This is a genomic window from Methylobacterium oryzihabitans (assembly GCF_004004555.2).
GTDB lineage: Bacteria > Pseudomonadota > Alphaproteobacteria > Rhizobiales > Beijerinckiaceae > Methylobacterium > Methylobacterium oryzihabitans.
This window is the reverse complement of the sequence record NZ_SACP01000001.1, coordinates 1-113,636: the sequence shown is the minus strand read 5'-3', so window position 1 is coordinate 113,636 and position 113,636 is coordinate 1. Positions and strand designations below refer to the sequence as shown.

Below are 113,636 nucleotides of genomic sequence, written 5' to 3'. Positions count from 1 at the left end.
GCCCTGCGCGGGACGCTGCCGTGCCGGCCGCTCGTCGCCACCCTCGGCTACCGCGAGCCGAGCCTCGTCTTCCTGACCGGGACCGACCTCGACATGCTGGAGACCGCCCCCGAGGCGGCGTCGTTCCTCGCCGGCGGCGGCTGCCGCCTGCTCTACGTCGAGGACCGCTTCGCCGGTGCCTTCGCGACGGCCACGGCCTCGACCGGCCTCGCGCCGGCGCAAGTTGGGCGCGTCACCGGGTTCAACATCAACGGCGGCAAGCCGGTCGGCCTCACCGCCTACGCGGTGACGCCGTGACCGAGATCGTCCCCATCGACGCCGAGAAGCTGGCGACGCCGCCGGCCGCGCCCTCCGCCGCCGGGATGCGCCTGAGCGTGGTCGTGCCGGTGCGCAACGAGGCGGCCAACATCGCGCCGCTCGCCGCCGAAATCGCGCAAGCCTGCGCGCCGCTCGCCCCGTTCGAGATCGTCTACGTCGACGACGGCTCGGGCGACGGCACCGCGACGGCTCTGGCGGAGGCGGCGCGCCGCCACCCGATGCTGCGGGTCGTGCGCCACAAGGCGAGCTGCGGCCAAAGCGCGGCGGTGCGCTCGGGCGTCCTTGCGGCCCGCGGCGCCGTGGTGGCCACCCTCGACGGCGACGGCCAGAACGATCCGGCCTTCATCCCGGCCCTGGTCGCGGCGCTGGACGCGGCCGGGCCGCGGGCCGGCCTCGCCCAGGGCCAACGGATCGGGCGCAAGGACGGCCGGCTCAAGACCCTGCAATCGCGCATCGCCAACGGGGTGCGCGGCCGCATCCTCAACGACGCCACCCGCGACACCGGCTGCGGCCTGAAGGTGTTTCGCCGCGCGGTCTATCTCGGGCTGCCGTATTTCGACGCCCTGCACCGCTTCATGCCGGCGCTGGTCGCCCGCGAGGGCTTCCGGGTGGTCCATGTCGACGTGGTCGACCGGCCGCGGATGAGCGGGCAGTCGAATTACGGCCTGTTCGACCGGCTCTGGGTCGGCATCCTCGACCTCGCCGGGGTGTGGTGGCTGATCCGCCGCCGGCGCCGTGTGCCGGAGCTGGCCGGCGGCGAGGGGGAGGCGGGCTGATGGTCGCCGACATCATGCACGGGCTCGGCGCCTATCTGGCGTCGCTGTTCGCCGGCCCGGTCGACCTCGTGGTGCTGGTCGGGCTGCTCGGGCAGGCGCTGTTCACCGCCCGGTTCCTGGTACAATGGGTCGCCAGCGAGCGGGCCGGGCGCAGCGTGATCCCGGTTTCGTTCTGGTTCTTCTCCCTCGGCGGCTCGGCGGTGCTGCTCGGCTACGCGCTCTACCGGCGCGACCCGGTGTTCATCCTCGGCCAGAGCCTCGGCACGGTGATCTACCTGCGCAACCTCGCGCTGGTGTTCCGCGAGAAGCGCGAGCGCGGCGGCTGACGGCGCCCCGCCGCCTGCGGTAGGATCGGACGGTCCGCGACGGGAGACAGCGCATGAGCGAGCGACCGACCTGCCGGGTGGTGCGCGCCGAGCCGGATTACGTCGGCAAGCAGGGCCTGACCTACACCCCGGCGATCTCGGCCGAGTCGGTCGGCGCCGCCGGGATCCACCTGCAGCTCGTCTCGATGCCGCCGGGCGCCCGCGCGAAGGCGCACCGTCACGCATCGCACGAGACGGCGCTCCACGTCCTCTCGGGGGTAGCGGGCATGTGGTACGGCGACGACCTGTCCGAGCACATGTGGACCCGTCCGGGCGACTTCGTCTACATCCCGGCCAACGTCCCGCACCTGCCCTACAACGCCAGCCGCACCGAGACCTGCACGGCGGTGATCGCCCGGACCGACCCGAACGAGCAGGAGAGCGTGGTGCTGATGCCCGAACTCGACGCCCTGCGGCCGCCGGGCGCGGACCCGATGGCCGACGAGTGACATGGTTTTCGGACGATCAGTTCCGAAAACCATGTCACCAGCCCGCGCGGCGCCTGAGCGACGCCGGTTTCCACATCGCGAAGCGATCAGCCGGAAGCCGTATGAACCCGCGAAGGCGCGCCCGGCCCGGATCGTCGTCGCTGGGGAACAGAGGAACTGGCGGAGAGGGAGGGAGTCGCCCCGACGGGCGTCATGCGGCGCCGCGGGCGGCGAGCGAGCCGGCGAGGCTGACGCGGCGCGTCGCCGGCGCGCGGGCCTCCGCCGGGCGGGTGCGGGTCCGGGACTGGGCGTAGAGGACCGAACCGGCGACCCCGGCGACCTGGACGAGGTCGAACTCCTCGCAGGTCGCGGCGACCCGCAGCCCGATCGCGTGCAGGTGGCTCTTGCTGTAGAGGTAGGAGGCGAGGCGCGCCCGGGTGCGCGGCGGGATGCCCGCCACGATCGCGTCCACCTCCTCGCGGTCGCCCCGGTAGATCGCGCCCAGCGTCTCCAGCGGGACCGGGCATTCGGCGTCGGACGTCAGTTCGGGACGAAGCTGCGGCTGCGGCATCGGAGGATCCTGTTACTCACTCTTTCCCAAAGGCTCCGTCAGGGAGATTAATAGAGTGTTAACAGGACCCGGGGGCATTCTGATTTTGCGAAATCGGAGACTATTTTATGCCACACCACGGAACCGAAGCGTGGCCTTGGCGTTCTCTCCTTTGCGACGGTCTAGGCCGGTTAGCTGCCTGATGCTTCGCAGGGCCGGAATCGCGCCCAGCAAATCTGATTTCGTGGGGTCTCCGGAGGGATGGCGCTGCGTCACGGCCGGTGAATAGGGTCGATCCACAAAACCGTCTCGGGACGCTCGACCGGCTCGATGTCGGTGATGTTGACCACCACGGCCTCGTTGTCGGAGCGCACGAGGACGCATTCCAGCGGCTGGTCGGGCGAGGCGTTGATCTCCTGGTGGGGGACGTAGGGCGGCACGTAGATGAAATCCCCCGGCCCCGCCTCGGCGACGAATTCCAGCCGCTCGCCCCAGCGCATGCGGGCCCGCCCGCGCACCACGAAGATGACGCTCTCCAGCGCCCCGTGATGGTGGACGCCGGTCTTGGCGTCGGGTTCGATCGCCACCGTGCCGGCCCAGATCTTCTGCGCCCCGACGCGGGCGTGGTTGATCGCCGCCTGCCGGAACATCCCGGGTGTCTGCGCGGTGTTCGGGTCGAGGCGGTCGCCCGCGATCACCTGGACGCCGTCGTGCTTCCAGCGCGGCGCGCCGTCGGACGGGGAGGGGTGGTCGTGGTCGTGATCGTGGGGATGATGCGGGTCGCTGTGCATGGCGCTCTCCGGGGCGGCCGCGTGGATGCGGCACCTCCCTCATCCTGGGCCCGCCGAGCCCGCGGCGCCAAGCCCTACCGGCTCCGACGCCGCCGCCATAATGTTTGTTAAAAAGAACGGATCTTCCCGCGCGGGCGGTGTGCCCCACGGAAGGCGCGGCCCGGGTTCCAGTTTGGACGAGTAAAAAGAAGGTGATTTTGCCGGGGCCGGGACCAGCGAGAACGTTGCTCTCTTTCAAGCTGTTCTACAGAAAGAACATCTTGCTTGACACCGAGCCCTGCTCCGACGAGGATCCGGGCGTGCTTCGGGACCGGTCCGGCCCGGGGCGCCGCGGTGCCGGGAGACGGTTCCCCCGCGTCGGTGCGGGCCCGGATGCTCCGCGCGATCTGGAGATTGTGATGCGAACGACCCGAGGGTGGGCCCCGGGCCGAGCCCACGCGGCCCGGCAGCGGGCCCGCGCGGCCAGGGACCGCTGTCGGCCCCGCGCCTGACCGTCCCGAACCTTTCCCGAGATTCCGCGCCGGCCTCGATCCGGCGCCTCGCCGGCCCGACGCGCGCCGGCGGCAGGAGACCCGTGCCATGCAATCAGCCCGCATCGTCGAGATCGGCGAGACCTCCGCCGGCATCGTCGTCCCGGAGCCCGGCGGCTTCCGCTTCTTCTCCGCCCACCCGGATTACCACGCCCTCGAAGGGCGGATCTTCCGCAGCCCCCGTCACGCCACCCGCGCGGCGACCGAATTGCGGACCCGCCGGGGCCCGCGGCGCAGCACCCACTGATCCACGCCACACCCAGGACAGCGAAGCCCCGGAACGGCACCGTTCCGGGGCTTCGTCGCAGGTGGAGGGGGGCGAGGCCGCCTCAGCGGTTGCGGGCGAGCAGCAGGATCCAGCCGATCCCGATCGTCAGCACCAGGATGCCGATGGTGGCGAAGGCCGGGGTGCCGTGCTCCATCAGTCTCGGGGCGAGCTGGGTCGCGAAGGCGGCGACGACGAGGCCGACCGCGACGCGGGCCGCCGCCCGCTCGATGCCGCGGGTGAGCTTGTCCATCCCCTTCAGCTCGATCTCGACCGTGACCCGGCCCTGCTTGAGCCGCACCAGCATCAGGTGGATCAGCGTCGGCAGTTCCGAGGCGGCGCCGAACAGGCCGGTCGCCAGCCCCTCGAAGCGCGGCTTGAGGTCCTTGAGGCTGAGGCGCGCCCGCATGGTGCGCTTCACCGTCGGGCCCGCCGCGGCGAACAGGTCGAAGTTCGGGTCGAGCTGGCGCATCACCCCGTCCGCCGTCACGAGGCCCTTGAACAGGATCGCGAGGTCGGTCGGCATGGCGAGGTCGTTCTCCCGCGCCATGGTCATGAAGTCGGTCAGCACGAGGCCGAGATTGAGCGACGGTCCGTTGTGGCGGGTGACGAAGGCCTGGGACGCCGCCTCCAGCCGGGTCAGGTCGGGGTTGCTGGCGCCGGTCCAGTCGAGCAGCACCGCCATCAGCCCGTCGGCATCCTCCTTCAGCATCGAGCCGATCAGGATCAGGAGCTGCGACCGGCGCCGCTGCGACAGCCGCCCGACGATGCCGAAATCGATGAAGCCGATGCGGTTGCCCGGCAGCGCCAGCAGGTTGCCCGGATGCGGGTCGGCGTGGAACACGCCCTCGATCAGGGCCATCTGCAGGAAGGCGTCGGTGCCGCGCTGGGCGAGCACCACCTTGTCGAGGCCGGCCTCGTCGAGGCGCCGGCCGTCGGTCGGCGGGATGCCGTGCATGAATTCCTGCACCAGCACCCGCTCGGAGGTCCATTCCCAGTAGATCTTCGGGAAAACGATGTCGTCGCGGTCGGCGAATTGCGACGCCAGCAGCTCGCAGTTGCGCGCCTCGTTGTTGAGGTCGAGCTCCTCGCGCAGGCCGTTGGCGATGTGGCGCATCTGCTCGTGCGGCCGGTAGCGGGCCATCTCCGGCCACTCGGTCTCGACGATCCGGGTAGCGTGCGACAGGAGCCGCAGGTCGGCCTCGATGATCTTCTGCAGGCCCGGCCGCCGGACCTTGACGATCACCTCCTCACCGCTCTCCAGCCGCGCCCGATAGACCTGCGCGATCGAGGCCGACGCGATCGGGTTGATGTCGAACTCGGAAAAGATCTGTTCCGGCGGAGCGCCGAGATCGGCCTCGAGCTGCGGGCGGATCACCTCCCACGGCACCGGCGCGACCTTGTCGTGCAGCTTGGCGAGTTCCTCGGTCCATTGCGGCGCCAGCAGGTCGGCGCGGCTCGCCAGCACCTGCCCGAGCTTGATGAAGGTCGGCCCCAGCGCCTCGATCGCCCGCCGCAGCCGCTCGGGCTGGGACAGCCGGGTCAGGTCGACCGCCGGGGTGCTGCGCCAGGCGAGGCGCGGGATCGCCCGCAGCCCGAGCCGGTCCACGACCTTGTTGACCCCGAACCCGATCAGGATTCCGGCGATCTCCTGGAGGCGCTGGCGGTCACGCGCGGCGACGAAGGCGGTTTTCAGCATGGGTGCATCCGGACGGGCCGCCTGTCGTGAAGTGCGATGGTCGACGGGATCCCGGGCCCGGGCCCGGTCCTGTCGTTGCATGGTCTGGCCGCGGGGCTGGTCTACGGCGCCACCTGGGCGGGACTTGGGCGGTGCTGGAGGATTCCACCGGACCGAGCGTGGCTATTGTCCGCGCCGGGTTTGGGCGGCGAACCGCACCGCCTCCTCGGCGGCCCGGAACAGCGCCCTGGCCTTGTTGACGCATTCCTGCTGCTCGGATTCGGGGTCGGAATCGTGCACGATCCCGGCCCCGGCCTGGACGTGCATCCGCCCATCCTTCACCACCGCGGTGCGCAGGACGATGCAGGTGTCCATCTGCCCGTCGGCGCCGAAATAGCCGATGCAGCCGCCATAGGGCCCGCGCTTCTCCCGCTCCAGCTCGTCGACGATCTGCATCGCCCGCACCTTCGGGGCGCCCGAGACCGTGCCGGCGGGAAACCCCGCCGCCAGGGCCGCCAGGGCGTCGTGGCGCGGGTCGAGCCGGCCCTCGACGTTCGACACGATGTGCATGACCTGGCTGTAGTATTCGAGGAAGAACGAATCGGTGACCCGCACGCTGCCGATCTCCGACACGCGCCCGACGTCGTTGCGGCCGAGGTCGAGCAGCATCAGGTGCTCGGACCGCTCCTTGGGGTCGGCGAGCAGGTCGTCGGCGAGCGCCCGGTCCTCCTCCGGCGTCGCGCCGCGCCGCCGGGTGCCGGCGATCGGCCGGATCGTCACCGCGCCGTCGCGCACCCGCACCAGGATCTCCGGCGACGAGCACACGATCTGGAAGCCGACGAAGTCGAGGTAACACAGGAACGGCGCCGGGTTGACCCGCCGCAGCGCCCGGTAGAGGGCGAAGGCCGGCAGCGCGAACGGCGCCTCGAAGCGCTGCGACAGCACCACCTGGAAGATGTCGCCGGCGGCGATGTACTCCTTGGCCCGGGCGACCATGCCGCGAAACGCGTCGGGCGCGGTGTTCGAGACCGGGGCGGGGACCGGGATCTCCGCCGGGTTGATCCGCGCCTCGACCGGCAGCGGGCCTTCGAGGGCGTCGGCGACCCGTTCCAGGCGGGCCAGCGCCGCCTCGTGCGCGGCCCGGAACGGCCGATCCGGCTGCGGCCGGACCGGGGCGACGACGCTGATCTCGTCGCGCACGGCGTCGAACACCACCATCACGGTCGGCCGCATCAGAATCGCGTCCGGCACGCCGATCGGGTCGGGGCCGGGGGCGCCGAGGCGCTCCATCTCCCGCACCATGTCGTAGCCGAGATAGCCGAACAGGCCCGCGGCCATCGGCGGCAGGCCGGGCTCGGCGGGAATCGCGCTCTCGGCGATCAGCGCCCGCAGGGCCACCAGCGGCGGGCGGTCGTCGGGAACGAACGCGGCGAGGTCCGGCAGGGCGGCGCGGGAGGCCCGCCCGCCCTCGCAGCGCCAGATCAGGTCCGGGTCGAGGCCGATCATCGAGTAGCGCCCCCGCGCGGCGCCGCCCTCGACCGATTCGAGCAGGAAGGCCGGGCCGCCCTCGACGGCGCGCAGCTTCAGGAAGGCGGCGACGGGGGTTTCGAGATCCGCGACCAGGACGGTGCGCAGCAGGACGGGGCGCCCCTCCGCGTAGGCGGAGGCGGCGTCCTCGGGCGTCGGCAGGACCAGCATCGGGATCGCTCAGCTCTCGCCGCCGATGGCGCGGCGGAACAGGGCCTCGTTGACCGAGACGCCGGCCTGCTTCTGCACGTCGGCGAGGTACTCGGCCAGGATGTCGTCGGCGAGCGCGGTGCGGTACTGCTGCTCCACGCCACCGGCGGCGGGCGCCGTGGCGACGAAGGCCGGCACCGTGGCGCCGGTGACCCGGAACACCACCCGGCCGCTGCCGGCCGCCGCCGAGCCGGCCTTGCCGACCGGCGTCGCGAAGATGCGCCCGACGGTCTCGGTCGAGAGCCCGTCCTTGCCGCGGTTGCGGGCGAGGTCGGCGACCTCCTGGGCCTCGACGCCGAGGGAAGCGGCCACCGCCTCGACGGCCTCGCCCTTGTCGAGGCGCTCCACCGCCTCGCGGGCCTTGGCCGACAGGCGCCGGCCGATCTCGTCGGCCTTCCACTGCGCCGCGACGGCGTCGCGCACCTCGTCCAGCGGCTTGTCGTGGGCCGGGTCGACATGGGTGACGTCGTACCAGATGTAGCCGCCGTCGCGGGTGCGCAGGGCCTCGTTGTCGGCCCCCATCTCGGAGCGGAACAGGGCGGCGAGCGTCGTGTCCTTGTCGGGGATGCCGGCGACAGGGTTGCCCTGCTTGTCGCGGCCCTGGGCGTCCACCGCCGGCAGCGCGATCAGCGGCAGGCCGCGCTCTTTCGCGATGTCGGCGAGCGGCTTGGCGCCGGCGCGCTCGTCCTCGACCGCGTCGTGGGCCTTGTCGAGGCCGTCGACGGCGCGCTCGCGGGCGATCTCGGCGCGGATCTGGCCCGCCACCTCGTCGAACGGCCTGACCGAGCCGGGCTGGACCGCGGCGACGCGCAGCAGCACGCTGCCGAACCGGCCCTGGACCGGGGCGCTGACCGTCTCCGGCGCCAGCGCGAAGGCGGCCTCGGCGACGGCGGGGTCGTACAGCTCGGCCCGGGTGACGGTGCCGAGGTCGAGGGCCTTGGCGTCGAGGCCGCGCTCGGTCGCGACCGCCTCGAACGTCGCCGCGCCCGAGCGGATGCGCTCCAGCGCCGCGGCGGCGTCGGCCTCGTTGGGGAAGACGATCTGCTGGATCGTGCGGCGCTCGGGCGTGCCGAACTTGCCCTGCTCGGCCTCGTAGCGGGCGCGGGCGTCGGCCTCCGGCACCGCATCGGGCTTGGCGAGCGCGGCGGGGTCGAGGACGAGCAGGGAAACCGTGCGGGTTTCCGGCGCCCGGAACGCGCTCTTGCGGTCGTTGTAGAACGCCGTGATCTCCTCGTCGGTCGGAGCCGGCACCTCGCCGGCGGCGCTCTCGGGCAGCGTCATCACGGCGGCGCTGCGGCGCTCGGCGTTGTAGCGGTGGATCGCCTCGCGGGCGGCGAGGGGCACCGGCAGGTCGGCGGTGACCGCCTCGGCGAGCTGGAGCCGGGCGGCGACCGCGCGCTGCTCCTGCACGAAGCCGGCCTCGGTCAGCCCGGCCTGCCGCAGGGTGTCGCGGAACGCGTCGACGCTGAAATTGCCGTCCGGCCCCTTGAAGGCCGGCTCCTCCTGGATCAGCCGGATCACGGCGGCGTCCGACACCCGCAGGCCCATCTCGCGGGTCTTCTGGTCGAGGGTCGCCTCGGTGATGAGGTGGCCGAGCACCTGCCGGTCGAGGCCGAGCGCCCGGGCCTGATCGGGCGTGAGGCTGCGGCGGGTCTGGCGGGCGAGGCGCTGGAGCTGGTTCTGGTAGGCGGTGCGGACCGCCTCGGTGCTGATCTGGGTGCTGCCGACGGTCGCGACCGCATTGCTGCCGCCGCCGCGGAAGATGTCGCCGATGCCGAAGATCGCGAGGCCGACGATCAGCATGCCGAAGACGATCGTGACCACGATCTTGCCGAGCCAGCTCTGGCTGGCGGCGCGGAATCCCTGCAGCATCGCGTTCCTCGAAGGCGCCCCGGATGCCGGGGCCTCTGTGTCCTGGACCTGTCGCGCCCGCGATAGACCATTCGGAGCCGCCCGGGAAGCGCGCGGCCGCCGGCGGTTTGCGCCCCGGGGAGGGGTCTGTTACGGCCGCGGTTCGGGCTTCAGGGAGCGAGAGATGACGAGCGATCGGCCGCGGCCGCTGGTGGCGGGCAACTGGAAGATGAACGGCACCCGCGGGTCGCGGGGCGTCGTCGAGGCGGTCCGCGACGGGGTCGACCCGGCGCTGGCGGCCCGCATCGACGTGCTGGTCTGCCCGCCCGCGACCCTGATCGGCGCCTTCGCCGAGGCGGTGGCGGGCTCGGCGGTCCGCATCGGCGGCCAGGACGTGCACCCGGCGGCGAGCGGCGCCCATACCGGCTGCGTCTCGGCCGAGATGCTCGCCGATTGCGGCGCCAGCCACGTCATCGTCGGCCATTCCGAGCGCCGCGCCGACCAGCACGAGACCGATGCCGAGATCCGCGACAAGGCGCTCGCTGCCCGCCGCGCCGGCCTGATCGCGATCATCTGCGTCGGCGAGACCCGGGCCGAGCGCGAGGCCGGCCACACCCTGTCGGTGGTGTCGAGCCAGCTCGCCGGCTCGCTGCCCGACGGCGCCGCCGCGGCCGACACGGTGATCGCCTACGAGCCGGTCTGGGCGATCGGCACCGGCCTCACCCCGACCCCGGCCGACGTCGCCGAGGTCCACGCCCTGATCCGGCGCGAGCTGGTGGCGAAGCTCGGCGAGGAGGGCAGGGGGGTCCGCATCCTCTACGGCGGCTCGGTCAAGCCCGGCAACGCCGCCGAGCTGATGGCGGTCGAGAACGTCGACGGGGCCCTGGTCGGCGGCGCGAGCCTCAAGGCCGAAGATTTTCTCGGGATCGCCGCGGCGTATCGCTGACGGGCCGGCGCCGGTCCATCCTTGCAGTTCCCTGCGGATGAGACGGGGCAGCGGTCGTCTGTGCCCAGTCTAGTCTTCGAGGGCGGTTTTCGACGAGGCGCGGGTCTCCCTCTCCCACTCGGGCTTGCAGATTCACACTTCGCCTCTGAAGACCAACCCCTTGTCAATGCTCGCGCTTTCTCCTCCCCCTTGTGGGGAGGGGTTAGGGGTGGGGGTGGCGCCGCGTAGAGCGCGGCGGTGCCACCTGCACCACCCCCACCTCCGGCTCCTCCCCACAAGGGAGAGGAGAGGCGCGCGGTTTTCATAGGGTGAGAACGATCAGACGGAGATGTGTGAAAGCGATAGCCCACTCGGGAAAAGCGATAGCCCACTCGGGAGAGGGGATCCCGCGCTCTAAAACTTGACTTTGAGATCAGTCGTTTAGAGCCATTTCCGGATCACGGCTCCGACGTCGGGCAGATCCCCTTCAGGGCCGCCCACTCCTCCGGCGGCATGATCCGCCGGGCCGGCGCCTCGGGGCCGGCCTGGGCGCGGATCGCCGCCGCCCGCTCGCGGGTGACGGGGTGGCTGCGCAGCCAATCGAGGCTGCCGCTCTCCTTGTCGTCACCGGCGATGCGTTCGAGGATGTCGGCGAGCGCGGCGCCGTTGCCGCCGGCCCGTCCCATCAGGTCGACCGCGTAGGCGTCGGCCGCCCGCTCGGCGTCGCGGCTGTAGCCCGCCGACAGCAGCGCCTCGCCGACCGCCACCACGATGGTCGAGCCGGTGAGGTCGCCGAGCACGAGGCTGAGCAGGAACGAGGTGCCGGAGGAGCGGATCAGCGAGCGCGTCGGGTCGCGCACGCCGACATGGCCGAGTTCGTGCGCCAGGATCGCCGCGACCTCGTCGGGCGAAGTGGCCCGGGCGATGAGGTTCGACAGCAGGATCACCCGGGCGCCCGGCAGCGCGAGGGCGTTGGCCATGCCGTGGCGGCGCACGCCGACCGCGAGATCCGCCGGCAGGGCGCCGCCCGCCGGCGCCGCCGCAACGAGCCGGGCCACCAGACGGTCGAGGGCCGCACGCCCGGCCGGCTCGGCGCAGGCCGGCGGGTTGCCGAGCAGCCGCAGCACCTGCGGCTCGACCGCGGCGCCCAGCCGCGACTCGACGGCGTCCGGCACCAGCGGGGCGAGGACGCGGGCGAGGTGCGGCACCCCGAACAGCGCGACGAGCAGCACCGACACCCCGGCGGCGACCGACCACAGCACGAGGCGCAGGACGCTGCCCGCTTCCTCTCGCCGGTGAAGATCGGGGGAACGCTGCGCCAGGGCGGCGGCGAGCGCCGCGTCCGAGAACTCGACCCGCTCCGCCGCCCCGGCCGGGCCGACCCGCATCAGCGGCGGCACCGAATCGCCGGCCCGCAGGTCGAGGGGGTTCCAGTCCCGGGTCAGGTCGGAGCCGTCGATCCGGAGGCGGTCGTCGAGGCGCAGCGACACCGGATGCGGCCGGGCGCTGGTGCCGTCGAAGTAGCGCCCCTCGGCCTCGACCGGCGGGAGGGACGGTGGCGGTGAGTCTTCCAACGGTCAGAAGCCGATCTGGAGCGAGCCGCCGACGTCGAGGGCGTCGGCGAGGCCCTCCTGCAGGCCGCTGCCGGGGGCCCGTGCCGAGGCCAGGATCGCGTCGAGTTCGCCCGGGTTGACCACCGCGGTCGTAGTCGCCACCGCCGCCCACAGCCGCGCCTGCACCTGCCGGACGTAGAGAGCCCCGAACAGCAGCAGCACGACCGGGTAGACGAGGATGAGGAGCGCGTAGAGCCCATGGATTCCGGTGCTCTGGCTGACGGCGGCGAGCAGCGTGGCGGCGATCCCGAGGGCGAGCAGGACGCCCAGTCCCGACAGCGCGTAGACGAAGTAGGGCCAGTAGAACTGACGGGCGCGCAACGTCGATTCGAGGCCGACGCCGCCGAGCCGCGCCGCAGCCATGAAGGCGCGGGTTTCCCGGGCGCGGTAATACGGGACCAGCAGCAGCGCCGCCGGGACGCAAAGGACAAGGGTGCCGATGCCGATTTTCGCCAGGAGGCCGATGGTCGAGCCGTCATAGGCCGGGTTGACGATCAAGTCGCCCGGATTGCCGCCCGGCTTCGGGATCATCAGGTCGGTGGGCAGCGAGAAATCCGCCGCGACCAGCATCGCGAGGCCCACGCCGACCAGCGGCCCCAAAGCCAGCAGGTAGATCAGCAGGAACGGGCCGAGCACGCTGCGCCCGCTGGCGGTCGAGGTCATCCGGCTGGTGCCGACCAGGGTGTGGTTGATGCGGTATCGTTCCAGATCCGCCCGCATGAACGGGAAGGCGAGCCCGAAGGTCAGGACGATCACCAGCCACCAGCCCCCGGCGCGGGCGGCGTAGGCGAAGGCCGAGCCGTCCTGGCCGAGCCGCATGCCGCGCCACAGGGTGCGCGTGGCGCGGTAGCGCCGCCCGCGATAGATCGCGAACTGGCCGAGCAGGAACAGGCCGACGAAGGAGACCACCACCGAGACCGAGGCGAAGGCCGGGACGGCCACGGAGAGGCCGAACAGCACGAGATAGACCGGCACCAGGATCGCGAGCGCGACGAGGAAGCCGAGGAAAAGCTCCTTGCCGGTGCCATTATATTCCGCCGGGGATCCCGCGACGGCGGTGCGCGTCCAGAAGAAGCGCCGGAGATCGGTCACGTACCAGAAACGATAGATGCCGAAGGTCACGATCGAGAGCAGAAAGCCCTTGACGGCCAGCCATATCAGCCCGTCGAGGCGGGCATCGAATGCGACGGCAGCCCTCTGCGGCCCGCCGGCGGGATTTGGGATCGTCATCGGCCCGTCCATGCTCCCCTGGGGCAACCCGGCGCGAGGATAGAGTAGGGAGTGCTCACGCGCACAGCCGGAAATTCCGGGTACGGTGCCGGGGCGGACCGGCCGGGCGTCGCCGTCCACAGGAACGAGGTGCTCCAGGGCCATCGCTTCAGCGATTGTCCTGCGGTCGCCCGCAGGGCGACGCTGCATGCCGGGTGCGAGCAGCACTCCGCGGAGCGGGTTCGAGAGGACGAATGTCCCGCTCGAACGCAGAGCGGGGCGAAAGCCGAAGTCAAGGATGTGATACGAAATCCGGAAGATGGCTTCCGGATTTCGTATCCTCAGCCCGCGCGGCGCCTGAGCGGAGTCGATTTCCGCATCGCGAAGCGATCAATCGGAAATCGTATGACTGCCGGCGTCTGAGGCCAAGCAAGAAACCAGGGCAATCGCTCTGAAGCGATGGCCCTGCGAGGTGCTCCGGCCGCGCTTGGCCTCCGCGCGGTTCTCGTGTAGGAGCCCGGCGGAGTTGAGGACCGGGCGCCGCGCGGCGCGCCGGCCTCCGGCATATCGACGCGCGCGTTCGCGCCGTCCCGGGATCCCGATGCAGACCGTCCTGATCGTCATCCACCTGATCATCGTCCTCGCGCTGATCGCCGTGGTGCTGCTCCAGCGTTCCGAGGGCGGCCTCGGCCTCGGCGGGGGCGGCGGCACGCAAGGCTTCATGACCGGCCGCGGCCAGGCCAACGCCCTCACCCGCGCGACCGCGATCCTGGCGGCCCTGTTCTTCGCCACCAGCATGGTGCTGGCGATCATGTCCCACCGCGGTGCCGCGCCGCGCTCGATCTTCGAGGGCACCCGCCAGCCCGGCGCACCGGCGCAGCCGGGCAACGCGCCAGCCGGCAACCTCCTCGACCAGTTGCGCCAGCAGCAGGGCGGATCCGCGGCCCCGGCTCCGGCGGCGCCGACGCCCGCTCCGGCTCCGGCGGCGCCGGCCGCTCCCGAGGCGCCGCAGTCGCGCTGAGGCCGCGCGTCCCCGCGCCACCGCGACGGCCGGACCGCCTCCGGCCGCTGGATCCCGTGGATCCCCTCACGGCCCCGCCCTCGGGGCCGTCTCCCGTTGAGTTCCGGCGTTTGGCAACCGAGCCGCGCCGCTGTATGGAGCAGGTCCCATGACGCGGTATGTCTTCATCACCGGCGGCGTGGTGTCCTCCCTCGGCAAGGGTCTCGCCTCCGCCGCCCTCGCGGCCCTGCTCCAGGCCCGCGGCTACAAGGTCCGGCTGCGCAAGCTCGACCCCTATCTCAACGTCGATCCCGGCACGATGAGCCCGACCCAGCACGGGGAGGTGTTCGTCACCGACGACGGCGCCGAGACCGACCTGGATCTCGGCCATTACGAGCGCTTCACCGGCGTGCCGGCGACGAAGGCCGACAACATCACCACCGGGCGGATCTACCTCGACATCATCACCAAGGAGCGCCGCGGCGACTACCTCGGGGCGACGATCCAGGTGATCCCGCACGTCACCAACGCGATCAAGGACTTCGTCCTCGACGGCAACGACGCCTACGACTTCGTGCTGGTCGAGATCGGCGGCACGGTCGGCGACATCGAGGGCCTGCCGTTCTTCGAGGCGATCCGCCAGCTCGGCCAGGAGCTGCCCCGCGGCCAGTGCGTCTACATCCACCTGACGCTGCTGCCCTACATCCCGTCGGCGGGCGAGCTGAAGACCAAGCCGACCCAGCATTCGGTCGCCGAGCTGCGCTCGATCGGCATCCAGCCCGACATCCTGCTGTGCCGCTGCGACCGGCCGATCCCGCGCGAGGAGCGCGGCAAGCTCGCCCGGTTCTGCAACGTGCGCGAATCGGCGGTGATCGAGGCCCGCGACGTCGCGTCGATCTACGACGTGCCGCTGTCCTACCGCGAGGAGGGCCTCGACCGCGAGGTGCTGGCCCATTTCGGCCTCGATGCCGGCGCCGAGCCGAAGCTCGACCGCTGGCGCGACATCTCGGCCCGGGTGAGGAACCCCGAGGGCGAGGTCTCGATCGCCATCGTGGGCAAGTACACGGGGCTCAAGGACGCCTACAAGTCTCTGATCGAGGCGCTGACCCACGGCGGCATCGCCAACCGGGTCAAGGTCAACCTCGAATGGATCGAGGCCGAGATCTTCGAGCGCGAGGACCCGGCGCCGTTCCTCGAGGGGCTCAACGGCATCCTGGTGCCGGGCGGCTTCGGCCAGCGCGGGGCCGAGGGCAAGATCCGGGCGGCGCGCTACGCCCGCGAGAAGAAGATCCCGTATTTCGGCATCTGCTTCGGCATGCAGATGGCGGTGGTCGAGGCGGCCCGCTCGCTGGCCGGCATCCCGGACGCCAACTCGACCGAGTTCGGCCCGACCGCGGAGCCGGTGGTCGGCCTGCTCACCGAGTGGATGAAGGGCAACGAGCTGGAGCGCCGGATCGCCGAGGGCGACCTCGGCGGCACGATGCGGCTCGGCTCCTACGCGGCGAAGCTCACGGCCGGCTCGCGCATCGCCGAGATCTACGGCGGCACGATGATCGCCGAGCGCCACCGCCACCGCTACGAGGTCAACATGGCCTATCGCGAGCGGCTGGAGGAGAAGGGGATGCGCTTTTCCGGCCTGTCGCCGGACGGCCTGCTGCCGGAGACCGTCGAGGTCGAGGGGCACCCGTGGTTCATCGGCGTGCAGTTCCACCCCGAGCTGAAGTCGCGCCCGTTCGAGCCGCACCCGCTGTTCCGCAGCTTCGTCGCCGCGGCGATCGAGCAGAGCCGGCTGGTCTGAGCGGGTCGGTCTCGTGGAGCCCATGTCCGAGGCATCGGAGTCGGCCATGAGGCCGCCGACGCGGGTTGGCAACGGCCCCGCGCGTTGACTATCCCTGCCGCCACGGCAGGAGGCGATCATGCGCATCGAGGTCAACGGCGTGCGACTTTACGTCGATGTCGAGGGAGCCGGTCTTGTCCCTGATGGGCCGAGGATGCGTTCGACGCCGACACTCATCGCACTGCATGGCGGACCGGGCATCGATCACACGGTCTTCAAACCGGCCCTGTCCTCCCTGAGCGATCTCGCGCAGATTGTTTACGTCGATCATCGCGGCAACGGCCGCAGTGATGACGGCGACCCGCAGCACTGGACGCTCGCCCAGTGGGGCGACGACGTGAAGGCGCTGTGCGATGTCCTCGGCATCGAGCGACCGATCGTATTCGGTGCCTCGTTCGGCGGCTACGTCGCTCAGGCCTATGCCACGCGCCATCCCGAACACCCGGGTGGATTAATTCTCGCGAGCACGTTGGCGAGATTTGAGATCGAGCCGATCCTGGCGATGTTCGACCACCTCGGCGGCCCGCGAGCCCGTTCCGTGGCCGAGAGTTACTGGCAGAATCCGACGCCGGAGCGGCGAGGCGCCTACATGGAGACCTGTCTGCCGCTCTACAGCGCCCGTGGCACCGGAGCCTTGAGCCGCTGCCAGATACGGCACGACGTGGCGATGCGGTTCAACGGACCCCGCAACGAGCAGGGCCGAATGGATTACAGGGCCGATCTCGCCCGGATCCGTTGCCCGGTGCTGGTGATGGCCGGCGACCGGGACCCGATGACACCTCCAGCGTGCAGCGAGACCCTGGTCGGGTCGCTTCCCCACGATCTCGTCCGGTTCGAGCGCTTCGAGGGCTGTGGGCACAGCCTGCTCGGCGACGATACCGATCGAGCGATCGAGGTCATCCGTGACTTCATCCAGGCTGATTCCATGCAATGGCCGGCCGTCAGATCGGACTGCGCTTGAGCAGGTAATCCAGCCCGCCGACCCGGTACCAGCGGTAGCCGTAACCCTCCAGCAGCACCGTGTGGCGGTCGTTGCCGTCGGCGAGGCTGCGCTCGCCGGTGAGCAGGTCGATGAGGTGGCGGCCGTCGCCGTCGAGGCCGGTGGCGAAGGCGACCTCCTGAGGCTCGGCCTTCAGGTTGTGCAGGCACAGGACCGCGTTGTTGCGCCAGTCGTAGCGGATCGCCAGCACGCCGGGCGTGCCGGCGTCGAGGACCGAAAAGTCGCCCCAGCCGATCTCCGGCACCTCCTTGCGCATGCGGATGATGCGCTCGATCCAGTTCAGCAGCGATTGCGGGTCGTGGCGCTGCTCGGCGGCGTTGACGTGCTCGTAGCCGTAGGGACCGCCGCTGATCGGCGGGTTGCCTGGCGACGGGTGTTTGGTGAAGCCGCCCTGCGGCTCGTCCGACCACTGCATCGGCGTGCGGGCGCATTCGCGCTCGGGCAGCGAGAGGTCGTCGCCCATGCCGATCTCGTCGCCGTAGCGCATCACCGGCGTGCCCGGCAGGGTGAACATCAGGCTGTAGGCGAGTTCGAGCCGGCGCCGGTCGCCGCCGAGCATCGGCGCCAGACGCCGGCGGATGCCGCGGTCGTAGAGCTGCATGCCCGGATCGGGGCCGAAGGCCGAGAAGACGGTCTGGCGCTGCGCCTCGGTGAGGCGGCCGAGGTCGAGCTCGTCGTGGTTGCGCAGGAACAGCGCCCACTGCGCCGAAGGCGGGCGGCACCGGGTCTTCTTCAGCGCCTTGGCCAGCGGACGGCCGTCGCCGGAGGCGAGTGCGTAGAACAGGTGCTGGTTGACCTGGAAGTTGAACATCATGTGCATGCGGTCGGCGTCGTCGCCGAAATAGTCGAGATCCTGCTTCGGCAGCACGTTGGCCTCGGCCAGGATGATCGCGTCGCCCTGGCGCCACTGCAGGAACTCGCGGAACAGGCGCAGCAGGCCGAACTGCTCCTCGGGCTCGCCGGAGACGTCGGGACCCTTCCTGGCGATGACGAACGGCACCGCGTCCATGCGGAAGCCCGATACGCCGAGCTGGATCCAGAACCCCATGATCTTGAGGATCTCGGCCTGGACCATCGGGTTGGCGGTGTTGAGGTCGGGCTGGAACTCGTAGAAGCGGTGGAAGTAGTACGCCTTCGCCTCGCGGTCGTAGGTCCAGGTCGTCGTCTGCACGCCGGGGAACACCATGCCCTCGTCGGCGTGGGGCGGCTTGGTCTTCGACCACACGTACCAGTGGCGGTAGGGCGAATCCGGGCTCGACCGCGCCGACCGGAACCACGGATGCTGGTCGGAGGTGTGGTTGACCACGAGGTCGATCAGCACCTTGAGGCCGCGCTGCTTGGCCGCGTGGGTGAAGGCGACGAAGTCGCCGAGGGTGCCGTACCGCGGGTCGACGCCGTAATGGTCCGACACGTCGTAGCCGTTGTCGCGCCCGGGCGAGGGCTGGAACGGCATCAGCCAGATCGCCGTGACGCCGAGTCCCTGGAGATAGTCGAGCCGTCGCTCCAGACCCTCGAAATCGCCGACGCCGTCGCCGTCCGAGTCCATGAAGCTGTCGACCGACAGGCAGTAGATCACCGCGTTCTTGTACCAGAGATCCTCGATCACCGCCCCGATCCTCCCGCGCGCAGGGAACCGGAACGCCGCGGCCGAGCTTGGCGTTCCCTACGGCAGCGCCACGCCGTCGAAATGTTTAATTATCAGGCAAAAGCCTGCCTTTTAGGCGACAAAGTGCCGAAACTACCGGCGAGACGCCCAGGGGATGGGCGGTCGAGCTTGGCCATTGAGCGGTGCCCCGGCTGGCACATGGTTTGCCAAGCAGCGCCGTGACCGATGCGTGGTCAGGGGACGGAAACGATGACGATGTCCTGGAAGACGTGGCTGGCCCGGGCGGCTGTCGCGGGCGGCATGGCGCTGGCGGCCGGTGCCGCGACGGCGCAGGAGACCATCAAGGTCGGCATCCTGCACTCCCTCTCGGGCACGATGGCGATCTCCGAGACGACGCTCAAGGACGCCATGCTGATGCTCATCGAGGAGCAGAACAGGAAGGGCGGCCTCCTCGGCAAGAAGCTCGAAGCGGTGGTGGTCGATCCGGCCTCGAACTGGCCGCTCTTCGCCGAGAAGGCGCGGGAGCTGATCGCCAAGGACAAGGTCACGGCGGTGTTCGGCTGCTGGACCAGCGTGTCGCGCAAGTCGGTGCTGCCGGTGTTCAAGGAGCTGAACTCGGTGCTGTTCTACCCCGTCCAGTACGAGGGCGAGGAGAGCGAGCGCAACGTGTTCTACACCGGCGCGGCGCCGAACCAGCAGGCGATTCCCGCGGTCGACTACCTGATGAAGGAGGAGAAGGTCGAGCGCTGGGTGCTGGAGGGCACCGATTACGTCTATCCGCGCACCACCAACAAGATCCTCGAAGCCTATCTCAAGTCGAAGGGCGTGAAGGCCGAGGACATCTCGATCAACTACACCCCGTTCGGCCAGTCCGACTGGCAGTCGCGGGTCTCGTCGATCAAGTCGTTCGGCTCGGCCGGCAAGAAGACCGCGGTGGTCTCGACGGTCAACGGCGACGCCAACGTGCCGTTCTACAAGGAACTCGCCAACCAGGGCGTGAAGGCCACCGACATCCCGGTGGTGGCGTTCTCGGTCGGCGAGGAGGAACTGGCCGGCATCGACACCAAGCCGCTGGTCGGCCATCTCGCCGCCTGGAACTACTTCATGTCGATCGACACGCCGGCGAACAAGGACTTCATCGCCAAGTGGCACGCCTTCACCAAGAACCCGAAGCGCGTCACCAACGACCCGATGGAGGCGCACTACATCGGCTTCAACATGTGGGTGAAGGCGGTCGAGAAGGCCGGCACCACCGATCCCGACAAGGTGATCGACGCGCTGCCGGGCACCAAGCAGGCCAACCTGACCGGCGGCACCTCCGAGATGCTGCCCAACCACCACATCACCAAGCCGGTCTTCATCGGCGAGATCAAGGACAACGGCCAGTTCGACGTGGTGTGGAAGACCGAGGGCCTGATCCCCGGCGAGGCGTGGTCCAAGCAGCTCGACGGCTCCAAGGACCTCGAGGCCGACTGGGTCAAGCTCAAGTGCGGCAACTACAACACCAAGACCGGCAAGTGCGGCGGCGCGTGAGCGCGGGTTGACCGGCACGACGCCCCGACCCTCCCCCCCTCCGCGGGGGAGGGTGACCTCCAGCGAGTGCGAAGCACTCGTGCAGGAGGGCGGGCCGGGACGATAGTCCCGCAAGAGGGGAACGCGACGCTGATCCAGGGTGCGCCCTGCACGGCTGCCGAGCCAGATTCGGAAACGTGGTTCCCCTCTCGCGGGGCTTCGCCCCGGCTCGCTTCGCTCGCCACCCGCCCCCGCAGCAGGGGAGGGTTGAACGCGCGCCTCATTCGATACCCTTCATCGGACCCCCCCGGATGCGCCGCTGGCTCGCCCTTCTCCTCGCCCTCTGCTGCGCCGCGCTCGCCGTCCCGGCCGCCGCGCAGAGCCCGGCGGATGCCGCCTACGGCCGGCTCGCCAGCGACAGCTACGGCGACATCGAGGCCGGCATCGCCGCTCTCGCCACCACCGGCGATCCGCGCGCGGGCGCCGTGCTGCGGGCGCTGGCCGACGGGCGGCTCCTCTATCGCGCCGACGACCGGGCGCTCGCCATCAGGGACGGCGCCGCGCTCGCCGACGCCCGGACCGGCGCGGCCCTCGCCAGCGCGGACGGCTTCAAGCCGGTGCGGGTCAACAACCGCGTGCGCCGCGCCATCGACGCCGCCACCGGCACCCTCAACCTCGTGGCGCCCGACCCCGCCACCCGCCGGGCCGCCGCCGAGGCGGTGTTCAAGGCCCGCGACGCCGCGGCCCTCCCGGCCCTCGACGCGGCCATCGCCCGCGAGACCGATGCCGGCCTGCGCCGCACCCTTCAGGAGGCCCGCGCCGCCGCTCTGCTCGCCCGCCCCGGCACCCCGGAGATCGACCGCCTCGGCGCCGTCGATGCCCTGCGGGAGCGCGGCGACGGCGACGCCATGGCGCTGCTGCGCGGGCTCGCCGCCGACCCGGCCCAATCGGTGCGCGACGCCGCCGCCCGGGCGATCGCCGGCATCGAGACCCGGCTCGCCATCGTCGCCAACGTCCAGAACGCCTGGTACGGCATCTCCCTCGGCTCGGTGCTGCTGCTCGCCGCGATCGGGCTCGCCATCACCTTCGGGGTGATGGGCATTATCAACATGGCGCATGGCGAGATGGTGATGCTCGGCGCCTACACCACCTTCCTGGTCCAGGAGGGGTTCCGCCGCAGTGCGCCGGACCTGTTCGACTGGTCGCTGCCGATCGCGATCCCCCTTGCCTTCCTGGCCGCCGGCGCGGTCGGGGTGCTGATCGAGCGTCTCGTGATCCGCCACCTCTACGGCCGGCCGCTGGAGACGCTGCTCGCCACCTGGGGCATCAGCCTGATCCTCCAGCAGGCGGTGCGCTCGGTGTTCGGCCCGACCAACCGCGAGGTCGGGGCGCCGTCCTACATGTCCGGCGCCTTCGACCTGTTCGGCCTGTCGATCACCTGGGGCCGGCTGTGGATCGTGGTGTTCGCCATGGCGGTGTTCGTCGGGCTCAACCTGATCCTCAAGGCGACCTCGTTCGGGCTCAAGACCCGCGCCGTGACCCAGAACCGGCGCATGGCCGCCGCCATGGGCATCCGCACGCCGTGGGTCGACGCCATGACCTTCGGCCTGGGCTCGGGCATCGCCGGCATTGCCGGGGTGGCGCTGTCGCAGATCGACAACGTCTCGCCCAATCTCGGCCAGGGCTACATCATCGACTCGTTCCTCGTCGTGGTGTTCGGCGGGGTCGGCAACCTGTGGGGCACGCTGGTGGCGGCCCTGTCGCTCGGCGTCGCCAACAAGTTCCTCGAACCCTATGCCGGCGCGGTGCTCGGAAAGATCCTGCTCCTCGTGTTCATCATCCTGTTCATCCAGAAGCGTCCGCGCGGGCTGTTCGCCCTCAAGGGCCGGGCGGTGGAATCGTGACCGGATCGCGCCTCGTCGACGGCAAGGGCGCCGTCTTCCTCGCCGTGCTCGCCGCCGCCGCCGTGCTGGTGCCGGTGCTCAACCTGACGATGCCGGAGGGCTCGCCCCTCCACGTCCCGACCTACCTCGTGTCGCTGCTCGGCAAGTACCTCGCCTATGCGCTGCTCGCGGTCAGCCTCGATCTCGTCTGGGGCTATTGCGGCATCCTCTCGCTCGGCCACGGCGCGTTCTTCGCCCTCGGCGGCTACGCGATGGGCATGTACCTGATGCGCCAGATCGGCCCGCGCGGCGTCTACGGCAACCCGGTCCTGCCCGACTTCATGGTCTTCCTGAACTACAAGGAGCTGCCCTGGTACTGGCACGGCTTCGACATCTTTCCGTTCGCCGCCGTGATGGTGCTGGTGCTGCCGGGGCTGCTGTCCTTCGTGTTCGGCTGGCTCGCCTTCCGGTCGCGGGTGACGGGCGTCTACCTGTCGATCATCACCCAGGCGATGACCTTCGCGCTGATGCTCGCCTTCTTCCGCAACGACATGGGGCTGGGCGGCAACAACGGGCTCACCGATTTCAAGGACGTCCTCGGCTTCAGCGTCCAGGCGCAGGGCACGCGGGTGGCGTTGTTCGTGCTCACTGCGCTCGCGCTGGCGCTGGGCTACCTCGTCGCCCGGGCGATGACCGTCTCGGCCTTCGGCAAGGTGCTGGTGGCGATCCGCGACGCCGAATCGCGCACCCGCTTCCTCGGCTACCGCACCGAGCACTTCAAGGTCGTGGCGTTCACGGTCTCGGCCGCGATGGCGGGGGTCGCCGGCGCCCTCTACGTGCCGCAGGTCGGCATCATCAACCCGTCCGAGTTCGCGCCGGCCAACTCGATCGAGGCGGTGATCTGGGTCGCGGTCGGCGGCCGCGGCACGCTGGTCGGCGCGGCGCTGGGCGCCGTGCTGGTCAACTACGCCAAGACGATGCTGACCGGGGTGCTGCCGGATGCCTGGCTGTTCGCGCTCGGCGCCCTGTTCGTCCTCGTCACGCTGTTCCTGCCCCGCGGCATCGTCGGCACGCTGATCGAGCGGCTCGGCAGCCGCCGCGCCAAGGCCCGCCTGCCGGGACCGGCGCCCGACGCGCTGGCGCCCGAACTCGCCGAGGAGGGCCGCGGCTCGTGAGCACCGCCACCCTGACCGCGCCCGCCGAGGCGTCGCGCCTCACCAGCGCGCTGCTCTACCTCGACGACATCCGCGTCACCTTCGACGGCTACCGGGCGCTGCGCGGCCTATCGCTGACCCTGGCGCCCGGCGAGATGCGGGCGATCATCGGCCCCAACGGCGCCGGCAAGACCACGATGATGGACGTGGTCACGGGCAAGACCCGGCCCGACACCGGCACGGCGATGTTCGACGGCCGCCACGACCTGACCCGCCTCGACGAGACCGCCATCGCCGGGCTCGGGATCGGCCGCAAGTTCCAGAAGCCGACGGTGTTCGAGAGCCACACGGTGGCCGACAACATCTTGCTGGCGCTGAAGGGGCCGCGCGGTTCGGCCGCGTCGCTGTTCGGCTGGCGCAACCGGGTCGAGGCCGCGCGCATCGACGCGATCCTGGAGACCGCCGGCCTCGTCCAGCACCGCCGCCGGCCCGCCGCCGACCTGTCGCACGGCCAGAAGCAGTGGCTGGAGATCGGCATGCTGCTGGCGCAGGACCCCAAGCTCCTCCTCGTCGACGAGCCGGTCGCCGGCATGACCGACGCCGAGACCGAGGCCACCGCGACGCTGCTGCGCCGCATCGCCCGCGACCACGCCGTGGTGGTGGTGGAGCACGACATGGCCTTCGTGCGCGCCCTCGGCTGCCGCGTCACCTGCCTGCACGAGGGCGCGGTGCTGGCCGAGGGCTCGATCGATTCCGTCTCGGCCGACCCGCGGGTGGTCGAGGTCTATCTCGGCCGCTGATCTTTCTCCGGGTCCCGATCCATGCTGAACGTCGAGGCGATCGACCTCCATTACGGCGCCGCGCAGGCGCTCCGCGGCGTCTCCCTCACCGCCGAGGCCGGCCGGGTCACGGCGGTGCTCGGCCGCAACGGCGTCGGCAAGACCTCGCTGATGCGCGCCATCGTCGGCCAGCAGCCGGTCTCGAAGGGGGCCGTCACACTGGCCGGCGAGGACATCAGCCGGCTCGCCCCCTACGACCGCGCCCGCCGCGGCGTCGCCTTCGTGCCACAGGGCCGCGAGATCTTCCCGCTGCTCACCGTGAAGGAGAACCTGGAGACCGGATTCGCGCCGCTCAAGCGCCGCGACCGCCACGTCCCGGCCGAGGTCTACGACCTGTTTCCGGTGCTCAAGGACATGCTGCACCGGCGCGGCGGCGACCTGTCGGGCGGCCAGCAGCAGCAGCTCGCCATCGGCCGCGCGCTCGTCACGCGCCCGCGCCTCCTCGTGCTCGACGAGCCGACCGAGGGCATCCAGCCCTCGATCATCAAGGATATCGGCCGGGCCATCACCTACCTGCGCGGCAAGGGCGAGATGGCGATCGTGCTGGTCGAACAGTATTTCGAGTGGGCCCGCGACCTGTGCGACACCTACGCGGTGATGGATCGCGGGCAGGTGGTCGAGGCCGGGCCGCGCTCGGGGATGGTCGAGGCCGAGGTGCGGCGCTGGCTGTCGGTGTGATGCCAACGGTCATTGGAAATGACCTTTGGTTCTGCTCTCGAATTTCCCACATTAGATCAGAGACTTAGCAGAAATTCGAGATGGGTCTACGGCCCCGTGGATTTCGTGCCGGCCCGAGATCGAGTCGATGCGTCAGCATCCTGGGCCGTTGGTACGATGCGGTTCTTGGACGATCCGTTCACGATCCGGATCGAAGCCCGCGCGGCGCATCGTCATCGCCGACCGCGGTCGGCGCCGAGCAGCGCCGCGACCCGGGTGCCGAGATCGGCCGAGGGAAACGGCTTCTCCAGCACCTCGCAGCCCGGCGGGATCCGCGCCGCCTCGGCGTGGCCGGTGACGAGCAGGAACGGGAGGTCGGGCCAGCGCCGCCGCACCGTCTCGGCGAGGTCGAGGCCGGTCATGCCCGGCATCGCGAGGTCGGCGACGACGAGGTCGAACGCTTCCCGCTCCAGCCGCGCCACGGCGTCCTCGCCGCCCGGGACCTCGACCTCGTCGTAGCCGAAGCCGGCGAGGAAGGAGGCGGTGACGTGGCGCACCTGCGGGTCGTCGTCGACCACGAGGATGCGGGCGCGCCGCGGCGCGGCGACCGCTCCGGCGTCGGGGCCGGCGGCGGATTCCGGCACCTCGTGCGAGCGCGGCAGCAGCAGCTCGACCCGGGTGCCGCGCCCGACCGTGCTGTCGATCCGTACCGTCCCGCCCGATTGCCGCAACAGGCCGAACACCATCGCGAGGCCGAGCCCGGTGCCCTGGCCGACCGGCTTCGTGGTGAAGAACGGCTCGAACACCCGGCCGAGAATCTCGGGCGGGATGCCGGTGCCGCTGTCCTCGATCGCCACCACCGCGTAGTCGCCGTCCGGCAGGTGCGGGTCGGCGCTGCCGGCCACGGTCTCGTTGCGGGTCGCCAGCGCCACGACGCCACCCTCCGGCATCGCGTCGCGGCCGTTGATGCACAGGTTGAGGATCGCCAGTTCCATCTGGTCGGGATCGACCCGCACCGGCCACAGGGTCGGCGCCAGCGTCCGCTCGACCTGGACGAAGCCGCCGAGGCTGCGCCCGAGCAGGTCGTCCATGCCCTCGACCAGGGCGTTGAGGTCGACGACGCGCGACTGCAGCTCGCGCTGGCGGCTGAAGCCGAGCAGGCGCTTGGTCAGGGCGGCGCCGCGCTGGGCGGCCTGGGTGGCGTTGGTGAGGAGCCGCGACAGGCGCGGGTCGCCCTCGACCTTCGGCAGGGCGAGTTCGAGGCCGCCGAGGATCGCGGTGAGCAGGTTGTTGAAGTCGTGGGCGATGCCGCCAGCCAGGGTGCCCAGCGCCTGCATCTTGTCGGCCTGCCGCAGGCGCGCCTCGAGCAGGCGCTGCTCGGTGACGTCGCGCTCGATGCTGGCCAGCGTCACCACGGTGCCGGAGGCGTCGCGGATCGGCACCCGGACGATCTGCGCGGCGCGCGGGCTGCCCGTCGGGCCGCTCGCCACGACGGTCTCGGTCGAGGTCTCGGCTCTCATCGCGGCGCGGTCGGCCCGCATCATCGCCTCGGCGGCGTCGGCGTCGAGGAGATCCTCCTCGCGCCGGCCGAGGCAGGCCTCGACCGTGGTGCCGAGCCCCTCGGCCTTGCGCCGGTTGAGGCGCAGGAAGCGCCCCTCGGCATCCTTGAACGCGATCGCGTCTGCGGAATGGTCGAGCAGGCCGCGCAGCAGCGCCCGCTCGGTGGCGAGGTCGCGGGCGAGGCGGTGGCGCTCGTAGGCGGTGCGCACGGTGTTGCGCAGCAGGTCCGGGTTCCACGGCTTGGTGACGTAGCCGGTGATCCCGCCGCCGTTCAGCGCCGAGACCACCGCCGAGAGGTCGGCGTAGCCGGTGAGCAGGATCGCCTGGGCGTCGGTGATCGTCCGCGCCCGCGCCAGCAGGGCGTCGCCGGTGAGGCCGGGCATGCGCTGGTCGGACACGATCACGGCGACGTCCGGCTCGGCGGCCAGGATCTCCAGCGCCTCGGCCGGCCGGCTGGTGGTCAGGACCCGGTACTCGTCCTCGAGCAGGTCCTCGAGCGCGACCAGGATGTCGGGCTCGTCGTCCACGGCCAGGATCGTGCCTCGCACGGGCTCCGTCTCCATCACGTCCGTTCCGCTCGCGCATCCCGCCGCGGGATGCTGATGACGAAGCAGGCGCCCCCCCCGGGCGCCGGTTCGACGGCGATCGTGCCGCTATGGGCCTGCACGACGCTGTAGGCAATCGCGAGGCCGAGCCCGGTGCCGGCGCCGATCGGCTTGGTGGTGAAGAACGGCTCGAAGATCCGCTGGCGCAGATCCTCCGGCACCCCCGGCCCGGTGTCGCAGATGCGGATGAGGTCGGCCTCGCCCGCGAGAGCGGTCTCGATCGTGATGGTGCCTCCGTCCGGCATCGCGTCGGCGGCGTTGCCGAGCACGTTCATCACCACCTGGTTCAGCAGTGCGGGGGTGCAGTGGATCTCCCGCGAGCCGTGGAAGCGGCGCTCGACGGCGATGCGGCTGCCGAGCTTGTGCTGGAGCAGGGCCAGCACGTTGTCGATCGCGTCCTCGACCTCGACGCTCAGCATCTCGCCCTCGTCGAGGCGCGAGAACTTGCGCAGGTTGACGACGAGGTCCTGGATCCGGGTCAGGCCGAGCCGCATCGACCGGACGCGGTCGCCGGCCTTGGCCAGCGCCCTGCGGGTCGGCTCCGGCGCGTCGTCGGACTGCGCCGCGACCTCGCCGATCAGCCGCTCGACCGTGCCCTGATGCGCCAGGATGAAGGCGAGCGGATTGTTGATCTCGTGGGCGATGCCGGCGACCAGTTCGCCGAGCGAGGCCATCTTGGCGGCCTGGACGAGCTGGGCCTGGGCGTCCTTGAGCTGCTGGTTGGTCTGTTCGAGATCGCGGTTGGCCCGGGCCAGGGCGCCGGCGAGCGCCGCCTTGGCCTCGGAGGCGGCGGCATCGGCCTGGGCCCGCTCCACCGCGCGCTCGTGCTGGCGCATCTCGTCGGCGACGCGGCGGTTGTCCTCCTCCAGGAGCTTGCGCCGCACCAGGGTCCGCACGCGGATCGCCAGCACCTGCCCGTCGGCGCTCTTGGGCACCACGTCGTCGACGCCGGCCGCGAAGGCGCGCACCAGCAGGTCCTTGCTCGACGCCGCCTCGCTGCCGATGCCGACGAGGTGGAGGCCCGCCGCGGCAGCACCCGGCGCGGCCGCCGACCGGATCGCCGCGATGCGCCCGCACAGGGCGACGGCGTCGTAGCCGCTCGCCAGAAGATCGACGGTGACGCAGTCCACCGCGGCGCCCGGCGCCTCCAGGGCGGCCAGCGCCTCGTCCGGCGAGCCGGCGGTGACGACCTCGTGCCCCTCCTGCGACAGCAGCGCGGCGAGGTAGGTCCGGAAGGTCGCGCTGGCATCGATCACGAGGATGCGGGCGCGCCGGAACGACGGCGCGCCGCGATCGGCCGCGGCCGGCCCCGAGCGCTCGCGCAGCAGCGCGCGGATGCGCAGGATCAGCAGGTCGCGGTCGGCCGATTTCGGCACGTAGGCGTCGGCGCCGCTCTCCAGGCCCTGCCGTTCGAGGTCGCGGCCCTCGGCCTGGGTCAGCATCAGCACCGGGGTGGCGCGGGTGCGCAGGGACAACCGCACCTGCCGGGCGAGCTCGTCGCCGTTCATCCCGGGCAGGTGGTAGTCGGCGACGACGAGGTCGGGCAGGCCGCGGTTCAGCTCGTCGAGGGCGGCCTCGGCGGTGGCGCAGCGGGTCACCGCGAAGCCGCTCGCCTCCAGCAGCAGGCGAAGTTGCAGCGCCTGCGTCTCCGAATCCTCGACCAGCAGGATTCGCGGGGTGGGCGCCGCCGGCAGGATCTGCGGGGCTGCCGCCGGTCGGATGTGCGGGGCTGCCGCCGGCTCCGGCGCGCTCACGCGGCACCTCCGGGCACCGGGCCTCCCGGCGCCGGGACTCCCGGCTGGACGGCGCGCAGCAGGCGGGGCGCGATGAGGTCGAGGGGCAGGACCGAGCCCGCCGCGCCGAGACGCACGGCGGCCGCCGGCATGCCGTAGACCACTGCCGAACTCTCGTGCTCGGCGATGGTGGCGGCCCCGGCCGCCCGCATGTCGCGCAGGCCCGCGGCGCCGTCCTCGCCCATCCCGGTGAGCAGCACCCCGAGCCCGCGCGGGCCGGCGACCCGGGCGAGCGAACGGAACAGGACGGTGGCGGAGGGGCGCTGGCCGCCGACCGGCGGCTCGTCCGAGGTCGCGAGCAGGCCGGCGGGGCCGAGGGCGAGGTGGCGGTCGCCCGGCGCGACGTAGACGTGGCCCGCCACCGGGCGGACGCCGTCCTGCGCCAGCACCACCCGCAGCGGCACGACTCCGTTGAGCCAGTCGGCGAACCCCTCCATGAACGCCGCGCCCATGTGCTGCACCAGAAGGATCGGGACGGAAAAATCGGCGGGCAGGGCGCCGAGCAGCCGGGCGAAGGCCGGCGGGCCGCCGGTCGAGGCCGCGACCGCGACGTGGCTCGGGATGCCCGGCTCGCGAAACGCCTCGGCGGGCAGGTCGGGGACCGGCCGGCCGAGGCGCTCGGCGCCGATGGCGCGGCGGCGGATCACCGGCACCTGGCTCATGATGCGCAACTGGGTGCAGATCTGACCCGAGATCGCCTCGTAGGCGGCGTGTCCGGTTCCGACCGGCTTCTCGACCACGCTCAGCGCCCCGGCCCGCAGCGCGTTCATCGAGATCCGGAGCGAGGCATCCTCGACCGCGTCGGCGACGACGACGATCGGGGTCGGGCGCTCGGCCATGATCCGCCGGGTCGTCTCCAGCCCGTCGATGCCGGGCAGGCGGATGTCCATCGAGATCACGTCGGGCGAGACCCGGTGGATCTCGCGCAGGGCCTCCTCGCCGGAGGCGACGGCGGCCACGAGGGCGAGGCGGGGATCGCGGCTGACGATGTGGGCGAGGAGCTGGCGCACCACCAGCGAATCCTCGACGAGCATGACCCGGACCGGCGCGCTCACAGCAATTGCCCGATGGTGTCGAGAAGCTCGCGCTGGTCGAACTTCTGCTTGGTGAGGTAGGCGTTGGCGCCGAGGTCGAGGCCGCGGCGGATGTCGGCCGGATCGCCGCGGGAGGTCATCAGGATGACCGGCAGCCGCGACAGCCGCGTGTCGGCCTTGATCGCGCGCAGGAGCCCGAACCCGTCGAGGCGCGGCATCTCGACGTCGGCGACGACGCAGTCGATCTCGCCGCCGTCGCGGTGCAGGCGGTCCAGGCCGTCCTGGCCGTCGACGCAGACGAAGACCCGGTAGCCGTGCGCCTCCAGGATGCTCTTCTCCAGGGTGCGGGTGGTGATCGAATCGTCGACCACCAGCACGGTCGGGGTGCGGCGAGGCGCCGTCGCGCCGCCCGGGGCGGCCTGAGCCGCGACCGCGAGGCCGCCGCCGCCCGCCCGCGCGCACAGCCCCGCCGGGTCGAGCACCAGGGCCGGCCGGTCGTCGGCGAGGAGCACGGTCCCGCTCATCACCGCGGGATCGCCGCCGATCGGCGGCGCCGGGCCGACCAGGAGGTCGCGCACGTCGAGCAGGCGGTCGACGGCCACCGCCGCCGCGCCGTCGCCGTGGCGCAGCAGGGCGGCGCGCACCCACCCGTCATGGATCGGGATCGGGGCCGGGACGGAATCGAGCAGCGAGACCAGGGGAGCGACCGGAACGACGACATCACGGCCAGCGAACGGGATCCGGACCCCCGGGGTTCCGGCGGTCCACAGGAGATCTCCCACGGGAAAGCGCAGCAGCCGGGCGACCGCCGCCCCCGGCAGGGCGTAGCTCTGCGGCGCGCCGTCGCCGGTGCGGCCGGCCTCGACGATCAGCAGCGGCTGGCGGGCGGCCGAGAGCGGCACCGCGATCGTCACCTCGGCGCCGGCCGGCAGGGCCGGCCGCAGCCGGGCACGGCCGCGCAGGCGCCGCGCCGCCTCGGCGACGACCGACAGCCCGACTCCGCGCCCGGACAGGCGGTCGACCCGCTCCGCGGTCGAGAAGCCGGGGGCGAAGACGAGGTCGAGGATCTCTTCCGGCGTCGGCCGGTGGCCGGGGGCGACCAGCCCCTGCCGCCGCCCGGCCTCGAGGATGCGGGCGGGGTCGGGCCCGCGCCCGTCGTCGCGCACCGTCACCACCAGCTCGCCGCCGCTTGTGGCGACCGCGAGGGCGACCGCGAGGGCGTCCGGCTTGCCGGCGGCGCGGCGGATCTCCGGCGGCTCGGCACCGTGGCTGATCGCGTTGCGCAGGGCGTGCAGCACCGGGTCCTTGAGCGCCTGGAGCAGGCCGCGATCGACCTGGAGGTCGAGCCCGACGAGATGGACCTCGACGGCGAGCCCGGAATCGCGGGCGAGGTCGCGCACCATGCGGCCGAAGCCGCCGAACACCGTCTCGGCCGGCACCCGCAGCAGCCGGTCGGCCTCCCCGCGCAGGCGCCGGGCGGCGCCGTCGAGGGCGTTGGCGCTGCCGTGCTGGACCCGCGCCAGGGCCGAGAGCCCGCGGGCGAGGGCGCGCGCCTCGCCGTCGAGGCGCCGCACCCGGTCGAGATGGCCGTCGAGCAGGGCCGCCGCCGGGTCGCCCTGCTCGCGCAGGCGGCGGGCGAGGGCGGCGACCTCGCCGGTGCGCTCCTGGATCGCGTCGGCGTCCCGGCGCAGGGCCCGGCCGCCGGCCGCGAGGGCCGCGACCGATCCTGCCACCGCCTCCTGGCCCTGGAGCGCGCCGGTCAGCCCGTGAACCGCCCGCGACAGCCCGTCGAGCTGGCTGCTGGCGATGCGCAGGTAGGTGAGCGCCGGCGCGGCATCGGCGGCGGGCGGCGCGTCCTCGGCCTCCTCGGGTTCAGGGGCTGGCGGCGCCTGCGGTCCGTGGGCTGGCGGCGCCTGCGGTTCGTGGGCTGGCGGCGCCTGCGGCTCGGGGACGGGCGGGGCCGGCACGGCCGGCTTCGGGCCGGCCGGCGCCTGTCCGGGGTCCAGGCAGCGGTCGAGGGCGGCGAGCACGTCGGCCGGCGCCGCCGGGTCCGGCTCGCGGTCGAGGGCGGCGACGAGGCCCTCGATCCGGTCGAGGGCGAGTTCCACCGCCGCACCGGTCGCCCGGTCGAGCCCCGCTCGGTCTGATCCCGCGAATTGCACCGCCCGGTCGAACAGGGCTTCGAGGCGGTGGGCGATCTCCTCGACCGCCGGCAGGTCGACCGCCCGGGCGGCGCCTTTGAGGCTGTGGGCGCGGCGAAAGACGTCGTTCCAGTCGGCCGGGCCGCCGGCCTCCGCGGCGGCCAGCGCCTCGCGGATCGCGCCGAGATGCTCCCGGTGCTCGGCGTCGAAGGCCGCGAGGAGCAGGGGACGGATGTCCACGGACACGGCCGCGTCAGAGCCGGTAGCGCTCGGCGAGGGCCAGCAGCGCGGTGGCGAGTTCGCTGAGGTTGGCCGCCGCGGTCTCGACCTGCCGGGTGCCGGCGGCGGTCTGCTGGCTCGCCTGCCGGATGTTCTGGAGCGCGCCCATCACCTGCTCGATGCCGAGCTGCTGCTGGTTGGTCGAGGCGACGATCTGCTGGAAGGTCTGCACGCTCTCCTGCACCCGCGCGGTGATCTCCTCGATCGTCGCGTGGGTGGTGTCGCTGCGCTCCTTGCCGGCGGCGACGCGCTTCACCGCCTCCTCGGTCAGCATCACCGAGGAATTGATGCCGCGCTGGATGTCGCCGAGGATCGCCCGGACCTGCCCGGTCGCCTCCTTGGCCTGATCGGCGAGGCCCTTCATCTCGGCGGCGACGACCGCGAAGCTGCGCCCGCTCTCGCCGGCCGCCGCCGCCTCGATGGCGGCGTTGAGGGCGAGCAGGTGGGTGCGCTCCGAGACGTCGTTGACGGTGGCGATGATCTCGCCGATCGCCTGGGTCTTCTCGCTGAGCGAGACGATGTTCTCGGCGACCGCCTCGCTCTGCTCGCGGATCGCGTCCATGGCGCGGGCGGTCTCGTCGACGGCGCGCAGGCCGGCCTGCGAGGTCTGGGCGGTGGCCTGGGCGGTGGCGATGACCTCCTGGGCGCGCTTGCCGATCTGCGCCCCGGCATGGGTGATCTCGTCGACGGTGGCGGCGGTCTCCTGCACGGCGGCGAACTGCTCCTCGACGCTCGCCGCCTGCTCCTGGGCCGAGGCGCGGATCTCGGCCGCGGCGGCGTTCAGGTTGGCGGTGGCGGCGCGGTTCTGGGTCGCGAGCTCGCGCAGGTTGCCGATCATCCGGTTGAGCACGCCGCCGAGGCGGCCGATCTCGTCGCCCTCGCCCTCCGCGACCCGGCCGGTGAGGTCGCCCTCGCCGATCCGCCCGACGAAGGCCATCACGGTGTCGAGGGGGCCGACGACCGAGCGGCGGATCAGCAGGGTGATGACCACCGCCATCACCACGCAGGCGACCAGCGCCGCGATGGTCGAGAGCCGGCTCTCGTCGTAGATCTGCCCGACCCGGCGCTGGCCGGCCTCGATCGCGCCGTCGAGGGCGTCGCGGGCGTTGTTCATGATCCGCACGAAGTTGTCCTGGCCGCGGTCGAGGACGATCTCGGCCGCCTGCACGCCTGCGACGTCGCCGGCGGAGAGCGCCTCGAACTGGCGCTCGGTGGCGGTGCGCAGGCCGCGCAGCTCCACGTTCGCCGAGGTCAGGGTCTCGCCGATCCGCTGCCAGGCCGCGATGCGGTCGGGCGCCAGGGCGGAGGTGCGGTAGCTGTTGGCGGTGCTGATCGCCGAGGCCAGCGCGGTCTCGGTCGCCGCCGCGACGCCGCGCCAAGTCACGGCCGGCTCCTCCTTCGGCCCGGGGTCGCGGTTGAGGGCGCGCAGGAAGTAGCGGGTGGTGGCCTCGTCGCGCAGGTCGCTCATCCGGCGCTGGCTCTCGCGGATCTGCTCGAGCTGGTGCATCACCAAGAGGTCGCGCGACACGATCGTGTCGGTGGCGGTCCGCACCTCGCCGATCTGCCCGAGGGCGTAGAGGCCGAGCGCCACGATCACCAGGATGACGGCGGCGAAACCCAGGAGGATGCGGTTCCCGATCGAGATCGACACGCTGGCTTCATGCTCCGATGGAAGGGGGGACGGCGTCAGGCCGGGGCCGCGCTCCGGGCGCCGGCGAGATAGGGCCGCAGCAGGGCGTCGAGGTCGAGGAGGGCGAGGCCCTCGCCGCCGGCGCGGGCGTGGCCGGCGATGCCGTGGCGCGGCGCCCGGCCGGCGGCCTCGTCGGCGGTCGCCTCGACGGCGCCGAGCGCGCGGGCGACCCGGAGCGCGATCCGCGGCGCCTCGCGGCGCAGCAGCACGACGTGGCCGGCCTCGGCGGTGCCGGCGGCGAGGCCGAGGCAGGCGGCGAGGTCGAGGACGCTGACGAGGACGCCGTTGCGGCCCGACAGCCCGACCAGCGCCGGCGGCGCGCCGGGGACCGGGGTGCAGGGCCGGGCGGCCGACACCTCGGCCACCGCCTCCAGGGGCAGGCCGAACAGCTCCGGGCCGGCCCGGCACAGCAGCACCCGGCGGGTCGGGACGGCCGGCGCCGCCGCGCCGCGGCGGGCGAGCCGGGCGGTGCGCTCGTCGAGCAGCGCCGCGACGCGCTCCGGGCCGAGGGCCGATTCGGCGTCCGGGCGGACGGGACCGGTGGTCACGGCGCCGCCGCGTCGAGGAGCGGCCGCGCGGTGTCGCGCAGCAGCCCGGCGGTGAGCCCGTCGCCCTCGGGCAGCACCGTCCCGCCGGGCAGGCCGTCGGCGAGCCGCAGGGCGTTGACCAGCGCCCGGCGCCCGGCCTCGGTCCGGCCGGCGGCGATCAGCGTCAGTCCGAGGTGGTAATGGGCCATGACGAAGCCTTTATCGAGGTAGAGCGCCCCGCGAAAGGCTCTCTCGGCCTCCTCCGGCCGCCCCCGCGCCCGGGCGAGCAGGCCCTCGTAGAAGCGCAGGCGCGGGTCGGTCGGGGCGGCGCGCAGGGCCTCCCGGCAGGCGTCCCAGCCGCCGTCGAGGTCGCCGGCATCGGCCAGCGCCCGCAGGGCGGCGAGGGGGGAGGCCGGCTCCGGGGACGGTGCGGGCGCCGGAAGCGGCCGCGCCGCTGGGAGGCGGACCGGGGGAGCCGGCCTCGGCGGTACCGGCACCGGCGCCTCCGGGAGGGGCAGCGGCTCCCAGGCGACCGGCGGCTCCGGAGGGGCGGCCGCCTCGTCGTCGAGGCGCCGGTAGGCGGCGGTGCCGGGCAGGCTCACCGGGTGCAGGAAGGCGGCGAAGGCCGGGTTCGGCTCGGCATGGCCGAGCAGCAGCCAGCCTCCGGGCCGCAGGCGGGCCGCCAGCGCCCGCACCACCGCCTGCACCACGTCGGCGTGGAAGTAGATCAGCACGTTGCGGCACAGGATCAGGTCGTAGTCGGTGAGCGACAGCGAGGCGGTGCCGTCGAGGAGGCTCATCAGGTTCTGCGCCTCGAACCGGGCGAGCGAGCGGAATTCCGGCCGCAGGGCGAACACGCCCGGCCGGGCCTCGCGGAAGTAGCGGGCGCGCTCCTGTGCCGGCAGGGTCCGCATCGCCCAGGCGCCGTACTCGGCCCGGCGCGCCGCCGCCAGGACCGCGTGGTTGATGTCGGTGCCGGTGAGGCTGATCCGCCAGTCCGGCAGCCGCTCGCCGAGAAGGTCGCGCAGCAGGATCGCGACCGAATAGGTCTCGGCCCCGGTCGAGCAGCCGGCGCTCCAGATCCGCAGCCGCCGCTCGCAGGCCCTCGCCGCGATGCGCTCGGGCAAGATCGTCTCGCGCAGGGCCGCGAACTGCTCGGCGTAGCGGAAGAAGAACGTCTCGCCGATGGTGATCTCGGCTTCGAGCGCGGTCCACTCGGCCTCCGACCGGTCGAGCAGCGCGAGGTAGCCGGCGCCGTCGGCGAGCCCGCAGGCGCGGATGCGCTTGTGCAGCCGCTCCCACAGCAGGTCGTCCTTGTCGGCGTAGTAGTGGTGGCCGGTGCGCGCGATCACCCGCGCCTTCAGCGCCGCGAAGGCCGGATCGGGGTCGGGACGGGCGGGCGCGACGGCGCTCAGGCGGCCCACTCGGCGAGCCGGCGCTGCGCCTCCCGGGTCGCGTCGGAGAGCCGCCCGCGCTCCTCGGCGAGCAGGATCCGCTCGACCGCGAGGCCGTGGACGAGCCGGTCGCCGAGGCGGATCTCCTCCGCCACGCAGCCGTTCAGGGTCGCGGCGCCGCTCACGGGGCGCACCGCGTCGGGGGGCACGGTGACGAGGTCGGTGACCCGCTCGACCAGGAGGGCGATCCGCGGCGCGGTGCACAGGACGAGGTGCCGGTAGAGGCCGCGGCCGGCCGGAGCGGCGAGGCCCAGCAGGGCCGCGAGGTCGAGCACCGCCACCGCCTCCCCCGACAGGTTGAGGAATCCGGCCAGCGCCGCCGGGGCGCCGGGCGGGCGCCACAGCCGCGGCAGCGGCAGGATCTCGTCGGCCGCTTCCCGCCGCAGGGCGCAGGGCGTGCCCGCCACGTCGACCAGCAGATAGGCCGTCCCCGCATCCATCCCCGTGGCCCTCGCGCCGGCGCGTCCGGCGCGAAGGGAGATAGGCCGGCGCGGCGCCGAACCCAAGGGCATCCGGCAACGGCACCCGGCAAGGGTATCCCCGCTGCCCCGGCCTTGCCGGAATCCGGCCGCTGGCGCATGCTTTGCTGGCGGCTTTGCGGGACGGAAGGCGATGGCGTTCGAGTTGAGTGCGGAATCGGCGGCGGAGTACGAGGAGGAACTGACGCGGTTGCGGCAGGAGCACCGCGATCTCGACGATGCGATCGAGGCGCTGATGCAGCTCTCCGGCGGCGACCGGCTCCAGGTCCAGCGGCTCAAGAAGCGCAAGCTGTCCCTGCGCGACCGGATCACCTTCCTGGAGGACCAGCTCACCCCAGACATCATCGCGTAGGGGAACGGCCGGCAGGGCCATCGCTTCAGCGATCGTCCTGCGGTCGCCCGCAGGGCGACGCTGCATGGCGGGCGCGAAGAGCGCCCCGCGGAGCGGCTCCGAAGGGACGAATGTCCGCTCGAACACAGAGCGGAGCGACAGCCAAAGTCACGGATGTGACTGCCGGCGCCTGAGGCCAAGCGGGAAACCAGGGCAATCGCTCTGAAGCGATGGCCCTGGAACGGCCGGGCAGGGTGCTTGCGGCGCCGGGGAGGCGCCGCTACTTGCGGTTCGCGCGGGCCGGGCGCTTCCCGGCACATGCCGCGCCGTCGCTCGTTTCGGGCGCGGCGAGCGAAGGAACGGGCCAGACATGGCGGCATCGCCCCCGGTCGCGATCATCATGGGCAGCCAGTCGGACTGGGCCACGATGCGCCACGCCGCCGAGACGCTCGACGCGCTCGGCATCGCGCATGACGACCGCATCGTCTCGGCCCACCGCACCCCCGACCGGCTCGTCGCCTTCGCGAAGGGCGCCCGGGCCGCGGGGTTCCAGGTCGTCATCGCCGGAGCCGGCGGCGCCGCCCACCTGCCGGGCATGGCCGCCGCGATGACGCCGCTGCCGGTCTTCGGCGTTCCGGTGGAATCGAAGGCGCTTTCGGGGCAGGACAGCCTGCTGTCGATCGTGCAGATGCCGGCCGGCATCCCGGTCGGGACGCTCGCCATCGGCCGGGCCGGTGCGGTCAACGCCGCCCTGCTCGCCGCCGCCGTCCTCGCCCTGCACGACCCGGACCTCGCGACCCGCCTCGACGCTTGGCGCGCCCGCCAGAGCGAGGCGGTGGCCGAGCGCCCGGTGTCGGAGGCGCCATGACGGCCTCCCTGCAACCCAGCGCCACGATCGGCATCGTCGGCGGCGGCCAGCTCGGCCGGATGATCGCGCTCGCGGCGGCGGCCTATGGGCTCAAGGTCCACGTCTTCGCTCCCGATGCCGACAGCCCGGCCTTCGAGGTCGCCGGCCGGCGCACGGTGGCGGCCTACGACGACGCGGCGGCGCTCGCGGCCTTCGCCGATTCCGTCGACGTGGTGACCTACGAGTTCGAGAACATCCCGCGCCCGACCGCCGAGATCCTGGCCGCCCGCCGGCCGCTGCATCCGAGCGCCGCGGCGCTCGCCACCACCCAGGACCGGCTGACGGAGAAGAGCTTCGTCGCCGAGCTCGGCATCCCGACCGCGCCGTTCCGGGCGGTGGACGACGCCGACGGTCTCGCCCGGGCGCTCGCCGAACTCGGCCAGCCGGCGGTGCTGAAGACCCGCCGCTTCGGCTACGACGGCAAGGGCCAGCGGATGCTGCAGGCCGGCGAGGCGGTCGATCCCGCCGCCGTGATGGCGGAACTCGGCGGCCAGCCCTGCATCCTCGAAGGCTTCGTGCCGTTCGAGTCCGAAGTTTCGGTGGTGGCGGCGCGCACGGCGTCCGGCGGCTTCTCGGCCTTCGACCCCTGCGCCAACGAGCACCGCGACCACATCCTCGCCCGCACCCTCGTCCCGGCGCCGACCCTCGGGCCGGAGGCGGCGGCCGAGGCGCTGCGGATCGCCCGCGCCATCGCGGACGCCCTCGACTACGTCGGGGTGCTCGCCGTCGAGATGTTCGTGGTCCGCGCCGCCGACGGCCGCACCGGCCTCGTCGTCAACGAGATCGCGCCGCGGGTCCACAATTCCGGGCACTGGACCATCGAGGGTGCCCTGACGTCGCAATTCGCCCAGCACGTCCGGGCGATCTGCGGCTGGCCGCTCGGCGATCCCGGCCGGGTCGGCGGCGCGGCGGTCGAGATGCTGAACCTCGTCGGGGCCGAGGCGGACGACTGGCCCTCCTACCTCGCCGAGCCCGGCGCCCACCTGCATCTCTACGGCAAGGGCGAGGCGAGGCCCGGCCGCAAGATGGGCCACGTCACGCGGCTGCGGTCCTAGAGCCCGAACGATGTGGCCCTCCGGCCACATCGGCTCGCGGCCCGGCCCGCCGGGCCGGCTGCCGCGGCGGCCAGCCACACCTTCGCCACATCGGAACCCGAAGCGGGACACCGGCGCCTTAAGCCGGCATTCACCGCGATCCGAGATCGTTCCGCCACGGAACCTCGCGCGGCCCGGGCCGGCCGCGCGGGCTTCGTCACCGGCCGTGAGGCCGTGACGAGCGACTGGAACGACGAGGGGTGAGCGGCAGGACCGGCCGCCTCCGGGGGATCGGGCGATGAACTCTGTGATCGGCCACAGCCGTGCGGCGCGGATGCTCGGCGCGACGGCGTTGACGGCGCTGGCGCTCGCCGGCTGCGACACCGTCAGCCGTGCCACCTCGACGCGGCAATTCGCGGTGCTGGAGGCGGCCGACAAGTCCGGCGCCACCGAGACCAACATCGCCTCGCTGTCGGACGTCATCGCGCGCAACCCGAGCGATGCCGCCGCCTACAACACCCGCGGCGCCGCCTATGCCCGCGCCGGCGCCTACACCGATGCGATCGCCGACTTCACCAAGGCGATCCAGCTCGACCCGAACTCCGCCTCGGCCCTGAGCAACCGCGCCCTGGCCTACCGCCAGTCCGGCCGCAACGACGCCGCGCTCCAGGATTTCTCGCGGGCGATCAACGTCGACCCGAACTACGGCGCCGCCTATATCGGCCGCGCCAACCTCCAGCGCGCCCAGGGCAACTTCGAGGCCGCCTACGCCGACCTGAGCCAGGCGATCCGCCTGACGCCGGAATCGGCCGAGGCCTACCACGCCCGCGGCCTCGTGCGGCAGGCGCAGGGGCAGCACCGCGCCGCGATCGGCGACTTCGACGCCGCCATCGACCGCAACCCGTTCGTGAGCGCGCCCTACGCCGCCCGCGGCCAGAGCCTCATCGCCACCAACCAGTTCGACAAGGCGATCGAGGACTACAACGCCGCGCTCAACGTCAACAACAAGGACGCCGATTCCTGGGCCTACCGCGGCCTCGCCTACGAGAAGAGCAACCGCCGCCAGGAGGCGGTCGAGAGCTACCAGCGCGCGGTGGCGATCGACCCGAACAACGCCGTCGCCAAGCAGGGCCTCGGCCGCGGCCAGGGCGGCATGGCCTCGCTGTTCCGGTAGCGCAGCAGCCCGTGCGCGGGCGGCCGGTCGCCGCCCGCGGGCCTGGGTCTACTCCGCCGCCTGCCGCGGCGCGTAGCCGAGGCGGTCGTTGAGTTCGGCGATCAGCGTCACCGCCGCCTCGGCGATGACGGTGCCGGGCGGGAAGATCGCCGAGGCGCCGGCCGCCTTCAGGGCGTCGAAGTCGCCGGGCGGGATCACGCCGCCGACCACGATCATCACGTCGGGCCGGCCCGCCTCGGTCAGCGCCCGCTTGAGTTCCGGCACCAGCGTCAGGTGGCCGGCGGCGAGCGACGACACCCCGACGATGTGGACGTCGTTCTCCACCGCCTGCCGCGCCGCTTCCTCGGGGGTGGCGAAGAGCGGGCCGATATCGACGTCGAAGCCGAGATCCGCGAACGCGGACGCGATCACCTTCTGGCCGCGGTCGTGCCCGTCCTGGCCCATCTTGGCGACGAGGATGCGGGGGCGGCGCCCGTCCGCCTCCTCGAACGCCTCGACCAGACCGCGCACCCGCTCGACCGCCCCCGACATGCCGCCCATCTCCCGCTTGTAGACGCCCGAGATCGAGCGGATCTCGGCCCGGTGCCGGCCCCAGGCCCGCTCCAGCGCCTCCGAGATCTCGCCGATCGTCGCCTTGGCCCGCGCCGCCTCGACGGCCAGCGCCAGCAGGTTGCCGCCCCCGCCCGCCGCCCGGGTCAGCGCCTCGAGCCCCGCCGCCACCGCCGCCTCGTCGCGCTCGGCGCGCAGGCGCTTGAGCTTGTCGATCTGGAGCGAGCGGACGTTGCCGTTGTCGACCCGCAGGAGGTCGATCGCCCGGTCGCCGTCGGGCTTGAACTTGTTGACGCCGACGATGGTCTGCTGGCCGGAATCGATCCGCGCCTGGGTGCGGGCGGCGGCCTCCTCGATGCGCAGCTTCGGGATGCCGGCCTCGATCGCCTTGGCCATGCCGCCGAGCGCCTCGACCTCGCGGATGTGCTCCCAGGCGCGGGCGGCGAGGTCGGCGGTCAGCCGCTCGACGTAGTACGAGCCGCCCCACGGATCGATGATCCGCGTCGTGCCGCTCTCCTGCTGCAGGAAGAGCTGGGTGTTGCGGGCGATGCGGGCCGAGAAGTCGGTCGGCAGCGCCAGCGCCTCGTCCAGCGCGTTGGTGTGCAGCGACTGGGTGCCCCCTTGCGTCGCCGCCATCGCCTCGACGCAGGTGCGCGTCACGTTGTTGAACACGTCCTGGGCGGTGAGCGACCAGCCGCTCGTCTGCGAGTGGGTCCGCAGCGCCAGCGACTTCTGGGATTTCGGCTCGAACTCCTTGACGAGCTTGGCCCAGAGCAGGCGCGCCGCCCGCATCTTGGCCACCTCCATGAAGAAGTTCATCCCGATCGCCCAGAAGAACGACAGGCGCGGGGCGAACTGGTCGATGGTCAGCCCGGCCGCGAGCCCGGCCCGGATGTACTCGACGCCGTCGGCCAGCGTGTAGGCGAGTTCGAGATCCTGCGTCGCTCCGGCCTCCTGCATGTGATAGCCGGAGATCGAGATCGAGTTGAACTTCGGCATGTGGGCCGAGGTGTAGGAGAAGATGTCGGAGATGATCCGCATCGACCCGGCCGGCGGGTAGATGTAGGTGTTGCGGACCATGAACTCCTTGAGGATGTCGTTCTGGATCGTGCCGGCGAGCTTGCCCGGCGGCACGCCCTGCTCCTCGGCCGCGACGATGTAGAGCGCGAGGATCGGCAGCACCGCGCCGTTCATCGTCATCGACACGGTCATCTGGTCGAGGGGGATGCCCGCGAACAGCGTGCGCATGTCGTAGATCGAGTCGATCGCGACGCCCGCCATCCCGACGTCGCCCGAGACCCGCGGGTGGTCGGAATCGTAGCCGCGGTGGGTGGCGAGGTCGAAGGCGACCGACAGGCCCTTCTGACCCGCCGCGAGGTTGCGGCGGTAGAAGGCGTTGGAATCCTCCGCCGTAGAGAAGCCGGCATATTGCCGGATCGTCCAGGGCTGGGTGACGTACATCGTCGGGTAGGGGCCGCGCAGGAACGGCGCCATGCCCGGATAGGTGTCGAGGAAGTCGAGGCCGTCGCGGTCGCCCGGGCCGTAGGCCGGCTTCACCGGGATGCCCTCCGGCGTCATCCACGGCTCGCCCGCGGCCGGAGAGGCCGCGGCGGACGGCGTCGGCGCGAACGCGATCCCCGAGAAGTTCGGGATCCGGCTGGCCGGGCGGCGGGTCTCCGTGTCGCGGGTCTCCGTATCGCGGATCATGGCCTCGGGCTCTCGTTGATGGCGTTCGACCCAGTATAGGCCGCGCCACCGTCCGAGGCCATGGGATCAAGGATCAACCCGCCCGCGGCCGTGGTCAGGGCTGCGCCCCGGCCAGCGCCCTGGCCCGTGTCCAGTCCCGGCGCCGCTGGGCCGCCCGGGATTCGGCGCTCTCCCGGTCGGCGGGCGCGTCGGCGTAGAACCCAGCCACCGGTGCTCCGCCATGGACCGCGAAGCCCGCACCGGTCTCGTGCCGCAGCCGCCAGCAGCCGCGCTCCTGCCGCTCGCCGTCGCTGCGGGCCTGGCTGCACGCCTCGATCCGCCGCTGCCGGGGCGAGGCGTCGGCCGTGGCGGACAGGAGCGCGACAAGGCAGGGGGCGAAGAGGGCGGCGAGGACGCGGTGCGGCTTGCGGAGCATGGACGACCTGGGCAGGAGGGACTCCTTCCAGCATGGTCCCTTTGATCAGCAATAGCAATCCATTCTGATCGGGAGTGCAAAACTGTACGATCTAACCTCGTAAGTGCCAAAACAACCTACAGCTATAAAATTGAGGACCATTGATCTTTATTTTCAATCGTGACCCTCATTTGAAAGATCTAACTGGGCGCGATGATCCAGTATATCTACTATTTCAGTAATATTTTTATCAAATTCGCAACCTTGTGAGAGAGACAAATGAGCTTTTTTCCAATTCGTTGAAGTAAAATCCGGCTGGTACCCGTCGATCATTATAGGTATCACCTCGTTCTTGCTAAAGCGTTCTGAAAATGCCTCGCTCTCGAATTTTGCCCAGATCCTTGTGGGGTACTCTTTACTGAGGAGGCATATTACATATCTAGCATCAGATTGATAGATCGGAGCAAGATACCCCTCAACATCGGCGGCCAGCATTCGGTAAGTTTCATTTTTATCGTAAAAAACTTTATAGCCTGCGGCTGTTAACTTATCGAACAAAGATTTTGCATGCTCTCGCTGGCTTCCTGCGAAAGATAGCGCAAAGTCGTATTTTTTATTGAAAGATTTACCTCTATATCCGATATCTTTTGCAAGTTTGCTCCATGAGATATTTCTTATAAAGAATACAAATTGCGGGTCATCGACAACCAAGCGCGCTGCGTCGTCATCGTAATTGAAGACAGTAGAGAGTTCGCTATCAGCGGACAAAAATTTTGCAAGATGTTTCTTCTCAACAATTTGATTAACACTGCCTTTCAATTCGGGATGTCTCAGTACTGCCTCCTTGATATCGAGCGACCACGGTCCCTCAGTAGAAAGCCAATGCAACACATTCAGATACGCAGCCAATCCAGTACTCTTGAATTTTGCCCCTCGCGAGAATTTTCTGCAGATTGGATAAAATGTATTTTTCAGCCTCTCCCAAACCTCAGCTTTTACATTCTCGAAGCTTACTTCAGTTATGATAGGAGAGGCAGGTCTTTCAAGAATCTTGGCGATCAAGCAAGCCTCAAACGCCAACATCTGCGCAATATAAAATCCACCGCTGGCTTCTTTTACAATGTCGTCCTTTATATTGAGAGTAATATTTAGCGCTTCTTCACCTTTTTTGAGCAATTCCAGTAGCTTTGTGTCTGGATTTTTTTCGAATCTAATAATATCAACACGATTGGCTAAATCGCTCGCAAACTCGATTAGCCCCCTACCGGCGTCATTTATGCCAATTAGTATGATTTTACTGTTTTCCGCTTGAGTGTCAGCTAGGTATTTTGCGTGATCCGCGATTTTTCGTCTGATGTCAGACGAAAATTTATGAAAATCGTCCACGATAATTGCACCAGTACCGGCAAGTTCTGGTATTAGCTCTATATACTCAATATCATCTAATCTTCTCGCGGAAAGTTTTGTGAATCCCGCGCTATAGCCAGATTTTTCGATTGCCTTGAGTACAGCGGTTGTTTTTCCAATTCCAGACGGTCCTTCGATAATCATCGGACGGCCAGGAGTTCTTAAATTTACAACAATACTATCAAACTCCACTGGCTCAACGAACGTAAATGTCGGAACTCCATTTTTAACAAAGACATTCTGTAGATAGGTCGTCATAATTTATCGCTCAGCTTATCTAGGTCTCTCATTGCTACCATATGCGCTTTGAAAAAAAAGATGCTCTCCTGGGTCTGTCCTGAGATTTTTGAAGGGCTATTTTCGGAGCGATCGATTTTGGAGTTCGCCCGTTGCCCGATCGCTTCGTGCGGGTCGCCCTGTTCGCCGCCCTCGGCCTGCTCGCCGCCTTCGTGGCCCAGCCCTACCTGACCGCGCTGCTGTTCTCCGCCGACGAGCCCCGGGCGGTGACCCCGCGCGGCGACCTCGCGCCGGCCGAGGCCTCGACGGTCGCGCTGTTCGAGCGCGCGGCGCCGTCGGTCGTCCACGTCTTCGCGCGCAACCGCAACCGGACGACGGCGCGGTTCGACCCCTATAGCGGCGAGGAGCAGTCGCAGGGCGGCAGTGGCGACCAGACCGGCACCGGCTTCGTCTGGGACGCCGCCGGCCACGTCGTCACCAATAACCACGTCATCCAGGGCGGGACCGAGATCGCGGTGCGGCTCTCCACCGGTGAGGTCGTGCCCGCGACCCTCGTCGGCACCGCGCCGAATTACGACCTTGCGGTGCTGCGGCTCGGGCGCACCGCGAACCCCCCGCCGCCGATCGCCATCGGCACCTCCGGCGACCTCAAGGTCGGGCAGTTCGCCTACGCCATCGGCAACCCGTTCGGCCTCGACCACACCCTCACCACCGGCGTCATCAGCGCCCTCCAGCGCCGGCTGCCGACCGCGGAAGGGCGCGAGCTCTCGGGCGTGATCCAGACCGACGCGGCGATCAATCCGGGCAATTCCGGCGGCCCTCTGCTCGACTCCGCCGGTCGGGTGATCGGGGTCAACACCGCGATCTTCTCGCCGTCCGGCGCCAGCGCCGGCATCGGCTTCGCGGTGCCGGTGGACGTGGTGAACCGGGTGGTGCCGGAACTGATCCGCACCGGCCGCACGCCGAGCCCGGGCATCGGCATCGTGGCGGCGCGCGAGGAAGCGACGGCGCGGCTCGGCATCGACGGCGTCGTGGTGGTGCGCGTCGTGCCGGGCTCCCCGGCGGCGGCAGCGGGGCTGCGCGGCGTCGATCCCCAGACCGGCGAACTCGGTGACGTCATCGTCGGCGTCAACGGACAGCCGGTGAGCCGGCTCGCCGACCTGACCCGGGCGGTCGAGGCGGCCGGTCTCGGCCAGCAGGTCCAGTTGCAGGTCGAGCGCGACGGCCGCATCCGCACCCTGCCGCTCACCACCGCCGATCTCGGGACGACCCGGCGCTGACGGTTGTATTGTCACCCGTCTGACACGCGGCCCGCGCAGAAGGGCGCCGCCCTTCACGCGAGGCCCCGATGCCCAGACGCTCCCTGCTCGCCGCCGCCCTCCTGCTCTCGGCGGCCTCCGCCGCCCTCGCCGAGCCGCAGAGCTACCCGGCGGTCCTTGCCGGCCACGCGATCCTGCCGGCCGAGACCTACGTCGCCGCTCCCGAGGACGCCCCGGCCGACCTCGCCAACCCCGGCAAGTTCACCACCGGGCGCCGGGTGGCGGCGGTCGGCACCGTCGAGGCGCAGTCGATGGGCCGGCCGACCTCGCTGAAGCTGCCGCTCAAGGGCCAGCCGCTCCAGGGCCACTCCGGCATCAAGCGGATGCCCGACGGCACCTTCTGGGTCCTGACCGACAACGGCTTCGGCGCCAAGGCGAACTCGCCCGACGCGATGCTCTACCTCAACCGCTACCGGATCGACTTCGACAAGGGCGGCGTCGAGCGCCTGGAGACGGTATTCCTGCGCGATCCCGACAGGAAGGTGCCGTTCCGCATCGCCAACGAGGGCACCGCGTCGCGCTACCTCACCGGCAGCGACCTCGATCCCGAGAGCCTCCAGCCGGTCGGCGACGGGTTCTGGATCGGCGAGGAATTCGGCCCCTACCTCGTGCGCATCGACCGCACCGGCAAGGTCGAGTCGGTGGTCGAGACCAGGGCCGAGGGCAAGCCGGTGCGCTCGCCCGACCACATGGCGGTGACGACTCCGGCGACGCCGACCGGCACCGTCAGCTTCAACGCCCGCCGCTCGAAGGGCTTCGAGGGCATGGCCGCCTCGCCGGACGGCAGCCGCCTCTACGCCCTGCTCGAAGGCCCGCTGTGGAACGCCGAGGCCAAGGACTGGGAGAAGCGCGACGGCCGCGAGGTGCTGCGCATCCTCGAGTTCGACACCGCGAAGCAGGACTGGACCGGCCGGTTCTGGACCTACCCGCTCGAGGCCAACGGCAACGCCATCGGCGACTTCAACCTCATCGACGCCACGACCGGGCTCGTCATCGAGCGTGACGACGGCGAGGGCGATGCCGGCAAGGCCTGCCCTGCGGGAGAGAAGCGTCCCGACTGCTTCTCGACGCCGGCGACGTTCAAGCGCGTCTACAAGGTCGAGATGACCGACGCCAACCAGGGCGGCCCGGTGCGCAAGATCGGCTCCATCGATCTCATGCGGATCGCCGACCCGGCCAAGAAGGCGAGAAAACCCCTCACCGAAGGCGTGCTGACCTTCCCGTTCTTCACCATCGAGAACGTCGACATCGTCGACGACCGCCACATCGTCGTCGGCAACGACAACAACCTACCGTTTTCGGCCAGCCGCGACCCGCACACGGTCGACGACAACGAGTTCGTGCTGCTGGAGGTGGCGGAGTTCCTGAAGGCGAAGTAGGCGGGGGCCTCTCGGCGTCTCCGCACGGGAAATGTTCGGAAGGTCGCCTGCTCGATGCGAGAGGGGCCGGCTCGATCGGAGCCGGCCCCCTACTCAGTATCGGCGGAACCGCGCCGATCTGTGCACCAGGCCCCCCCTTTCCGGGTCCGTTCCGGACCTGCGCGCATGCAGCGCCAGCGGAATGCGACCCGGGATCCAGCACAGGAAGTGCCGCAAAGCGGCGCAGTCCGCCGGCACCGTTGCCGAGGACGGACGCTTCGCGACTCCTCGTGCTCGTTCCCGGATCTCCTTCCGCTGACGCTCCAGTCGTCCGGGAAAGGGAAAGCGTCCCTATTACATCGTGCGAGCGGAGATCCCGTTTTCCGGGATGGCAACCCTGCCGGGATCCGAACAATACCCCCGCAATCGCGCCCCGCCGCTCAACCTCGTCTTATCCGCCGATGCGGTACGCCGTCCGCCTGCGCCGCACCCGGCGCCGGAGACGCCCCCCGATGCGCCGGATCCTCCTCTCGGCCCTGCTCGCCGCCACGGGCCCGGCCCACGCGACCGCCATCGGCGATCCGTTCCTGCCGATCCTCGTCACCGTGACTCTGTCGCCCAAGGCCGCCGACCGGCTCAACCGCAGCCGCGACCCGGTCCAGGTCACCGCCTTCTACAGCTTCCGGCCGCCGCACCGGATCGCCCGCACCCTGCCGGAGGGCGAGATCGCGCTCGGGCGCGAGACCGTGCCGATCCGCTCGGATTCCGCCCGGGCCCGGCTCGTCGGCGACGGCTACCGGCCGGACGGGATCGATCCGCTGATGGCCGGCCAGCGGATGGTGCTGGTCAACGTCTATTCCGGTCGCGACGGCGGTCCGCTCAACGTCCTCGATTGCGGCATCTTCGAGGGCACCCTGCGCGAGGCCGCGGCTCGGCCGATCCCGATCGAGTGCCGCCTGATCGGCGAAGAGTAGGGCAGCAGCGTTCACCCTGAACCGCCACGCTCCACACCCCGATTTCATCCAGCTTCTTCGCAGTGCAGCAGGCCCGTTCAACAAAAATTCCCTGTCGCTCCACCGAACCGCGCGATTGATTCCCGGGGCGTCGACGCCCACCCTCCACCTTAGAACGACAACGATTTCGGGTTGGGAACGATGCCGACACATGAGCCCTGGAACGCCCCGCGGGCGGCCGGGATCATCGCCGAGCACACGCAGCGGGAGGGGGCGACCCTGCCGATCCTCCACGCGCTGCAGGAGACGTTCGGTTACGTCGACGCCGAAGCGGTGCCGCTGATCGCCGACGCGCTCAACCTGTCGCGGGCCGAGGTCCACGGCTGCATCACCTTCTATCACGACTTCCGGTCCGCGCCGGCCGGGCGGCGCACCGTCAAGCTGTGCCGGGCAGAGGCCTGTCAGGCGATGGGCGCGGACGCGCTCCACGACGAGATCCTGTCCCGGCTCGGTGTCGACTGGCACGGGACCACCCGCGACGGCGCGGTGACGGTCGAGCCGGTCTTCTGCCTCGGCCTGTGCGCCTGCGGCCCGGCGGCGCTGATCGACGGCCAGCCGCTCGCCCGGCTCGATGCCGACACCCTGCAGGCGGTGGTGACGGAGCGGCTGTCGTGAGCGTCATGGTCTTCATCCCCCGCGACGCGGTGGCGCTCGGCCTCGGTGCCGACCGGGTCGCGGCTGCCGTCGCCCGCAGCGCCGAGACCCGCGGGCTCGACATCCGCATCGTGCGTACCGGCTCGCGCGGCATGCTGTGGCTGGAGCCGCTGGTCGAGGTGGCGACGCCGGAGGGCCGCATCGCCTACGGGCCGGTGCGGCCGGGCGACGTCGAGTCGCTGTTCGATGCCGGGCTCGCCGAGGGCGGCGCCCACCGGCTGCGCATCGGCCGGCCGGAGGAGCACCCCTACCTCGCGCGCCAGCAGCGCCTCACCTTCGGCCGCTGCGGCATCGTCGATCCGGTCTCGGTCGAGGATTACCGGGCGCATGGCGGCTATCGCGGGCTGGAAAGGGCGCTGGCGGTCGAACCCGTCGCCGTGGTGGATGCCGTGAAGGCGTCGGGCCTGCGCGGCCGCGGCGGTGCCGGCTTCCCGACCGGCATCAAGTGGAACACCGTGATGCTGGCGGAAGCCGACCAGAAATACGTGGTCTGCAACGCCGACGAGGGCGATTCCGGCACCTTCGCCGACCGGATGCTGATGGAGGGCGACCCCTTCACCCTCATCGAGGGCATGACCATCGCGGCGGTCGCGACCGGCGCCACCCGGGGCTACATCTATCTCCGCTCGGAATATCCCCAGGCCTACGAGACCCTGAAGGCGGCGATCGCGGCCGGCGAGCGGGCGGGCGTGCTCGGCGCCGACATCCTGGGCTCCGGCAGGAGCTTCCATCTCGAAGTCCGGCTCGGAGCCGGCGCCTATATCTGCGGCGAGGAGACCTCGCTGCTGGAGAGCCTGGAGGGCCGGCGCGGCATCGTGCGGGCCAAGCCTCCGATCCCGGCGCTGAAGGGCCTGTTCGGCAAGCCGACGCTGGTCAACAACGTTCTGTCCTTCGCCGCCGTGCCGTGGATCCTGGAGCATGGCGGACAGGCCTATGCCGATTACGGCATGGGCCGGTCGCTGGGCACCCTGCCGATCCAGCTCGCCGGCAACGTCCGGCAGGGCGGCCTGATCGAACTCGCCTTCGGCATCACGGTGCGGGAGGTGATCGAGGAGTTCGGGCTCGGCACCGCGTCGGGCCGGCCGGTGCGGGCGGTGCAGGTCGGCGGGCCGCTCGGGGCCTATTTCCCCGACGCGCTCCTCGACACGCCGCTCGACTACGAGGCCTTCGCGGCCAAGAAGGGGCTGGTCGGCCACGGCGGCATCGTGGTGTTCGACGACACCGTCGACATGGCGCGCCAGGCCCGCTTCGCCTTCGAATTCTGCGCCATCGAATCGTGCGGCAAGTGCACCCCCTGCCGCATCGGCGCGGTGCGCGGGCGCGAGACCATGGACCGGGTCATCGCGGGCGAGGACGCGCAGGCCAATCTCGCCCTGGTCGCCGACCTCTGCGAGGTCATGACCGACGGCTCGCTCTGCGCCATGGGCGGCCTGACGCCGGTGCCGGTCATGAGCGCGATCACCCACTTCCCCGAGGATTTCGACCGCAGCCGGCCGTTGCCGCTCGCGGCCGAGTGAGGAGGCGTCGATGGCCCTCATCAAGGAAATCGACTACGGCACCCCGATCCGCGTCGCCGACAAGACGGTGACGCTGACGATCGACGGCCAGAGCGTCACGGTGCCCGCCGGCACCTCGGTGATGGCGGCGGCGATGCACGCCGGCACGCAGATCCCGAAGCTCTGCGCCACCGATTCCCTCGAACCGTTCGGCTCGTGCCGGCTCTGCCTCGTCGAGATCGACGGGCGGCGCGGCACGCCGGCCTCGTGCACCACGCCGGCCGAGGACGGCATGGTGGTCCACACCCAGTCGGACAAGCTCCACCGCCTGCGCAAGGGCGTGATGGAGCTCTACATCTCCGACCACCCGCTCGACTGCCTCACCTGCGCCGCCAACGGCGATTGCGAGTTGCAGGACATGGCCGGCGCCGTCGGCCTGCGCGAGGTGCGCTACGGCGAGGGCGAGAACCACGTCCACAAGACCTCGGACCGATACCTGCCCAAGGACGAGTCGAACCCCTACTTCACCTACGATCCGGCCAAGTGCATCGTCTGCAATCGCTGTGTGCGGGCCTGCGAGGAGGTGCAGGGCACCTTCGCGCTGACCATCGCCGGGCGCGGCTTCGATTCGCGGGTGGCGTCGGGCCCGACCAACTTCATGGACTCCGAGTGCGTGTCCTGCGGCGCCTGCGTGCAGGCCTGCCCGACCGCGACCCTGACCGAGAAGTCGGTGATCGCGATGGGTCAGCCGGAGCACTCGGCGGTCACGACCTGCGCCTATTGCGGCGTCGGCTGCGCGTTCAAGGCCGAGATGCAGGGCGAGCGCGTGGTGCGGATGGTGCCCTACAAGGGCGGGAAGGCCAACGAGGGGCATTCCTGCGTCAAGGGCCGCTTCGCCTACGGCTACGCCACCCACAAGGACCGCATCACCAAGCCGATGATCCGGGACAGGATCACGGATCCGTGGCGCGAGGTGACCTGGGCCGAGGCGATCGACCGCGCGGCGTCGGAGTTCAAGCGCATCCAGGCGCGGTACGGCCGCGACGCGATCGGCGGCATCACCTCGTCGCGCTGCACCAACGAGGAGGCCTACCTCGTCCAGAAGCTGGTCCGCGCGGCTTTCGGCAACAACAACGTCGATACCTGCGCCCGGGTCTGCCATTCGCCGACCGGCTACGGGCTGATGACGACGCTCGGCACCTCGGCCGGCACCCAGGACTTCGCCTCGGTGGCCGATGCCGACGTGATCCTGGTGATCGGCGCCAACCCGACCGACGGCCACCCGGTCTTCGGCTCGCGGATGAAGAAGCGCCTGCGCCAGGGCGCCCGGCTCATCGTCGCCGACCCGCGCAAGATCGACCTCGTCAAGTCGCCCCACATCAGGGCCGATCACCACCTGCCGCTGAAGCCCGGCTCCAACGTCGCCTTCATCAACGCGATGGCGCACGTCATCGTGACCGAGGGCCTCGTGGACGAGGCCTATGTCCGCGACCGCTGCGACCTCGTCGATTTCGAGGTCTGGGCCCGCTTCGTCGCCGACCGGCGCCACGCGCCGGAGGAGGTCGCCGAGATGATCGGGGTCGACGCCGCCGAGCTGCGCGCCGCCGCCCGGCTCTACGCCACCGGGGGCGCCGCGGCGATCTATTACGGGCTCGGCGTCACCGAGCACAGCCAGGGCTCGACCATGGTGATGGGCATGGCGAACATCGCCATGGCCACCGGCAACATCGGCAAGCCCGGCGCCGGCGTGAACCCGCTCCGCGGCCAGAACAACGTCCAGGGCTCGTGCGACATGGGCTCGTTCCCGCACGAGCTGACCGGCTACCGCCACGTCTCGGACGACGCCACCCGCGAGACCTTCGAGTCGCTGTGGGGCGCGACCCTCTCGGCCGAGCCGGGCCTGCGCATCACCAACATGCTCGACGAGGCCGTCGCCGGCACCTTCAAGGGCCTCTACATCCAGGGCGAGGACATCGCCCAGTCCGACCCCGACACCCACCACGTCACCGCCGGCCTCAAGGCGATGGAGTGCATCGTCGTCCAGGACATCTTCCTCAACGAGACCGCCAAGTACGCCCACGTCTTCCTGCCCGGCGCCTCGTTCCTGGAGAAGGACGGCACCTTCACCAATGCCGAGCGGCGGATCAGCCGCGTGCGCAAGGTGATGGCGCCGCTCGGCGGCTACGGCGACTGGGAGGGCACGATGCTGCTCGCCAACGCGCTCGGCTATCCGATGGACTACACCCATCCGTCGCAGATCATGGACGAGATCGCCCGGCTCACCCCGAGCTTCTCGGGCGTGTCCTACGCCAAGCTAGAGGAACTCGGCTCGATCCAATGGCCGTGCAACGACAAGGCGCCGCTCGGCACCCCGATGATGCATGTCGACCGCTTCGTGCGGGGACTGGGCAAGTTCATGATCACCGAGTTCGTGCCCACCGACGAGCGCACGACCCGCAAGTTCCCGCTGATCCTCACCACGGGGCGGATCCTGTCGCAGTACAATGTCGGGGCGCAGACCCGGCGCACCCACAATTCGCGCTGGCACGAGGAGGACGTGCTGGAGATCCACCCGTTCGACGCCGAGACCCGCGGCATCGTCGACGGCGACCTCGTCGCCCTGGAGAGCCGGTCTGGCGACATCGCGCTGAAGGCCCGCGTCACCGAGCGGATGCAGCCGGGCGTCGTCTACACCACCTTCCACCACGCCAAGACCGGCGCCAACGTCATCACCACCGACTATTCCGACTGGGCCACCAACTGCCCCGAGTACAAGGTGACGGCGGTGCAGGTCCGGCGTACCAACCGGCCGTCCGATTGGCAGGCCCGGTTCTATGAGGAAGACATCTCCCTCACCCGCATCGCGCAACAGCTCGATGCCGCCGAATGAGGCCGGCGCGACCGCGATCCGGGTCCCGACCCGGGTCGTCGCCTGGGAGGCCGCGGAGGGGCGGGACGACAGCCGCCCCCTCGCGGTCGAGACGCCGGTCAACCTGATCTACGGCAGCGTGCCCTACGCCGTGATGATGACGACGCCGGCCGACCTCGTGGACTTCGCCTACGGGTTCAGCCTGACCGAGGGGATCGTCCAGGCCGCCGACGAGATCCGCGGCGCCGCGATCGAGGAGGGCGAGGGTGGCCTGCGCCTCCTCGTCGACCTCGCCCCCGGGCGCCTGCGCGAGCATCTGGCGCGCAAGCGCGCGATGAGCGGGCGCACCGGCTGCGGCGTCTGCGGCATCGACGACCTCGCCGACCTGCCGCTGGCGCAAGGCCGGGCGGCGGACGGGGTGCGGGTGAGCTTCGCGGCGGTGGAGCGGGCGCTCGCCGCCCTCGGCGACGCCCAGAGCCTCAACCGCGAGACGCGGGCGGTCCACGCCGCCGCCTGGGCCGGGCTCGACGGGGCCCTCGCCGCCGTGCGCGAGGATGTCGGCCGCCACAACGCCCTCGACAAGCTGATCGGCGCGCTGATACGCGCCGGCACCCGGCCGCAAGACGGCTTCCTCGTCATCACCAGCCGGTGCTCGTTCGAGATGGTCGAGAAGGCGGCGAGCTTCGGCGCGGCGATTCTCGTCGCGATCTCCGCCCCGACCTCGCTCGCCGTCGCGCGCGCGCGCCTGCACGGCCTCACCCTCGCGGCCATCGCCCGCCACGACACCGTGACGGTGTTCGAGGGCGGCGACCGGCTCGTCCACGCCCCGACCGCTCCGGACCCGTCATGACCGCCGACCCGAACCAGAAGCTCGTCCGCATGGCCAACCAGATCGCCACCTTCTTCCGCTCCTATCCCGAGGACGAGGCGGTGGCGGGCATCCACAAGCACATCGTGGCGTTCTGGACCCCGAAGATGCGCGACCAGCTCGTCGCCTACTGCACCCAGGAGGATCACGGCCTCGATCCCCTGGCGCTCACCGCCCTCACGATCATCCCGAAGGCGAAGAGCCCGATCCGCGCGGCGACCACCGACCCGCACGAGATCGGGATGGGAGCGAGCGACGCCGGGTAGGGCGGGGGACCTGCCGCCGGTCGCATGCGGCCTCTGACACGGTTTTCGGACGATCGGTTCCGAAAACCGTGTCAGAGCCGGTTCGAGCGGCCGTCGATGGTATTTTCCGCGTGAAGCACCCCTTTCCCGGCCCGAATGGGCCTACACGACTGAAGCGTCAGCGGAAGGAGATCCGGGATCCAGACGTCAGATGTGCCGCGAAGCGGCTCCGTGTGCCGGCACTGTCGCTGCATATGGAGGCTTCGCGACTTCTTGTGCTGGATCCCGGATCTCCTTCCACTGCGTTCCAGTCGTCCGGGAAAGGGGAGTCCATTCTTTAGATCAAGAGTCGAACAGGCTCTCACAGCGGCGGCAGCCCGTACCGGCGGCGGGCCATCTCGCATTCCGGGTCGCCGGGCTCGCAGGTCCGGCACACCTCCGGCCGCACGGCATAGACCCGGCAGCTCACCGCGCGGCCGACCTCGCCGGCGAGCGCCGAGCAGCGGTCGCCGTCGCAGCGCATCCGCCCGGCCGGGTCGTCGACGTAGGCCGCCGGGATCAGCGCGATCTCGGCGTCGTCCTCGGTGCTGAAGCGCGGCCAGTCGGCCGAGTAGGCGCAGCAGGCGCCGCATGCCTGGCACGGCGACGACATCGGGTCAGGGCGCGGGTGCGGCGGCCGGCATCGGCGGGATCGGCCGCGGCCGGCCCTCGTCGTCGATCGCCACGAAGGTGAAGGTGCCGTCCGTGACCTTCTCGCGCAGTTGGGAGCGGAAGCGCCGCGCCCAGGCCTCGATCCCGATCCGCATCGAGGTCCGGCCGACCTTCGTGACCCGGGTGTAGACGCAGAGCACGTCGCCGACCCGCACCGGCCGCAGGAAGCTCATCCCCTCGACCGAGACCGTCACCACCCGTCCCTGCGCCCGCTCGACCCCGGCCATGCCGCCGGCCTGATCCATCTGCGACATCACCCAGCCGCCGAAGATGTCGCCGTTGGCGTTGGTGTCGGCGGGCATCGCCATGGTGCGAACCGTGAGGTCGCCCCGCGGCGCGCCCTCGTCGGCCTCGGCCTGCGTCCCGGTCGTGTCGGCCATCGTCGTCTCCCGAAAAAGGCTGGTCCGGACCTCAGGGTTCGGTGCGCCGCAGGGTCGGCAGGCCGATGCCGGCGGCATCGAACCCGCCGTCGACCGCGAGGACCTGTCCGGTGATGTAGCTCGCCTGCGGGCTGCTCAGGAAGTAGATCGCGTTCGCCAGTTCCTCCTCGAGCCCGTAGCGGGCGAGCGGGATCGCGTCGTGGTAGTCGGCCCGGATCGCCGGGCTGTGCACCGCCTTCGCCATCGCGGTCTCGACCGGGCCCGGCGCCACGGCGTTGGCGCGGATGCCGAGGCCGGCGAGTTCCACCGCCTGCTGGCGGGTGAGGTGGGCAAGCGCGGCCTTGCTGGTGCCGTAGGCGACCCGCAGGGTCGAGGCGCGCAGGCCCGAGATCGACGTGATGTTGACGATGCTGCCGCCGCCGCCGCGCGCCATCACCGGGGCCGCCGCCTGGCTGCACAGGAACGGCCCGTCGAGGTTGACCGCCAGGACCCGCGACCACTCGGCGTGGCTGGTCTGGAGCAGCGGCTTGAACACCGCCGTGCCGGCATTGTTGACGAGGGCGTCGAGCCGGCCGAAGCGCGCCTCCACCGCCCGCACCGCCGCGGCGACCGCCGCCGGGTCGGCGACGTCGCAGGTCAGCGCCAGGGTGCGCTCGGCCTCGTCGAGCGAGGCCGCGGCGGCCTCCTGCGCCGGGCCGTCGATGTCGAGCAGCGCGACGCGCCAGCCCTCGGCGAGGAAGCGGCGCGCCGCCGCGAGCCCGATGCCGCGGGCGGCGCCGGTGACGAGGGCGACGCGGGCGGGGGTTGAGGGCACCTGGGTCACGACGATCCTCCCGGGGATCGGGGCCTCGCGCCCCGTTGTGGCTGCGCTTGCCCCAGGCCGGCCGCCGGAGTCCAGCGCCAATCGCGACCCGGAGGGATTGCAGCCCGCGGTGGTGTTTTGCCGCGTCGTCTTGCCGTCCGCGGCGCGTCGCCGATGTGACGGGCGTCACCGGTCGCGGGAGACGTTCATGCTCGTCAGCCGTCGCAGCCTGCTCCGCCGCGGGGCCCTGGCCGGGGCCGGCCTCGTCGCCCTGCGCGGCGCCGCGCGGGCGGCGCAGACCGACGTCGCGGTCGTCGGGGCCGGCGCCGCCGGGCTCGCGGCGGCCGAGGCGATCCGGCGCGGCGGCCACAGCGTGGTGGTCCTGGAGGCCCGCTCGCGGATCGGCGGGCGCGCCTTCACCGACGCCTCCCTCGGGCCGGCGAGCGCGTTCGATGCCGGGGCCCAGTACATCCACTGGGCCGAGCGCAACCCCTGGAAGGCGATCGCCGCCGCCGACGGGGTCCGCACCGGCGACGACGGCGCCGGCTGGCCGCGGCTGATCCTCGACGGCGCCCCGGCGCCCGACGAGGCCCGCCTGCGCCGCCGGGCAGCGTTCGGGCGCCTGTCGGGGCTCATCGATCATCCGGCCGGGCCCGACCGGTCCCTCGCGGCGCTCGCCGGCACCGGCGACCCCGCCCTCGCGGCGGCCGCGACCGGCCTCGCCCGCCTGTCCCTCGGCGAGGAGGCCGACCGGGTTTCGGCGGCGGAATACGACCGGCTCTGGGCCGGCGACGACATCTGGGTCGACGGCTACGGGGCCCTGGTGGCGCGCCGCCACGCGGCGCTGCCGGTGCGGCTCTCGGCGCCGGTCACGGCGATCGACTGGAGCGGGTCCGGGGTCGCCCTCGCGACGTCCGGCGGCACGCTCACCGCCCTCGCGGCGATCGTGACGGTGCCGGTCGGCGTCCTCGCCGCGGACGCGATCCGGTTCGCGCCCGCGCTTCCCGCCGCGACCGCGGAGGCGGTCGCCGGCCTGCGGATGGGCGCCTACACCAAGATCGCGCTCGCGCTCGACCCCGGCCGTCTCGCCGGGCGCGAGTGGCACGACGCGGTGCTGGTGCGCTCCGGGCCGGGCGCCGGGCTCACCGCCTACCTGGAAACCCGCCCCTTCGGCCGCCCGGTCGCGGTGCTGCATGTCGGGGGCGACGCCGCCCGCGAGCTGTGCGCGGCCGGCGAGGCCGCTGCGGTCGCGGCCGCGACCGACCACCTCGCCGACGCCCTCGGGGGCGAGGCCCGCCGCACCGTCACCGGCGGCCGGCTCGCGGGCTGGTGGAGCGACCCGTGGTCGCGCGGCAGCTACTCGCTGGTCCGGCCGGGCCACCTCGCCGCCCGTGACGCCCTGCGCCGGCCGGTCGGAGGACGGCTGTACTTCGCCGGCGAGGCCACCGCCGGCGGCGGCGCGATGACGGTCGGCGGAGCCACCCTCGACGGCGAGCGGGCCGCCGCCGAGGTCCTGCGCCGCCTCGATTCCTGAGCGTCAGTGCAGCGCCCGGCGCGGCCCGTCCTCGTCCCAGCGCGCCCACGCCTCCGCCGCGGCGGCCGGGATGCCGCCGTCGTGCCGCCGGCCGCTGAGGTCGAGGAAGGTCCGCTCGCTGGTCTCGACCAGCCGCGCGGTCTCGCCGCCGGCCTCGTCCCCCTCCTCGGCGACGTAGCGGTCGAAGGCCGCCGACATCTCGGCATACGCGAAGGCGACCGGCATCGTGCGGAACAGGGTGATCCCGTCGGCGTCGAGGTCGCCGGTGTCGCGGTCGCGCATCAGCACGGCGTAGCCGTCCTCGTGCTCGGCGACCTCGTACTGCCAGAAGCGGCCCTCGCAGGCTGTCAGGATCATGCCGTCCTCCTCGCGCCGCAGGCGATGCCGCGTCCAGGGCGAATGCCGTGGGGGCCGCGCGGGTTCCGGGAGACGGCTCAGCGCCGGCCGCAGCGCAGGTACGAGGTGGCGCCGCGCTCGCTGGTCCAGGTCAGGCGGTTGCCCTCGACCGCGAGGCGGACATGCGAGGTCCAGCGCCGCCCGGCATTGCGGCAGGCGGCGGCCGTGACCCAGGCGCCGCCGGCGCGCCGGACCTCGCCGAAACGGCAGGTCGTCGGCCCGGCCACCGCCGAGCCCGCCTGGATCACCGCCGGGATGAAGCCGCGGCGGGCCGAGCGGCGGGCGGCGCAGGCGGCGGCGTTGGGTCCCCACACGCCGATATAGGCCGGCCGCGGCGCCGGTGCCGGCTCCGGCGCCTCGTCCTCGGCCACGGCGCGGCGCGTCCGCGGCGTCTCGCGGCGCGGCGGCGGCGGGTCCTCGGCTTCCGGCTCGTCGGGTTCGAGGAAGCGGGGCGGCGCCTTGACGTCCGGAACCGCCGCGCTCGCCGGGTTCGGCGGATCGCGCCAGGACGGGGCCTCGGCGGCGCCCGCCGGGGCGGGCTCGGCCGGAGCCGCCGGCACCGGCGCGGGCGGCGGCGGGCGGCGGCGGAATTGCGGGATCGTCGAGCGGTAGGGCTTCGACAGGGCGCTGGCGTCGGCCGGGATGACTTCGAGGTCCGATTGCGCCACGGCGGGACCGGCGAGCAGAGCGGCCGCGGCCGCGCACAGCAGGGCGAGCCAGCGCCGCCCCGGTCTCGTCGCCGGGACGACGGCCGCTTCCGGGCCGACCCGCTCCTCTGGCCTCATCCTGCCCCCAGCCGGCCCCACCACGCGGAGCCCCTCGACAACCCGGCGCCCCGCCGGTCTTCGACCGGGCGGGGTGCGTCTCCATCCCCCCGACGGCCGCGGACGGCATCCGCGGCCGAGCGGTCCTCAGCGGCCGAAGATGCCCTTGAGGAACTGCGCCGTGCGGTTGCGCTTCTTCTTGCGCTCCAGCTCGGCCGCGTCGCGCACCCAGGCGACCTGCACCACCCGGCGCTCGCCCTCGAACGGCCGGTGGCCGTGCCAGGAGGAGTCGCTGCGCAGGAAGGCGAACATCGTCCCCATCGTCGGCGGCACCTCGACCGCGTAGGGCTCGAACCGCTCGCCGTCGTAGAGGACGCGCAGCCGCCCGGCCTCGGGGGCGTTCCAGTCGTCGTTCATGTAGACGAGCAGCGTCATCACCTTGGACGGCCCGTCGGTGTGGATCGCGCCGTATTTCGGCTGCGAGCGCTTCATCACCGTGGTCAGGCGCGGGCACGATACGAGGTCGATGCCGAAGATCCGGCCCATCTCGGCCGAGAACGCGTCGCTCTCGAGTTCCTCGATCAGGTCCCGGAACCGCCCCGACAGGTCGATCTCGTCGAGGGTGAGGTAGCCGGGCTTGGCGATCGCCGGGAAGTCGCGGCGCAGGTCGTCGACGGCGTCGGGCCGCAGCACCGAGGTGCCGAGAAGGTGCGGATAGGGCTCGCGGGAGACGGGCGCTGCCCGCACCGCGTCGAGGTCGAGGATCGAGAGGGCCGTCATGCGTTCGAGGTCGATCCGGTCTGGCGCGCCGCCCGGGCGGCGGCGGGAGGGCGGCCCGCGGGCCGCGTCGAGGGCGGCGATCATCGCGGCGGATTGCGGCGGCCGCGGGGCAGCCGCTCGCGGTCCGGTTGTGTCCGTGACGCCGAAGCTTCCGGAACGTGAACGGAGCTTCACTTGCCACGGCCGCGCCGCCATGGTCCTGACATGGGATTGACCCAAGGCGGCGCGGCTCCAGCGGACGACGCTGCCCACGCCCCTCACGGCCTCCCGCTCCCGCGGGCGGCCCCGGAGACCTCCATGCACGGATTGAAGCAGGCGCTGCTGCAGATCTGGCGGCTCACCGTCCCGTACTACACCACCCGGGACATGACGGAGATCCGCCTGTGGCCCCTGCCCGCCGTGCGGCTGCAGGAGCGCTGGGTCGCGCTCACCATGGCCGCCCTGGTCATCGGCATCGAGTTCGCCCAGGTCGCGATCAACGTCCGGCTGTCGTACTTCAACCGCGACTGGTTCAATGCGATCCAGAGCAAGGACGCGGCGGCGTTCTGGTCGCTGCTGTTCTCGGTGTTCTGCCTCTGGGCGTCGATCTACGTCGCCAGCGCGATCATCCAGTACGTGATCCAGTCGTATCTGCGGATCCGCTGGCGGTCGTGGATGACGCGGCACTACGTCGACCGCTGGCTCGGCCGCGACACCCATTACCGCATGGGCCTGACCGGGCTCCAGGCCGACAATCCCGACCAGCGCATCGCCGACGACGTCGACCAGTTCACCCAGACGACCCAGACGCTCGCCATCAGCCTGCTCTCGGCGGTGTCGAACCTCGTCTCGTTCTCGGTGATCCTGTGGAGCATCTCGGCGGCCTTCACGGTGCCGGGGACCGACTGGCACGTGCCGGGCTTCCTGGTCTGGGGCGCGCTGATCTACTCGGCCTTCGTGACGTGGCTGACCCACCGGATCGGCCAGCCGCTGATCCGGCTCAACTTCGAGCAGCAGCGGCGCGAGGCGGATTTCCGCTTCTCCCTCGCGCGCCTGCGCGAATACGGCGAGCAGGTGGCCCTGCTGTCGGGCGGCGGCGCCGAGCGCGGCCTGCTGCGCGACCGCTTCGCCGCCCTGATCGCGAACTTCTACGCCATCGTCGACCGGCGCAAGAAGCTCTCGGCCTTCACGGTCAGCTACCAGCAGCTCAACGTGGTGATCCCCTACGTGCTGGTGGCGCCGTACTACTTCAGCGGCCAGATCGCCCTCGGACAGATGACCCAGACCGCCGGCGCCTTCGCGCGGGTCGAGGGCACGATGTCGTTCTTCATCACCGCCTACGTGACGCTGGCGGACTACAAGGCGCAGGTCGACCGGCTCGTCACCTTCGACGCCTCGATGGAGCGGGCCGAGGCCCTGACCGCGGCGAGCCGGCTCCATGTCGGCCGCGAGGCCGGGGAGGTGCTGCGCATCGCCGGTCTCGGCCTCGACCTGCCCGACGGCCGCCGCATCGCCGCGGTGCCGGACCTGTCCCTGCGCGCCGGCGAGACGACCCTGCTCGCCGGCCCGTCGGGCTCGGGCAAGTCGACGCTGTTCCGGGCGCTCGCCGGAATCTGGCCGTTCGGCGAGGGCGAGGTCACGCTGCCGGCCGACGCCCGGGTGATGCTGCTGCCGCAGCGGCCCTACCTGCCGCAGGGCAGCCTGCGCGCCGCCGCGACCTATCCCGACGCCTCGGGCCGGCACGACGACGCGGCGATCCGCGAGGCTCTGGTGGCGGCGCACCTGCCCCACCTCACCGAGCGTCTCGACGAGGTCGCGCCCTGGGCGCAGTCGCTGTCGCTCGGCGAGCAGCAGCGGCTCGCCATCGCCCGCGCGCTGCTGGAGCGGCCGGACTGGCTCTTCCTCGACGAGGCCACCGCCGCCCTCGACGAGCCGACCGAGGCGGCGCTCTACCGCATCCTGCGCCAGCGCCTGCCCGATACCACCTTGGTTTCGATCGGCCACCGCTCGACCCTCGACGCCTTCCACCAGCGCCGGATCGACATGCGCCGGCGCGAGGACGGCGTGTTCGCTCCGGTCGACACCCGCGAGGCGGTGCCGGCGCAGTAGCGCCGGCCGACCAGTAGTGTGAAATCCAATCGGCTTGAACAAATGTAGGGCGCTATTTTCGAACCTCAGCGGCCAATCACGCAGTCAAATAGATCGGGTCTCGACCCTAACCAGAGAGGTCTAATACGCTTTCGGACTGATCGTCTTGCTATAAGGCAGCAAATGAAATCTCCAACACCTGGCCCACCGTGCAGTCGTTCATGATTTAAACCGTCGCGAAAACTCGATAATCTCGCCACTCTCGAGGTCGAACGACCTAAACGCCCTGGAGTTCTTCGGAACGGCGAGTTGAACGAGTTCGCCAGAGCGAAAGAACCCTGACTCAACACCAGTTATCTGCTCAACCTCCTGTTCGGGAAGCGACAAGCATTCTAGAAGGCCAGACCGTGTATAATATCCTTCACTTAGCAGTGCCTCGACGCCGCGCTTGAACATACGCGGGCGCTCAAGAGGCATGACAGTGCGGTCATCAAATGGCTCACGCAACGCTCCGCGCCAACCTCTTCGCGTCAGATTGCGATATAAAACAGATCTATCTTGATCGTCTATCAGGCCCAGATTATAAGCCCGAAATATCATCGCGCTGATAGACAGCCCCCAACGCTTTTTCAATGATGCAAAATAGTCAAGGGATGGGCTCCTAACTTCCTCGAAGAATGATTTCCTGGGAAACAAGAGCGCACCAGCAAAGCGGTGGGCTTGCTGTTCAATGAGCTTGTGAAGTAAGGGATCGCGTTCTTGCTGCGGTGTGACTTGCGAGTGGAGGACCATATGTCCGAGCTCGTGCGCACAATCGTAGCGCGCTCGCGCGCAGCTTACATCATAGATATTTATTCCTACGAAAGAACGCTTCAGATGGCGCGAATAAAAACAGAAACCATCTTGCTTATCTGAAGGTATTTCCAAATTAACCACTGGAATACCAGCATTTTCTAGCGCAAGCGCGACATCAGGAATGGGATGATTTCCCAACCTCCACTGTTCGCGCACCTGTTCGGCAGCGCATTCGACAATTTCGGGAGTGATTTGACGGGGATCTTCGACCGAAGTGGTTTCTGGTGGCGTGTATACTGGGAACGTGACTTCGTCTTCGAGGAACGCGAAAATTTCGCATAGCCAGCGCATGCGCTGTTCAGTCATATCGCGCGCAGTTTTTGTTTCCGCATTCCGAGAGCGCCAGAACACGAGCCCAATTTTTTCATTCCATGTCGGCTTGAGGAAGAATTCATATGAAAAACCTAAATGACTTGCAATAGCACATAATTTTTCATGTTGAGGTTTATCCAAGCCATCTTCATACCGGCTTATTGCAGTGCCGCTTACCCCGATCAAGTCACCAAGTACTTTCTTGTACATACCTCGCGCGCGTCGCGCCTCGTTAAGGCGAGCTCCTTGAAAAGCCTGAACGCCGATGCTCATCTTTCAGATCTCTTCGAATTCTTGCGCTTTGGATTGATAATCACGTTATCCGGCTGGAGGAGCGAATATTCACTCGGCGCACTCTTCGGCGTCCAATCTTTTCCATTGCGACCGTGCATTGCTAACTCGTAAAGATCGAGCCGATGAACCCATGAACTGTATTCCGCGTCTGGCACAGCAAGCATTACGCCACCCAGCTTTTTGTGATCACGCGTGAATTTCGGTCCAGCCGCCCCATGCAAAAGAACCGAAAGAATACACCCAGCCCATTCACTATCGCGATAATATCCATCACCAAGATCCAGCTCAAGTTGGTTCATTAATCCATATAAATTTGCTAATTTCAGCTTGAAATCAGACACCCTCGGATCGTCGCGAAAACTTAGAACCGGTTCTTGCATCAAGACCAAGCGACCCATTCTTACAAGCAGTTTGTTCTGCCCATTGCAGTCGAGACGACGGATATCATATGGGACGCCGTGCTTTTTGGCGTTTTCTAGAAGGGCATCTATAGCGCACGTGCCGCGTCGATGGCCGAATTGTTCATGCCGCATGGCGTCGTTGATAGCGTTGTTGTCGGCCAACTCCTGGTAGAGCCGATCATACCCCCAAGCGAGGGATTTCAATGCTGCCTCCATATACTCGGGGTTGAGATCACCCCGCAGGATCTGGTCGGTCCGTTCGCGCGTCAGAGACACAGGATCCTCAGGTAGGCTAACCACTCAAGCATGATGTCGTTTCTCATATAAAAAGTCAAGCGTGATGGCACAATGCCGCTGTTGGCGTGCCACGTGGCGTTGTGTTCAAGCTCCTAGGCTCTCAGGAACCATGCCCACGAATAAGGATGAAGATGAGGGTCCTGCGATTTTATCGCGCACAACAGCATCGCAAACCTAACCCTGCGACGGCAGGTCGAGGACGAGGGCGCACGATCCGCTATCTGCCCTAAACAACCCTTCGACCGGTCAAACCGATCCGATCTGCTCCCTACCGCAACAGCGTGATCGCCACCGGCACCAGGATCGCGGTCAGCAGGGCGTTGAGCCCCATGGCGATGCCCGCGAAGGTGCCGGCGACCTCGCTGACCTGGAACGCCCGGGCGGTGCCGATGCCGTGGGCGGCGAGCCCCGCGGCGAAGCCCCGCGCGCGCCAGTCGCGAATGCCGAGGAGGTTCAGCAGCGGTGTCACCAGGATCGCCCCGATGATCCCGGTGAGGATCACCAGTACGGCGGTCAGCGCCGGGTCGCCGCCGAGCGCCCCGCTGATGCCCATGGCGACGCTCGCGGTGACCGACTTCGGCGCCAGCGAGACCAGGATGCCCTCCGGCACGCCGAACAGCCGCGCGGTCGCCATGGCGGTGCCGAGCGCGACGGTCGAGCCGACGAGCAGGGCCACCAGCATCGGCACCAGCACCCGCATCACCGTGACCCGGTGCTCGTAGAGCGGGATCGCCAGCGCGACGGTGGCGGGCCCGAGAAGGAAGTGCACGAATTGCGCGCCCTCGAAATAGACCGGGTAGGCGGTGCCGGTGGCCCACAGCACGAGGCCGATCATCCAGATCGCGTGCAGCACCGGGTTGGCGAGGGGATGGCGGCCGGTGGCGGCCGAGACCCGGTCGGCGATCACGTAGGCGAGCAGCGTCACCGTCAGCCACAGCAGCGGGCTGCGCGACAGGAAGACCCAGACCGCGAACTCGTTCGTCATCGGCCGGTCCCCGGGGGTTTCGCGGTCGCCTTCGCGGTCCAGCGTGCGACCCAGGTGAAGGTCAGCACCGTGGCGGCGAGCGCCGCCGCCGTGGAGACCACCAGGGTGACGGCGAGCGCGACCCCGTGCGCCGCCAGCACGTCGAGCCGCCCGACCACGCCGACGCCGGCCGGCACGAACAGCAGCGAGAGATGGGCCAGCAGGCCCTTGCCGGTGCTCTCCAGGGTGCCGTCGACGAGGGGCGGCGGCAGGCCGCCCGGCCGGCGGTCGCGCAGGACCAGCACGACGAGCAGCAGCGCCATCCCGATCACCGGACCCGGCAGCGGCAGGGCGAGGCCCCGCGCCAGGATCTCCCCGACGAGTTGGCACAGCAGCAGGAGGGTCAGGCTGACGATCATGGCGGCGGGCGGCTCGTGGGGGTGGCGGGCGAGGGTCGCGGGCGTCAGCGCCCCGGATCGCCGAGCCAGTGGTCGAGGAAGGCGTCGAGCCAGCGCATCACCGAGGGATCGTGCATCAGCCGGCCCTCGGCCTGGCGCACGCGGTCCTGGGCGCCCGGCAGCTTCAGGCGCTCGGCCGCCCGCACGGTCCAGCGGCACATCATCGCGTGCGTGACCTCGGGGTGGAACTGGAAGCCGAACGCCGCCGGCCCGACCCGGATCGCCTGGGTCGGGAAGTCGTCGCCGGTGGCGAGCGTGGTCGCGCCCGCCGGGCAGGTGAAGCCCTCGCGGTGCCAGTGATAGACGTGCGACGGCCACGGCTGGCCGATCTCGGCCGCGAAGGCGGTGCCGGCCTCGGTCGGCAGCAGCGGGTAGTAGCCGATCTCCGCCCGCCCCTCCGGATGCGGACGCACCGTCGCCCCGAGGCCCTTGGCGAGCATCTGCGCCCCGAGGCAGAGGCCGAGGAACGGCGCGCCCTCGCGCAGGGGCACGTCGATCCAGTCGATCTCGGTGCGCACGAAGTCGTCGGGATCGTTGGCGCTCATCGGACCGCCGAAGATCACCGCGCCGGCATGGTCGCGCAACGTGTCGGGCAGCGCCTCGCCGAAGCGCGGGCGGCGGATGTCGAGGGGGTGGCCGCGCTCCAGGAACAGGCGGCCGAGCCGGCCGGGGGTCGAGGCCTCCTGGTGGAGGACGATCAGCACCGGCTTGCCGATCGCGGCCGCGTCCTCCCGTCTCACGGCGCCGCTCCCTGCGGCGCCTGCGCCGCGAGGGCGATCGCCCGGGACGCCGCGATCGCCGCGTCGTCGAAGCCGAGGAGCTGGCCGAGCCGCCAGACCAGATCGTCCTCGAACTCGTGCACCGTGCCGTCGGCGGCGGCGATGGCCCAGGCCATGCCGAGCAGGCCGAGCCGCTCCGCCTCCGGGGCGTCGCGCCCGACCCGCGCCACGAGGTCGGCGAAGTCCCGCGTCTCGTCGTCGACCGCGATCGCCCGCCCGATCAGCGCGAGGGCCTCCGCCGGCGACGCGGCGAGCCCGCCGCCGTGCAGCAGGCGGGCGAGCCGCTCGTGCTCGACCGGCGCCAGCGACCCGTCGACCCGGGCGACGTGCACGAGCAGCGCGGCGGCGGCGATGGCGGGGCCGGCCAAGTCGGGGGCGGCCGCCGCGGGGGCACCGAACCAGTCGGCGGCGGAGGCGAGGAGGCGGGCGATGAGGGGCATGGGATCGGGGCGGTTCGACCACCCAAGGTCGGTCTCCGGCCCCCCTTCGTCAACCGCCGCCCGCGCCTTGGCCGCCGGCGCCGGACGCACGGCTCGCCTGCCGACCCGCGCCGCCGCGCGGCCCGATGGGCGGCTTGTCGCGCGGGCTGCCAGCGCCTAAGAGCGCGGGCCCCGGTCCGGCACAGGAGAACCCGATGCGTCCCTCGAAGCGCGCACCCGACGAGCTGCGCAAGGTCACGCTGGAGCGGAGCGTGTCGCGCCATGCCGAAGGGTCGTGCCTCGTGACGTTCGGCGAGACCCGGGTCCTGTGCACCGCCTCGCTGGAGGAGCGCGGCCCGTCCTGGCTGCGCGGATCGGGCCGCGGCTGGGTCACCGCCGAGTACGCGATGCTCCCGCGCGCCACCCACGAGCGCAACCGCCGCGAGGTCAATGCCGGCAAGCCCTCCGGGCGCACCCAGGAGATCCAGCGCCTGATCGGCCGGTCGCTGCGCGCGGTGGTCAATCTGCCGGCGATCGGCGAGCGGCAGATCGTGGTCGATTGCGACGTGCTCCAGGCCGATGGCGGCACCCGCACCGCCGCGATCACCGGCGCCTGGGTCGCCCTGCACGAGTGCTTCGCCTGGATGCGCGGCCGCTCGATCATCTCGGTCGATCCGATGCGCGACCACGTCGCGGCGGTGTCGTGCGGCATCCACAAGGGCACGCCGGTGCTCGACCTCGACTACGACGAGGATTCCGGCGCCGAGACCGACGCCAACTTCGTCATCACCGGCTCGGGCGGGATCGTCGAGGTCCAGGGCACCGCCGAGGTGAAGCCGTTCACCGAGGAGGAATTCCTCGGGCTGCTGCGCCTCGCCAAGGCCGGGGTCGCCGACCTCGTCGCCCTCCAGAAGCAGGCCGTGGGCTGACCAGCCCGACGACGTATCTCAGGGAGACTTCCCGATGGCCCGGCTCCTCACCGGCAAGGTGGTGATCGCGACCCACAACAGCGGCAAGCTCGTCGAGATGCGCGAATTGCTGGCGCCGTTCGGCGTCGAGGCGGTGTCGGCCGGGGAGCTGAACCTGCCGGAGCCGGAGGAGACCGGCACGATGTTCGCCGAGAACGCGGCGATCAAGGCGCGGGCGGCGGCCTCCGCCACCGGCCTGCCGGCCTTCGCCGACGATTCGGGCCTGTGCGTCAACGCGCTCGACGGGGCGCCGGGCCTGTTCTCGGCCCGCTGGTCGGGCGGCTCGAAGGATTTCGCCGGGGCGATGGCCCGGATCGAGCGCGAACTCGCCGCCCGCGGCGCCACCGACCGGCGCTCGCATTTCGTCTCGGCCCTGGTCCTGGCCTGGCCGGACGGGCACGAGGAGCTGTTCGAGGGGCGGGTCTTCGGCGAACTGGTCTGGCCGCCGCGGGGCGAGCGCGGCTTCGGCTACGATCCGATGTTCAAGCCGGACGAGACCGCGCTCACGTTCGGCGAACTCGGCGCCCAGGAGAAGCACGGCATCGACTGGGAGGCGGGCCGGGCGCTGTCGCATCGGGCGCGCGCCTTCCTGAGCCTCGCCGCCGCCTGCCTGCGGCGCCCGTGATACGGTTCTCGGACGAGTCCGTTCCGAAAACCGCATCACGGGCCCGCGCGGCGCCGAGCCAAGCCGAATTTCGCGTCGCGAACACGACTGCGACGCCGTCGCCGAGCGATCGACCGGAAGTCGTTCGACGGGTGTGGCGGGGGCGTGGCCGCCCCCGCGCCGGGATCACGCGATGGTGAGGGCGACGTCGACGTTGCCGCGGGTGGCGTTGGAGTACGGGCACACCTGATGCGCCTTCTCCACCAGCGTCTCGGCGGTGGCGCGGTCGAGGGCCGGCAGCGAGATCGTCAGGCTGGCGGTGATGCCGAAGCCGCCCTCCGAGCGCGGGCCGATGCCGACCGTCGCGGTGACCGTGGCGTCGGCCGGAACCTTGATCTTCTCCTGGCCGCCGACGAACTTCATCGCACCGAGGAAGCAGGCCGAGTATCCGGCGGCGAAGAGCTGCTCGGGATTGTTGCCGGGGCCCCCGGCGCCGCCGAGTTCCTTCGGGGTGGCCAGCGCCACGTCGAGGGAGCCGTCCTGGGTCTTCGCGCGGCCGTCGCGGCCTCCGGTGGCGGTGGCCTCGGTGGTGTACTTCACGTCGACGGACATCGGATCCCTCCGTGGTTGGTGCGGCCGGGCCGTCCGGGCCCGCTCGCGATATTCGATAGCCAAAAATCAGATTGCGCGCAACTTGAAATCTCCCCGTCGATGTCGGACACCACGACGGCGCTGCGGCGGGGCCGCCGCCCCGATCGCAGTCCTCAGGAGGGACGAGCATGCCGGAGCCCGGTCCGGAGCGGGAGATGCCGCCCACCTGCGAGGCGGACGGCCCCCTGACACTGGCGAACCAGATCTGCTTTGCCGTCTACTCGGCGGCGCACGCCTTCAACCGGGTCTACAAGCCGCTCCTCGACGGGCTCGGCCTGACCTATCCGCAATATCTGGTGCTGCTTCTGCTGTGGGAAGAGGACCGGCAGACGATGAAGGCGCTGGGGCAGCGGCTCTACCTCGATTCCGGAACGCTGACGCCGTTGCTGAAGCGGCTGGAGGGCACGGGCCTGATCCAGCGTGCCCGCGACGCGGCCGACGAACGGTTGATGCGGATCAGCCTCACCGAGGCCGGCCGCGACCTGCGCCAGCGGGCGCTGCCGTTCCCGGGCGAGGTCGTCTGCGCGGCCGGTCAGCCGCCCGAAAGACTGGCCGCCCTGCGCGACGAGATCGTCGCGTTGCGGGATGCGTTGCACGTCACGGTGGCGGAGCGGGACTGACTGGAAACCGGCTCCAAGTATCTGATTTCAAGATTGGATTTTTGGAGCGCGGAATCCCCTCTCAGAGCCTGTTTGAGTCTCGATCTAAATAACAAGCTCCCCCTTTCCCGGACGACTGGAACGCAGTGGAAGGAGATCCGGGATCCAGTACAACAAGTCGCGAAGCGTCCATACTCAGCGACAGTGCTGTCAGACTGAGCCGCTTCGCGGCACATCTGACGTCTGGATCCCGGATCTCCTTCCGCTATCGCTTCAGTCGTCCGGGAGAGGGGTGCTTCGCGCGATAAATACGATGGACCATCGCTCAAACAGGCTCTCCCACTCGGGAAAGGGGATCCCGCGCTCGAAATCATGCTCCTGGATCAAGTGTTTGGAGCCGGTTTCCATGTCGGGAGCGTCTGCGTCTCCGATCGATCCGGCGGTGACGGTCGCGCGGCCGAGCCGGCACCGGAATCCAGCTCGGCCGCCACGGCGACCGTCCCGGCCGCAGCGGAGGGAGGGCCGGGGCGGCCGTTCGACCGGTCCTACGATGTCCGCATCGCGACAGCGACGTCGCTCATGCGCGTGGAGCCTCCGGCTCCAGCGCGGGCTGACGACACCATGTCCGGAACTCGAATTTCCGAAATTAAGCGAGAGGCTTGGCGGAAATTCGAGAGCAGAACCAAAGGTCGTTGTCAACGACCGTTGGTATCATGGGTTTCCGATTGATTGGTTCGCAATGCGGAAACCGGCTTCGCTCAAGTGCCGCGCGGGTTGATGATACGATTTTTCGGAACTGATCGTCCGAAAATCGTATCAGCCCCGCGCCCGGACCACCGCCAGCGGCACCACCGGCCACGCCGGCCGCGGATCGACCTCGCCCGGATTCAGGGTGCGCGGCGCGATGCTGTCGCAGATCTCGCGCTGGCGCACGATCACCGCCCCCGTCTCGTCGTACCGGCGCACGAGCCCGCCCTCGCGGCAGCCGCCGGCGATCTCGGCGCTACTGCCGTTGCGCCGGCCCCACGGGTTGCGGCGCACCGGCGGGTGCTCGACGGTCAGCGCCCCGTCGCGCTCCAGCGAGCGCTCGATGTAGGTGGTCTCGTCGACCGGCAGGCCGCCGGCGAGGGCCGGCGCGGCGGCGAGGGGCAGCAGCGCGATCAGGAGGGCGGGGGTGGTGCGTCGCATCGGCGGGCGGTCCGTTCGAGGGCGTGTGCGGTGTTCCAACAGCTTAGCAGCGGAATGGTTGGCCGGCGGCGTGCAAAAAATCCGGCCCGCGCGATTGTGGAGCGGTGTGTCTCCCGGGCGCGTCCTTGACAGGCCGGGGCCCCGCGTGGTCCGAACGCCCCGGGCTCGACGGCACCGCTTGCGGCGGCGCCCGGCAGCGGAACGGTGAGAGGCGTGCGGGACAGCATGCGACGGTTCGGACGACGCCTGCGGGCCGGCCTGTTCGGCACCCTGGCGGTTCTGGCGAGCGCGCCCGCTCTCGCGCAGGGCGCGGTGAAGCAGACCTTCGACGACTGGCAGATGCGCTGCGAGACGCCGGCCGGCGCCAAGTCGGAGCAATGCGCCCTGGTGCAGTACGTGGCGGCCGAGGACCGGCCGAACCTCACCCTCGTGGTGATCGTGCTGAAGACGGCGGACAACCGCGGCACCCTGCTGCGGGTGGTGGCGCCCCTCGGCATCCTGCTGCCGTCCGGCCTGGGCCTCAAGATCGACCAGAACGACGTCGGCCGCACCGCCTTCGTGCGCTGCCTCTCGACCGGCTGCGTCGCCGAGGTGGTGATGGACGACAAGCTGATCGGCCAGCTCAAGGCCGGCCAGCAGGCGACCTTCATCGTGTTCCAGACCCCCGAGGAGGGGGTCGGCATCCCGCTGTCGCTCAAGGGCTTCGGCCCCGGGGTCGACAGCCTGCAATGACGGAGGGACGGGGACGGTGACCGCTGGATCACGAACGGCGGGCCGGGTCGGGCTTGTGGTCGCGGCCCTGGTCCTGGCTCCGGGCGCCCGGGCGCAGACGCCGCCCGCCGACGACGGCAACCCGTTCATGAACATGCTGCGCTACGGCGGCACCACCAAGCCGCCGGAGGCGCCCGCATCCACCGAGGACGTGGCCTACTGCCCGGTCCCGGAGATCGCCGAGGGCGGCTCGGCGATCCAGTCCCAGGGCGGCGGCGGGGTGAGGAGCCAGATCGCGATCGCGCAGGTCAGCCGGTCCTGCACGCCCGGCCCCGGCGGCACCATCCTGGTCCGGGTCGGCGTGCAGGGGCGGGCCCTGCTCGGACCGGGCGGCTCGCCCGGGCGGTTCGACGCGCCGGTCACGGTCTCGATCAAGCGCGGCACCGAGATCGTCACCCGCCGGACCCAGCGCGCCGCGGCGACGATCCCGCCCGGTCAGGCGAGCGGGACCTTCACGGTGGTCGAGGACGGGCTGTCGGTGCCGGCCGCCTACGCCACCGAGTTCGACATCGAGGTCGGCCTCGGCGGGGCGGCCACCAAGCCGGCCCGCGCCCCGCGCCGCAAGCCCGCGGCGCCGCCGGCCGAACAGCCCGGGTGAGGACCCGCCTCGGGGTCGTCCCGCATGGGGACGACCCGGACTTCTCCCGCCGGCTCGTCCTCGATCCGCCGCCGGCCGGCCGCTGGCTGCGCCTGACCTACGCCGCCGACCTGTTCGCCCGGCCGGTGCGCCCGATGCTGCGGTTCCTGCGCGACGGCGCCCCGCCCGAGGACGCCCTGTTGCCGGGCCCGGTGCTCGGCCGCGGGCGCTGGCTCGGCCTCGTGCCGGCGGGAACCGAGGCCATCCTGCTCGCCGCGCCCGAATCTGGCTTCCGGATCGAGGAAGCCGCGCTGCTCTCCACGCTTCGCGTCCTGGCGCTCGCCGCCCGCCGGCGTCCGCGCTCATTGCCGGTGGCGCTCTACGTCCTCGCCCGCGGCGACGCCCGCCGGTTCCGCAACACCCTGCGCCTCGCCGCGGCGGTGAGCCCGCTCGGTGCCTGGGAGACGTGGCGGGACGGCCGCGCCCGCCCGGTCGAGCCGGCTTTCGACCGCGCGCCCGAGACGACGGTCCGGGTCGGCCTGCGCATGGACGCGGCCGCGGATCAGGTCGAAGCGGTGCGGCGCAGCCTCACGGCGCTGGCCGGCCAGACCCACCGCGACTGGCGGCTGGTCCTGCGCTGGACCGGCGGCGCGCCGCCCGCCGTCGCCGACGACGCGCGCGTCCGCGAAGTATCGGGTGCCGCACCGGCCTTCCCGGACGCCGACGCGGTCGGGTTCCTGGCGCCGGGCGACGAACCGGCGCCGGACGCGCTGGCGCAGCTCGCCGCCTGCTTCGCCGGCCCCGACCCGGCCGCACTCGCCTACGGCGACGAGGAGGCGCGCCGGGACGGCCGCCGGCAGCCGCGGCTCAAGCCGGGCTGGAGCCCCGACCTCGCCCTCGTCGGCGGCCCGGCCTATCCGGGCCGGCCGCTCCTGCTCGGCGCAGGCTTCGCCGCCGGGCTGCCGTGGCGTCCGGAGGAAGGCGCCCGCGCCCTCACCCTCGCGGCAGCGGCCGCCGCGCCCGACCGCGTGCGCCACGTCGCCCGCCTGCTGTGCCGCAGCGCCGGCGGGAGCGAGGCGCCCGACGCGCCGGATTCGATCGCCACCGCACTGACCCGCGCCGGCTCGCCCGCGACGGTGCGGGTGGCGGACGGTGTTTCGGACCTGCTGTGGCCGCTGCCCGATCCGCCTCCGCTCGTCTCGGTGGTGATCCCGACCCGCGACCGGCCGGACCTGATCGGCACCGCAGTCCTGGGCGTGCTGGAGCGGACGGCCTATCCGGCGCTCGAACTGGTGATCGTCGACAACGGCTCGACCGACCCGGCGGTGCACGCGCTCTATGCCGGCCTCGCCGGGGACGGGCGGGTGCGCCGGCTCGACCGTCCGGTCCCGTTCAACTTCTCGGCGCTGGTCAACGACGGCGTCGCGGCCTCGACCGGATCGGTCGTGGTGCTGCTCAACAACGACGTCGAAGTGCTGGAACCGGACTGGCTCGCCGAGATGGTGCGGCTGGCGGTCCGCCCGGGGATCGGCGCGGTCGGGGCCAAGCTCCTCTACGGCAATGGCCGGTTGCAGCATGCCGGCGTCGTCGTCGGCCTCGGCGGCCGGGCCGGGCACATCCTGCGCAACCGGCCGGCCGGCACGCCCGGCCATCTCGGGCGGCTGCGGGTCGCGCACGAGGTCGCGGGCGTCACCGCCGCCTGCCTCGCGGTGACGCGGGAGCGCTACGACGCCGTCGGCGGGTTCGACGCCGCGTCGTTTCCGATCGACTTCAACGACATCGACTTCTGCCTGCGGCTGGCCGCCACCGGCCACCGCTCGCTGTGGACGCCGCGGGCGGTGCTGGCCCACCACGAATCGGTGAGCCGCGGCCCCTCGGTCGGCCCGCAGCGGGTCCGCTTCGAGGCCGAGGCCGGCTGCTTCGCCGCCCGCTGGCGGGCGACGATCCGCGACGACCCGTACTACCACCCCGCCTTCTCGGTCACGGCGTTCGGGGAGGATCTGGAGTAGGATTCCTTCCCAGGGCGTGCGGCCAGGCTCCGCCGGCCGACGCGGGATGGAAGATCATCCGGCCGCGGCGGTAGGCATCAGGATCCGGCACGACCACGCGGCCGTCGAGTCCGAGCGGCAAACGGCCGACGGTCTCGGGGATCTCGGAGGTGAGCCGCGGCAGAAGGTCTCTTGCTTCCGCGACGGCCCCAAGGAAGCTCCTCTTCAGCGCGACGGGGTCGAGAACACCATCGACGACGATCTCGGTCTCCAGGTGGGCCGCGCTGTAGCGTGAATTCCTGACCGCCTCGTCCAGCACTAGTTCGGGGGTCATCCCGGCGTCCTTGCCGAGAGCCGCCCAGGCCAGAGCCACGAGCGGAAGTCCGCGTTCGTGAAGCGTGACGACATCGTAATAGTCGCGGGCCGCCCGGCGCCCCGCCAGAGCGAGAAGCTTGTTCAGCGCGATATCCGCGTCATGGAGGCGCCAGCCGAAGTCGGCGTCCTCGACAGCCGGAAGGAAGCGGATCGTCGTGTCATGCATCCAATCGAGCAGGAGCGAGTGGCCGTCCTTCCGGCATTCAACCTCGACGAAGCCGGCGCGAGGCCGGCTTGCCGGAGTTTCCTCGACCTCATAACCGGCGGCGAGCAACGTCGCCTGGTCCTGCCTGGACGATCGCAGGACGGCGTCCGTGGTGCCGTGCTCGATATCGAGATCCTGGGAGATGCGGGCGCCGTTCCGGTTCGCGACCGTACCTCCCGCGAAGACGCTGTCCGGAGAGCGGTTGCGGGAGAGTCGGATCAGGACCTCGCGCTGAAAATGGGTCAGCGCCACTGAACCGGACCCGCTGTCGCCGCGACCGCCTTGTCGATGCACGCGGCGACGTCCCAGCCGCGACGTCCGCCGTACCGTCTGAGGCGATCCGCCACCAAGCGGGCATCATCCCGCGGATCGACCAGAACCGGCGTGTTCCAGAAGCATCGGATACCGAACTCGGCTCGTGCCAGGGCGATCGTCGCGGCGAGATCCGACATGGCGGACGCCTCGACATCCCTAGCCGCTGCGATGTGCGGCCCGTCCGGGCTATTGCCGGCTTCCTCCTCTCGTCCGATGCTGTCCATGTCAGGTCTCACGGCGATCCGGGTCCTGAGAACGATACGACAGCGTCGGTTCCCTGACGAGGCGGGCAGGACACCGCGCGGTGCCGGACGGAGCCCGGTCGCGGGGTCCAGCCCGTCCCGATCCCGTCACGGCATGACCACGACCTTCGTGCCGACCTTGACCCGGTTGTAGAGGTCGATGACGTCGCGGTTGGTCATGCGGATGCAGCCCGACGACACGGCGGCGCCGATCGTCTCGGGCTCGTTCGAGCCGTGGATGCGGTAGAGCGACGAGCCGAGATAGAGCGCGCGGGCGCCGAGCGGGTTGTCGCTGCCGCCGGCCATGTAGCGTGGCAGGTCGGGGCGGCGCTTGAGCATCTGCTCGGGCGGGCGCCAGGACGGCCATTCCTTCTTCATCGTCACGGTCTTGGTGCCGGACCACGAGAAGCCGTCGCGGCCGACGCCGACGCCGTAGCGCACCGCCTGCTGGTCGGGCAGGATGTAGTAGAGCCGGCGCTGGCTCGTGGCGATCACCACCGTGCCGGGCGCGTAGGGGCTGTTCCAGCCGATCGTCTCGCGCGAGACCGGCTGCTGGCGAAACACGGTGAGGAAGTCGGCCAGGGGCCCGCTGTCGAGCAGGCTGGCCGCCCCGGCCGGTGCGGCGCCCGTCAGCGCGGCCAGGGCCGCGGCGCAGCCCAGGGCCAGAATCCGGTGCTTCATCGCTTCTCTCCCCTCGCGACGCGGGTGTTCAACCCGACCGGGATGGCGGCCGGCGGGCGAGGGGTCAACCCGGCGGCGAGCCGGCGGCGGCCGGGTGAGGCCCCGGCGCCACAAGCGCTCAGGCGGCCGCGTCCTCGTGCAGGAAGCGGATCAGCGCGACGTTCACCGCCTCGGCCTCCTCGTGCTGGACCCAGTGGGTCGCCTCCGGGAAGCGTTCGAGCCGGCCTTCGAGGCACAGGCGCAGGCTGTCGCGGGCGAGGCCGGCTTCGAGGGCGGTGTCGCGCTCGCCCCACAGCACCAGCACCGGCGGGCGCACCGGTGCGGGGGCCGGTGCACGCGGCAGGCGCAGGGCCCGGTACCAGTTCAGCATCCCGGTCAGGGCGCCGGGCTTGGCCCAGTCGGCCGCGTAGGCGTCGAGGGCGGCGGCGTCGAAGGTGCCCGGTCGGCTCGACGTCGCGAGCGCCCGGCGCAGGGCCGCGAAGCCGCCGGCCCGCAGCAGCGCCTCCGGCAGGCGCGGCACCTGGAACAGCCCGACATAGAGGCTGCGCAGGAGCTGGCTCGGGTGCCGGCGGGCATAGGCGCCGACCACGTCGGGATGCGGCGCGTTGAGGATCGCCGCCCGGGCGACGCGCTCGGGATGGTGTGCGGCCGTCCACCACGCGACGAGCCCGCCCCAGTCGTGGCCGACGAGGGCGATCCGCTCGCGCCCGAAGGCGTCGGCGAGTCCGATCACGTCGCCGGCCAGCCGGTCGAGGTGGTAGGCCGCGAGGGGCCCGGGCTTGCTGCTGCGGGCGTAGCCGCGCTGGTCGGGCACGATCACCCGCAGGCCGGAGGCGGCGAGCGGGCCGACCTGACGGCGCCAGCCGAGGCGCGATTCGGGAAATCCGTGCAGCAGCAGGATCATCGGACCGTCCTCGGGCCCGGCCTCGCTGACCTGGAGCACCTGCCCGCGCACACGGATCGGCCTCACTGGCCACGACTCCGTCATGGAGCCTCCATCACCGGCGTGGCGCCGGAGCGTGGCTTTCCTGCATCACGCTGCACCAAGCGGTTGCGAACCGCCGGATTGCACTTATAGGGCACTTGAGTGGTCGCGCGGTGTCGCGTAGCTTTTGCGATGCAGCACGGCGATGGCGTCGCGGTGCTGTTGCCCTCTTTGGGCGTTTCCTCCCTAGACTCAGGCCACACCGCGCGTGTGGCCTTTTTCTTAGGAACGGCCCGGTCTGTCAACGGCGAAGCTCCCACATTTCCGCCGGAATTGGCCGCCGGGCGCGGTGATCCCCCTACCAGGACGGGCTGCCGTAGGAGTAGGTCGGCGCGTAGGAGACCGGCCGCGCCGCCGGCCAGGGCGAGCCGTAGCCGTCCCAGCCGTCGTCGCCGGGCCAGGCCGGCCGGCGCGAGACGCGGGTCGCCGCCGGCTCGACCGCCCGCCGGGCCACCGCGCGGGTCGGGGCGCGGCGGGAGGCGAGCATCACGTCGCCGCCGATCACCACCCGGGTCGCGCCGAGCCCCTCGGCCTTGACGAGGCTGTACAGGAGCGCGGCCTTGGCCGGCGCGAGCCGCACGCAGCCATGCGAGGCCGGCGCGCCGAGGCTGCGGACGTGGCTGCTGCCGTGGATCGCGTGGCCGCGCCCGGTGAAGAAGATCGCGTGCGGCATCGGCGCGTCGTCCCACTCGCGCGAGCGGTGGTCCACCACCATCCGGGACGGGGAGAAGCGGCCCCCGGGCGTGTCGTAGCCGTCGCGCCCGGTCGAGACCGGCCAGTCGTAGCGCACCCGGCCGTCGACCGAGACGGTCATCCGCTGGCTGCTCTTGTCGACCGCGATCAGCACCGCCGCCGCGGCCGGCCCCGCGCTCCCGGCCGCGAGGAGGAGGGCTGCGGCGAGGAGCGTGGGGGCGCGCATCGGGGGACGTCCTGTCCAGGGGAGGGCGCCCGAACGACGCGCGAGCGGGACCGGAGTTCCCGCCGGCGAGTACGCAGGCGCGCCGGCCCGGCCCGGGGCTCAGGCCACCTCCGGCTCCCAGCCGATCGCCCGGCGCAGGAACGCGGCCCCGACCGCCGCGAAGGACGCGACCTCGGCGCTGTTCTTGCCGTGGGAATGGCCGCCCGCCTCCGGCTCGTAGAACCGGGCGTCGTAGCCCATCGCCTGGAGCTTGGCCGCCATCTTGCGGGCGTGGCCGGGATGGACCCGGTCGTCGCGGCGCGAGGTGGCGATGAGGATCGGCGGGTAGGGTTTTCCCGGCTCGGCGACGTGGTAGGCCGAGATCCGTTGCAGGAACTCCCAGTCCGCCGGCACCTCCGGGTCGCCGTATTCGGCGATCCAGCTCGCCCCGGCGAGCAGCCGGTGGTAGCGGCGCATGTCGATCAGCGGCACCGTGCAGAGCAGGGCGCCGAACCGCTCCGGGTAGCGGGTCAGCATGTTGGCGATGAGCAGGCCGCCGTTCGAGCCGCCCTCCGCCGCGAGGCGGCCGGGGCGGGTGACGCCGCGGCGCACGAGGTCGGCAGCGACCGCCGCGAAATCGTCGTGGGTCAGCGCCTTGCCCTCGCGCCGGCCGGCCTCGTGCCAGCGGGTGCCGAACTCGCCGCCGCCGCGGATGTTGGCCACCACCCGGGTGCCGCCCTTGGCCAGCCACAGCCGGCCGAGCACCGCCGAGTAGCCGGCGAGGTTCGAGACCTGGAAGCCGCCGTAGCCCGAGAGATGCACCGGCGCCTCGCCGGTCTCGCCGGGCGGGCCGGCCTGGACGTAGGGGATGCGCTCGCCATCGACCGAGACCGCCTCGTGGCGGGTGACCACGAGGCCATCGGTGGAGAACAGGGCGGGGGCCTGCTTCAGCACGGTCGGGGCCGGGAGGTCGGCCCGGGTCAGCATCAGGGTCGAGGGCGTGACCGGGTCGTTGGCGCTGGCGAGCAGGTCGCCGTTCGATTCCTCCTCGTCGGTGTCGAGGGACCAGACGTTGACCATCCCGAGTTCGGGCAGGCCCGCGACCGCACTCTCGGCCCAGCCGGATTCCGAGGGGGTGAAGACCGGGAAGCGGGCGACGAGGTCGTCGAGGACCGAGACGACGAGGCGGCCGCCGGACCAGAAGAAGCCCTGCAGCGCCCGCCGCGGCCCCGGCTCGAACAGCACCCGGACATCGCGCGCCCCGGCGAGGAACGCCTCGAAGCCAATGCCGAGCACGCTGTCGGGCGGGTAGGTGACCGCGCCGACCGTCCACGGCGTGCGCGGACGGACCGCGAGGAAGCCGCGGTGCCAGTGCGCGTCGGCATCGGTCGGCAGGTCGAGGCGGGTCTTCGGCCCCGAGCGGTCGCCGAGATGGGTGACGCCGTCGAAGAACCCGGTGCGCTCGACGAAGACCAGCCGCTCGGGCCGCGCGTCGCGGTCGGGATAGCCGTACGCGACCATGCTGGCGGGATCGGCGGCGAAGATCACGGGAGCGGCGGAAAAGTCCTCGCCCCGGCGCCACAGCCGCACGGTGCGGGCGTAGCCCGAGGCGGTCGCCATGCCGTCGCCGAGCGGGCTCGCCACCAGCAGCGTGTCGCGGTCGAGCCAGACCGGGATCGACTTCGCCTCCGGCAGGGCGAAGCCGCCCTCGACGAAGCGGCGCGCGTCGAGGTCGAACTCGCGCACCGCCGTCGCGTCGCCGCCCCCGCGCGACAGCGAGACCAGGGCGCGGTCGTGGGTTCCCGGCAGACCGTTGGCGCCGGCCCAGACCCAGTCCTCGCTCTCGTCCCGGGCGAGCGCGTCGAGGTCGAGCAGCACGTCCCAGTCCGGCGTCTCGCCGCGGTACGAGTCGAGGGTGGTGCGACGCCACAGCCCACGGGGATGCCCGGCATCCTGCCACAGGTTGTAGAGGTGGCCGCCGCGGCGGGCGATGCCCGGGATCTTGTCGGGCCGGTCGAGGGCGGCCTTGAGCCCGTCGCGGTCGGCGGCGAATCGGCCGTCGGCGACGAGGTCGAGGGTCGCGGCGTTCTGCGCCTCGATCCAGGCCAGCGCCCGCTCGCCGTCGACCTCCTCGAGCCAGAGATGCGGGTCGTCGTCCGGCGCGGCGAGGGTCGGGCGCGGATCGGGCGTGAGGGTCATGCGGCATCCCGGGTGGGCATCGCGCCGCCGGCGGCGCTCGCACGAGGGTAGCCGCGGCCGGCTGGCGGGGTCCAGGGCGCCGGGTGTTGCAGGCGTGCCATTGCGCCGGATCATCGGTCGAGCATGTCACATCACTGCAACGATGCTGCCCGAGAGACGGACGACGCGACGCCGACCCAGGACCTTGCATGACCGAGGACCCCGCATGACCGGCCCCCTGCTCGCCGCCCTCTGTCTCGGCCTGACCCTCGTCAATCTCGCCAGCCTCGCCCTGGCGGCGCGCCGGCTCGGCCGCCGGGCGGAGCCGCCGGCCGGCCCGCTGCCGCCGGTGACGATCGTGCGCCCGGTCTGCGGACTGGAGAGCTTCAGCGAGGAGACCCTCGGCTCGGGCTTCCGGCTCGACTATCCCGACTACGAACTCGTCTTCTGCGTCGCGGACAGCAGCGATCCGGTGGTGCCGCTGGTGCGGCGGCTGATGGCGGCCCATCCGGCGGTGCGAAGCCGCCTCATCGTCGGCGAGGAGCGGGTCGGCGACAATCCGAAGCTCAACAACTGCGTCCGCGGCTGGGAGGCGGCGGCCCACGACTGGATCGTGCTCGCCGATTCCAACGTGCTGATGCCGCCGGAGTACGTCCAGCGGCTCCGGGCCGCCTGGACGCCCGCGACCGGCCTCGTCTGCTCGACCCCGGTCGGCACCCGCCCGGCGGGGTTCTGGGCCGAGGTCGAGTGCGCGTTCCTCAACACCCTCCAGGCGCGCTGGCAATATGCCGGCGAGAGCCTCGGGCTCGGCTTCGCCCAGGGCAAGAGCATGCTGTGGCACCGCCCGTTCCTCGACGGGCAGGGCGGGATCCGGGCGCTCGCCGCCGAGATCGCCGAGGACGCAGCGGCGACGAAGCTCGTGCGCGCCGCCGGGCGCCGGGTCCACCTCGTCGCGGCGCCGTTCCCGCAGCCTCTCGGCCGGCGCCGGGCCGCGGAGGTGTGGTCGCGGCAGTTGCGCTGGGCGCGCCTGCGCCGGGTCACCTTCCCGCTGTTCTTCGCCCCCGAGATCGGCATCGGCGCCGTGCCGGCGATGCTCGCCGGCTACGCCGCCCTCGGCGGAGGCGCCGGGCTCCTCGCCGCGCTCGCGGTGGCGGCGGCGTGGTACGGCCCCGAATGGCGGCTCGCCGGCCGGATGGGCTGGCACCGCTCGTGGCGGCTGCCGCTCGCCTGCCTCGTGCGCGACGTCGTGCTACTGCCGATCTGGGCCGCGGCCTGGATCGCCCGCGGCATCACCTGGCGCGGCAACGCCATGGACATCCGCACCAAGCCGGCCGCCGGCCTGCGCGCCCGCCTGCGGCCGCAGACGACGGCGGCCTGAATATCCCGGTTGACCCGTGCGCGAGACCGGCCTACGGTCCGCGCCACTCTCCGCCAGGGCAGGCCTCGAACGATGCGTGCGATCCTTATTGTACCGTGGGCGCCATTGACCGGGCGGGCTTGAGAGAGAGCCCGCGAACCGGGCGGTGGCGCATGCAGGGTCCTTCGGGGCCCTTTTTTGTTGCCTGGACGAACCCGAGAGAGAGATCAGGACGGAGCGGACCGATGAGTGCGGGCGAGATGATGACCGGGGCCGAGATGGTCATCCGGGCGCTGCAGGATCAGGGCGTCGATACGCTGTTCGGCTATCCCGGCGGCGCGGTGCTGCCGATCTACGACGCGCTGTTCCACCAGCAGAGCGTCAAGCACGTCCTGGTCCGGCACGAGCAGGGGGCGGTCCACGCCGCGGAAGGCTATGCCCGCTCGTCGGGCAAGGTCGGCTGCGTGCTGGTCACCTCGGGCCCGGGCGCCACCAACATCATCACCGGGCTCACCGACGCGCTGCTCGATTCGATCCCGCTCGTCTGCATCACCGGGCAGGTGCCGACCCACCTGATCGGGTCGGACGCGTTCCAGGAATGCGACACGGTCGGCATCACGCGCAGCTGCACCAAGCACAACTACCTCGTCAAATCGATCGACGACCTGCCGCGGATCCTGCACGAGGCGTTCTACGTCGCCTCGCACGGGCGGCCCGGCCCGGTGGTCATCGACCTGCCGAAGGACGTGCAGTTCGCCGCCGGCTTCTACGCCCGCCCGGCCGACAATGGCCACAAGACCTACCGCCCGACGATCCAGGGCGACCCGCAGAAGATCCGCGCCGCGGTCGAGCTGATGGCCGGCGCCCGGCGCCCGGTCTTCTACACCGGCGGCGGCGTCATCAATTCCGGTCCCGAGGCGTCGCGGCTGCTGCGCGAACTCGTGCGCGTCACCGGCTTTCCGGTCACCTCGACGCTGATGGGGCTCGGCGCCTATCCGGGCTCGGACCCGCAGTTCCTCGGCATGCTCGGCATGCACGGGACCTACGAGGCCAACCTCGCGATGCACGAATGCGACGTGATGATCTGCATCGGCGCGCGCTTCGACGACCGCATCACCGGGCGCCTCGACGCCTTCTCGCCGTTCTCGAAGAAGATCCACGTCGACATCGACGCCTCGTCGATCAACAAGACCGTCAAGGCCGATCTCGGCATCCTCGGCGACTGCGCCTCGGTGCTCGGCGACATGCTCGCGGCGTGGCGGTCGCTGGAGACGACCCCCGACAAGGGACGCCTGACCGAGTGGCTGTCGAAGATCAACGGCTGGAAGGCGCGCGAGTGCCTCGGCTACTGGCCGTCGGGCACCACGATCAAGCCGCAGCACGCGATCCAGCGCCTCTACGAGGCGACCAAGGACCGCGAGACCTACATCACCACCGAGGTCGGCCAGCACCAGATGTGGGCGGCCCAGTACTACAAGTTCGAGGAGCCGAACCGCTGGATGACGTCCGGCGGTCTCGGCACGATGGGCTACGGCCTGCCGGCCGCGATCGGCACCCAGCTCGCCCACCGCGACGCGCTCGTCATCGACATCGCCGGCGAGGCGTCGATCCAGATGAACATCCAGGAGATGTCGACCGCCGTGCAGTACCGCCTGCCGGTCAAGATCTTCATCCTCAACAACGAGTACATGGGCATGGTGCGGCAGTGGCAGGAACTGCTGCACGGCTCGCGCTACTCCGAGAGCTACTCCGAGAGCCTGCCGGACTTCGTGAAGCTGGCCGAGGCCTACGGCGCCAAGGGCATCCGCTGCGAGCGCCCGGGCGACCTCGACGCGGCGATCCGCGAGATGCTGGACTACGACGGTCCGGTCATCTTCGACTGCATCGTCGACAAGAAGGAGAACTGCTTCCCGATGATCCCGTCGGGCAAGGCTCACAACGAGATGCTCCTGTCGGACTATCTCGGCGAGACCGGCGCCGATCTCGGCGACGTGATCTCGGAAGAAGGCAAGATGCTGGTGTAGGTCGGCTCGGTGGGGCCGTGCGGGGCAATCTTGTTGTAAATCCAAGCGCGGGATCCCCTCTCCCGGGTGGGAGAGGGGTAGGGGTGAGGGTGGCTCGGCTTCAGGATCAAGCACCAAGCGTCGAGCCGCACAGCTCAACCGTTGACGCTCTAGTCTGACCCCGAGCCACCCTCACCCCCGGCCCCTCTCCCACTCGGGAGAGGGGAGACGCCCCATCCTTTCCCGTTGTGTCCTCCGCCCCGGCTAAGGAAACCCTGCGTTCGTCCTCCGACTCGGCTTGTTGTTCGGATCCGTAGAAAGACAGGAGCGGTCGCGATGACGACGGAACCCCGGCGCTTCGCCAGAACCTTGCGGGACTACGCGACATCCGCCGAGGACGTCCTGTGGCGGTCGATTCGCGGTCGACGCTTGAACGGTCTGAAGTTCAAACGTCAGGTTCCACTCTTGCTCTACACCGTCGATTTCCTCTGCTTCGAGCGCAAGCTCGTCGTCGAGCTCGACGGACGGCAGCACGCCTGGAACCACGAGTACGATGCCGGGCGGACGAAGGCGATCGAGCGATCCGGCTTCACCGTCCTGCGGTTCCTCAACGACGATGTCCTGAACGATCTCGACGCCGTCCTGAACCGGATCTCCACCGCCTGCGGTGAAGGCCTTCGTTCATTTCCATCACTCATCGACACGCCACCGAGCGGGGCGGGAGACCATCCGTGAACGCCATGAACACACACTATCCCGATCCGGTCCGGGTCGAGCCGGTCAACCGCCGCACCCTCGCGGTGATCGTCGACAACGAACCCGGCGTGCTCGCCCGCATCGCCGGGCTGTTCTCCGGGCGCGGCTACAACATCGAGAGCCTGACGGTCTCGGAGACCGAGCACGCCCGCCACATCTCGCGGATCACCATCGTGACCGCGGGCACCAACGCGGTGATCGACCAGATCAAGGCGCAGCTCGACCGGCTGGTGCCGGTGCACCGGGTGGTCGACCTGACGCTCCAGGGCGACTCGCTGGAGCGGGAGCTGTGCCTCGTGAAGGTCGCGGGCCGCGGCGACCACCGGGTCGAGGCGATGCGGCTCGCCGCCGCGTTCGGCGCCCGTACCCTCGACGCCACCCTGACCTCGTTCGTGTTCGAGCTCACCGGCGCGACCGAGGAGGTCGACCGGTTCGTCAACCTGATGGCGGCGGTCGGCCTCGTCGAGGTCTCGCGCACCGGCGTCGCCGCCATGGGTCGCGGTCCGGACCCGATGTGAGCGGGGGAGGGGGCGTTCCGCCCCCTTGCCCCGCGGGCGATCCTCCGCATGATGCGCCCCGATCAGGGAGGATCGCCGGATGGACGCGACTCACGACGGCCAGGATCTGCAGGCGCGGGATCTCCAGGGCCTCGACGGGCTGGTGACGCCGCCCTTCTCCCGCCGCGGCTTCGTGATGACCGGGCTGATGACCGGCCTCACCCTCGCCACCACCCGGGTCGAGGCCCAGGTCATCCACACCGACGAGACCGGCATCGAGGCCGGCGAGGTCCGTATTCCGGTCGGCGACGGGCCGATGCCGGCCTACCGGGCGAAGCCCCAGGGCAAGGGTCCGTTCCCGGTCGTGCTCGTGGTCGAGGAGATCTTCGGGGTCCACGACTACATCAAGGACATCTGCCGGCGCCTCGCCAAGGCCGGATACGTCGCGGTGGCGCCCGAGTTGTTCGCCCGACAGGGCGACGTGTCGAAGATGACCGACGTGCAGGAGATCGTCCGCGAGGTCGTGTCGAAGACCCCGGACGCCCAGGTGATGGGCGACCTCGACGCCAGCGCCGCCTGGGCGGCGTCCGAGGCCGGCGGCGATGCGGGGCGGCTCGGCATCACCGGCTGGTGCCGGGGCGGCCGGACGGTGTGGCTCTACGCGGCCCACAACGCCAACCTCAAGGCCGGGGTCGCGTGGTACGGCAATTTCGGGGGCACCCGCACGCCGATCCAGCCGAGGACCGCCGCCGACGTCATCACGGAGATCCGCGCCCCGGTGCTCGGGCTCTACGGCGCGGCCGATTCCGGCATCCCGGTCGCCGATGTCGAGAAGGCCCGCGATGCGGCGAAGGCCGCCGGCCGGACGGTCGAGTTCGAGATCTACCCGGACGCGCCCCATGGGTTCCACGCCGATTACCGCCCGAGCTACCGCAAACCCGCCGCCGAGGCCGGCTGGAGCCGCATGCTCGACTGGTTCAAGGCCCATGGCGTAGCCTGAAAGCCACGGTTCCCGACAGGATCATCGATCCTGAGCGAGCGATGCAACCAGTGGCGAGGACGCTCGTTCCAGCACTATGACCGCCTCCGGTTCCCCCGCGAAGACACAGCCCGTCATCCTGGTCGTCGAGGACGAACCGGAAGAGCGTTTCCTCGCGGCGACCTTGCTGGAGGAGACGGGGTTCCGGGTCATCGAGGCCGAGACGGCGGAGAAGGCCCTCAACATCCTCCGCGAGCGGGCGGACGAGGTGAACGTCGTGTTCTCCGACGTGCGCACGCCGGGACCGATCGGCGGGTTCGAGCTGGCACGCATCATCAACGTGACGTGGCCGCGGGTGCACGTGCTGCTGACCTCGGGCGACGCCAGCGACCAGCCGAGCGACCTGCGCATGTCGGCGATCTTCGTGCCCAAGCCCTGGCGCGCCCTCGATGTGCTCACCCTCGTCGAGCAGGCGGCCGGCTTCCACGGCGGCGGCTCGCAGGTCGGCGACGCCGGCACCGGGTGATCGAAGTCACCCGCCTTCGCGGCTGCGGGAGAGCAGGACGCAACCGCACCGGACCCCGCGCGTTGTCCGGGCAGCCCGAAAGCCGGGTCCCGAACGGCCCCCGCGCGGTTCGGAGACCCTCCCCGTCACACCTCGCTCCCGGAGTCCGGGCCGTCCGCCCGCAGCGCACGTCATGAAGGTCATCCCGAGCAACCTTGCCGCGAGCTACGGCCAGACCCAGTCGACGGCCTCGTCGCTCTCCGACGCGCTGCTGCTGCCGATGCTCGGGCACGACCTGCGCGCGCTCTACGGCGATGCCGGAGCGAGCCCGGTCCCCGAGGAGCTGGCCCGGCTCATCGAGCGGCTGCGTCCCGCCGCCGAGGAGCGTTCCGACGGCGTGTGAGCGAGGCCGGGACGCGGGTCGCGGAGCAACCGCGCGGATTTCACGGGACGAAGCGGTTTTCGCGGCTCGGGAGGCAATCGCCCGGCCAGCCCGGTCGGACAGGGGCCGGACCGTCCGAGATTCATCCGTGATGATGGTGGACCGCCCGTCAGACCGGCGACGATCCGAGGTCCGGCGACATCGGCGACGCGCTGCTGCCTCCGCGGTGTCGACCTGTGGACACCCCGAGACGTCTTGTGATTGCGGGCGAAGTGGTGTGGGGTGACCGCGCGCCCCTTCCGATATCTCACCCGCCCGGTCCATGCCCGCTCGCACCCGCCTCCGCCTCGCCCTCACGCTGACGCTCGGCCTCGCCGGCGCATACGGGGCGGTGGCCGCCACGCCACCGACGCAGCCCAAGGAGGGTCCCGGGGGTTCCGCCTACGGTGCCGCCACGGTCGTGAAGCGTGCGCTCGGGCGCAGCGGTGCGGTGACCCTGGCCTTCTACGGCAACACCCCGCCGGCGGCGCAGGGCCGGCCGGTGGCGGTGTTCCTGCATGCCTGGGGGGCGACCAACCCGCAGGTCTACGGGGCCTGGATCGAGCATCTCGCCCGCTCGGGCTATCTCGTGCTGTTTCCGCGCTTCCAGGAGGTCAACCGCACCCGGCCCGCCGACGCGAGCAGCGTCGCGGCCGGGCTGCTGAAGGATGCGCTGGCCGACCTCGCCTCCGACGAGGCCGCCAAGCCGGACCTGTCCCGCGTGGCGCTCATCGGCCACCTCGCCGGAGTGCCGCTGGCCGCCAACCTCGCGGCCCATGCCGCCGAGACCGGGCTGCCGACCCCGAAGCTGATCTTCGGCGTGATGCCGGGCGGCATCGCCCGCGACGACCGCGCCCGCGGCGTCGCCCTGCACGACCTCGGCCGCATCGCTCCGACCACCCTGATCGTCACGGTGATCGGCGATCGCGACGCCCGCGCCGCCGACCTCGCGGCGCGCCGGATCATGCGCGAGGCGAGCGCCGTGCCGGTGGAGCGCAAGCTGCTGCTGCGCGCGCTCTCCGACGACCACGGCTTCCCGGCCCTGTCCGCCACCCTGGCCTCGCCGGCCGGCGGCAACCCGGCCTACGATGCCGGCGCGATCAAGCCGCCGCCGGAACCGCCGAAGGATCCGAAGCAGAAGCCGCCGCCGTTCAAGTGGACGCCTGACATGGCGCTCACCGGCGAGCAGACGACGCTGGTGGCGCAGATCAACAACGCCGGGACCGACAGCCTCGACTATCTCGCCTACTGGAAGACCTTCGACATGGCCGCCGCCGCCGCGTTCGCCGGGCAGGATGGCGCAACGCTGAAGGCCAATCCGCGCTTCAGCGACATGGAGCGGTGGAGCGACGGTTGGCCGGTGCGGCGCCTCGGCGTGGAGACCCCGCGCCCGCCCGCTCCCGCCAAGTCGCCGGACGCCAAGGCATCGGACGCGAAACCGCCGGAGACCCGGTCTCCGGCGGCGCGCGTCCGTTAGGGTTTTCCGCAGCCTCGGGCGGCCGCGTCACGCCGCCTGGATGTCGCGCAGGAAGCCGTCGACCTCCTGCTTGACCGCGAGCGACTGGGTCGCGAGTTCGGCCGCCGCCATCAGCACCTGCGAGGCGGCGCTGCCGGTCTCGCCCGCCGAGGCGAGGACGCTGGCCATCGAGGTCGACACGTCCTGCGTGCCCCGCGCCGCCTCCGTCGCGCTGCGGGAGATCTCGCCGGTGGCGGCGTTCTGCTCCACCACCGTCGAGGCGATGGTGCCGGCGATCTCGTTGACCATCCCGATCGTGCGCCCGATCTGGCGGATCGCCGACACCGCGTCGGCCGTCGCGCCCTGGATCGCCGCGATCTGGCCGCCGACCTCCTCGGTGGCCTTGGCGGTCTGGCTCGCCAGTTCCTTGACCTCGGCCGCCACCACCGCGAAGCCGCGTCCGGCCTCGCCGGCCCGCGCCGCCTCGATCGTGGCGTTGAGCGCCAGCAGGTTGGTCTGTCCCGCGATCGACGCGATCATGCTCACCGTCGAGCCGATCCGCTCGGCCGCCTGGCTCAGGCGCGCCATCGCGGCATCGGTCGCCTCGGCCTCGCGGGCGGCGTCGCCCGCGACCTCGTTGGAGCGCAGCACCTGCCGCTCGATCTCCTGGAGCGAGGCGACCATCTCCTCGGCCGAGGCCGCGACGGTCTGCACGTTGGCCGAGGTCTGGTCGGCCGCCGCGCTCGACGCCTGGACCTGATGGCTCGTGGTGTCGGCGACGCTCGTCATCGTGCGGGCGGTCGCGTCGAGTTCGGTGGCGGCCGAGGTGACGATCTCGAGCGAGCCCGCGACCCGGCTCTGGAAGCTCCGGACCAGGGCGTCGACCCGGTCGGCGCGGCGCTGGCGGGCGGATTGCTCCTCGATCTGCCGGGCTTCCAGCTCGCAGCGCGCGATGGCGTTCTGCCGGAACACCTCGACCGCCCCGGCCATCTCGCCGATCTCGTCGGTGGCGTCGCGCGAGGGCACGTCGAGGCCCGTCTCGCCCGCCGCCAGCCGCTTCATCGCCGCGGTCATCCCGGCGACCGGCCGGATGATGCTGCGGGCGATCACCACGGCGAGCCCGGCTCCGACCGCGAGGGCGAAGGCGATCAGGGCGAGCTGGATCGTGCGGGTCCGGGCCGTCATCGCGCTCGTCGTCGCGGCGATCTCGCCGACCACCTCCTCGAGCTTGCCGCGCACCACCTGGGTCGCCTGGATGATCGCGGCCACCCGCGGCCTGATGCCGGTGTCGTAGGCGGTGCGACTCTCGCCCAGGGCCGCGCCGTAGGCCTGGAAGGCGGCGACGTAGGCGGCGAGCGCCCCATCGGCGGCGCGGATCGGCTGCGCGAAGGCGCCGGACGGATCGAGCCCGCGCAGCGCCTTGAGGGCGGCCTCGGCCCGGCCGGCATTGGTCGCGAAGGTCGCCGGCCCGTTCGGATCCTGGGTCGCGAGGAAGCGCCAGTTGGAGACCCGGACCAGCAGCATCGCGCTCTCGACCGCGGCGCCCTGGGCCGTCTGGGCGTCGGAGCCGCGCGCGCGCATGTCGGTCAGCAGGGCGGTCGTCGCGCGGGTCAGCTCGTCGCCGCCCTTGAACAGCCTGTCCTTGGTCTCGGCCATGCTGCGGCCGGCCGCCTCGAGCCGCTGCAGTTCGGGCTTCAGGTCCTGCGCCCGGTCGCGGATCTCGCCGTAGAGCCGGCGGCGGTCCTCGGCGATCGCCCGCTTGGCCATGACGGTGCCGGTCTCCTCGATCGACCGGCGGGTCGCCTCGATCTCGGTCATCTGCTCGGGTCGCGGCGCGAGCCGGTACTGCTCGGCGAGGCCCGCCAGGGTGGCGGCGGAGCCGCTCACCGCGAGCGAGGAGCGCGACAGGTCGTCGAGCAGCGCGCGCTTCTCGTACTGCTCCACGAGCTGTCCCTGCTGGAGCATCGAGAAGCCGCCGAGACCGGCGGTGAGGACCACGAGACCGGCAAAGCCGACGTAGAGGCGGGAGCGGATGCCGAGGCGGAGCATGGATCGTCCAGAATCGAAGGCGTCTCGCTGGTGTCTATGACGACAAAGCTTAATACTCCGTCCTCTGCGTCGACCGGCGATGCGGTTACGGGAGTGTTCGGAGCCGGCATTGGACCCGGAACATTACGGGCGGACCAGCTCCCCCGGTCGCGAGCATTCGATCAACTCGCCTAAGCCGCGACCCGGCCGCTCGGTCGGTCCGCCGGCGATTTCCCTGCCGCCGGCCTCTCCCCATCGCGGCGGCGCGGCCCTACACGGACGGGCGGCTCCGCCGGTGCCGCGGACCCGAGGAAACGCCATGCAGCTCTTCCACTCCAAGACCTCGCCCTTCGTCCGCAAGGTGATGGTGACGGCCCACGAACTCGGCCTCGTCGACCGTCTCGAACTCCTGCCGGGCGCCGCCCACCCGGTGAACCGCGACGCCGCCATCGTCGCCCGCAATCCCCTCGGGCAGGTGCCGACGCTGGTGCTCGACGACGGGACCGTCCTCGCCGACAGCCGGGTGATCTGCGAGTACCTCGACGATCTCGGCGGCGGCGGCTTTTTCCCGCCGGCCGGTCCGGCCCGCTGGACGGCGCTGGCGGCCCAGTCGACCGGCGACGGCCTGCTCGATGCCGCCCTGCTCACCGTCTACGAGACCCGGGTGCGCGGCGAGGGCGAGCGCTCGCCGGCCTGGGTCGAGGGCCAGCGGGCGAAGATCGAGGGCGGCCTCGCGGCGATCGAGGCGGCGGCTCCCGGCCTCGGCGACCGGGTCGACATCGCGGCGATCACCTATGGCTGCGCCCTCGGCTACCTCGACCTGCGCTTCGCCGACATCGGCTGGCGCGACCGCTATCCGGCGGCGGCGGCGTGGTTCGCGGCGTTCGACGCCCGGCCCTCGATGCGGGCGACCCAGCCGGGCTGACGGGCCTCGCAACGAGGTTGGCGCGGCTCTTGCTGTTCACCGTTCGTCGGAGTGGTCACCGCTCCGGCGGATGGTGCAGGATCGGGACGCTCGGCCGAATCACGCCCTCGTGACTCCGCCCGGAGCAGCCGAGACGGTCCTGCGGGCTCACGGAGGTGGGTGTCATGAACGGGTTCGTCGCACTCCTCGTCGCCGTCCTGGTCTTCTGCGCCGGTTTCCTGGCCTTCGGCCTCGCGGTGCGGCTGGCGCTGCATCTCGACGTCGGTCCGGGGCATCTCGGCGAGGGCAGCTTCCTGCAGGTCGCCCTGGCCACGGCCGGGGCCGCCCTGGTCTGGCGCCGCACCCGTCGCGTCGGGGCCGCCGCGGCCTAAATGGAAACTGGCTACAAGTATCTGATTTCAAAATTGAATTTTTGGAGCGCGGGATCCCCTCTCCCACTCGGGAGAGGGGAGGCGCGCCAAAACGAAAGCTGCCTTCGATCGGAGCAACGGATACAGACGACCACCGCCCGGTTTCATCGGCAAGGGACCGCAAAGCCGGCGAACAACTGACACCGTTTCTGGAAGGTGACTTCCGGAAAACGGGATCACAAGCCTGCGCGGAGCTCGAGCGACGCCGAAATCCGCATTGCGAAAGCGATCCGGCAGGATCGCCTGAAGCAATCGATCGGATTTCGTATGACCGGTCCGGCACCCCGATCCATGCGGGAACCGGAGGGGGGCTCTGCTCCGCGCCGCGTTGCGGACCCGGCCGGTTTTCCGCTCTCCTGGGGGGCGCAGGAGAGTGCCATGTCCGACCGTCTGATCGGAAAGATCGCCATCGTGTTCGGGGCGGGCTCCGCCGGGACCGGCTGGGGCAACGGCAAGGCGGTGGCGGTCGCCTTCGCGCGCCAGGGCGCCCGGGTGGTCTGCGTCGACCGCCACCGCGAAGCGGCCGAGGAGACCGCCCACATCATCGCCGAGGAGGGCCACGAGGCCGAGGCGCTGGCGGCGAACGTCACCGATTACGCCGCCGTCGAGCGCGCCGCCGCGGCGGCCGAGCGACGTTTCGGCCGCCTCGACATCCTGCACAACAATGTCGGGCTCGCGGAAGCCGGCGGTCCGGAGGATCTCGACGAGGCCGGGTGGCTGCGTGTGATCGAGACCAATGTCGGCGGCGTCTGGCGCACCTGCAAGGCGATCCTGCCGGGCATGCGCGCCCGCCGCAGCGGCGTCGTCCTCAACATCTCCTCGGTGGCCTCGATCCGCTGGCCCGGCGCCCCGGCCTTCGCCTACGCGGCGGCCAAGGCGGCGGTGAACCAGGCCACGGTCGCGGTGGCGATGCAGTACGCCCGCGACGGCATCCGCGCCAACGCGATCCTGCCGGGCCTGCTCGACACCTCGCTCGCCGATGAGTGCCGGGCGACCGGCCGAGTCGCCGCCGGCCGCGACCGGCGGGTGCCGCTCGGCCGCCTCGGCGAGGCCTGGGACGTCGCCCACGCCGCGGTGTTCCTCGCCTCCGACGAATCCCGCTTCATCACCGGGATCTGCCTGCCGGTCGACGGCGGCCAGAGCTGCGGCATGGCCGCCGCCGCCTGACCGTCGCGGCGGGGGGGCGTGCTCCCGCGGCCACACGGCCGCCGCACCGGCGCTGGTATGACGGGGGCACGACGGGGCGTCGTCGCCCCGCGCCCGTCCCTGTCCGGAATCGCTGCCATGATCGTCGTCGAGGACCACGCGGCTGCCGCCGCCCACCCGGTGCTGGCCGTGACCGGCCTCGCCCGCGAGGCGCGCCTCGCCGCCGGGCCGGGCGTCGCGACGATCGGCGCCGGGGGCGACCCGGAGCGGCTGCGGGCGATGCTGCTCTCGCGGGGGCAGCCCGGCTGCCGCGCGGTCGTCAGCTTCGGCATCGCGGGCGGGCTCGACCCGGCCCTGAAGCCCGGCGACGTGGTGGTGGCGAGCGGGGTCGTGACCGCGCAGGGCCGCGTCCCGGCCCATGCCGCCTCCGCCGCGGCGCTGATCGGGCGTCTGTCCGGGGCGCCGATGCGGGTGGTGGCGGCGGATCTCGCCGGGGTCGATGCCGCGGTGCTGTCGCCGGCGGCCAAAGCGGAGCTGCACGCCGCGACCGGAGCGGCGGCCGTCGACATGGAATCCCACGTCGCGGCGGCCTTCGCGCAGGCGCACGGCGTGCCGTTCTGCGCCGTGCGGGTGGTGTGCGATCCGGCCGGCCGGGCGCTGCCGGCGGCGATCGCCAAGGCGCTCAAGCCGAACGGCGAGCCGGATCTGCTCGCCGTGCTGTCGGCTGTCGCCCGCCGCGACGCCAAGGTGGGCGGGCTGGTGCGCCTCGCCCGCGATTCCTCGGCGGCGTTCGCCGCGTTAGGCCGCTGTCGCGCGCTTCTTGGTGTCGGCCTTGGCGTCCCGGATCTCGGAGAGCTTCTGGGCGACGTTGCGTGAGAACACGAACTCGGCCGGGCGCTGGTTCTCGAGGGAGATCTCGGGAGCCATCTCGCCCTCGGTCTTGATGCCGCGCAGGGCGTAGACCAGCGGCTTCCACGGCTTCTTGACCGAGTCGACCACCGACGAGGCCTCGTAGCCGGAATGCACCATGCAGTCGGCGCACTTCTCGTAGTTGCCGGTGCCGTAGGCGTCCCAGTCGGTCGTTTCCATCAGCTCCTTGAAGGTCTTGGCGTAGCCCTCGCCGAGCAGGTAGCACGGCTTCTGCCAGCCGAAGACCGTCCGGGTCGGGTTGCCCCACGGCGTGCAGTGATAGGTCTGGTTGCCGGCCAGGAAGTCGAGGAACAGGCCCGACTGCTGGAAGGTCCACTTCTCGCGGCCCTTCTGCTTGCCGTACCGGAACACGCCGCGGAACAGCTCCTTCGTCGCCTTGCGGTTGAGGAAGTGCTGCTGGTCGGGCGCGCGCTCGTAGGCGTAGCCGGGCGAGACGGTGATGCCGTCGATGCCCATCCGGGACACGCTGTCGAAGAAGTCGGCGATCTTCTCCGGCTTCGAGTTGTTGAAGAAGGTGCAGTTGATCGTGACGCGGAAGCCGAGCTCCTTCGCCTTGGCGATCGCCGCCACCGCCTTGTCGTAGACGCCGCGCTGGCACACCGACTGATCGTGCATCTCCTTGTCGCCGTCCAGGTGGATCGACCAGGTGAAGTACGGGCTCGGCTTGTACTGCGAGATCTTCTTCTCGAGCAGCAGCGCGTTGGTGCAGACGATCGCGAACTTCTTCTGCGCGATGATGCCCTCGACGATCTGCGGCAGGTCCTTGTGCAGCAGCGGCTCGCCCCCTGCGATGACGACGACCGGCGCGCCGCACTCGCGCACCGATTCCAGTGCTTCGTCGACCGGCAGCCGCTTGTTGAGGATCTCGTCGGGATAATCGATCTTGCCGCAACCGGCGCAGGCGAGATTGCAGCGGAACAGCGGCTCCATCATCATGACCAGCGGATAACGCTTCCGGCCGGTGAGGTGCTGCTTGAGGATGTAGCCGCCGATCTTCGCGACGTACCGGAGAGGGATGCCCAAGATCAAGGCTCCTTGAATGCCGTTCGCTTTGCCAAGGGCGCTGATTAGCGCGAAAAGCGGCGGAATTCCAGCAAGGTAGGTTCGAACCGGTCTAAGTGTTGCCGAAACTCGACGCTTTTTCCGCCTCTGCCGCCGAGGGGAATGCCGGGCAGGGCGGGCTGCGACGCTGCACCGCAGCATGAGGGCCGGCGGACCACCGGCCGTACACCCTTCCTCCACCGTCATGCGTTGCAATCGGGCATGGCAAACACTACGTAGCGCGCCAAGACGTTCGGGCGTGGTCAGGCGACCCTGGGCCGTCGCGGCGCCGGTCGTCCGACCGGCCGGGTCGCGCACCCGGCCGGGGCACGCGGCACGAGCCCGCGGCACGATCCAACGCCCGGCGGGCCTCCGATCCACGATCGGGACGCGCGCCGGGCCATGCATGCAGAAGGCAGGCTCTCCATCGTGATCGAACGGCTCGTCGCGTTCTCAGTGCATCGGCGCTGGCTCGTCCTGGTTCTGGCGCTGATCCTGACCGTCGCAGGGGCGGGAACCGCGGCCCACCTGTTCCGGATCAACACCGACGTCGAGCGGCTGATCGCTCCGGACGTGCCCTGGCGCCACGACGAGATCCAGTTCGAGAAGGCGTTCCCCCAGCGCAGCAACCTCCTGGTGGCGGTGATCGACGCCCAGACGCCCGAGCAGGCCGACGAGGCCGCCTCCCGGCTCACCGACGCGCTCGCCAGGCACAAGGATCTCCTGCCCCTCGTCTACCGCCCGGACGGCGGCGCGTTCTTCGACAAGAACGGCCTGCTGCTGATGGGCCAGAAGGACCTCGAACAGACCACCGAGCAGCTGATCCAGCAGCAGGGCCTGCTCGGCCCGCTCGCCGCCGACCCGTCGCTGCGCGGGATCATGCAGGCCCTCGGCATGGGCGCCCAGGGCATCAAGGCCGGGCAGGCGAAGGTCGAGGACCTCACCGGCCCGGTCGGGCAGATGCGGGAGGTGTTCGACAAGGTGCTGAAGGGCGAGCGGACGCAGCTCTCCTGGCAGCTCCTCCTGTCGGGCGGCAAGGCGGAGCCGGCGGACCTGCGCCGCTTCGTCATCGCCAAGCCGGTGCTCGACTACGACGCCCTCGAACCGGGCGCCGCCGCGACGGCGCTGATCCGCAGCACCGTCCGCGACCTGCACCTGACGCCCGAGAACGGCGTGCGGGTGCGCCTCACCGGGCAGGTCGCGGTCGCCGACGACGAGTTCGCGACGCTCGCCGACGACGCCTTCCTGAATTACGGGCTGACGATCGCGGCGATCCTGCTGTTCCTCTGGCTCGCCCTGCACTCGCCGAAGCTGATCCTGGCGGTGATGATCACCACCTTCGCCGGGCTGATCGTGACCGCCGCGCTCGGCCTGCTGATGGTCGGCGAGCTGAACCCGATCTCGGTCGCCTTCGCGGCCCTGTTCGTGGGCCTCGGCATCGATTTCGGCATCCAGTTCGCGGTCCGCTACCGCTCCGAGCGGTTCGAGCGGCCGGACCTGGAACAGGCGATCCGCGCCGCGGCCCGCGGCGTCGGCTGGTCGCTGACGCTGGCGGCGATCTCGCTCCTCGCCGGCTTCTTCGCCTTCCTGCCGACGGACTTCCGCGGCGTGTCGGAGCTCGGCCTGATCGCCGGCGTCGGCATGATCGTCGCCTACCTGTTCTCGCTCACCCTGCTGCCGGCCCTGATCGCGGTCCTGCGCCCGCCGGGCGAGAAGGACGACGTCGGCGTCGCCTCGCTGGCGGCGGTTGACCACTGGATCCTCAAGCACCGCACCCTGGTGCTGGTCGCGACCGGCGCCGTCACGATCGCCGGCCTGCCGTTCCTGTACTGGCTGCCGTTCGACTCGAACCCGATGCACCTGCGCAGCGCGAAGGTCGAATCGGTCGCGACCTATCTCGACCTCAGCAAGGACCCGCGCAACAGCCCCAACAGCATCGACGTGCTGGTGCCCAACCGTGACGCCGTGGCGCCGATGACCGCGCGGCTGCTGCAACTGCCGGGCGTCGCCGACGTCATCAGCATCAACACCTTCGTGCCGCCCGACCAGGACCAGAAGCTCGCGACGATCGAGGACGCGGCCCAGGTGCTGAGCCCGGCCCTCAACCCGCCGCGGGTGGCGCCGGCGCCGAAGGATTCCGAGATCGTCACGGCGATCAAGTCCACCGCCACGGCGCTTCGCGGCGTCGCCGGCAACGGGTCGGGCGAGCCGCAGACGCAGCTCCTCGCCTTCGTCGACACCCTCGACCGCCTCGCGGCGGCCGATCCCAAGGTGCGCGAGGCGGCGACCGAGGCCACGGTGCCGAACCTGAAGCGCCTGCTGACCCGCCTGCGCAGCCTGCTCGCGCCGGAAAAAATCACGCTGGAGAACCTGCCGGCCCGGATCCGTTCGGAATGGATCGCCGCCGACGGCCGTGCCCGGGTCGAGGCGCAGCCGAAGGGCAATTCCAACGACAACGTCGTGCTCGACCGCTTCGCCAAGGAGGTGCTCAGCCTCGCGCCGCACGCCACCGGCGCGCCGGTGGCGACGCTGCAATCGAGCCATACCATCCTCGGCGCCTTCGTTCAGGCGGCGCTCCTCGCCCTGGTGTCAATCTTCATCCTGCTGTCGCTCGCCCTGCGCCGGCCATGGGACGTGGCGATGGCGCTCGGACCGCTGGTGCTGGCGACGTTCTGGACCCTGGAGGCGCTCTATCTCCTCGGCATGCCGCTGAACTTCGCCAACATCATTGCGCTGCCGCTGATGCTCGCCGTCGGCGTCGCCTTCCACATCTACTACGTGATCGCGTGGCGGGCCGGCATCGCCGACCTGCTGGCGTCGAGCCTCACCCGGGCGATCTTCTTCTCGGCGCTGACCACCGGCACCGCGTTCGGGTCGCTGATGCTGTCGAGCCATCCCGGCACCGCCAGCATGGGCAAGCTGCTCGCCCTGTCGCTGTTCTTCACCCTGCTCGCCGCGTTCTTCATCGTCCCGGCCTTCCTCGGCCCGCCGCCGAAGCCGAAGGAGGCCGACGCGCCGCAGCCGGAGCCGGCGCGCAAGCCGGAACCGGAAGCGGCGGTGGCCCGCCGGTTCGTGTGATGGTGGAAGCCCCGGGACCCAGTCTGGTCCCGGGGTTTTTCACATCGATGGCGGGCAGACGCTGATGCACCGCCGACCCTCCCCCCTCTGCGGGGGAGGGTGCCCGGCGAAAGCCGGGCGGGCCGGGACGATAGTCCCGCAAGAGGGGATCGCGACGGTGCCGGAAGTGGCGCCCTGCACGGCTGCCGAGATAAATTCGGAAACGTGGTTCCCCTCTCCCGGCTCACTGCGTTCGCCACCCTCCCCCGCAGAGGGGGGAGGGTCCCGGGCGGACACCGCGGCCCGACCTCACAGGAAATCCGAGAATCCGCCGCTTCGGGCTCCCGACGCCCGCAACGCCTCCCGGCTCTCCGGCGCGGTCAGGGCCGCGAGTTCGCCGGCATAGTCGTAGCCCGGCGCCTCGCCCGGGAATCCGCCGGATGTCGCCGGATGGGCGTAAAGTTCGGTCAGGCCGGCGGGCAGATGCCGCAGGCAGCCGGCGACCCGGCCCGGGGTCATGTGGCCCGACCACGCCAGCCCGAGCACGTGATCGGGGGTCAGCAGCCCGGCGCGGCGGACGCGCCAGCCGAGCAGGGCGGCCCAGGGCGCCGTGTCGAGGGCGCGCCCGAGCACCGCGCCGGGCTCGGCCCGCGCCAGCACCGCCCGCGATTCGAGCGGCACCCGGATCGCCCGCATGCCGTGGCCGCGACCGATCCGCAGCACCATCCCGGCGACGAGCGGGTGGACGTGGAAATGCTTGTGGGCGTTGACGTGGTCCAGCGGCAGGCCGGTGGCCCGGTAGGCCGAGAACTGCGCCGCGATCTCGTCGGCGAGCTGGCGGCGGGCGGCGGGCTTCAGCGCGAGGTCGAGGCCGAGGCGCTCCATGTCGGTGCGCATCGTCCCGTCGGCCGTGACGAGGGCGGGCAGGCGCGCCGCCGGCAGGGTCGGCCACGCCTCCACCATCACGAGGTGGAGACCGACCCGCAGCGACGGCATCCGCCGGGCCCGGGCGACCGCGTCGGCGGCGGCGGGCGCCGAGACCATCAGGCTCGCGGCGGTGAGGATCCCGTCGCGGTGGGCCTGCTCCACCGCCTCGTTGACCTCGCGGCTGAGGCCGAAATCGTCCGAGGTGACGACGAGGCGCCTGTCACGATCTGCCACGCTGCCGGAATCCTGTCGTGCCGGGGCCCAGACGCGAACGGCCGGGCAGGAGCCCGGCCGTCGCATCGTCGCGGAGGAGAGACGCTTACGCCGCCTTGGCGCCGGTCTGGCGGTCGCGCAGGAAGTGCCAGAACTCGACGCCCTCGCGCAGGCGCCGCTTCATCATGTCGGGCGAGCGCACCATCTCGCTGACGATCGACGCGATCTTCGGGGCGCGGAAGTAGAACTTCTTGTAGAACTCCTCCACCGAGTTGAAGATCTCGGTGTGCGACAGGTGCGGGTAGTGCAGCGGCGCGATCTGCACTCCGTTCTCGTCGACCAACTCGGCATTCTCGACGTCGAGCCAGCCGTTCTCGACCGCCTGCTTGTACAGGAAGGTGCCCGGATACGGCGCGGCCAGAGAGACCTGGATGGTGTGCGGGTTGATGCGCTTGGCGAAGGCGATCGTCTCCTGGATCGTCTCCTTGGTCTCGCCCGGCAGGCCGACGATGAAGGTGCCGTGGATGGCGATGCCGAGGTCGTGGCAATCCTTGGTGAATTTTTCCGCGACCTCGACCCGCATGCCCTTCTTGATGTTGTTCAGGATCTGCTGGTTGCCCGACTCGTAGCCGACCAGCAGCAGGCGCAGGCCGTTGGCCTTCAGCACTTCGAGGGTCTTGCGCGGCACGTTGGCCTTGGCGTTGCACGACCACGTCACGCCGAGCTTGCCGAGCTCGCGGGCGATCTCTTCCGCGCGGGGCAGGTTGTCCGTGAAGGTGTCGTCGTCGAAGAAGAATTCCTTGGTCTGCGGGAATTCCTTGAGGCAGTACTTGATCTCCTCGATCACGTGCGCGACCGAGCGGGTGCGGTAGGTGTGGCCGCCGACCGTCTGCGGCCACAGGCAGAAGGTGCAGCGCGACTTGCAGCCCCGGCCCGAATAGAACGAGATGTAGGGGTGCTTGAGGTACCCGATGAAGTACTTCTCCATCTCGAGGTCGCGCTTATAGACCGAGGTCACGAACGGCAACTGGTCCATGTCGGTCATGATCTCGCGGTCCTCGTTGTGGACCACGACGCCGTCGGCGTTCCGGTAGGAGAGACCCTTGATCTCCGCCATCGGCACGCCGTCGGCGACCTCCTTGACGGTGAAGTCGAACTCGTTGCGGGCGCAGAAATCGACCACTGGGGCCTGGGCCATCGCGCCGGCGGCGTCCACCGCCACCTTGGCGCCGATCAGGCCGGCGATCAGCCGCGGGTTGGCCGCCTTCATCGCCTCGATGGTCCTCACGTCGGACTTGAACGACGGGACCGAGGTGTGCAGCACGACGAGGTCGAAATCGTTGGCCTGGGCCACGATCTCGTCGAGCTTGATGTTGTGCGGCGGCGCGTCGATCAGCTTCGAGTTCGGCACCAGGGCCGCCGGCTGGGCGAGCCAAGTCGGGTACCAGAACGACTTGATCTCGCGCTTGGCCTGGTAGCGCGAGCCGGCGCCGCCGTCGAAGCCGTCGAAGGTGGGGGCCTGGAGGAAGAGGGTCCGCATCGGAGGATCTTTCGCAGGGTTGCGGGGCCGCGCCGGGCGCGGGCGGGATCAGGTGGTGGGAGCGCCGGTTTCCTGGGCGAGGCCGGGCTCCGGGATCAGCGTGCCGTCCGCAACGACGCGATAATCATGACCTTTCCAAGTCACGGCGCCGGAAACGAAGCACCACGCGAAGCCGGCGAAGGACAGCAGGTCGCGCACCGGCAGCAGCCAGTAGGCGTGCGGGACGAGGCCGAAGGCCCGCTCGACCCGCAGGCACAGGGCGATGCGGCAGGCCAGCGCGAAGGCCGCGACGGCCAGCCCGAGGACGCCGGCGCCCGGCACCAGCGCGCCGATCAGCGCCAGCGGGAAGGCGTGGGTGACGAACGAGCCGGCGTATCCGGCCGGGTCGACGTTGCGGATGGTGCGGTTCCACCGGGTCTCGTGCCGCCACAGCTCGGCGAGCGAGACGTCGACGCAGGTATGCCCGATGGTGAAGTTCGGGATCGCCACCACGCCGCCGGTCTCGCGCAGGGCCGCCCCGAGGGCGTAGTCGTCGGCGAGGTCGTCCCTGATCCGCTCGAAGCCGCCGATCCGCGCGAGGTCGGCGGTCCGGAACGCGATGGTCGAGCCGAAGCACGGCTCGGCGAGGCCGAGCGCGGTGCCGACGAGGACGTTGGGCAGGAACTGGGTGTCGATCGCCAGCCCCGAGAGCTGGGCCCAGACGCCGCGATGGGCCGGGACGCCGTGATACAGGCACGTCACGCCCGCCACGCCCGGCCGGGCGAGTTCGGCGACCAGCCGGTCGAGGTAGTCGGGGGCGACCACCATGTCGCTGTCGGCGAGCACCACGACGTCGTGGGCGATGGCGCCCGCCATGTTGACGAGGTTCGAGACCTTGCGGTTCGAGCCGTGCTGGCGCGCGTCGACCACGAGGTCGATCCGCAGGTCGGGATGGGCGGCGCGCAGGCGCTGCACCACCGCGATCGCCGGATCGGCGGCGTTCTGGACCCCGAACACCACCTGCACCGGCCCGGCATAGGCCTGGGTGCAGACGGTCGAGAGGTTCTCGAACAGGTTCGGCTCGAGGCCGCAGAGCGGCTTCAGCACCGTCACCGAGGGATGCGGCGTGCCGGCCGGCAGGCGCGGGGCGAGCCGGCGGGCGAGGCGGCCGGCGAGCCACGCCGCCGTCAGGGCGTAGAGGCAGCCCGCGGTCGCGAGGCCGAGGAAGAGCGTCGAGATCCAGGTCCAGTCCATGGCGGTCGCGGATGTCCCGGCAAGGGGTGGGGCGGCGATGCGCGGCCGTGGCCGCGGCTTCGCGGCCGGGCCGCGATCGCGCGCGGAAATCAGGGTTTGGGCGGCGAGGCGGCCAGCATCGTCTCGGTCGACTTGCGCAAGTGGGCGAGCAGGGCGTCCGGCCCGCCCTCCTTCAGCGGCTCCGAGAAGCCGGTGCGCAGCGTGCCCGCCTCGCTGACCGTGCCCTGGAGGAAGACGTCGGTGATCTTGCCGTCCGGGCCGATCACGTAGTCGACCGGGGACGGGTCGCCGCTGCGGTCGGTGACGGTGCTCTGGACCAGCCGGCCCGGTCCGCGGGCCTCGCTCTTCGGCTGCACCGCGAAGGTGCTGCCGGCGGCGGCGGCCAGCCGCGTGGCGTAGGTGGCGGTGAGGTAGGGCCCGAAGGCCTCGGTCAGGGCCGCCTGCTTGTCGGCCGGAATGTCCTTCCAGCGCGTGCCGATGGCGAGGCGCAGCATCGCCGGCAGGTCGAAGGAGCGAGCCAGGGGTTCCGCGAGCACGGAGGCCCGGCCGCGCACGTCCGGCTGCTTGAGCGCCTCCTGGAAGGTCGCGACGAGGGCTTCCACCAGGGCGACCGCCGGGTCGTCGGCGGCCCGGACCGGGACCGCGGATCCCGCCAGCAGGACGGCCGCTGCGCCCGCGCGCAGCATCTCTCGTCGGTTACGCACGATACTCGTCTCCCGTCTTGGTCTCGGCCGGCCCGGGGACCGGCGGCGGGGCCGCATAGGCCACGCAAGCCGCGCCGGAATAAGGCGAGGCGGCCGCGTAGCCATAGGCCGGCGCGAGAGGCGAGGCCGGCAGCAGGCTGCGCAGCGACGCGCCGAGGCCGCCTCCGGCGGCGGGCGGGGCAGGGAGCGCGGGCTCCGGCTCGCCGCGATCCTCCATCCGGTGCCAAAGCAGCAGGCTCGGCAGCCCGACCGCGAGGTCGGCGAGGCGCTTGACCAGCGACAGGGCCAGCGCCGCCTCGGCCGGGATGCCGAACACGGCGCAGAGCGCGATCAGCCCGCCCTCCTGGGCGCCGAGGGCGCCGGGCACCGCGAAGGCGGCGCCGCGGACCGCCTGGGCGAGGCTCTCGATCACCAGGGCCTCGAGGAAGCCGGCCTCGTAGCCCATGAAGCGCAGGACGACCCACACTTCGAGGGTGCCGATGAGCCAGCCGACGAGATGGATGCCGATGGCGCTGCCGATCCGGCGCGGGTTGGCGTAGAGGCCCCGCAGGGCGTCGTAGAGCGCGTCGACGGCGCCCAGCGCGCGCCACTCGCGCCCGCCGGCGAAGCGCGAGATCGCGCCCTGGAGCAGGCGATGCCCGTGCCGGCGCTGGATCAGGTAGAAGGCGAGCAGGGCGGGGGCGGCGAGCAGGAGGCCGATCTCGACGTATTCGACGATCGGCCCCTCGCCGCCCAGGGCGACGAGAACGCCGAGGCCGAGCACCGTGAACAGGAACTGGGTCAGGGCCTGGACCATCAGGTCGACGAACATGCTCGCGCCGGAGAGCGCCCCGGAGACGCCGCGGCGGGTGAGCAGCCGGGCGCCGATGAGGTCGCCGCCGACCTGGGCGACCGGCAGCAGCGTGTTGATGCCCTCGCGCACGAAGCGGATCCGCGCGCAGGTGGCGAGGGTCGGGCGGTTGTGCGCCGGAAACACCACCCACCAGCCGAAGCCGGCCCAGGCGACCGCGACGAAGCGCGCGAGCACCACCAGGGCGGCCCCCCAGCCGGCGCTCCAGGTCGCGGCCATCACCGCCTCGAGGCCCGACGAGACCAGGAGCCCGACGACCGTGCACAGACCGGCGACGAGAGCCAGGGAGGTCAGGTGCTTCATGGTCCTCTTTCAGTGTATCCGGTCAGAGACGCGACCGGAGAAGCGCGTTGTTCGTGCAACGGGTGGCGCGCAAAGCGCCGGCCCAAGCACCCGCCTTGCTCAGGGCACGTTGCAGCTTTGGCAAGCGTTGTCTATCACCGCCCGGCCACACTGCCGGCCAATCCGGCACCGCCACCGGGGCATCCGGCTTAAGCCGGCCGCCGCCATAAACACTTGCCAGTGCGTGCTTTCTCCGCGCCGGGCCCGCGTGCCCCGCTGCCGCCTGAATCGCGCGTCAAGAGGCCGGCCGAGCAACGGCCGGGGGGATCTGAGCCATGGACCGGGACACCACCTTCGAGGCCGAGCGGCCCGCCGCCGACGAGGCCATGCACGACCTGCCGGGCTATGGCGGCGTCTCCGGCGCCCGCGCGCCCGCGCCGCAATCGCCCGTGATGGCGTGGAACGAGTGGGACCCGCTGGAGGAGGTGATCGTCGGCTCCCTCGACGGCGCCACGATCCCGACCCACCACCTGACCGTGATCTTCAACCTGCCGCGGGCGGCGCAGCCGTTCTACCGGCTGGCCTCGGGCTGGAAGTACCCGAAGTTCATGAAGAAGCTCGCCCAGCAGGAGCTGGACGGCTTCATCAGGATCCTGGCCGGCGAGGGCGTCACGATCCGCCGCCCCGATTCGGTCGACTTCTCGAAGAAGTTCCGGGCGCCGCGCTGGACCTCCCGCGGCTTCTGCGTCGCCTGCCCGCGCGACCCGTACCTCGTGATCGGCGACGAGATCATCGAGAGCCCGATGTGCTGGCGCTCGCGCTACTTCGAGGGCGACGCCTACCGCTCGCTGTTCAAGGAATACTTCCGGGCCGGCGCGCGCTGGACCTCGGCGCCGCGGCCGCAGCTCACCGACGAGCTGTACAACTACGAGTACCGGGTGCCGAACCTGAAGGCCGGCGAGCCGATGCAGTTCACCGTCAACGAGTTCGAGCCGGTCTTCGACGCCGCCGACTTCGTGCGCTGCGGCCGCGACCTGTTCGTCACCCGCTCCAACGTGACCAACCTGATGGGCATCGAGTGGCTGCGCCGCCACCTCGGCCCGGGCTTCCGCATCCACGAGATCGAGAGCCGCTGCCCGCAGCCGATGCACATCGATTCGTCGTTCATGCCGCTCGCGCCCGGCAAGGTGCTGGTCAACCCGGACTACATCGACGTCGAGAAGCTGCCGGCGGTGCTCAAGACGTGGGACGTGCTGATCGCCCCGCGCCCCGACCCCGTCGAGGGCTTCATGAGCAAGATCTCGATGTGCTCGCCCTGGACCTCGATCAACGTGCTCGCCATCGACGAGAAGAAGATCGTGGTCGACGCCAGCCAGCCGACGCTCATCAAGGCGCTGAAGGACTGGGGCTTCGACCCGATCCCGACCCCGTTCCTGTCCTACGGCCCGTTCGGCGGCTCGTTCCACTGCGCCACGCTCGACGTGCGCCGGCGCGGCGTGCTGAAGTCGTACTTCTAGCGGAAGGGCCCGGCGGGCCGACGACGTCCCTCGGGCGTATCACACCCGAACCCTCCCCCCTCTGCGGGGGAGGGCGGCGAGCGAAGCGAGCCGGGAGAGGGGAACCCGGCTGCCGAATCTGGCTCGACAGCCGTGCTTGGCGCCACACCCTGAGCCGTCGCGTTCCCCTCTCCCGCCCCGCATCCGCGGGGCACCCTCCCCCGTAAAGGGGGGAGGGTCGGGGCTGTGACCGGCACTGCCGTCAGCCCCCACTCCCACAAGCAGCGAGGACCGACCCCAGTGATGCGCCGACTGACCCGGGCCTGCCGCGCCGCCGCCGCGCGGCTCGGGGCCGGGACGCGGGCCGCCAAGCCCCACTTCGTCGTCGACTACCAGCGGGCGGTGGCCGCCCTGCTGCGCAGCCACCCGGTCGACGAGGCGATGAGCCTCGCGGTCGGCGGCGGCTACGAGCATGTCGGCCGGGTCGAGACCGCGATCCTGCGCCATTACGGCATCGCCGACGGCATGGCGCTGCTCGATTTCGGCTGCGGCAGCGGGCGCCTCGCCCATGCGGTGTCGCAGCAGCTCTCCCTCGACTACGTCGGCATCGACGTGGTGCCGGACCTGCTCGCCTATGCCCGTACCCGCACCCCCGCGGATTACCGCTACATCGTCAACCACGAGCTGACGCTGCCGCTGCCGGACGCCTCGCGCGACATGGTGGCGGCGTTCAGCGTGCTGACCCACCTCAACCACATCGAATCCTACCTCTACCTGGAGGAGATGCGGCGGGTGCTGCGGCCGGGCGGCACGGCGGTGGTGTCGTTCATCGAGTTCGGCAACGCGGCGCACTGGCGGATCTTCGAGGAGACGGTGGCCGCGCGGCGCCACAAGGTCGACGTGCCGCTGAATCAGCTCATCGAGCCGTCCGTGATGGTGCTGTGGGCCGAGCGGCTCGGGCTGACCGTCGAGGCGATCCTCGCCGGCGGCGACGCGCCCTGGGGCGAGGCCGGCCCCCTCGGTCAGTCGCTCGCGGTGCTGCGCAAGCCTTGAGTTCGGTCAGCGGCCCGAACCGGTGACCGGCGCCGCGAACGGATCGAAGTTCGCGGCCGGGGCCTTGCGCCGGCGCAGGCCCGGCAGCACCCGCTCGCCGAGGGCGTCGATGAAGGCGGCCTGATGGCCGCCGACCTGATGCAGGTCGATGCTGTCGAAGCCGAGCGCCGCGCAGGCGGCGATGCGGTCGGCCATCGCCGTCAGGTCGTGCGAGACCAGCACCGCCTCGTGCATGTCCTCGGGCCGGACGAAACGGGAGGCGGCCTCGAACTCCGCCGGGCTGCGCAGTTCCCACGAGACCGGGCTGCCGAGCTGGTTGAAGCGCCACTGCGCATGGGCCTGGTGCAGCGCCTCGGCGGCGGAGGCGGCCCAGCTCACGTCCATCTTGAGGAAGACCGGCTTGTCGGCGCCGCCGCTCTCGCGAAAGGCGTCCACGACCGGCGCGAGCGCGTCGGGCCGCGTCCCGACGGTCAGCAGCCCGTCGGCCCAGGTGCCGAGCCACGCCGCGGTCTCGGGCGTCGTCGCGGCGCCGACCAGCCGGGTCGGCGTCTCGGGCCGGGTCCACAGCCGCGCCTCCGAGACCGGGATGCGGCCGTGCCGGGTCACGGTCTCGCCGGCGAGCAGCGCCCGCATGATCTCGGCGCCCTCGCGCAGGCGCGCGTTGCGCTCGGCCTTGCCGGGCCACGGCGCGCCGACGACGTGCTCGTTCATCGCCTGCCCGCTGCCGAGCGCGATCCAGGGGATCCGCCCGGGGAACATCTGCCCGAGGGTCGCGACCGCCTGGGCCAGCACGGCCGGGTGGTAGCGCCAGCCACCCGGCACGCTGATGATGCCGAAGGTGAGGCGCTGGGTCGCCTGCATCGCCGCGCCGAGCCAGCTCCAGGCGAAGCCGGACTGTCCCTGCACGCCGGCCCAGGGCTGGAAGTGATCCGACGAGAACGCGCCGTCGAACCCGGCCTCCTCGGCCCGCCGCACGAGGTCGAGCAGGTCCCGCGGCGGGATCTGCTCGTGCGAGACGTGGTAGCTGTACAGCGTCATCGCGACTCTCCCGGCGGGACGCACGCACGCGGGCCCGCGAGGCCGTCAGGACCGCACAAGCCCGCAGCGCCCGCAACGGTTCCGGGCACGGGAGGTCATACGATTTCCGACTGATCGCTTCAGGCGATCCTGGCGGATCGCATTCGCGATGCGGAAATCGGCTTCGCTCATGCGCCGCGCGGGCTGGTGATACGATTTTCGGAACGGATCGTCCGAAAATCGTATCACATCCCGACCGCGACCCGCAGGCTGTTGCCGCGCTTGAGGTTGCGGTAGCGGGCGAGCGCCCAGAGCGGGAAGAACTTCGCGTAGCCGTGATAGCGCAGGTAGAACACCCGCGGGAAGCCGGTGGCGGTGTAGCGCTCCTCGTCCCACAGCCCGTCCGCGCTCTGGGTGCGGGTGAGATAGTTGATGCCGCGGGCCACCGCCGGGCTCTCCGCCTGCCCGGCCGCCATCAGGCCGAGCAAGGCCCAGGCGGTCTGCGAGGCGGTGCTCGGCGCACGCTCGTAGCCGCGATATTCGAGCTTGTAGCTCACCGCGTCCTCGCCCCAGCCGCCGTCCGGGTTCTGGACCGCGGCCAGCCACGCCGCCGCCCTGCGCACCGGCGCCGCCTCGGGGTCGAAGCCGGCGGCATTGAGCGCGCACAGGGCCGACCACGTCCCGTAGATGTAGTTCATCCCCCAGCGGCCGTACCAGCTCCCGTCCTCCTCCTGGTCGGCGATGAGGTACTCGATGCCGCGGGCCATCGCTGGGCTGGTGTCCCTGGTCTCGCCGAGCTGCGCCAGCATCGAGATGCAGCGCGCGGTCACGTCGGCGGTCGGCGGGTCGAGCAGCGCGCCGTGGTCGGAGAACGGAATATAGTTGAGGTAGTGGTAGGTGTTGTCGGCGTCGAAGGCGGCCCAGCCGCCGTCGCGGCTCTGCAGCCCCTCGACCCATTCGCGGGCGCGGGCGATCGCGGTGCCGTAATCGGCGGCGTCCTCGCTCGGGGAGCGGCGGGATTGCAGCCGGTCCATCGCCATGACGACGACCGCGGTGTCGTCGAGGTCGGGATAGTGCGGGTTGGCGTACTGGAACGCCCAGCCGCCCGGGCGCACGTCGGGCTTCGAGGCGGCCCAGTCGCCCTTGATGTCGAGCACCTGGAGCGGCTTGAGCCAGTCGAGGGCACGCTTGGCCCGCTTCTCGGCGTCGGGCCCGCCGACCTCCATCATCGCGTGGGCGGCGAGCGCCGTGTCCCAGACCGGCGACAGGCACGGCTGTACGTAGGCCTCGTGCTCCTTGACGGTGACGAGCTTCTCCACCGAGGAGCGGGCGGTGACGACGAGGGGATGGTCCTCGGGATAGCCGAGGCACTCGTACATGATGACCGCGTTGACCATCGCCGGGAAGATCGCCCCGAGGCCGTCCTCGCCGTTGAGGCGCTCGCTGACGAAGGCGACCGCCTTGTCGATGGCGCGCGCCCGCGAGCCGGCCGGGAACGCGCCCTCGACGGTCTGGAGCACGCGGTCGATCGCGGCGAAGACCGGGCGCCAGGGCGAGGATTCCTGCGGGCCGGCCGGCCAGTGCCGGACGCGCTCGGGCGCCTGGGTGAACAATTCCTGGATGCGCACGCCGCGCGGGTTCTTCGCCCGCGGCTTCTTGGCCTGGATCACGAACAGCGGCACCATCACGGTGCGCGCCCAGTACGAGACCTTGTCGAGGTGGAACGGGAACCACTTCGGCAGCAGCATCACCTCGACCGGCATCACCGGCACCGCGGTCCACGGCACCTCGCCGTAGAGCGCGAGCAGGGTGCGGGCGAAGACGTTGGCGTGGGCGGCGCCGCCGCGGGACAGGATCGCGTCGCGGGCCCGCGCCATGTGCGGGGCGTCGGGCGAATCGCCGATCATCTTGAGGGCGAAGTAGGCCTTGACGCTGCAGCTCATGTCGAAGCCGCCCTCGTGGACGAGGGACCAGCCGCCGTGCTGCGCGCTCTGGGTGCGGCGCAGGTAGTTCGCGATCTTGGCTTCGAGGTCGGGGGTCGGGATCGAGCCGCGGAAATGGTGATAGAGGACGTATTCCGACGGGATCGTCGCGTCGGCCTCCAGCTCGAAGCACCAGTGGCCGTCCGGCCCGGCGAGCTGGCCGAGCGCTCGGGACGCCTGCGATATCCGCCGCTCGACATCCTCCAGAGCGATGCCCTGCGTTCCCACGCGGCTCAGCGTCTCGACCTTGCCCACTGTCCCTGCACTCCTGTTGTGCGGCCTGTCCTGCCGCATCCGGTCCTCGTCATGCGGTGCCGTGAGGCACCTTCGATGGTCGTACCGCCAAGCATGAAACGCGCCTGCGGGACGATCGCTGCTCACGCCGCGCCGCGCAGCTCCGCGGATCCCCGCTCCGACAGGTGCGCCGCCGCACGGGCGCCCGAGCGGATCGCGCCCTCGATGGTCGAGGGCAGCCCGGTCGCGGTCCAGTCCCCCGCCAGGGCGAGGTTGCGGTAGCGCGTCGCCGCTCCCGGCCGGCGGGCCGCCTCTGCGGGCGTCGCCGCGAAGGTAGCCCGCTTCTCCTTGACGATTTGCCACCGGGGCAGGGGCGCGCCGGGTTGCCCGGACAGCCGCGCCACCTCGTCCCAGATCGTCGCGGCCAGTTCCTCGCGCGGCACGTCGAGGAGCCGGTCGGCGCCGCTCACCGTGACGGAGAAGCGATCGGGATAGGAGAACAGCCACTCGGTCGTGCCGCCGATCACCCCGAGGAGGAGCGGCGAGCCCGGCGGGGGCGCGACGGCGAAATGCGCGTTGACGATCGAGCGGTGCTCACCCGGCACGTCGAGGCCGGGCAGCAGGTCGGCGGCGACCCAGGCCGGCAGCGCCATCACCACGGCGTCGCCGGGTCCGAGGGTCTCGCTGCCGTCCGAGAAGTCGAGACGCTCGACGCGCCCATTCCCGAGGCCGAGGCCGAGGCCGCGCAGGCGCCGGCCGAGGCGCAGCGAGGCGCCGGCCCGCTCCAGGGTCGCGACGGCGGGATCGACGAAGGCGGTCGACAGGCCCTCGACGGCGATCAGCGGCCGGCAGGCCCGGCCGCCGGCGCCGAGCGTCTCGCGCAGGATGGTCGCGGCGAGGCCGGCATCGCTGTCGCGCGGCTCGGTGTTGAGGGCGGCGAGGAGCACCGGGTGCCACAGCCGTTCCCACAGCACGCCCTCGCAGGCCATGCTCTCGCCGATCGTCGCCGCGCGGCCGGCGCCGCGGAAGATGCCGAGCGGCGCGAGGTAGTCGAGGGCCCGGGTGCCCGGCACCCGGCGGTCGGCGGCGAGCACCCACCACGGCAGGCGCCCGGCATTGGGCCGCAGGGTCCAGCGCTCGCCGGTGCGCAGGTCGGCGAAGGGAAACTCGGCCTCGGCGGGCCCGCTGAGCGCATCCTTGGGAGCGCCGACGAGCGCGAGGAAGTCGAGGGCGTCGCGGTTGCCGGACAAGAGCAGGTGGTTGCCGTTGTCGATGGTCAGGCCGAGCGCGGCGTCGTGGTAGGAGCGGCAGCGGCCGCCGGCCTGCTTGGCCGCCTCGTGCACCACGACCCGCCGGCCCGCCCGCGCGAGCCGCACGGCAGCCGACAGGCCGGCCAGCCCGGCCCCGAGGACGTGGACGGTTCCGCTCATCCTAGAGAATCCCGTGACGCAGGGCGACGGCGAGGAGGCGCAGCTTGCCCGGCTTGACCCGGGCCCGCGGCGCGGCCCAGCCGCGGCGGGTGAGGGCGTCGAGATAGAGGTGGTAGGCCGCCGCCATCAGCCGCGGCGCCCGGGTCGCCTTGCGCGGCGCGCCCGCGATGATCCGCCAGGACGCGGCGTAATGCGCCTCGGCCTCGGCGGCGAGCGCCGTGCAGACCTCGCCGAGGCGGGGATGGGCGAGGGCGGCCTCCGGGGTCGGGCGCGCCAGCCCGATCGCCGCGAGGCGCTCGCGCGGCAGGTAGAGGCGGCCGCGCTCGGCATCCTCGTCGATGTCGCGCAGGATGTTGGTGAGCTGGAGCGCCCGGCCGAGATGGTGGGCGAGGTCGCGGCCCGGCGCCTCGGCGAGGCCGAAGATCCGCACCGACAGCCGGCCGACCGCGCTCGCGACCCGGTCGCAATACAGGTCGAGGGTCGCGGCGTCCGGGGCGACGATGTCGGCCTCGGCGTCCATCGCCATCCCGTCGATGACCGCCTGGAAATCCTCGCGCTCGAGGCCGAAGTCGCGCACCGGGCCGACGAGGGTCTGCACCCGCGCCGGAACCGGGCCGCCGGCGTAGAGCGCGTCGATGTCGGCCCGCCAGCGGGCGAGTTCGGCGGCGCGCACGTCGCGGGCGCCGCCGTCGTCGGCAACGTCGTCGACCGCGCGGCAGAAGGCGTAGACCGCGTACATCGCGTCGCGCTGCGCCGCCGGCAGCAGCCGCATGGCGGTGTAGAACGACGAGCCGGCGGCCGGCTGGGCCGGGGCCTCGGCCGGGGTGGGGGCGGTGGTCGCTGCGGCGGTCACGGACGGGCTCCCCGGAGCGCGAGGACGCGGCGGCGGAACGGCCGGCGGGCGAGGCAGGCGACGACGCCCTGGAGCGCGATCAGCGCGAAGGCGGCCTTGCCGTGGTGGACCGGCTCGCTCAGCGGGTCGCGGGTCGTCAGGCCCTGGGCCAGGACGACGGCGAGGCGGTGGATCGCCGCGATCTCGAGGCTGAGCCTCGTGTCGTCGATCAGGTCGGGAAGGGCGCGGCCCTCCTCCAGGAGCCCGAGGGTGCGGTGGGCGAGCGCCGCGATCACCGCCCGCAGGGCCGGCGAGGCGCGCTCGGCCGCCAGGTCCTCGACGGAGGCACCGTGCCTGGCCAGCGTGTCGAGGGGCAGGTAGACCCGGTCGTTGCGCCGGTAGTCCTTGGCGCAATCCTGGAGGTGGTTGATGATCTGGAGCGCGGCGCAGATCGCGTCGGACGGGCCCCAGGTCACCGCCGGATCCTCGCCGTGCACGTCGAGCAGGAAGCGTCCGACCGGCATCGCCGAGTAGCGGCAGTAATGGATCAGCTCGTCCCAGTCGGCGTAGCGCGTCTTGCGCGCGTCCATCCGGAAGGCGTCGAGCAGTTCGAGGGCGTGGCGCGGCGGCAGGCCGCGCGCGGCCAGCGCGGCGCGCAGCGGCGCCGCCTCGGGGTCGTCCGGCCCCGCGCCGGTCAGGGCGTCGGCGAGACCGTCGAGGAGGTCGATCTTGCGCTCGGGCGACAGCTCGGTGTGGTCGGCGACGTCGTCGCCGGCGCGCACGTAGTTGTAGAACGCCAGGATCGCGCCGCGATGGCGGGGATGGATGAGGTGCGACGCGACCGGAAAGTTCTCGTCGCGGTGCGACTTGCCGGAGCGCGCCTCGGTCGCGGTGGTCATGTCAGGTATCCTGCCTGGCGGAACCACGCGACCGCGTCGCGCAGGCCCTCGCGGTAGGGACGGGCGGTGTAGCCGAGCTCGGCCCGGGCCTTGGCGTCGGAGAAGAACATCCGGTAGCGGGACATCCGCACCCCGTCGAGGGTCGCGAGCGGCGCCTTGCCGGTGACCCGGGCGGCGAGCTCGGACACGAGGGCGATCGGGTAGACGGCGGCGCGGGGCAGCCGCACCGTCGGAGGCTTGCGGCCGACGCAATGGGCGATGTCGGCGAGCATCTGCGCCAGCATCACGTCCTCGCCGCCGAGGATGTAGCGCTCGCCGATCCGGCCGCGGCCCAGCGCCAGCAGGTGCCCGCGGGCGATGTCGTCGACATGGGCGAGGTTGAGGCCGGTATCGACGAAGGCCGGGATCTTGCCCTGCGCGGCGTCGAGGATGATGCGGCCGGTCGGCGTCGGCTTGACGTCGCGGGGCCCGATCGGCGTCGAGGGGTTGACGATCACCGCCGGGAGCCGGGCGCGGGCGACCATCTCCTCGACCACGCGCTCGGCCACCACCTTGCTGCGCTTGTAGGCGCCGATGGCGGTCTCGGGCGTCAGCGGCCGGGTCTCGTCGGCGGGGGTGCCGTCGTCGTGCGGGCGGATCGTCGCGACGCTCGACGTGTAGACGATCCGCTCGACCCCGGCGGCCAGCGCCGCCTGCATCAGCACCCGGGTGCCGTCGCGGTTGGTGCGCACCATCTCTTCCGGGTCGGGCGCCCACAGCCGGTAATCGGCGGCGGCATGGACGAGGTAGCGCATGCCCGCCATCGCGGTCGCCACCGCCGCGGGGTCGCGCATGTCGCCCTCGGCGACCTCGACGTCGGTCCAGGTCAGGTTGGTGCGCGGGCTCGACGCCCGCACGAGGACCCGCACCGCGAAGCCGGCGGCGCGAAACACGTCGACCAGGGCCGGGCCGAGGAAGCCGCTCGCGCCCGTGACCAGGACCGGGCCGACCTCCGGCCGGGCTTCAGACTGGGTGCGGTCCGCCGCCTCGATCATCGCGCGTTCGTCATCCGGAGCGGCGGGCCGCTCGTGAGAAAAAAGGGTGCCGGAGCAGCAGGCTGCGAGGCCCGCCGCTTCTGACATCCCGGATCGGTGGCGACAAGCCGCGGCAGGGCCGGGCCGGCATGCGGCGGGCGGCCGTGCCGCCCGTGCATCAGGGGCTCTGCGTCAGGCGAGACGCAGGCGGCTTCGCTCCTCCCGCGCCTCCCGCGAGGGCAGAGCGGCTTCGACGGCCTTGACGATGCTGGCGGCGTCCAGGCCCGCCTCGGCGTACATCCGCTCCGGCGTGTCGTGCTCCTGGTAGCTGTCCGGCAGCGTCAGCGTCCGAACCCGCACCTTGCCGCCATCCAGCGCCCCCCGCTCGGCGAGCAGGTGCAGCACCATCGCGCCGAACCCCCCGACCGAGCCCTCCTCCAGCGTCACCAGAACCTCGTGGCTCCCGGCCAGATCCAGCAGCAGCGCCTCGTCCAGAGGCTTGGCGAACCGCGCATCCGCCACCGTCACCCCGATCCCCGACGCCTCCAGGCGGTCGGCCGCCTTCAGCGCCTCGGCCAGACGCGTGCCGAGGCTCACCAGCGCCACCCGGGCGTTCGCCGGACGGCGCACCACACGGCCCCGGCCGATCGCCAGAACCTCGCCCCGCTCCGGCAGGTCGACCCCCACCCCCTCGCCGCGCGGGTAGCGCAAGGCGATCGGGCCGGCATCGTGCGCATGCGCAGTGGCCACCATGTGCACCAGCTCGGCCTCGTCGGAGGCCGCCATCACCGTCATGTTCGGCAGGCAGCACAGATACGCGAGGTCGAACGCGCCGGCATGCGTGGCGCCGTCCGCCCCCACCAGCCCGGCCCGGTCGAGGCAGAACCGCACGGGCAGGTTCTGCAAAGCCACGTCGTGCACGAGCTGGTCGTAGCCGCGCTGCAGGAACGTCGAGTAGATCGCCACGAACGGCTTGTAGCCCTCCGTCGCCATGCCGGCCGCGAACGTCACCGCGTGCTGCTCGGCGATGCCGACGTCGAAGGTGCGGTCGGGATGCGCCTTCGAGAACAGGTCGACCCCGGTCCCCGACGGCATCGCGGCGGTGATCGCCACCACCTTGTCGTCGGCGTCGCCCGCCTTGATCAGGCTCTCGCCGAACACCCGGGTGTAGGCCGGCGCGTTCGGCTTGGCCTTGGCCTGCACCCCCGAGATCACGTCGAACTTGACCACCGCGTGGCCGCGGTCGGCGGCGGCTTCGGCGGGAGCGTAGCCCTTGCCCTTCTGGGTGACGACGTGGATCAGCACCGGGCCGTCGGGGGCGTCGCGGACGTTCT

General features: G+C 71.3%; 102 protein-coding genes (1 of these 102 running past the window's edge). 49 read left to right on the top strand and 53 right to left on the bottom strand.

Annotation, left to right across the window (positions count from 1 at the left end):
* The 4 genes from EOE48_RS00510 to EOE48_RS00495 all read left to right on the top strand — a co-directional run.
* Nucleotides 1-297, top strand: the 3' end of a protein-coding gene (locus EOE48_RS00510; RefSeq protein ID WP_127726818.1) for an ArnT family glycosyltransferase. It extends 1,416 nt beyond the left edge of the window; 297 of the gene's 1,713 nt are visible here — the last part of the coding sequence; its start codon lies off the left edge, out of view; its stop codon occupies nt 295-297.
* 65 nt (nt 298-362) lie between these two features.
* Nucleotides 363-1,094 carry a glycosyltransferase gene (locus EOE48_RS00505; protein ID WP_127727185.1) on the top strand — a complete coding sequence of 244 codons (732 nt, stop codon included), beginning with the start codon at nt 363-365 and terminating at the stop codon, nt 1,092-1,094.
* Nucleotides 1,094-1,420 (top strand): lipid-A-disaccharide synthase N-terminal domain-containing protein, encoded by a 327-nt coding sequence (locus tag EOE48_RS00500; protein WP_127726817.1) that lies wholly within the window; start codon nt 1,094-1,096, stop codon nt 1,418-1,420. Before EOE48_RS00505 ends, EOE48_RS00500 begins: the two co-directional genes overlap by 1 nt.
* Before the next feature lie 53 nt (nt 1,421-1,473).
* On the top strand, nt 1,474-1,908 hold the full coding sequence (locus EOE48_RS00495) for a cupin domain-containing protein (protein ID WP_127726816.1): 435 nt from the start codon (nt 1,474-1,476) through the stop codon (nt 1,906-1,908).
* 190 nt (nt 1,909-2,098) lie between these two features.
* Here the strand turns inward: EOE48_RS00495 and EOE48_RS00490 are convergent, their stop codons facing one another.
* Entirely contained in the window at nt 2,099-2,458 is a 360-nt protein-coding gene (locus EOE48_RS00490) for a hypothetical protein (RefSeq protein ID WP_127726815.1), read from the bottom strand.
* Between the two features lie 251 nt (nt 2,459-2,709).
* Nucleotides 2,710-3,228, bottom strand: coding sequence for a cupin domain-containing protein (locus tag EOE48_RS00485; protein WP_127726814.1), 519 nt, complete (start codon nt 3,226-3,228; stop codon nt 2,710-2,712).
* Nucleotides 3,229-3,807: 579 nt separating this feature from the next.
* Here EOE48_RS00485 and EOE48_RS00480 point away from each other — a divergent pair.
* Entirely contained in the window at nt 3,808-4,005 is a 198-nt protein-coding gene (locus EOE48_RS00480; protein WP_127726813.1) for a hypothetical protein, read from the top strand.
* Nucleotides 4,006-4,087: 82 nt separating this feature from the next.
* Here the strand turns inward: EOE48_RS00480 and EOE48_RS00475 are convergent, their stop codons facing one another.
* The 3 genes from EOE48_RS00475 to EOE48_RS00465 all read right to left on the bottom strand — a co-directional run bounded on the left by EOE48_RS00475 (nt 4,088) and on the right by EOE48_RS00465 (nt 9,310).
* Entirely contained in the window at nt 4,088-5,722 is a 1,635-nt protein-coding gene (locus EOE48_RS00475; protein WP_127726812.1) for an ABC1 kinase family protein, read from the bottom strand.
* Between the two features lie 162 nt (nt 5,723-5,884).
* On the bottom strand, nt 5,885-7,399 hold the full coding sequence (gene trpE, locus EOE48_RS00470; protein ID WP_127726811.1) for an anthranilate synthase component I: 1,515 nt from the start codon (nt 7,397-7,399) through the stop codon (nt 5,885-5,887).
* A 9-nt stretch (nt 7,400-7,408) separates the two neighbouring features.
* On the bottom strand, nt 7,409-9,310 hold the full coding sequence (locus EOE48_RS00465) for a peptidylprolyl isomerase (protein ID WP_127726810.1): 1,902 nt from the start codon (nt 9,308-9,310) through the stop codon (nt 7,409-7,411).
* A gap of 163 nt (nt 9,311-9,473) precedes the next feature.
* Between EOE48_RS00465 and tpiA the strand changes: the two genes are divergently transcribed.
* Nucleotides 9,474-10,235 carry a triose-phosphate isomerase gene (gene tpiA, locus EOE48_RS00460; protein WP_127726809.1) on the top strand — a complete coding sequence of 254 codons (762 nt, stop codon included), beginning with the start codon at nt 9,474-9,476 and terminating at the stop codon, nt 10,233-10,235.
* Nucleotides 10,236-10,672: 437 nt separating this feature from the next.
* On the opposite strand, the gene EOE48_RS00455 is transcribed toward tpiA, so the two are convergent.
* Entirely contained in the window at nt 10,673-11,788 is a 1,116-nt protein-coding gene (locus EOE48_RS00455) for a M48 family metallopeptidase (RefSeq protein WP_127726808.1), read from the bottom strand.
* A gap of 3 nt (nt 11,789-11,791) precedes the next feature.
* Nucleotides 11,792-13,057, bottom strand: coding sequence for a YjgN family protein (locus EOE48_RS00450; protein WP_246153877.1), 1,266 nt, complete (start codon nt 13,055-13,057; stop codon nt 11,792-11,794).
* A gap of 580 nt (nt 13,058-13,637) precedes the next feature.
* On the opposite strand from EOE48_RS00450, the gene secG reads away from it, so the two are divergent.
* The 3 genes from secG (at nt 13,638) to EOE48_RS00435 (ending at nt 16,834) form a co-directional block, all read left to right on the top strand.
* Nucleotides 13,638-14,057: a preprotein translocase subunit SecG gene (gene secG / locus EOE48_RS00445; RefSeq protein WP_127726806.1), complete on the top strand. Its 420-nt coding sequence runs from the start codon at nt 13,638-13,640 to the stop codon at nt 14,055-14,057.
* A gap of 148 nt (nt 14,058-14,205) precedes the next feature.
* Complete coding sequence (locus tag EOE48_RS00440) at nt 14,206-15,834, top strand: CTP synthase (RefSeq protein ID WP_127726805.1); 1,629 nt, start codon at nt 14,206-14,208, stop codon at nt 15,832-15,834.
* A 118-nt stretch (nt 15,835-15,952) separates the two neighbouring features.
* Complete coding sequence (locus EOE48_RS00435; RefSeq protein ID WP_127726804.1) at nt 15,953-16,834, top strand: alpha/beta fold hydrolase; 882 nt, start codon at nt 15,953-15,955, stop codon at nt 16,832-16,834.
* On the opposite strand, the gene EOE48_RS00430 is transcribed toward EOE48_RS00435, so the two are convergent.
* Entirely contained in the window at nt 16,815-18,479 is a 1,665-nt protein-coding gene (locus EOE48_RS00430) for an alpha-amylase family protein (protein WP_127726803.1), read from the bottom strand. The two genes, EOE48_RS00435 and EOE48_RS00430, sit on opposite strands and share 20 nt — an antisense overlap.
* A 255-nt stretch (nt 18,480-18,734) precedes the next feature.
* Here EOE48_RS00430 and urtA point away from each other — a divergent pair, with 255 nt between their 5' ends.
* The 5 genes from urtA to urtE all read left to right on the top strand — a co-directional run bounded on the left by urtA (nt 18,735) and on the right by urtE (nt 24,545).
* Nucleotides 18,735-20,012 (top strand): urea ABC transporter substrate-binding protein, encoded by a 1,278-nt coding sequence (gene urtA, locus EOE48_RS00425; protein ID WP_127727184.1) that lies wholly within the window; start codon nt 18,735-18,737, stop codon nt 20,010-20,012.
* Between the two features lie 290 nt (nt 20,013-20,302).
* Nucleotides 20,303-21,895 (top strand): urea ABC transporter permease subunit UrtB, encoded by a 1,593-nt coding sequence (urtB, locus tag EOE48_RS00420; protein WP_127726802.1) that lies wholly within the window; start codon nt 20,303-20,305, stop codon nt 21,893-21,895.
* Nucleotides 21,892-23,049: an urea ABC transporter permease subunit UrtC gene (gene urtC / locus EOE48_RS00415; RefSeq protein ID WP_127726801.1), complete on the top strand. Its 1,158-nt coding sequence runs from the start codon at nt 21,892-21,894 to the stop codon at nt 23,047-23,049. Before urtB ends, urtC begins: the two co-directional genes overlap by 4 nt.
* A complete protein-coding gene (gene urtD, locus EOE48_RS00410; RefSeq protein ID WP_127726800.1) occupies nt 23,046-23,828 on the top strand; it encodes an urea ABC transporter ATP-binding protein UrtD in 783 nt (260 codons plus the stop codon). Before urtC ends, urtD begins: the two co-directional genes overlap by 4 nt.
* A 21-nt stretch (nt 23,829-23,849) precedes the next feature.
* Nucleotides 23,850-24,545, top strand: coding sequence for an urea ABC transporter ATP-binding subunit UrtE (gene urtE, locus EOE48_RS00405; protein ID WP_127726799.1), 696 nt, complete (start codon nt 23,850-23,852; stop codon nt 24,543-24,545).
* Between the two features lie 212 nt (nt 24,546-24,757).
* Here urtE and EOE48_RS00400 read toward each other — a convergent pair whose 3' ends face one another.
* From EOE48_RS00400 to EOE48_RS00365, 8 genes are read right to left on the bottom strand one after another with little or no spacing between them, the layout of a single operon-like run.
* A complete protein-coding gene (locus tag EOE48_RS00400; RefSeq protein WP_127726798.1) occupies nt 24,758-26,647 on the bottom strand; it encodes a response regulator in 1,890 nt (629 codons plus the stop codon).
* Nucleotides 26,647-28,383 carry a response regulator gene (locus EOE48_RS00395; protein WP_425463611.1) on the bottom strand — a complete coding sequence of 579 codons (1,737 nt, stop codon included), beginning with the start codon at nt 28,381-28,383 and terminating at the stop codon, nt 26,647-26,649. Before EOE48_RS00395 ends, EOE48_RS00400 begins: the two co-directional genes overlap by 1 nt.
* 56 nt (nt 28,384-28,439) lie before the next feature.
* A complete protein-coding gene (gene cheB / locus EOE48_RS00390; protein WP_187371293.1) occupies nt 28,440-29,516 on the bottom strand; it encodes a chemotaxis-specific protein-glutamate methyltransferase CheB in 1,077 nt (358 codons plus the stop codon).
* Between the two features lie 17 nt (nt 29,517-29,533).
* A complete protein-coding gene (locus tag EOE48_RS00385; protein WP_127726796.1) occupies nt 29,534-31,897 on the bottom strand; it encodes a hybrid sensor histidine kinase/response regulator in 2,364 nt (787 codons plus the stop codon).
* Between the two features lie 13 nt (nt 31,898-31,910).
* On the bottom strand, nt 31,911-33,587 hold the full coding sequence (locus EOE48_RS00380) for a methyl-accepting chemotaxis protein (protein WP_127726795.1): 1,677 nt from the start codon (nt 33,585-33,587) through the stop codon (nt 31,911-31,913).
* A 35-nt stretch (nt 33,588-33,622) separates the two neighbouring features.
* Entirely contained in the window at nt 33,623-34,174 is a 552-nt protein-coding gene (locus EOE48_RS00375) for a chemotaxis protein CheW (RefSeq protein WP_127726794.1), read from the bottom strand.
* Nucleotides 34,171-35,568 (bottom strand): CheR family methyltransferase, encoded by a 1,398-nt coding sequence (locus tag EOE48_RS00370; RefSeq protein WP_425463610.1) that lies wholly within the window; start codon nt 35,566-35,568, stop codon nt 34,171-34,173. Before EOE48_RS00370 ends, EOE48_RS00375 begins: the two co-directional genes overlap by 4 nt.
* Complete coding sequence (locus EOE48_RS00365; protein ID WP_127726792.1) at nt 35,565-36,047, bottom strand: chemotaxis protein CheW; 483 nt, start codon at nt 36,045-36,047, stop codon at nt 35,565-35,567. Before EOE48_RS00365 ends, EOE48_RS00370 begins: the two co-directional genes overlap by 4 nt.
* 172 nt (nt 36,048-36,219) lie before the next feature.
* Here EOE48_RS00365 and EOE48_RS00360 point away from each other — a divergent pair, with 172 nt between their 5' ends.
* The 4 genes from EOE48_RS00360 (at nt 36,220) to EOE48_RS00345 (ending at nt 39,532) form a co-directional block, all read left to right on the top strand.
* Nucleotides 36,220-36,438: a YdcH family protein gene (locus tag EOE48_RS00360; protein WP_127726791.1), complete on the top strand. Its 219-nt coding sequence runs from the start codon at nt 36,220-36,222 to the stop codon at nt 36,436-36,438.
* Between the two features lie 349 nt (nt 36,439-36,787).
* Nucleotides 36,788-37,285 (top strand): 5-(carboxyamino)imidazole ribonucleotide mutase, encoded by a 498-nt coding sequence (purE, locus tag EOE48_RS00355; RefSeq protein ID WP_127726790.1) that lies wholly within the window; start codon nt 36,788-36,790, stop codon nt 37,283-37,285.
* Nucleotides 37,282-38,379: a 5-(carboxyamino)imidazole ribonucleotide synthase gene (locus EOE48_RS00350; protein ID WP_127726789.1), complete on the top strand. Its 1,098-nt coding sequence runs from the start codon at nt 37,282-37,284 to the stop codon at nt 38,377-38,379. Before purE ends, EOE48_RS00350 begins: the two co-directional genes overlap by 4 nt.
* 277 nt (nt 38,380-38,656) lie before the next feature.
* Nucleotides 38,657-39,532 carry a tetratricopeptide repeat protein gene (locus EOE48_RS00345; RefSeq protein WP_127726788.1) on the top strand — a complete coding sequence of 292 codons (876 nt, stop codon included), beginning with the start codon at nt 38,657-38,659 and terminating at the stop codon, nt 39,530-39,532.
* 48 nt (nt 39,533-39,580) lie between these two features.
* Here EOE48_RS00345 and scpA read toward each other — a convergent pair whose 3' ends face one another.
* The 3 genes from scpA to EOE48_RS00330 all read right to left on the bottom strand — a co-directional run bounded on the left by scpA (nt 39,581) and on the right by EOE48_RS00330 (nt 43,847).
* Nucleotides 39,581-41,788, bottom strand: coding sequence for a methylmalonyl-CoA mutase (gene scpA, locus EOE48_RS00340; RefSeq protein ID WP_127726787.1), 2,208 nt, complete (start codon nt 41,786-41,788; stop codon nt 39,581-39,583).
* Between the two features lie 94 nt (nt 41,789-41,882).
* Nucleotides 41,883-42,203: a hypothetical protein gene (locus EOE48_RS00335; protein ID WP_127726786.1), complete on the bottom strand. Its 321-nt coding sequence runs from the start codon at nt 42,201-42,203 to the stop codon at nt 41,883-41,885.
* Nucleotides 42,204-42,356: 153 nt separating this feature from the next.
* On the bottom strand, nt 42,357-43,847 hold the full coding sequence (locus EOE48_RS00330; RefSeq protein ID WP_127726785.1) for a TIR domain-containing protein: 1,491 nt from the start codon (nt 43,845-43,847) through the stop codon (nt 42,357-42,359).
* Between the two features lie 131 nt (nt 43,848-43,978).
* Between EOE48_RS00330 and EOE48_RS00325 the strand changes: the two genes are divergently transcribed.
* The 8 genes from EOE48_RS00325 (at nt 43,979) to EOE48_RS00290 (ending at nt 53,669) form a co-directional block, all read left to right on the top strand.
* On the top strand, nt 43,979-45,106 hold the full coding sequence (locus EOE48_RS00325) for a S1C family serine protease (protein WP_127726784.1): 1,128 nt from the start codon (nt 43,979-43,981) through the stop codon (nt 45,104-45,106).
* A gap of 68 nt (nt 45,107-45,174) precedes the next feature.
* Nucleotides 45,175-46,524: an esterase-like activity of phytase family protein gene (locus EOE48_RS00320; RefSeq protein WP_127726783.1), complete on the top strand. Its 1,350-nt coding sequence runs from the start codon at nt 45,175-45,177 to the stop codon at nt 46,522-46,524.
* A 491-nt stretch (nt 46,525-47,015) separates the two neighbouring features.
* Nucleotides 47,016-47,477: a hypothetical protein gene (locus EOE48_RS00315; protein ID WP_127726782.1), complete on the top strand. Its 462-nt coding sequence runs from the start codon at nt 47,016-47,018 to the stop codon at nt 47,475-47,477.
* Between the two features lie 180 nt (nt 47,478-47,657).
* Entirely contained in the window at nt 47,658-48,131 is a 474-nt protein-coding gene (locus EOE48_RS00310; protein ID WP_127726781.1) for a formate dehydrogenase subunit gamma, read from the top strand.
* 5 nt (nt 48,132-48,136) lie between these two features.
* Nucleotides 48,137-49,687 carry a formate dehydrogenase beta subunit gene (locus EOE48_RS00305; RefSeq protein ID WP_425463609.1) on the top strand — a complete coding sequence of 517 codons (1,551 nt, stop codon included), beginning with the start codon at nt 48,137-48,139 and terminating at the stop codon, nt 49,685-49,687.
* A gap of 10 nt (nt 49,688-49,697) precedes the next feature.
* Nucleotides 49,698-52,556: a formate dehydrogenase subunit alpha gene (gene fdhF / locus EOE48_RS00300; protein ID WP_127726779.1), complete on the top strand. Its 2,859-nt coding sequence runs from the start codon at nt 49,698-49,700 to the stop codon at nt 52,554-52,556.
* Nucleotides 52,543-53,385, top strand: a complete 843-nt coding sequence (gene fdhD / locus EOE48_RS00295) for a formate dehydrogenase accessory sulfurtransferase FdhD (RefSeq protein ID WP_246153876.1) — start codon at nt 52,543-52,545, stop codon at nt 53,383-53,385. The genes fdhF and fdhD overlap by 14 nt, the downstream gene beginning before the upstream one ends.
* Entirely contained in the window at nt 53,382-53,669 is a 288-nt protein-coding gene (locus EOE48_RS00290; protein WP_127726777.1) for a formate dehydrogenase subunit delta, read from the top strand. Before fdhD ends, EOE48_RS00290 begins: the two co-directional genes overlap by 4 nt.
* 340 nt (nt 53,670-54,009) lie before the next feature.
* Here EOE48_RS00290 and EOE48_RS00285 read toward each other — a convergent pair whose 3' ends face one another.
* From EOE48_RS00285 to EOE48_RS00275, 3 genes are read right to left on the bottom strand one after another with little or no spacing between them, the layout of a single operon-like run.
* A complete protein-coding gene (locus tag EOE48_RS00285; RefSeq protein ID WP_127726776.1) occupies nt 54,010-54,300 on the bottom strand; it encodes a YkgJ family cysteine cluster protein in 291 nt (96 codons plus the stop codon).
* Between the two features lie 4 nt (nt 54,301-54,304).
* Nucleotides 54,305-54,739, bottom strand: coding sequence for an acyl-CoA thioester hydrolase YciA (yciA, locus tag EOE48_RS00280; protein WP_127726775.1), 435 nt, complete (start codon nt 54,737-54,739; stop codon nt 54,305-54,307).
* A gap of 31 nt (nt 54,740-54,770) precedes the next feature.
* Nucleotides 54,771-55,553: an SDR family NAD(P)-dependent oxidoreductase gene (locus EOE48_RS00275; RefSeq protein WP_127727182.1), complete on the bottom strand. Its 783-nt coding sequence runs from the start codon at nt 55,551-55,553 to the stop codon at nt 54,771-54,773.
* A 196-nt stretch (nt 55,554-55,749) separates the two neighbouring features.
* Here EOE48_RS00275 and EOE48_RS00270 point away from each other — a divergent pair, with 196 nt between their 5' ends.
* Complete coding sequence (locus tag EOE48_RS00270) at nt 55,750-57,075, top strand: flavin monoamine oxidase family protein (RefSeq protein ID WP_127726774.1); 1,326 nt, start codon at nt 55,750-55,752, stop codon at nt 57,073-57,075.
* A 3-nt stretch (nt 57,076-57,078) separates the two neighbouring features.
* On the opposite strand, the gene EOE48_RS00265 is transcribed toward EOE48_RS00270, so the two are convergent.
* From EOE48_RS00265 to EOE48_RS00255, 3 genes are all read right to left on the bottom strand, one after another.
* The gene (locus EOE48_RS00265) at nt 57,079-57,432 is read right to left on the bottom strand and encodes a hypothetical protein (protein ID WP_127726773.1); all 354 of its coding nucleotides are present in this window, start codon (nt 57,430-57,432) and stop codon (nt 57,079-57,081) included.
* Between the two features lie 77 nt (nt 57,433-57,509).
* A complete protein-coding gene (locus EOE48_RS00260) occupies nt 57,510-58,256 on the bottom strand; it encodes a hypothetical protein (protein ID WP_127726772.1) in 747 nt (248 codons plus the stop codon).
* A 126-nt stretch (nt 58,257-58,382) separates the two neighbouring features.
* Nucleotides 58,383-59,015: a 2OG-Fe(II) oxygenase gene (locus tag EOE48_RS00255; RefSeq protein ID WP_127727181.1), complete on the bottom strand. Its 633-nt coding sequence runs from the start codon at nt 59,013-59,015 to the stop codon at nt 58,383-58,385.
* A gap of 297 nt (nt 59,016-59,312) precedes the next feature.
* On the opposite strand from EOE48_RS00255, the gene EOE48_RS00250 reads away from it, so the two are divergent.
* On the top strand, nt 59,313-61,103 hold the full coding sequence (locus tag EOE48_RS00250) for an ABC transporter ATP-binding protein/permease (protein ID WP_127726771.1): 1,791 nt from the start codon (nt 59,313-59,315) through the stop codon (nt 61,101-61,103).
* A 198-nt stretch (nt 61,104-61,301) separates the two neighbouring features.
* Here EOE48_RS00250 and EOE48_RS00245 read toward each other — a convergent pair whose 3' ends face one another.
* The 6 genes from EOE48_RS00245 to EOE48_RS00220 all read right to left on the bottom strand — a co-directional run bounded on the left by EOE48_RS00245 (nt 61,302) and on the right by EOE48_RS00220 (nt 65,882).
* Nucleotides 61,302-62,522, bottom strand: coding sequence for a helix-turn-helix domain-containing protein (locus tag EOE48_RS00245; protein ID WP_127726770.1), 1,221 nt, complete (start codon nt 62,520-62,522; stop codon nt 61,302-61,304).
* Entirely contained in the window at nt 62,519-63,220 is a 702-nt protein-coding gene (locus tag EOE48_RS00240) for a hypothetical protein (RefSeq protein WP_127726769.1), read from the bottom strand. The genes EOE48_RS00245 and EOE48_RS00240 overlap by 4 nt, the downstream gene beginning before the upstream one ends.
* A gap of 289 nt (nt 63,221-63,509) precedes the next feature.
* Nucleotides 63,510-64,226, bottom strand: coding sequence for an LrgB family protein (locus tag EOE48_RS00235; protein WP_127726768.1), 717 nt, complete (start codon nt 64,224-64,226; stop codon nt 63,510-63,512).
* Nucleotides 64,223-64,624, bottom strand: coding sequence for a CidA/LrgA family protein (locus EOE48_RS00230; protein ID WP_127726767.1), 402 nt, complete (start codon nt 64,622-64,624; stop codon nt 64,223-64,225). Before EOE48_RS00230 ends, EOE48_RS00235 begins: the two co-directional genes overlap by 4 nt.
* Before the next feature lie 44 nt (nt 64,625-64,668).
* Nucleotides 64,669-65,403, bottom strand: a complete 735-nt coding sequence (locus EOE48_RS00225; RefSeq protein WP_127726766.1) for a glutamine amidotransferase — start codon at nt 65,401-65,403, stop codon at nt 64,669-64,671.
* Complete coding sequence (locus EOE48_RS00220; protein WP_127726765.1) at nt 65,400-65,882, bottom strand: tellurite resistance TerB family protein; 483 nt, start codon at nt 65,880-65,882, stop codon at nt 65,400-65,402. Before EOE48_RS00220 ends, EOE48_RS00225 begins: the two co-directional genes overlap by 4 nt.
* A gap of 194 nt (nt 65,883-66,076) precedes the next feature.
* On the opposite strand from EOE48_RS00220, the gene rph reads away from it, so the two are divergent.
* Nucleotides 66,077-66,790, top strand: a complete 714-nt coding sequence (gene rph, locus EOE48_RS00215; RefSeq protein WP_127726764.1) for a ribonuclease PH — start codon at nt 66,077-66,079, stop codon at nt 66,788-66,790.
* A 34-nt stretch (nt 66,791-66,824) separates the two neighbouring features.
* Nucleotides 66,825-67,454, top strand: coding sequence for an RdgB/HAM1 family non-canonical purine NTP pyrophosphatase (gene rdgB / locus EOE48_RS00210; RefSeq protein ID WP_127726763.1), 630 nt, complete (start codon nt 66,825-66,827; stop codon nt 67,452-67,454).
* 165 nt (nt 67,455-67,619) lie between these two features.
* On the opposite strand, the gene EOE48_RS00205 is transcribed toward rdgB, so the two are convergent.
* Nucleotides 67,620-68,045 carry an organic hydroperoxide resistance protein gene (locus EOE48_RS00205; protein ID WP_127726762.1) on the bottom strand — a complete coding sequence of 142 codons (426 nt, stop codon included), beginning with the start codon at nt 68,043-68,045 and terminating at the stop codon, nt 67,620-67,622.
* 167 nt (nt 68,046-68,212) lie between these two features.
* On the opposite strand from EOE48_RS00205, the gene EOE48_RS00200 reads away from it, so the two are divergent.
* Entirely contained in the window at nt 68,213-68,704 is a 492-nt protein-coding gene (locus EOE48_RS00200) for a MarR family winged helix-turn-helix transcriptional regulator (RefSeq protein ID WP_425463607.1), read from the top strand.
* 795 nt (nt 68,705-69,499) lie between these two features.
* Here EOE48_RS00200 and EOE48_RS00195 read toward each other — a convergent pair.
* Nucleotides 69,500-69,871 carry a hypothetical protein gene (locus EOE48_RS00195; RefSeq protein ID WP_127726760.1) on the bottom strand — a complete coding sequence of 124 codons (372 nt, stop codon included), beginning with the start codon at nt 69,869-69,871 and terminating at the stop codon, nt 69,500-69,502.
* 225 nt (nt 69,872-70,096) lie between these two features.
* Between EOE48_RS00195 and EOE48_RS00190 the strand changes: the two genes are divergently transcribed.
* The 3 genes from EOE48_RS00190 (at nt 70,097) to EOE48_RS00180 (ending at nt 73,228) form a co-directional block, all read left to right on the top strand.
* Nucleotides 70,097-70,603: an invasion associated locus B family protein gene (locus EOE48_RS00190; protein ID WP_127726759.1), complete on the top strand. Its 507-nt coding sequence runs from the start codon at nt 70,097-70,099 to the stop codon at nt 70,601-70,603.
* 16 nt (nt 70,604-70,619) lie between these two features.
* On the top strand, nt 70,620-71,240 hold the full coding sequence (locus tag EOE48_RS00185) for a hypothetical protein (protein WP_127726758.1): 621 nt from the start codon (nt 70,620-70,622) through the stop codon (nt 71,238-71,240).
* 134 nt (nt 71,241-71,374) lie between these two features.
* On the top strand, nt 71,375-73,228 hold the full coding sequence (locus EOE48_RS00180) for a glycosyltransferase family 2 protein (protein WP_246153902.1): 1,854 nt from the start codon (nt 71,375-71,377) through the stop codon (nt 73,226-73,228).
* Here the strand turns inward: EOE48_RS00180 and EOE48_RS00175 are convergent.
* The 6 genes from EOE48_RS00175 to EOE48_RS00150 form a co-directional block, all read right to left on the bottom strand.
* Nucleotides 73,200-74,039: a nucleotidyl transferase AbiEii/AbiGii toxin family protein gene (locus EOE48_RS00175; protein WP_127726756.1), complete on the bottom strand. Its 840-nt coding sequence runs from the start codon at nt 74,037-74,039 to the stop codon at nt 73,200-73,202. The two genes, EOE48_RS00180 and EOE48_RS00175, sit on opposite strands and share 29 nt — an antisense overlap.
* A complete protein-coding gene (locus EOE48_RS00170; protein WP_127726755.1) occupies nt 74,030-74,326 on the bottom strand; it encodes a hypothetical protein in 297 nt (98 codons plus the stop codon). Before EOE48_RS00170 ends, EOE48_RS00175 begins: the two co-directional genes overlap by 10 nt.
* Nucleotides 74,327-74,452: 126 nt before the next feature.
* On the bottom strand, nt 74,453-75,025 hold the full coding sequence (locus tag EOE48_RS00165) for a L,D-transpeptidase (RefSeq protein ID WP_127726754.1): 573 nt from the start codon (nt 75,023-75,025) through the stop codon (nt 74,453-74,455).
* Nucleotides 75,026-75,143: 118 nt separating this feature from the next.
* Nucleotides 75,144-75,995, bottom strand: coding sequence for an alpha/beta fold hydrolase (locus EOE48_RS00160; protein ID WP_425463606.1), 852 nt, complete (start codon nt 75,993-75,995; stop codon nt 75,144-75,146).
* A gap of 313 nt (nt 75,996-76,308) precedes the next feature.
* Nucleotides 76,309-76,929, bottom strand: coding sequence for a L,D-transpeptidase (locus EOE48_RS00155; RefSeq protein WP_127726752.1), 621 nt, complete (start codon nt 76,927-76,929; stop codon nt 76,309-76,311).
* A 99-nt stretch (nt 76,930-77,028) separates the two neighbouring features.
* Nucleotides 77,029-79,107 (bottom strand): prolyl oligopeptidase family serine peptidase, encoded by a 2,079-nt coding sequence (locus EOE48_RS00150; RefSeq protein WP_127726751.1) that lies wholly within the window; start codon nt 79,105-79,107, stop codon nt 77,029-77,031.
* Between the two features lie 205 nt (nt 79,108-79,312).
* On the opposite strand from EOE48_RS00150, the gene EOE48_RS00145 reads away from it, so the two are divergent.
* The 8 genes from EOE48_RS00145 to EOE48_RS00110 all read left to right on the top strand — a co-directional run bounded on the left by EOE48_RS00145 (nt 79,313) and on the right by EOE48_RS00110 (nt 87,081).
* Nucleotides 79,313-80,464, top strand: a complete 1,152-nt coding sequence (locus tag EOE48_RS00145; RefSeq protein ID WP_127726750.1) for a ceramide glucosyltransferase — start codon at nt 79,313-79,315, stop codon at nt 80,462-80,464.
* Nucleotides 80,465-80,688: 224 nt separating this feature from the next.
* Nucleotides 80,689-82,467, top strand: coding sequence for an acetolactate synthase 3 large subunit (locus EOE48_RS00140; RefSeq protein ID WP_127726749.1), 1,779 nt, complete (start codon nt 80,689-80,691; stop codon nt 82,465-82,467).
* 315 nt (nt 82,468-82,782) lie between these two features.
* Nucleotides 82,783-83,181 (top strand): endonuclease domain-containing protein, encoded by a 399-nt coding sequence (locus EOE48_RS00135; protein WP_127726748.1) that lies wholly within the window; start codon nt 82,783-82,785, stop codon nt 83,179-83,181.
* A complete protein-coding gene (gene ilvN, locus EOE48_RS00130) occupies nt 83,178-83,720 on the top strand; it encodes an acetolactate synthase small subunit (protein WP_127726747.1) in 543 nt (180 codons plus the stop codon). Before EOE48_RS00135 ends, ilvN begins: the two co-directional genes overlap by 4 nt.
* A 79-nt stretch (nt 83,721-83,799) precedes the next feature.
* Nucleotides 83,800-84,699 (top strand): dienelactone hydrolase family protein, encoded by a 900-nt coding sequence (locus EOE48_RS00125; RefSeq protein ID WP_127726746.1) that lies wholly within the window; start codon nt 83,800-83,802, stop codon nt 84,697-84,699.
* A gap of 76 nt (nt 84,700-84,775) precedes the next feature.
* Nucleotides 84,776-85,204 (top strand): response regulator, encoded by a 429-nt coding sequence (locus EOE48_RS00120; protein ID WP_127726745.1) that lies wholly within the window; start codon nt 84,776-84,778, stop codon nt 85,202-85,204.
* A gap of 172 nt (nt 85,205-85,376) precedes the next feature.
* Nucleotides 85,377-85,586, top strand: a complete 210-nt coding sequence (locus tag EOE48_RS00115; RefSeq protein WP_127726744.1) for a hypothetical protein — start codon at nt 85,377-85,379, stop codon at nt 85,584-85,586.
* Between the two features lie 301 nt (nt 85,587-85,887).
* A complete protein-coding gene (locus EOE48_RS00110; protein WP_127726743.1) occupies nt 85,888-87,081 on the top strand; it encodes an alpha/beta hydrolase in 1,194 nt (397 codons plus the stop codon).
* 27 nt (nt 87,082-87,108) lie between these two features.
* Here EOE48_RS00110 and EOE48_RS00105 read toward each other — a convergent pair whose 3' ends face one another.
* On the bottom strand, nt 87,109-89,109 hold the full coding sequence (locus tag EOE48_RS00105) for a HAMP domain-containing methyl-accepting chemotaxis protein (protein ID WP_127726742.1): 2,001 nt from the start codon (nt 89,107-89,109) through the stop codon (nt 87,109-87,111).
* Nucleotides 89,110-89,407: 298 nt separating this feature from the next.
* On the opposite strand from EOE48_RS00105, the gene EOE48_RS00100 reads away from it, so the two are divergent.
* The 4 genes from EOE48_RS00100 to EOE48_RS00085 all read left to right on the top strand — a co-directional run bounded on the left by EOE48_RS00100 (nt 89,408) and on the right by EOE48_RS00085 (nt 92,445).
* Nucleotides 89,408-90,013 carry a glutathione S-transferase gene (locus EOE48_RS00100; protein ID WP_127726741.1) on the top strand — a complete coding sequence of 202 codons (606 nt, stop codon included), beginning with the start codon at nt 89,408-89,410 and terminating at the stop codon, nt 90,011-90,013.
* 164 nt (nt 90,014-90,177) lie between these two features.
* Complete coding sequence (locus EOE48_RS00095) at nt 90,178-90,384, top strand: hypothetical protein (RefSeq protein ID WP_127726740.1); 207 nt, start codon at nt 90,178-90,180, stop codon at nt 90,382-90,384.
* Between the two features lie 417 nt (nt 90,385-90,801).
* Nucleotides 90,802-91,590, top strand: a complete 789-nt coding sequence (locus tag EOE48_RS00090) for an SDR family NAD(P)-dependent oxidoreductase (protein ID WP_127726739.1) — start codon at nt 90,802-90,804, stop codon at nt 91,588-91,590.
* 117 nt (nt 91,591-91,707) lie between these two features.
* A complete protein-coding gene (locus EOE48_RS00085; RefSeq protein ID WP_127726738.1) occupies nt 91,708-92,445 on the top strand; it encodes a phosphorylase in 738 nt (245 codons plus the stop codon).
* Here EOE48_RS00085 and hpnH read toward each other — a convergent pair.
* Nucleotides 92,368-93,522, bottom strand: a complete 1,155-nt coding sequence (gene hpnH, locus EOE48_RS00080) for an adenosyl-hopene transferase HpnH (RefSeq protein ID WP_127726737.1) — start codon at nt 93,520-93,522, stop codon at nt 92,368-92,370. The genes EOE48_RS00085 and hpnH overlap by 78 nt on opposite strands.
* 447 nt (nt 93,523-93,969) lie before the next feature.
* Between hpnH and hpnN the strand changes: the two genes are divergently transcribed.
* The gene (hpnN, locus tag EOE48_RS00075) at nt 93,970-96,618 is read left to right on the top strand and encodes a hopanoid transporter HpnN (protein ID WP_127726736.1); all 2,649 of its coding nucleotides are present in this window, start codon (nt 93,970-93,972) and stop codon (nt 96,616-96,618) included.
* Between the two features lie 288 nt (nt 96,619-96,906).
* Here the strand turns inward: hpnN and hpnK are convergent, their stop codons facing one another.
* The 5 genes from hpnK to EOE48_RS00050 form a co-directional block, all read right to left on the bottom strand.
* Entirely contained in the window at nt 96,907-97,758 is an 852-nt protein-coding gene (gene hpnK / locus EOE48_RS00070; RefSeq protein WP_246153874.1) for a hopanoid biosynthesis-associated protein HpnK, read from the bottom strand.
* A gap of 85 nt (nt 97,759-97,843) precedes the next feature.
* Nucleotides 97,844-99,277, bottom strand: a complete 1,434-nt coding sequence (gene hpnJ / locus EOE48_RS00065) for a hopanoid biosynthesis associated radical SAM protein HpnJ (protein ID WP_127726734.1) — start codon at nt 99,275-99,277, stop codon at nt 97,844-97,846.
* A 48-nt stretch (nt 99,278-99,325) separates the two neighbouring features.
* Entirely contained in the window at nt 99,326-100,510 is a 1,185-nt protein-coding gene (gene hpnI / locus EOE48_RS00060; protein ID WP_127726733.1) for a bacteriohopanetetrol glucosamine biosynthesis glycosyltransferase HpnI, read from the bottom strand.
* Nucleotides 100,511-100,599: 89 nt separating this feature from the next.
* Nucleotides 100,600-101,214 (bottom strand): MlaC/ttg2D family ABC transporter substrate-binding protein, encoded by a 615-nt coding sequence (locus tag EOE48_RS00055; RefSeq protein ID WP_246153873.1) that lies wholly within the window; start codon nt 101,212-101,214, stop codon nt 100,600-100,602.
* The gene (locus tag EOE48_RS00050; protein ID WP_127726731.1) at nt 101,207-102,367 is read right to left on the bottom strand and encodes a flippase-like domain-containing protein; all 1,161 of its coding nucleotides are present in this window, start codon (nt 102,365-102,367) and stop codon (nt 101,207-101,209) included. Before EOE48_RS00050 ends, EOE48_RS00055 begins: the two co-directional genes overlap by 8 nt.
* A gap of 365 nt (nt 102,368-102,732) precedes the next feature.
* Here EOE48_RS00050 and EOE48_RS00045 point away from each other — a divergent pair, with 365 nt between their 5' ends.
* A complete protein-coding gene (locus EOE48_RS00045) occupies nt 102,733-103,863 on the top strand; it encodes an amidinotransferase (protein WP_246153901.1) in 1,131 nt (376 codons plus the stop codon).
* A gap of 282 nt (nt 103,864-104,145) precedes the next feature.
* Nucleotides 104,146-104,895: a class I SAM-dependent methyltransferase gene (locus EOE48_RS00040; RefSeq protein WP_127726729.1), complete on the top strand. Its 750-nt coding sequence runs from the start codon at nt 104,146-104,148 to the stop codon at nt 104,893-104,895.
* A 6-nt stretch (nt 104,896-104,901) separates the two neighbouring features.
* Here EOE48_RS00040 and EOE48_RS00035 read toward each other — a convergent pair whose 3' ends face one another.
* The 7 genes from EOE48_RS00035 to EOE48_RS00005 all read right to left on the bottom strand — a co-directional run.
* The gene (locus EOE48_RS00035; protein ID WP_127726728.1) at nt 104,902-105,933 is read right to left on the bottom strand and encodes a TIGR03885 family FMN-dependent LLM class oxidoreductase; all 1,032 of its coding nucleotides are present in this window, start codon (nt 105,931-105,933) and stop codon (nt 104,902-104,904) included.
* Between the two features lie 224 nt (nt 105,934-106,157).
* A complete protein-coding gene (gene shc, locus EOE48_RS00030) occupies nt 106,158-108,188 on the bottom strand; it encodes a squalene--hopene cyclase (RefSeq protein ID WP_187371274.1) in 2,031 nt (676 codons plus the stop codon).
* Between the two features lie 83 nt (nt 108,189-108,271).
* A complete protein-coding gene (gene hpnE / locus EOE48_RS00025) occupies nt 108,272-109,558 on the bottom strand; it encodes a hydroxysqualene dehydroxylase HpnE (RefSeq protein WP_127726726.1) in 1,287 nt (428 codons plus the stop codon).
* Nucleotide 109,559: 1 nt separating this feature from the next.
* On the bottom strand, nt 109,560-110,411 hold the full coding sequence (gene hpnD / locus EOE48_RS00020; protein ID WP_127726725.1) for a presqualene diphosphate synthase HpnD: 852 nt from the start codon (nt 110,409-110,411) through the stop codon (nt 109,560-109,562).
* Nucleotides 110,408-111,289, bottom strand: a complete 882-nt coding sequence (gene hpnC / locus EOE48_RS00015) for a squalene synthase HpnC (protein ID WP_127726724.1) — start codon at nt 111,287-111,289, stop codon at nt 110,408-110,410. The genes hpnD and hpnC overlap by 4 nt, the downstream gene beginning before the upstream one ends.
* Complete coding sequence (hpnA, locus tag EOE48_RS00010) at nt 111,286-112,323, bottom strand: hopanoid-associated sugar epimerase (RefSeq protein WP_127726723.1); 1,038 nt, start codon at nt 112,321-112,323, stop codon at nt 111,286-111,288. The genes hpnC and hpnA overlap by 4 nt, the downstream gene beginning before the upstream one ends.
* Before the next feature lie 171 nt (nt 112,324-112,494).
* A partial coding sequence (locus EOE48_RS00005) for a transketolase C-terminal domain-containing protein (protein WP_127726722.1) occupies nt 112,495-113,636 on the bottom strand: 1,142 nt, incomplete at its 5' end.

Bases quoted from the DNA above. Each gene is read 5' to 3' on its own strand.
- EOE48_RS00095 (WP_127726740.1), top strand. From the start codon at position 90,178: ATGAACGGGTTCGTCGCACTCCTCGTCGCCGTCCTGGTCTTCTGCGCC.
- yciA (WP_127726775.1), bottom strand. From the start codon at position 54,739: ATGGCCGACACGACCGGGACGCAGGCCGAGGCCGACGAGGGCGCGCCG.
- EOE48_RS00270 (WP_127726774.1), top strand. From the start codon at position 55,750: ATGCTCGTCAGCCGTCGCAGCCTGCTCCGCCGCGGGGCCCTGGCCGGG.
- EOE48_RS00090 (WP_127726739.1), top strand. From the start codon at position 90,802: ATGTCCGACCGTCTGATCGGAAAGATCGCCATCGTGTTCGGGGCGGGC.
- EOE48_RS00245 (WP_127726770.1), bottom strand. From the start codon at position 62,522: ATGAGCATCGGCGTTCAGGCTTTTCAAGGAGCTCGCCTTAACGAGGCG.
- urtE (WP_127726799.1), top strand. From the start codon at position 23,850: ATGCTGAACGTCGAGGCGATCGACCTCCATTACGGCGCCGCGCAGGCG.
- EOE48_RS00435 (WP_127726804.1), top strand. From the start codon at position 15,953: ATGCGCATCGAGGTCAACGGCGTGCGACTTTACGTCGATGTCGAGGGA.
- EOE48_RS00050 (WP_127726731.1), bottom strand. From the start codon at position 102,367: ATGAAGCACCTGACCTCCCTGGCTCTCGTCGCCGGTCTGTGCACGGTC.
- hpnI (WP_127726733.1), bottom strand. From the start codon at position 100,510: ATGGACTGGACCTGGATCTCGACGCTCTTCCTCGGCCTCGCGACCGCG.
- EOE48_RS00040 (WP_127726729.1), top strand. From the start codon at position 104,146: ATGCGCCGACTGACCCGGGCCTGCCGCGCCGCCGCCGCGCGGCTCGGG.
- EOE48_RS00045 (WP_246153901.1), top strand. From the start codon at position 102,733: ATGCACGACCTGCCGGGCTATGGCGGCGTCTCCGGCGCCCGCGCGCCC.
- EOE48_RS00135 (WP_127726748.1), top strand. From the start codon at position 82,783: ATGACGACGGAACCCCGGCGCTTCGCCAGAACCTTGCGGGACTACGCG.
- EOE48_RS00465 (WP_127726810.1), bottom strand. From the start codon at position 9,310: ATGCTGCAGGGATTCCGCGCCGCCAGCCAGAGCTGGCTCGGCAAGATC.
- tpiA (WP_127726809.1), top strand. From the start codon at position 9,474: ATGACGAGCGATCGGCCGCGGCCGCTGGTGGCGGGCAACTGGAAGATG.
- EOE48_RS00490 (WP_127726815.1), bottom strand. From the start codon at position 2,458: ATGCCGCAGCCGCAGCTTCGTCCCGAACTGACGTCCGACGCCGAATGC.
- urtA (WP_127727184.1), top strand. From the start codon at position 18,735: ATGTCCTGGAAGACGTGGCTGGCCCGGGCGGCTGTCGCGGGCGGCATG.
- EOE48_RS00285 (WP_127726776.1), bottom strand. From the start codon at position 54,300: ATGTCGTCGCCGTGCCAGGCATGCGGCGCCTGCTGCGCCTACTCGGCC.
- EOE48_RS00265 (WP_127726773.1), bottom strand. From the start codon at position 57,432: ATGATCCTGACAGCCTGCGAGGGCCGCTTCTGGCAGTACGAGGTCGCC.
- EOE48_RS00310 (WP_127726781.1), top strand. From the start codon at position 47,658: ATGCCGACACATGAGCCCTGGAACGCCCCGCGGGCGGCCGGGATCATC.
- EOE48_RS00440 (WP_127726805.1), top strand. From the start codon at position 14,206: ATGACGCGGTATGTCTTCATCACCGGCGGCGTGGTGTCCTCCCTCGGC.
- EOE48_RS00220 (WP_127726765.1), bottom strand. From the start codon at position 65,882: ATGCCCCTCATCGCCCGCCTCCTCGCCTCCGCCGCCGACTGGTTCGGT.
- secG (WP_127726806.1), top strand. From the start codon at position 13,638: ATGCAGACCGTCCTGATCGTCATCCACCTGATCATCGTCCTCGCGCTG.
- EOE48_RS00365 (WP_127726792.1), bottom strand. From the start codon at position 36,047: ATGGATGCGGGGACGGCCTATCTGCTGGTCGACGTGGCGGGCACGCCC.
- EOE48_RS00475 (WP_127726812.1), bottom strand. From the start codon at position 5,722: ATGCTGAAAACCGCCTTCGTCGCCGCGCGTGACCGCCAGCGCCTCCAG.
- EOE48_RS00085 (WP_127726738.1), top strand. From the start codon at position 91,708: ATGATCGTCGTCGAGGACCACGCGGCTGCCGCCGCCCACCCGGTGCTG.
- EOE48_RS00495 (WP_127726816.1), top strand. From the start codon at position 1,474: ATGAGCGAGCGACCGACCTGCCGGGTGGTGCGCGCCGAGCCGGATTAC.
- purE (WP_127726790.1), top strand. From the start codon at position 36,788: ATGGCGGCATCGCCCCCGGTCGCGATCATCATGGGCAGCCAGTCGGAC.
- EOE48_RS00035 (WP_127726728.1), bottom strand. From the start codon at position 105,933: ATGACGCTGTACAGCTACCACGTCTCGCACGAGCAGATCCCGCCGCGG.
- EOE48_RS00120 (WP_127726745.1), top strand. From the start codon at position 84,776: ATGACCGCCTCCGGTTCCCCCGCGAAGACACAGCCCGTCATCCTGGTC.
- EOE48_RS00320 (WP_127726783.1), top strand. From the start codon at position 45,175: ATGCCCAGACGCTCCCTGCTCGCCGCCGCCCTCCTGCTCTCGGCGGCC.
- EOE48_RS00505 (WP_127727185.1), top strand. From the start codon at position 363: ATGCGCCTGAGCGTGGTCGTGCCGGTGCGCAACGAGGCGGCCAACATC.
- EOE48_RS00145 (WP_127726750.1), top strand. From the start codon at position 79,313: ATGACCGGCCCCCTGCTCGCCGCCCTCTGTCTCGGCCTGACCCTCGTC.
- EOE48_RS00305 (WP_425463609.1), top strand. From the start codon at position 48,137: ATGGTCTTCATCCCCCGCGACGCGGTGGCGCTCGGCCTCGGTGCCGAC.
- EOE48_RS00180 (WP_246153902.1), top strand. From the start codon at position 71,375: ATGCTGCGGTTCCTGCGCGACGGCGCCCCGCCCGAGGACGCCCTGTTG.
- EOE48_RS00150 (WP_127726751.1), bottom strand. From the start codon at position 79,107: ATGACCCTCACGCCCGATCCGCGCCCGACCCTCGCCGCGCCGGACGAC.
- EOE48_RS00330 (WP_127726785.1), bottom strand. From the start codon at position 43,847: ATGACGACCTATCTACAGAATGTCTTTGTTAAAAATGGAGTTCCGACA.
- EOE48_RS00155 (WP_127726752.1), bottom strand. From the start codon at position 76,929: ATGCGCGCCCCCACGCTCCTCGCCGCAGCCCTCCTCCTCGCGGCCGGG.
- EOE48_RS00250 (WP_127726771.1), top strand. From the start codon at position 59,313: ATGCACGGATTGAAGCAGGCGCTGCTGCAGATCTGGCGGCTCACCGTC.
- EOE48_RS00360 (WP_127726791.1), top strand. From the start codon at position 36,220: ATGGCGTTCGAGTTGAGTGCGGAATCGGCGGCGGAGTACGAGGAGGAA.
- EOE48_RS00345 (WP_127726788.1), top strand. From the start codon at position 38,657: ATGAACTCTGTGATCGGCCACAGCCGTGCGGCGCGGATGCTCGGCGCG.
- urtB (WP_127726802.1), top strand. From the start codon at position 20,303: ATGCGCCGCTGGCTCGCCCTTCTCCTCGCCCTCTGCTGCGCCGCGCTC.
- EOE48_RS00480 (WP_127726813.1), top strand. From the start codon at position 3,808: ATGCAATCAGCCCGCATCGTCGAGATCGGCGAGACCTCCGCCGGCATC.
- EOE48_RS00205 (WP_127726762.1), bottom strand. From the start codon at position 68,045: ATGTCCGTCGACGTGAAGTACACCACCGAGGCCACCGCCACCGGAGGC.
- EOE48_RS00170 (WP_127726755.1), bottom strand. From the start codon at position 74,326: ATGGACAGCATCGGACGAGAGGAGGAAGCCGGCAATAGCCCGGACGGG.
- hpnE (WP_127726726.1), bottom strand. From the start codon at position 109,558: ATGAGCGGAACCGTCCACGTCCTCGGGGCCGGGCTGGCCGGCCTGTCG.
- hpnC (WP_127726724.1), bottom strand. From the start codon at position 111,289: ATGACCACCGCGACCGAGGCGCGCTCCGGCAAGTCGCACCGCGACGAG.
- EOE48_RS00255 (WP_127727181.1), bottom strand. From the start codon at position 59,015: ATGACGGCCCTCTCGATCCTCGACCTCGACGCGGTGCGGGCAGCGCCC.
- scpA (WP_127726787.1), bottom strand. From the start codon at position 41,788: ATGATCCGCGATACGGAGACCCGCGACACGGAGACCCGCCGCCCGGCC.
- fdhF (WP_127726779.1), top strand. From the start codon at position 49,698: ATGGCCCTCATCAAGGAAATCGACTACGGCACCCCGATCCGCGTCGCC.
- EOE48_RS00485 (WP_127726814.1), bottom strand. From the start codon at position 3,228: ATGCACAGCGACCCGCATCATCCCCACGATCACGACCACGACCACCCC.
- EOE48_RS00195 (WP_127726760.1), bottom strand. From the start codon at position 69,871: ATGCGACGCACCACCCCCGCCCTCCTGATCGCGCTGCTGCCCCTCGCC.
- EOE48_RS00105 (WP_127726742.1), bottom strand. From the start codon at position 89,109: ATGCTCCGCCTCGGCATCCGCTCCCGCCTCTACGTCGGCTTTGCCGGT.
- EOE48_RS00450 (WP_246153877.1), bottom strand. From the start codon at position 13,057: ATGACGATCCCAAATCCCGCCGGCGGGCCGCAGAGGGCTGCCGTCGCA.
- EOE48_RS00235 (WP_127726768.1), bottom strand. From the start codon at position 64,226: ATGACGAACGAGTTCGCGGTCTGGGTCTTCCTGTCGCGCAGCCCGCTG.
- EOE48_RS00350 (WP_127726789.1), top strand. From the start codon at position 37,282: ATGACGGCCTCCCTGCAACCCAGCGCCACGATCGGCATCGTCGGCGGC.
- EOE48_RS00115 (WP_127726744.1), top strand. From the start codon at position 85,377: ATGAAGGTCATCCCGAGCAACCTTGCCGCGAGCTACGGCCAGACCCAG.
- EOE48_RS00140 (WP_127726749.1), top strand. From the start codon at position 80,689: ATGAGTGCGGGCGAGATGATGACCGGGGCCGAGATGGTCATCCGGGCG.
- hpnJ (WP_127726734.1), bottom strand. From the start codon at position 99,277: ATGCGGACCCTCTTCCTCCAGGCCCCCACCTTCGACGGCTTCGACGGC.
- hpnA (WP_127726723.1), bottom strand. From the start codon at position 112,323: ATGATCGAGGCGGCGGACCGCACCCAGTCTGAAGCCCGGCCGGAGGTC.
- EOE48_RS00200 (WP_425463607.1), top strand. From the start codon at position 68,213: ATGCCGGAGCCCGGTCCGGAGCGGGAGATGCCGCCCACCTGCGAGGCG.
- EOE48_RS00335 (WP_127726786.1), bottom strand. From the start codon at position 42,203: ATGCTCCGCAAGCCGCACCGCGTCCTCGCCGCCCTCTTCGCCCCCTGC.
- EOE48_RS00315 (WP_127726782.1), top strand. From the start codon at position 47,016: ATGCGCCGGATCCTCCTCTCGGCCCTGCTCGCCGCCACGGGCCCGGCC.
- EOE48_RS00100 (WP_127726741.1), top strand. From the start codon at position 89,408: ATGCAGCTCTTCCACTCCAAGACCTCGCCCTTCGTCCGCAAGGTGATG.
- rdgB (WP_127726763.1), top strand. From the start codon at position 66,825: ATGGCCCGGCTCCTCACCGGCAAGGTGGTGATCGCGACCCACAACAGC.
- EOE48_RS00190 (WP_127726759.1), top strand. From the start codon at position 70,097: ATGCGACGGTTCGGACGACGCCTGCGGGCCGGCCTGTTCGGCACCCTG.
- EOE48_RS00290 (WP_127726777.1), top strand. From the start codon at position 53,382: ATGACCGCCGACCCGAACCAGAAGCTCGTCCGCATGGCCAACCAGATC.
- EOE48_RS00230 (WP_127726767.1), bottom strand. From the start codon at position 64,624: ATGATCGTCAGCCTGACCCTCCTGCTGCTGTGCCAACTCGTCGGGGAG.
- EOE48_RS00110 (WP_127726743.1), top strand. From the start codon at position 85,888: ATGCCCGCTCGCACCCGCCTCCGCCTCGCCCTCACGCTGACGCTCGGC.
- shc (WP_187371274.1), bottom strand. From the start codon at position 108,188: ATGCGGCAGGACAGGCCGCACAACAGGAGTGCAGGGACAGTGGGCAAG.
- EOE48_RS00400 (WP_127726798.1), bottom strand. From the start codon at position 26,647: ATGGAGACGGAGCCCGTGCGAGGCACGATCCTGGCCGTGGACGACGAG.
- cheB (WP_187371293.1), bottom strand. From the start codon at position 29,516: ATGCTCGTCGAGGATTCGCTGGTGGTGCGCCAGCTCCTCGCCCACATC.
- fdhD (WP_246153876.1), top strand. From the start codon at position 52,543: ATGCCGCCGAATGAGGCCGGCGCGACCGCGATCCGGGTCCCGACCCGG.
- EOE48_RS00165 (WP_127726754.1), bottom strand. From the start codon at position 75,025: ATGAAGCACCGGATTCTGGCCCTGGGCTGCGCCGCGGCCCTGGCCGCG.
- rph (WP_127726764.1), top strand. From the start codon at position 66,077: ATGCGTCCCTCGAAGCGCGCACCCGACGAGCTGCGCAAGGTCACGCTG.
- EOE48_RS00260 (WP_127726772.1), bottom strand. From the start codon at position 58,256: ATGAGGCCAGAGGAGCGGGTCGGCCCGGAAGCGGCCGTCGTCCCGGCG.
- EOE48_RS00125 (WP_127726746.1), top strand. From the start codon at position 83,800: ATGGACGCGACTCACGACGGCCAGGATCTGCAGGCGCGGGATCTCCAG.
- EOE48_RS00500 (WP_127726817.1), top strand. From the start codon at position 1,094: ATGGTCGCCGACATCATGCACGGGCTCGGCGCCTATCTGGCGTCGCTG.
- trpE (WP_127726811.1), bottom strand. From the start codon at position 7,399: ATGCTGGTCCTGCCGACGCCCGAGGACGCCGCCTCCGCCTACGCGGAG.